At 60.9% G+C, this 113,676-nt stretch carries 104 protein-coding genes and 15 pseudogenes (1 of these 119 cut by a window edge); 42 read left to right on the top strand and 77 right to left on the bottom strand.

All coding sequences use genetic code 11. From position 1 onward, the window contains the following. Both ACVWW1_RS01735 and ACVWW1_RS01730 read left to right on the top strand, forming a co-directional pair. A protein-coding gene (locus ACVWW1_RS01735) for a quinoprotein relay system zinc metallohydrolase 2 (protein WP_456656595.1) crosses the window boundary here: on the top strand, window positions 1–389 show its end. Its footprint begins 502 nt before the window's first position; only the last 389 of its 891 coding nucleotides appear in the window; the start codon falls outside the window, past its left edge; the stop codon is at window positions 387–389. A gap of 43 nt (window positions 390–432) precedes the next feature. Further along, window positions 433–1,257, top strand: a complete 825-nt coding sequence (locus ACVWW1_RS01730) for a quinoprotein dehydrogenase-associated SoxYZ-like carrier (protein ID WP_456654620.1) — start codon at window positions 433–435, stop codon at window positions 1,255–1,257. Between the two features lie 25 nt (window positions 1,258–1,282). On the opposite strand, the gene ACVWW1_RS01725 is transcribed toward ACVWW1_RS01730, so the two are convergent. Continuing rightward, entirely contained in the window at window positions 1,283–1,624 is a 342-nt protein-coding gene (locus tag ACVWW1_RS01725; protein ID WP_456654619.1) for a hypothetical protein, read from the bottom strand. A 149-nt stretch (window positions 1,625–1,773) separates the two neighbouring features. On the opposite strand from ACVWW1_RS01725, the gene ACVWW1_RS01720 reads away from it, so the two are divergent. The 4 genes from ACVWW1_RS01720 to ACVWW1_RS01705 are packed head-to-tail and all read left to right on the top strand — an operon-like array spanning window position 1,774 to window position 4,541. After that, a complete protein-coding gene (locus tag ACVWW1_RS01720) occupies window positions 1,774–2,706 on the top strand; it encodes an ABC transporter substrate-binding protein (RefSeq protein ID WP_456656594.1) in 933 nt (310 codons plus the stop codon). A gap of 2 nt (window positions 2,707–2,708) precedes the next feature. Next, entirely contained in the window at window positions 2,709–3,446 is a 738-nt protein-coding gene (locus ACVWW1_RS01715) for an ABC transporter permease (RefSeq protein WP_420965252.1), read from the top strand. Then, window positions 3,436–4,146 (top strand): ABC transporter ATP-binding protein, encoded by a 711-nt coding sequence (locus ACVWW1_RS01710; protein WP_456654618.1) that lies wholly within the window; start codon window positions 3,436–3,438, stop codon window positions 4,144–4,146. The genes ACVWW1_RS01715 and ACVWW1_RS01710 overlap by 11 nt, the downstream gene beginning before the upstream one ends. Before the next feature lie 41 nt (window positions 4,147–4,187). Next, window positions 4,188–4,541 carry a hypothetical protein gene (locus tag ACVWW1_RS01705; RefSeq protein WP_456654617.1) on the top strand — a complete coding sequence of 118 codons (354 nt, stop codon included), beginning with the start codon at window positions 4,188–4,190 and terminating at the stop codon, window positions 4,539–4,541. Between the two features lie 7 nt (window positions 4,542–4,548). On the opposite strand, the gene ACVWW1_RS01700 is transcribed toward ACVWW1_RS01705, so the two are convergent. The 4 genes from ACVWW1_RS01700 to ACVWW1_RS01685 all read right to left on the bottom strand — a co-directional run bounded on the left by ACVWW1_RS01700 (window position 4,549) and on the right by ACVWW1_RS01685 (window position 6,805). After that, complete coding sequence (locus ACVWW1_RS01700) at window positions 4,549–4,785, bottom strand: hypothetical protein (protein WP_176529972.1); 237 nt, start codon at window positions 4,783–4,785, stop codon at window positions 4,549–4,551. Window positions 4,786–4,887: 102 nt separating this feature from the next. Then, the gene (locus tag ACVWW1_RS01695) at window positions 4,888–5,775 is read right to left on the bottom strand and encodes a hypothetical protein (protein WP_210284201.1); all 888 of its coding nucleotides are present in this window, start codon (window positions 5,773–5,775) and stop codon (window positions 4,888–4,890) included. Window positions 5,776–5,984: 209 nt separating this feature from the next. Then, on the bottom strand, window positions 5,985–6,065 hold the full coding sequence (gene pqqA, locus ACVWW1_RS01690; protein ID WP_009031067.1) for a pyrroloquinoline quinone precursor peptide PqqA: 81 nt from the start codon (window positions 6,063–6,065) through the stop codon (window positions 5,985–5,987). A gap of 341 nt (window positions 6,066–6,406) precedes the next feature. Next, window positions 6,407–6,805, bottom strand: a complete 399-nt coding sequence (locus ACVWW1_RS01685) for an EF-hand domain-containing protein (protein ID WP_207831543.1) — start codon at window positions 6,803–6,805, stop codon at window positions 6,407–6,409. 200 nt (window positions 6,806–7,005) lie between these two features. On the opposite strand from ACVWW1_RS01685, the gene ACVWW1_RS01680 reads away from it, so the two are divergent. The 4 genes and pseudogenes from ACVWW1_RS01680 (at window position 7,006) to ACVWW1_RS01665 (ending at window position 10,445) form a co-directional block, all read left to right on the top strand. Continuing rightward, window positions 7,006–7,251, top strand: coding sequence for a hypothetical protein (locus tag ACVWW1_RS01680; RefSeq protein ID WP_456654616.1), 246 nt, complete (start codon window positions 7,006–7,008; stop codon window positions 7,249–7,251). Between the two features lie 229 nt (window positions 7,252–7,480). Next, window positions 7,481–9,145 carry a methanol/ethanol family PQQ-dependent dehydrogenase gene (locus tag ACVWW1_RS01675; protein WP_456654615.1) on the top strand — a complete coding sequence of 555 codons (1,665 nt, stop codon included), beginning with the start codon at window positions 7,481–7,483 and terminating at the stop codon, window positions 9,143–9,145. Window positions 9,146–9,158: 13 nt separating this feature from the next. Further along, a pseudogene (locus ACVWW1_RS01670) lies at window positions 9,159–9,510 on the top strand (c-type cytochrome). Next, the gene (locus tag ACVWW1_RS01665; protein ID WP_456654614.1) at window positions 9,507–10,445 is read left to right on the top strand and encodes a substrate-binding periplasmic protein; all 939 of its coding nucleotides are present in this window, start codon (window positions 9,507–9,509) and stop codon (window positions 10,443–10,445) included. Before ACVWW1_RS01670 ends, ACVWW1_RS01665 begins: the two are co-directional and overlap by 4 nt. A 16-nt stretch (window positions 10,446–10,461) precedes the next feature. Here the strand turns inward: ACVWW1_RS01665 and ACVWW1_RS01660 are convergent, their stop codons facing one another. The 11 genes and pseudogenes from ACVWW1_RS01660 to ACVWW1_RS01610 form a co-directional block, all read right to left on the bottom strand. Beyond that, on the bottom strand, window positions 10,462–11,370 hold the full coding sequence (locus ACVWW1_RS01660) for a flagellin (protein WP_456654613.1): 909 nt from the start codon (window positions 11,368–11,370) through the stop codon (window positions 10,462–10,464). Window positions 11,371–11,386: 16 nt separating this feature from the next. Then, window positions 11,387–13,156, bottom strand: a complete 1,770-nt coding sequence (gene flgK / locus ACVWW1_RS01655; protein WP_456654612.1) for a flagellar hook-associated protein FlgK — start codon at window positions 13,154–13,156, stop codon at window positions 11,387–11,389. A gap of 27 nt (window positions 13,157–13,183) precedes the next feature. After that, window positions 13,184–13,639 carry a flagellar protein FlgN gene (locus tag ACVWW1_RS01650; RefSeq protein ID WP_092125877.1) on the bottom strand — a complete coding sequence of 152 codons (456 nt, stop codon included), beginning with the start codon at window positions 13,637–13,639 and terminating at the stop codon, window positions 13,184–13,186. A gap of 19 nt (window positions 13,640–13,658) precedes the next feature. Beyond that, on the bottom strand, window positions 13,659–13,913 hold the full coding sequence (locus ACVWW1_RS01645; RefSeq protein WP_456654611.1) for a hypothetical protein: 255 nt from the start codon (window positions 13,911–13,913) through the stop codon (window positions 13,659–13,661). Next, window positions 13,910–15,200, bottom strand: a pseudogene (gene flgE / locus ACVWW1_RS01640) (flagellar hook protein FlgE). The gene ACVWW1_RS01645 and the pseudogene flgE overlap by 4 nt, the downstream one beginning before the upstream one ends. A 19-nt stretch (window positions 15,201–15,219) precedes the next feature. Continuing rightward, window positions 15,220–15,892, bottom strand: a pseudogene (locus ACVWW1_RS01635) (flagellar hook assembly protein FlgD). 239 nt (window positions 15,893–16,131) lie between these two features. Beyond that, entirely contained in the window at window positions 16,132–16,662 is a 531-nt protein-coding gene (locus ACVWW1_RS01630) for a hypothetical protein (RefSeq protein WP_456654610.1), read from the bottom strand. A gap of 85 nt (window positions 16,663–16,747) precedes the next feature. Then, the gene (locus tag ACVWW1_RS01625) at window positions 16,748–17,191 is read right to left on the bottom strand and encodes a flagellar export chaperone FliS (protein ID WP_176529962.1); all 444 of its coding nucleotides are present in this window, start codon (window positions 17,189–17,191) and stop codon (window positions 16,748–16,750) included. Next, window positions 17,191–18,897, bottom strand: a complete 1,707-nt coding sequence (fliD, locus tag ACVWW1_RS01620; RefSeq protein ID WP_456654609.1) for a flagellar filament capping protein FliD — start codon at window positions 18,895–18,897, stop codon at window positions 17,191–17,193. The genes ACVWW1_RS01625 and fliD overlap by 1 nt, the downstream gene beginning before the upstream one ends. 63 nt (window positions 18,898–18,960) lie before the next feature. Beyond that, window positions 18,961–19,785 (bottom strand): flagellin, encoded by an 825-nt coding sequence (locus ACVWW1_RS01615; RefSeq protein ID WP_050405219.1) that lies wholly within the window; start codon window positions 19,783–19,785, stop codon window positions 18,961–18,963. Window positions 19,786–19,925: 140 nt separating this feature from the next. Continuing rightward, the gene (locus ACVWW1_RS01610) at window positions 19,926–20,627 is read right to left on the bottom strand and encodes an RNA polymerase sigma factor (RefSeq protein ID WP_456654608.1); all 702 of its coding nucleotides are present in this window, start codon (window positions 20,625–20,627) and stop codon (window positions 19,926–19,928) included. 667 nt (window positions 20,628–21,294) lie between these two features. Between ACVWW1_RS01610 and ACVWW1_RS01605 the strand changes: the two genes are divergently transcribed. From ACVWW1_RS01605 to ACVWW1_RS01595, 3 genes are read left to right on the top strand one after another with little or no spacing between them, the layout of a single operon-like run. Continuing rightward, a complete protein-coding gene (locus tag ACVWW1_RS01605) occupies window positions 21,295–23,640 on the top strand; it encodes a hypothetical protein (RefSeq protein ID WP_456654607.1) in 2,346 nt (781 codons plus the stop codon). A gap of 58 nt (window positions 23,641–23,698) precedes the next feature. Next, window positions 23,699–25,057 (top strand): hypothetical protein, encoded by a 1,359-nt coding sequence (locus tag ACVWW1_RS01600; RefSeq protein WP_456654606.1) that lies wholly within the window; start codon window positions 23,699–23,701, stop codon window positions 25,055–25,057. 38 nt (window positions 25,058–25,095) lie between these two features. Next, window positions 25,096–25,821 carry a formyltransferase family protein gene (locus ACVWW1_RS01595; protein ID WP_456656593.1) on the top strand — a complete coding sequence of 242 codons (726 nt, stop codon included), beginning with the start codon at window positions 25,096–25,098 and terminating at the stop codon, window positions 25,819–25,821. Window positions 25,822–25,899: 78 nt separating this feature from the next. Here ACVWW1_RS01595 and ACVWW1_RS01590 read toward each other — a convergent pair whose 3' ends face one another. Then, window positions 25,900–26,478, bottom strand: coding sequence for a tetratricopeptide repeat protein (locus tag ACVWW1_RS01590; protein WP_456654605.1), 579 nt, complete (start codon window positions 26,476–26,478; stop codon window positions 25,900–25,902). Then, a complete protein-coding gene (locus tag ACVWW1_RS01585; RefSeq protein ID WP_456654604.1) occupies window positions 26,456–28,966 on the bottom strand; it encodes an ATP-binding protein in 2,511 nt (836 codons plus the stop codon). The genes ACVWW1_RS01590 and ACVWW1_RS01585 overlap by 23 nt, the downstream gene beginning before the upstream one ends. A 500-nt stretch (window positions 28,967–29,466) precedes the next feature. Here ACVWW1_RS01585 and ACVWW1_RS01580 point away from each other — a divergent pair, with 500 nt between their 5' ends. Continuing rightward, complete coding sequence (locus ACVWW1_RS01580) at window positions 29,467–29,748, top strand: hypothetical protein (RefSeq protein ID WP_456654603.1); 282 nt, start codon at window positions 29,467–29,469, stop codon at window positions 29,746–29,748. A gap of 106 nt (window positions 29,749–29,854) precedes the next feature. On the opposite strand, the gene ACVWW1_RS01575 is transcribed toward ACVWW1_RS01580, so the two are convergent. The 4 genes and pseudogenes from ACVWW1_RS01575 to ACVWW1_RS01560 all read right to left on the bottom strand — a co-directional run. Further along, complete coding sequence (locus ACVWW1_RS01575; protein ID WP_223968903.1) at window positions 29,855–30,058, bottom strand: hypothetical protein; 204 nt, start codon at window positions 30,056–30,058, stop codon at window positions 29,855–29,857. A 371-nt stretch (window positions 30,059–30,429) separates the two neighbouring features. Next, window positions 30,430–31,886: pseudogene (locus tag ACVWW1_RS01570) on the bottom strand (short-chain fatty acid transporter). Between the two features lie 51 nt (window positions 31,887–31,937). After that, window positions 31,938–32,204: a 2Fe-2S iron-sulfur cluster-binding protein gene (locus tag ACVWW1_RS01565; RefSeq protein ID WP_456656592.1), complete on the bottom strand. Its 267-nt coding sequence runs from the start codon at window positions 32,202–32,204 to the stop codon at window positions 31,938–31,940. 874 nt (window positions 32,205–33,078) lie between these two features. Then, window positions 33,079–35,277, bottom strand: a pseudogene (locus ACVWW1_RS01560) (molybdopterin-dependent oxidoreductase); the annotation flags it as partial. Between the two features lie 196 nt (window positions 35,278–35,473). Between ACVWW1_RS01560 and ACVWW1_RS01555 the strand changes: the two are divergent. Next, window positions 35,474–36,010, top strand: coding sequence for a GntR family transcriptional regulator (locus ACVWW1_RS01555; protein ID WP_456654602.1), 537 nt, complete (start codon window positions 35,474–35,476; stop codon window positions 36,008–36,010). Next, complete coding sequence (locus tag ACVWW1_RS01550; protein WP_456654601.1) at window positions 35,989–36,153, top strand: hypothetical protein; 165 nt, start codon at window positions 35,989–35,991, stop codon at window positions 36,151–36,153. The genes ACVWW1_RS01555 and ACVWW1_RS01550 overlap by 22 nt, the downstream gene beginning before the upstream one ends. Before the next feature lie 38 nt (window positions 36,154–36,191). Here the strand turns inward: ACVWW1_RS01550 and ACVWW1_RS01545 are convergent, their stop codons facing one another. The 14 genes and pseudogenes from ACVWW1_RS01545 to ACVWW1_RS01480 form a co-directional block, all read right to left on the bottom strand. After that, complete coding sequence (locus tag ACVWW1_RS01545) at window positions 36,192–36,413, bottom strand: acyl-CoA dehydrogenase family protein (RefSeq protein WP_456654600.1); 222 nt, start codon at window positions 36,411–36,413, stop codon at window positions 36,192–36,194. A gap of 8 nt (window positions 36,414–36,421) precedes the next feature. Beyond that, complete coding sequence (locus ACVWW1_RS01540; RefSeq protein ID WP_456654599.1) at window positions 36,422–37,351, bottom strand: acyl-CoA dehydrogenase family protein; 930 nt, start codon at window positions 37,349–37,351, stop codon at window positions 36,422–36,424. A 130-nt stretch (window positions 37,352–37,481) separates the two neighbouring features. Next, complete coding sequence (locus ACVWW1_RS01535; protein ID WP_207831583.1) at window positions 37,482–38,249, bottom strand: crotonase/enoyl-CoA hydratase family protein; 768 nt, start codon at window positions 38,247–38,249, stop codon at window positions 37,482–37,484. Between the two features lie 26 nt (window positions 38,250–38,275). Further along, window positions 38,276–39,058 carry an SDR family NAD(P)-dependent oxidoreductase gene (locus ACVWW1_RS01530; protein ID WP_092083031.1) on the bottom strand — a complete coding sequence of 261 codons (783 nt, stop codon included), beginning with the start codon at window positions 39,056–39,058 and terminating at the stop codon, window positions 38,276–38,278. Between the two features lie 19 nt (window positions 39,059–39,077). Further along, complete coding sequence (locus ACVWW1_RS01525) at window positions 39,078–40,328, bottom strand: acetyl-CoA C-acetyltransferase (RefSeq protein ID WP_456654598.1); 1,251 nt, start codon at window positions 40,326–40,328, stop codon at window positions 39,078–39,080. A gap of 263 nt (window positions 40,329–40,591) precedes the next feature. Further along, window positions 40,592–40,855: pseudogene (locus tag ACVWW1_RS01520) on the bottom strand (helix-turn-helix domain-containing protein); the annotation flags it as partial. Between the two features lie 10 nt (window positions 40,856–40,865). After that, a complete protein-coding gene (locus tag ACVWW1_RS01515; RefSeq protein ID WP_456654597.1) occupies window positions 40,866–41,213 on the bottom strand; it encodes a hypothetical protein in 348 nt (115 codons plus the stop codon). A 916-nt stretch (window positions 41,214–42,129) separates the two neighbouring features. Then, on the bottom strand, window positions 42,130–43,731 hold the full coding sequence (locus ACVWW1_RS01510; RefSeq protein WP_224924516.1) for an MFS transporter: 1,602 nt from the start codon (window positions 43,729–43,731) through the stop codon (window positions 42,130–42,132). A 390-nt stretch (window positions 43,732–44,121) separates the two neighbouring features. Beyond that, window positions 44,122–44,787, bottom strand: coding sequence for an isochorismatase family protein (locus ACVWW1_RS01505; protein ID WP_456654596.1), 666 nt, complete (start codon window positions 44,785–44,787; stop codon window positions 44,122–44,124). Further along, window positions 44,784–45,842, bottom strand: coding sequence for a 2,5-dihydroxypyridine 5,6-dioxygenase (locus ACVWW1_RS01500; protein WP_456654595.1), 1,059 nt, complete (start codon window positions 45,840–45,842; stop codon window positions 44,784–44,786). Before ACVWW1_RS01500 ends, ACVWW1_RS01505 begins: the two co-directional genes overlap by 4 nt. Beyond that, entirely contained in the window at window positions 45,829–46,680 is an 852-nt protein-coding gene (locus ACVWW1_RS01495; RefSeq protein WP_456654594.1) for an alpha/beta fold hydrolase, read from the bottom strand. Before ACVWW1_RS01495 ends, ACVWW1_RS01500 begins: the two co-directional genes overlap by 14 nt. Beyond that, window positions 46,677–47,477, bottom strand: a complete 801-nt coding sequence (locus ACVWW1_RS01490) for a maleate cis-trans isomerase family protein (RefSeq protein ID WP_456654593.1) — start codon at window positions 47,475–47,477, stop codon at window positions 46,677–46,679. Before ACVWW1_RS01490 ends, ACVWW1_RS01495 begins: the two co-directional genes overlap by 4 nt. A gap of 19 nt (window positions 47,478–47,496) precedes the next feature. Further along, window positions 47,497–48,465, bottom strand: a complete 969-nt coding sequence (locus tag ACVWW1_RS01485; protein WP_456654592.1) for an amidohydrolase family protein — start codon at window positions 48,463–48,465, stop codon at window positions 47,497–47,499. Window positions 48,466–48,543: 78 nt separating this feature from the next. Then, window positions 48,544–49,776 (bottom strand): ABC transporter substrate-binding protein, encoded by a 1,233-nt coding sequence (locus ACVWW1_RS01480; RefSeq protein WP_456654591.1) that lies wholly within the window; start codon window positions 49,774–49,776, stop codon window positions 48,544–48,546. A gap of 149 nt (window positions 49,777–49,925) precedes the next feature. Here ACVWW1_RS01480 and ACVWW1_RS01475 point away from each other — a divergent pair, with 149 nt between their 5' ends. After that, the gene (locus ACVWW1_RS01475) at window positions 49,926–50,471 is read left to right on the top strand and encodes a MarR family winged helix-turn-helix transcriptional regulator (protein ID WP_207831594.1); all 546 of its coding nucleotides are present in this window, start codon (window positions 49,926–49,928) and stop codon (window positions 50,469–50,471) included. Window positions 50,472–50,560: 89 nt separating this feature from the next. Here the strand turns inward: ACVWW1_RS01475 and ACVWW1_RS01470 are convergent, their stop codons facing one another. From ACVWW1_RS01470 to ACVWW1_RS01450, 5 genes are all read right to left on the bottom strand, one after another. Beyond that, window positions 50,561–51,697 (bottom strand): xanthine dehydrogenase family Fe-S subunit, encoded by a 1,137-nt coding sequence (locus ACVWW1_RS01470; RefSeq protein ID WP_456654590.1) that lies wholly within the window; start codon window positions 51,695–51,697, stop codon window positions 50,561–50,563. Further along, a complete protein-coding gene (locus ACVWW1_RS01465; protein ID WP_456654589.1) occupies window positions 51,694–52,533 on the bottom strand; it encodes an FAD binding domain-containing protein in 840 nt (279 codons plus the stop codon). Before ACVWW1_RS01465 ends, ACVWW1_RS01470 begins: the two co-directional genes overlap by 4 nt. Next, the gene (locus tag ACVWW1_RS01460) at window positions 52,530–54,908 is read right to left on the bottom strand and encodes a xanthine dehydrogenase family protein molybdopterin-binding subunit (RefSeq protein ID WP_456654588.1); all 2,379 of its coding nucleotides are present in this window, start codon (window positions 54,906–54,908) and stop codon (window positions 52,530–52,532) included. The genes ACVWW1_RS01465 and ACVWW1_RS01460 overlap by 4 nt, the downstream gene beginning before the upstream one ends. A gap of 80 nt (window positions 54,909–54,988) precedes the next feature. Beyond that, a complete protein-coding gene (locus ACVWW1_RS01455; protein ID WP_456654587.1) occupies window positions 54,989–55,501 on the bottom strand; it encodes an aromatic-ring-hydroxylating dioxygenase subunit beta in 513 nt (170 codons plus the stop codon). Window positions 55,502–55,522: 21 nt separating this feature from the next. Continuing rightward, window positions 55,523–58,375 (bottom strand): FAD-dependent oxidoreductase, encoded by a 2,853-nt coding sequence (locus ACVWW1_RS01450; protein ID WP_456654586.1) that lies wholly within the window; start codon window positions 58,373–58,375, stop codon window positions 55,523–55,525. A gap of 655 nt (window positions 58,376–59,030) precedes the next feature. Here ACVWW1_RS01450 and ACVWW1_RS01445 point away from each other — a divergent pair. The 11 genes from ACVWW1_RS01445 (at window position 59,031) to ACVWW1_RS01395 (ending at window position 67,897) form a co-directional block, all read left to right on the top strand. Then, window positions 59,031–59,504 carry an Arm DNA-binding domain-containing protein gene (locus ACVWW1_RS01445; protein WP_456654585.1) on the top strand — a complete coding sequence of 158 codons (474 nt, stop codon included), beginning with the start codon at window positions 59,031–59,033 and terminating at the stop codon, window positions 59,502–59,504. Then, window positions 59,416–60,288 (top strand): tyrosine-type recombinase/integrase, encoded by an 873-nt coding sequence (locus ACVWW1_RS01440; RefSeq protein WP_456654584.1) that lies wholly within the window; start codon window positions 59,416–59,418, stop codon window positions 60,286–60,288. The genes ACVWW1_RS01445 and ACVWW1_RS01440 overlap by 89 nt, the downstream gene beginning before the upstream one ends. Window positions 60,289–60,332: 44 nt before the next feature. Then, window positions 60,333–61,076: a hypothetical protein gene (locus tag ACVWW1_RS01435; RefSeq protein ID WP_456654583.1), complete on the top strand. Its 744-nt coding sequence runs from the start codon at window positions 60,333–60,335 to the stop codon at window positions 61,074–61,076. 144 nt (window positions 61,077–61,220) lie between these two features. Further along, window positions 61,221–61,598 carry a helix-turn-helix domain-containing protein gene (locus ACVWW1_RS01430; protein WP_456654582.1) on the top strand — a complete coding sequence of 126 codons (378 nt, stop codon included), beginning with the start codon at window positions 61,221–61,223 and terminating at the stop codon, window positions 61,596–61,598. Between the two features lie 59 nt (window positions 61,599–61,657). Continuing rightward, entirely contained in the window at window positions 61,658–61,849 is a 192-nt protein-coding gene (locus tag ACVWW1_RS01425; protein WP_456654581.1) for a hypothetical protein, read from the top strand. Window positions 61,850–61,884: 35 nt separating this feature from the next. Next, the gene (locus ACVWW1_RS01420) at window positions 61,885–63,756 is read left to right on the top strand and encodes a DNA polymerase (protein WP_456654580.1); all 1,872 of its coding nucleotides are present in this window, start codon (window positions 61,885–61,887) and stop codon (window positions 63,754–63,756) included. 45 nt (window positions 63,757–63,801) lie between these two features. After that, window positions 63,802–65,514 (top strand): hypothetical protein, encoded by a 1,713-nt coding sequence (locus ACVWW1_RS01415; RefSeq protein WP_456654579.1) that lies wholly within the window; start codon window positions 63,802–63,804, stop codon window positions 65,512–65,514. After that, window positions 65,507–65,914 (top strand): hypothetical protein, encoded by a 408-nt coding sequence (locus ACVWW1_RS01410; protein WP_456654578.1) that lies wholly within the window; start codon window positions 65,507–65,509, stop codon window positions 65,912–65,914. Before ACVWW1_RS01415 ends, ACVWW1_RS01410 begins: the two co-directional genes overlap by 8 nt. A gap of 104 nt (window positions 65,915–66,018) precedes the next feature. Then, a complete protein-coding gene (locus tag ACVWW1_RS01405) occupies window positions 66,019–66,390 on the top strand; it encodes a hypothetical protein (RefSeq protein ID WP_456654577.1) in 372 nt (123 codons plus the stop codon). Continuing rightward, window positions 66,335–66,916 carry a hypothetical protein gene (locus ACVWW1_RS01400; protein ID WP_456654576.1) on the top strand — a complete coding sequence of 194 codons (582 nt, stop codon included), beginning with the start codon at window positions 66,335–66,337 and terminating at the stop codon, window positions 66,914–66,916. The genes ACVWW1_RS01405 and ACVWW1_RS01400 overlap by 56 nt, the downstream gene beginning before the upstream one ends. A gap of 591 nt (window positions 66,917–67,507) precedes the next feature. Further along, the gene (locus ACVWW1_RS01395) at window positions 67,508–67,897 is read left to right on the top strand and encodes a hypothetical protein (protein WP_456654575.1); all 390 of its coding nucleotides are present in this window, start codon (window positions 67,508–67,510) and stop codon (window positions 67,895–67,897) included. Between the two features lie 482 nt (window positions 67,898–68,379). On the opposite strand, the gene ACVWW1_RS01390 is transcribed toward ACVWW1_RS01395, so the two are convergent. Together ACVWW1_RS01390 and ACVWW1_RS01385 are read right to left on the bottom strand one after the other, a co-directional pair. Next, entirely contained in the window at window positions 68,380–68,850 is a 471-nt protein-coding gene (locus tag ACVWW1_RS01390) for a methyltransferase (protein ID WP_456654574.1), read from the bottom strand. 358 nt (window positions 68,851–69,208) lie between these two features. Further along, window positions 69,209–69,331 (bottom strand): annotated as a pseudogene (locus ACVWW1_RS01385) (hypothetical protein); the annotation flags it as partial. A gap of 594 nt (window positions 69,332–69,925) precedes the next feature. Between ACVWW1_RS01385 and ACVWW1_RS01380 the strand changes: the two are divergent. Further along, a complete protein-coding gene (locus ACVWW1_RS01380; RefSeq protein ID WP_456654573.1) occupies window positions 69,926–70,141 on the top strand; it encodes a hypothetical protein in 216 nt (71 codons plus the stop codon). Window positions 70,142–70,331: 190 nt separating this feature from the next. Here ACVWW1_RS01380 and ACVWW1_RS01375 read toward each other — a convergent pair whose 3' ends face one another. From ACVWW1_RS01375 to ACVWW1_RS01355, 5 genes are all read right to left on the bottom strand, one after another. After that, window positions 70,332–70,595 carry a hypothetical protein gene (locus ACVWW1_RS01375; protein WP_456654572.1) on the bottom strand — a complete coding sequence of 88 codons (264 nt, stop codon included), beginning with the start codon at window positions 70,593–70,595 and terminating at the stop codon, window positions 70,332–70,334. 31 nt (window positions 70,596–70,626) lie between these two features. Next, on the bottom strand, window positions 70,627–70,824 hold the full coding sequence (locus ACVWW1_RS01370; protein WP_456654571.1) for a hypothetical protein: 198 nt from the start codon (window positions 70,822–70,824) through the stop codon (window positions 70,627–70,629). 304 nt (window positions 70,825–71,128) lie between these two features. Next, window positions 71,129–71,452 (bottom strand): putative quinol monooxygenase, encoded by a 324-nt coding sequence (locus ACVWW1_RS01365; RefSeq protein ID WP_456656591.1) that lies wholly within the window; start codon window positions 71,450–71,452, stop codon window positions 71,129–71,131. 244 nt (window positions 71,453–71,696) lie between these two features. Then, the gene (locus tag ACVWW1_RS01360; protein WP_456654570.1) at window positions 71,697–72,434 is read right to left on the bottom strand and encodes an SDR family oxidoreductase; all 738 of its coding nucleotides are present in this window, start codon (window positions 72,432–72,434) and stop codon (window positions 71,697–71,699) included. 950 nt (window positions 72,435–73,384) lie between these two features. Then, window positions 73,385–75,034, bottom strand: coding sequence for an MFS transporter (locus ACVWW1_RS01355; RefSeq protein WP_456654569.1), 1,650 nt, complete (start codon window positions 75,032–75,034; stop codon window positions 73,385–73,387). A 117-nt stretch (window positions 75,035–75,151) separates the two neighbouring features. On the opposite strand from ACVWW1_RS01355, the gene ACVWW1_RS01350 reads away from it, so the two are divergent. After that, window positions 75,152–75,406 carry a hypothetical protein gene (locus tag ACVWW1_RS01350; RefSeq protein ID WP_456654568.1) on the top strand — a complete coding sequence of 85 codons (255 nt, stop codon included), beginning with the start codon at window positions 75,152–75,154 and terminating at the stop codon, window positions 75,404–75,406. A gap of 194 nt (window positions 75,407–75,600) precedes the next feature. Here ACVWW1_RS01350 and ACVWW1_RS01345 read toward each other — a convergent pair. From ACVWW1_RS01345 to ACVWW1_RS01315, 7 genes and pseudogenes are all read right to left on the bottom strand, one after another. After that, a pseudogene (locus ACVWW1_RS01345) lies at window positions 75,601–76,288 on the bottom strand (YoaK family protein). Window positions 76,289–76,314: 26 nt separating this feature from the next. Next, entirely contained in the window at window positions 76,315–77,742 is a 1,428-nt protein-coding gene (locus tag ACVWW1_RS01340) for an alginate export family protein (protein WP_456654567.1), read from the bottom strand. Window positions 77,743–77,751: 9 nt separating this feature from the next. After that, window positions 77,752–78,660 (bottom strand): glyoxalase, encoded by a 909-nt coding sequence (locus ACVWW1_RS01335; RefSeq protein WP_456654566.1) that lies wholly within the window; start codon window positions 78,658–78,660, stop codon window positions 77,752–77,754. A gap of 28 nt (window positions 78,661–78,688) precedes the next feature. Further along, window positions 78,689–79,108, bottom strand: coding sequence for a DoxX family protein (locus ACVWW1_RS01330; RefSeq protein WP_456654565.1), 420 nt, complete (start codon window positions 79,106–79,108; stop codon window positions 78,689–78,691). A 1-nt stretch (window position 79,109) separates the two neighbouring features. Next, window positions 79,110–80,994, bottom strand: a pseudogene (locus ACVWW1_RS01325) (amidohydrolase). Then, window positions 80,991–81,275: a XapX domain-containing protein gene (locus ACVWW1_RS01320; protein ID WP_456654564.1), complete on the bottom strand. Its 285-nt coding sequence runs from the start codon at window positions 81,273–81,275 to the stop codon at window positions 80,991–80,993. Before ACVWW1_RS01320 ends, ACVWW1_RS01325 begins: the two are co-directional and overlap by 4 nt. A 32-nt stretch (window positions 81,276–81,307) precedes the next feature. After that, window positions 81,308–81,953, bottom strand: a pseudogene (locus tag ACVWW1_RS01315) (hydrolase). A gap of 321 nt (window positions 81,954–82,274) precedes the next feature. Between ACVWW1_RS01315 and ACVWW1_RS01310 the strand changes: the two are divergent. Next, window positions 82,275–82,478: a winged helix-turn-helix transcriptional regulator gene (locus ACVWW1_RS01310; RefSeq protein WP_456656590.1), complete on the top strand. Its 204-nt coding sequence runs from the start codon at window positions 82,275–82,277 to the stop codon at window positions 82,476–82,478. Between the two features lie 417 nt (window positions 82,479–82,895). After that, window positions 82,896–83,447: a TetR/AcrR family transcriptional regulator gene (locus ACVWW1_RS01305; protein WP_456654563.1), complete on the top strand. Its 552-nt coding sequence runs from the start codon at window positions 82,896–82,898 to the stop codon at window positions 83,445–83,447. A gap of 155 nt (window positions 83,448–83,602) precedes the next feature. On the opposite strand, the gene ACVWW1_RS01300 is transcribed toward ACVWW1_RS01305, so the two are convergent. From ACVWW1_RS01300 to ACVWW1_RS01260, 9 genes are all read right to left on the bottom strand, one after another. Further along, window positions 83,603–84,097, bottom strand: a complete 495-nt coding sequence (locus ACVWW1_RS01300; RefSeq protein ID WP_456654562.1) for a cupin domain-containing protein — start codon at window positions 84,095–84,097, stop codon at window positions 83,603–83,605. 38 nt (window positions 84,098–84,135) lie between these two features. Then, window positions 84,136–84,624: a VOC family protein gene (locus tag ACVWW1_RS01295; protein WP_456654561.1), complete on the bottom strand. Its 489-nt coding sequence runs from the start codon at window positions 84,622–84,624 to the stop codon at window positions 84,136–84,138. A gap of 5 nt (window positions 84,625–84,629) precedes the next feature. After that, complete coding sequence (locus tag ACVWW1_RS01290; protein WP_456654560.1) at window positions 84,630–85,472, bottom strand: alpha/beta fold hydrolase; 843 nt, start codon at window positions 85,470–85,472, stop codon at window positions 84,630–84,632. A gap of 330 nt (window positions 85,473–85,802) precedes the next feature. Then, on the bottom strand, window positions 85,803–86,414 hold the full coding sequence (locus tag ACVWW1_RS01285) for a response regulator transcription factor (RefSeq protein WP_456654559.1): 612 nt from the start codon (window positions 86,412–86,414) through the stop codon (window positions 85,803–85,805). 69 nt (window positions 86,415–86,483) lie between these two features. After that, the gene (locus tag ACVWW1_RS01280) at window positions 86,484–86,858 is read right to left on the bottom strand and encodes a response regulator transcription factor (protein ID WP_456654558.1); all 375 of its coding nucleotides are present in this window, start codon (window positions 86,856–86,858) and stop codon (window positions 86,484–86,486) included. Further along, the gene (locus ACVWW1_RS01275) at window positions 86,855–89,029 is read right to left on the bottom strand and encodes a PAS domain-containing sensor histidine kinase (RefSeq protein ID WP_456654557.1); all 2,175 of its coding nucleotides are present in this window, start codon (window positions 89,027–89,029) and stop codon (window positions 86,855–86,857) included. Before ACVWW1_RS01275 ends, ACVWW1_RS01280 begins: the two co-directional genes overlap by 4 nt. Window positions 89,030–89,645: 616 nt before the next feature. Then, complete coding sequence (locus ACVWW1_RS01270; RefSeq protein ID WP_456654556.1) at window positions 89,646–90,689, bottom strand: LysR family transcriptional regulator; 1,044 nt, start codon at window positions 90,687–90,689, stop codon at window positions 89,646–89,648. A 410-nt stretch (window positions 90,690–91,099) separates the two neighbouring features. Continuing rightward, the gene (locus tag ACVWW1_RS01265) at window positions 91,100–91,378 is read right to left on the bottom strand and encodes a XapX domain-containing protein (RefSeq protein ID WP_456654555.1); all 279 of its coding nucleotides are present in this window, start codon (window positions 91,376–91,378) and stop codon (window positions 91,100–91,102) included. A 107-nt stretch (window positions 91,379–91,485) separates the two neighbouring features. Then, window positions 91,486–92,166, bottom strand: a complete 681-nt coding sequence (locus tag ACVWW1_RS01260; protein WP_456656589.1) for an isochorismatase family protein — start codon at window positions 92,164–92,166, stop codon at window positions 91,486–91,488. 648 nt (window positions 92,167–92,814) lie between these two features. On the opposite strand from ACVWW1_RS01260, the gene ACVWW1_RS01255 reads away from it, so the two are divergent. Continuing rightward, window positions 92,815–93,345, top strand: a complete 531-nt coding sequence (locus ACVWW1_RS01255) for a hypothetical protein (RefSeq protein ID WP_456654554.1) — start codon at window positions 92,815–92,817, stop codon at window positions 93,343–93,345. Between the two features lie 236 nt (window positions 93,346–93,581). After that, window positions 93,582–94,439, top strand: a complete 858-nt coding sequence (locus tag ACVWW1_RS01250; protein WP_456654553.1) for a helix-turn-helix domain-containing protein — start codon at window positions 93,582–93,584, stop codon at window positions 94,437–94,439. 514 nt (window positions 94,440–94,953) lie between these two features. Here ACVWW1_RS01250 and ACVWW1_RS01245 read toward each other — a convergent pair. The 4 genes and pseudogenes from ACVWW1_RS01245 to ACVWW1_RS01230 form a co-directional block, all read right to left on the bottom strand. Then, a complete protein-coding gene (locus ACVWW1_RS01245; protein ID WP_456654552.1) occupies window positions 94,954–96,720 on the bottom strand; it encodes a GMC family oxidoreductase in 1,767 nt (588 codons plus the stop codon). Window positions 96,721–96,743: 23 nt separating this feature from the next. Beyond that, window positions 96,744–97,496 (bottom strand): gluconate 2-dehydrogenase subunit 3 family protein, encoded by a 753-nt coding sequence (locus tag ACVWW1_RS01240; RefSeq protein WP_456654551.1) that lies wholly within the window; start codon window positions 97,494–97,496, stop codon window positions 96,744–96,746. Between the two features lie 233 nt (window positions 97,497–97,729). Further along, window positions 97,730–98,937 (bottom strand): annotated as a pseudogene (locus ACVWW1_RS01235) (ABC transporter substrate-binding protein). A 221-nt stretch (window positions 98,938–99,158) separates the two neighbouring features. Then, a pseudogene (locus tag ACVWW1_RS01230) lies at window positions 99,159–99,317 on the bottom strand (transposase); the annotation flags it as partial. 408 nt (window positions 99,318–99,725) lie between these two features. On the opposite strand from ACVWW1_RS01230, the gene ACVWW1_RS01225 reads away from it, so the two are divergent. Beyond that, window positions 99,726–100,229, top strand: coding sequence for an acyl-CoA thioesterase domain-containing protein (locus ACVWW1_RS01225; RefSeq protein WP_456654550.1), 504 nt, complete (start codon window positions 99,726–99,728; stop codon window positions 100,227–100,229). A 560-nt stretch (window positions 100,230–100,789) separates the two neighbouring features. Here the strand turns inward: ACVWW1_RS01225 and ACVWW1_RS01220 are convergent. The 3 genes from ACVWW1_RS01220 to ACVWW1_RS01210 all read right to left on the bottom strand — a co-directional run bounded on the left by ACVWW1_RS01220 (window position 100,790) and on the right by ACVWW1_RS01210 (window position 101,668). Beyond that, entirely contained in the window at window positions 100,790–101,116 is a 327-nt protein-coding gene (locus ACVWW1_RS01220) for a hypothetical protein (RefSeq protein WP_456654549.1), read from the bottom strand. Between the two features lie 64 nt (window positions 101,117–101,180). Beyond that, complete coding sequence (locus ACVWW1_RS01215; RefSeq protein WP_456656588.1) at window positions 101,181–101,351, bottom strand: heme-binding protein; 171 nt, start codon at window positions 101,349–101,351, stop codon at window positions 101,181–101,183. After that, window positions 101,300–101,668, bottom strand: a complete 369-nt coding sequence (locus ACVWW1_RS01210) for a GlcG/HbpS family heme-binding protein (RefSeq protein ID WP_456654548.1) — start codon at window positions 101,666–101,668, stop codon at window positions 101,300–101,302. Before ACVWW1_RS01210 ends, ACVWW1_RS01215 begins: the two co-directional genes overlap by 52 nt. Before the next feature lie 478 nt (window positions 101,669–102,146). Here ACVWW1_RS01210 and ACVWW1_RS01205 point away from each other — a divergent pair. Continuing rightward, window positions 102,147–102,383, top strand: a pseudogene (locus ACVWW1_RS01205) (transposase); the annotation flags it as partial. A gap of 96 nt (window positions 102,384–102,479) precedes the next feature. Next, window positions 102,480–102,722, top strand: a pseudogene (locus ACVWW1_RS01200) (ATP-binding protein); the annotation flags it as partial. Window positions 102,723–102,850: 128 nt separating this feature from the next. Here ACVWW1_RS01200 and ACVWW1_RS01195 read toward each other — a convergent pair. Next, on the bottom strand, window positions 102,851–103,324 hold the full coding sequence (locus tag ACVWW1_RS01195; protein ID WP_456654547.1) for a helix-turn-helix domain-containing protein: 474 nt from the start codon (window positions 103,322–103,324) through the stop codon (window positions 102,851–102,853). A 110-nt stretch (window positions 103,325–103,434) separates the two neighbouring features. Here ACVWW1_RS01195 and ACVWW1_RS01190 point away from each other — a divergent pair. The 3 genes and pseudogenes from ACVWW1_RS01190 to ACVWW1_RS01180 all read left to right on the top strand — a co-directional run. Next, a pseudogene (locus ACVWW1_RS01190) lies at window positions 103,435–103,944 on the top strand (ATP-binding protein); the annotation flags it as partial. A 127-nt stretch (window positions 103,945–104,071) separates the two neighbouring features. After that, window positions 104,072–104,575, top strand: coding sequence for a cupin domain-containing protein (locus ACVWW1_RS01185; RefSeq protein ID WP_456654546.1), 504 nt, complete (start codon window positions 104,072–104,074; stop codon window positions 104,573–104,575). 541 nt (window positions 104,576–105,116) lie between these two features. Further along, on the top strand, window positions 105,117–106,103 hold the full coding sequence (locus tag ACVWW1_RS01180) for a hypothetical protein (protein ID WP_456654545.1): 987 nt from the start codon (window positions 105,117–105,119) through the stop codon (window positions 106,101–106,103). A 32-nt stretch (window positions 106,104–106,135) separates the two neighbouring features. On the opposite strand, the gene ACVWW1_RS01175 is transcribed toward ACVWW1_RS01180, so the two are convergent. Beyond that, a complete protein-coding gene (locus ACVWW1_RS01175) occupies window positions 106,136–106,744 on the bottom strand; it encodes a hypothetical protein (RefSeq protein ID WP_456654544.1) in 609 nt (202 codons plus the stop codon). 71 nt (window positions 106,745–106,815) lie between these two features. After that, entirely contained in the window at window positions 106,816–109,245 is a 2,430-nt protein-coding gene (locus ACVWW1_RS01170; RefSeq protein ID WP_456654543.1) for a type IA DNA topoisomerase, read from the bottom strand. A 494-nt stretch (window positions 109,246–109,739) separates the two neighbouring features. Between ACVWW1_RS01170 and ACVWW1_RS01165 the strand changes: the two genes are divergently transcribed. Together ACVWW1_RS01165 and ACVWW1_RS01160 are read left to right on the top strand one after the other, a co-directional pair. Continuing rightward, on the top strand, window positions 109,740–109,937 hold the full coding sequence (locus ACVWW1_RS01165) for a hypothetical protein (RefSeq protein WP_456654542.1): 198 nt from the start codon (window positions 109,740–109,742) through the stop codon (window positions 109,935–109,937). 221 nt (window positions 109,938–110,158) lie between these two features. After that, entirely contained in the window at window positions 110,159–110,428 is a 270-nt protein-coding gene (locus ACVWW1_RS01160) for a hypothetical protein (RefSeq protein WP_456654541.1), read from the top strand. On the opposite strand, the gene ACVWW1_RS01155 is transcribed toward ACVWW1_RS01160, so the two are convergent. Genes ACVWW1_RS01155 through ACVWW1_RS01145 form a run of 3 tightly spaced genes read right to left on the bottom strand, consistent with a single transcriptional unit; the run spans window position 110,425 to window position 113,115 of the window. Continuing rightward, complete coding sequence (locus tag ACVWW1_RS01155) at window positions 110,425–111,090, bottom strand: trimeric intracellular cation channel family protein (protein ID WP_456654416.1); 666 nt, start codon at window positions 111,088–111,090, stop codon at window positions 110,425–110,427. The two genes, ACVWW1_RS01160 and ACVWW1_RS01155, sit on opposite strands and share 4 nt — an antisense overlap. A gap of 49 nt (window positions 111,091–111,139) precedes the next feature. Continuing rightward, on the bottom strand, window positions 111,140–112,408 hold the full coding sequence (locus ACVWW1_RS01150) for a M20 family metallopeptidase (RefSeq protein WP_456654540.1): 1,269 nt from the start codon (window positions 112,406–112,408) through the stop codon (window positions 111,140–111,142). A 14-nt stretch (window positions 112,409–112,422) separates the two neighbouring features. Next, complete coding sequence (locus ACVWW1_RS01145; protein WP_456654539.1) at window positions 112,423–113,115, bottom strand: CDGSH iron-sulfur domain-containing protein; 693 nt, start codon at window positions 113,113–113,115, stop codon at window positions 112,423–112,425. Window positions 113,116–113,676 lie beyond the last annotated feature (561 nt).

Here is a 113,676-nt window from a genome sequence, read left to right as displayed (position 1 = left end):
CCCCCGCCCACAGCGACAACGACCTCACCGTGTTCGATCAACGCACCGGCACCCTGTTCGCCGGCGATCTGGTGTTCCTCGAACATATTCCGGTGGTCGACGGCAGCCTCAAGGGCTGGCTGCGTGCGCTCGACGAGCTCCAGGCTATTCCCGCCGAGCGCGTGGTTCCCGGTCACGGACCCGTGAGTACGTGGCCTGCAGCGCTTGCCGACGAGCGGCGTTATCTTGAGACGCTGGCCGCGGACGTCCGCGCGCTGGTCGCAAGCGGCAAGCCGATCACGGCCGCGGCGGAGCATGCCGCGGCAGCCGAGCGGCCGCGCTGGCAATTGTTCGACGATTACAACGCCCGCAACGCAACTGCAGCATTCTCGGAAATTGAATGGGAATAGCTGTTGGTCCTATAATGACCCGGCTGCATAGGATCTCGCGAACATGACTGGACATCGCGCCCGCCTGCTTTGCATCGCCAGCCTTCTTGCGGTCGCGCTGGCGACACCCGCTGCGCCCGCGGCGGAGGCCTATGATCCCTGGCCGGGCCTCGTCCAGGATATCTTCAGCAATCGTCCGATGAATGACGGCAACGATATCATCGGCATCGAGATGCCTGCGCGCGCGGAAGACGCGGCAATCGTTCCGGTGACGCTGCGCACCAAGCTGCAGCCGAGCGATAGCCGCCGCGTCGTCGCGATCACGCTTGTGATCGACGAGAACCCGGCGCCGATGGCGGCGAAGTTCACGCTGGGACCGGACGCCAACGTCACCGAGATCTCGACCCGCGTCCGCGTCAACAACTACACCAATGTGCACGCCGTCGCTGAGCTCAGCGACGGCAAGCTCTATGTCAGCAAGGTGTATGTGAAAGCATCCGGCGGCTGCTCGGCACCGGCCGGCAAGAACGTCGAGGAAGCGAAGAATCGGCTCGGCCAGATGCGTTACCGGCAATTCACAAAGTCCGAACAAGGGCCGGCGACGAGCACCCGGGAAGCCCAGATCATGATCGGGCATCCGAATAATTCAGGCCTGCAGATGGACCAGGTCATGCAGCTCTATATCCCGGCCTTCTTCGTCAATGAGCTGCATATCTGGCAGGACGACAGTCCGGTGCTCACGATGGAGGGCGGGATCTCGATTTCCGAGGACCCGAACATTCGCTTCACTTACGTCTCGAATGGCGCCAAGCACTTCCGTGCCGAGGCCAAGGACACCGACGGGCACGTCTTCGACCACGAATGGAAGGTCGAGAACCCCGGGACCTGACGCGTTCGCGATCTCACGATCAACGCTAGAAACACCTCACTTCAGCCTCGGCCTGCGCACGCCTGAGGTCGTTGAGCGCGTTGGCGGCCTGCTCGGACGAGCGGAACTGGCCGCCCAGATTGCCGCGCACCTGCGCCATGCTCAGCACGGTCTCGGCGGTGACATAGCGATCATAGGGGATGATCGAGGCGACCACGTCGATCGAGCAGGAACATTGTTCGATCGACTGCCGGGATTCGCCATTGGACTTCATGCAGCCGAACACATATTCGGCCCGCGCCGAGGTCGGATAGTCATTGATCTCCTGGGCCCGCACGCTGACGGCCGTCCCGGCGAGCGCCAGGACGGCGACAATCGGTCGTAGCATGCCAGCTCCTGCCATGGTCCTGCTTCCTCTTCTCTTTCCGCAAGCTATGCTATGGATGTTGATCAGAAAAGAAAACATTCGGGGAAGTGGCTCAAGAAACGATGATCATCTCTGTACGCACGGTGTTGGCTGCGGCAGTTCTGGCAGTCATGCAGTTCGGCACCTCGTGCTACGCGGAGACCATCCGCGTTGCAGCGCAGAAGACCGGAACGCTGGCCTGGGAACTGGCCGTCATTCGCTCCCATGGTCTCGACAAAAAGGCCAATCTGTCGATCGATGTCGTCGAGCTCGCCAGCCCCGAGGCCGGCAAGATCGCGCTGCGCTCCGGGTCGGCCGACGTCATGGTGTCCGACTGGCCCTGGGTCTCGCGCGAGCGCTCGCTCGGCGCCAGGCTGCAGTTCTATCCCTATTCGAGCGCGCTGGGCGCCGTGATGGTCCCGGCCGCCTCGCCGCTCAAGACGCTCGCGGACCTCAAGGGGCGCAAGCTTGCCGTGGCCGGCGGCGCGATCGACAAGAACTGGCTGCTGCTGCAGGCCGCATTGAAGCAGGACGGCGTCGACCTGAAGTCGCAGGCGACCGTTGTCTACGGCGCTCCGCCGCTGCTGGCCGCCAAGGCCCTCGGCGGCGAGATGGACGCGACGCTCAACTACTGGAATTTCTGCGCGGCGCTTGAAGCCAAGGGCTTTCGCCGGCTCGCCGGCATGGAGGAGGTCCTGCAAAAACTCGGCAGCAAGGGCCGCATCGCGATGATCGGCTACGTGTTCGACGAAGCCTGGGCCAATGCCAACAAGGATCTGGTCGCCCGCTTCATCGCCGTGACGCGTGCCGCGAAAGAGATTCTGGCGACCTCGGATACCGAATGGGACACGATTGCGCCGCTGACCGGTGCGCCGGATGCGGCGACGCTGCGCGCTTATCGCGACCGCTACCGCGAGGGCATCCCACGCCGTCCGATCGCTGACGAAGAGGCTGATGCTCGCGTGCTCTACCGGGTGCTGGCGCAGCTGGGCGGCCGCGACCTCGTCGGCACCGCGACCGAGCTCGATCCCGGCACGTTCTATCAAGCGATCCCGGGAGACTAGCGGTGCTGCGCCTCCTGTCATTCGCGCTGTTCATCGCGACCTGGTGGATTGCCTCGCTGTTGATCGGCGATGCGAAGCTGCCGGCGCCGCCGGCGGTGCTGTCGGTCCTGATAGCCGAAGCGCGATCGGGCGCGCTGTTCGTCAATCTCGGCGCAACGCTGGCGCGCGTCGCACTGGCCTTCACTCTCGCCATGGCGCTCGGCTCGGCGATCGGCTACCTGATGGGCCGCGTGTCGCTTGCCAATCGCCTTGGCGATCCCTGGCTGATCCTGCTGCTCAACCTGCCGGCACTGGTCGTCATCGTGCTGGCCTATATCTGGGCCGGGCTGACCGAGGTCGCCGCGATCACGGCCATCGCCATCAACAAGCTGCCGACCGCCGTCGTCACCCTGCGCGAGGGGGCCCGCGCGCTCGACCCTGCGCTCGACGAGATGGCAACGGCCTTTGCCTTGCCGCGCGGCCGCGCCTTCCGGCATGTGGTCCTGCCGCAGCTTGCGCCCTACATCGCGGCCGCTGCGCGCTCCGGGCTGTCGCTGGTTTGGAAGATCGTGCTGGTCGCCGAATATCTGGGCCGCCCCAACGGCGTCGGCTTCGAGATCGGGGTCGCCTTCCAGCTGTTCGACATCCCGCTGCTGCTCGCCTACTCGTTGAGCTTTGCCGGTGTCGTGCTCGTCATCGAGACCTTGCTGGTGCAGCCGTTTGAAACCAGGCTAACGCGGTGGCGGCTCCGTGCAGCTTGAGGTCAATATCACAGGCAAGAGCTTTGCGAGCGTTGCCGGAAAGCGGCACGACGTGCTCGACAATGTCACCTTCACGTTGAACGCCGGCGAGGTTGGCGTGCTGTTCGGACCGTCGGGCTGCGGCAAGAGCACCCTGCTGCGGATTCTCGCCGGGCTCGACGCCAACTACCAGGGCCATGTCGCGCGCTCCCCCGGCATGCGCCTCGGCATGGTGTTTCAGGAGCCGCGGCTGTTGCCCTGGCGCACCGTGGAGGAGAATGTGCGGATCGCCGCACCGCATGTCGACGACGGCACGCTGTCGGCGTTGTTCGAGGTGCTCGAATTGAGCGTGCACCGCAACCACTTTCCCGGTGAGCTGTCGCTCGGCCTCGCCCGCCGCGTCGCGCTCGCTCGCGCCTTCGCCATCGAGCCGGATTTCCTCATCCTCGACGAGCCGCTGGCCTCGCTCGACAATGCACTTGCGGGGCGGCTGCGCGACCAGATCGCCACGCTGGTGGCCAGCCGGAAGATGATGACGCTGCTGGTCACCCACGATCTCGACGACGCAGTCCGCCTCGGCGACCGCCTGTTCTTCCTGTCGCCGCGACCGGCCCGAATCCTTCACGTCGAGACTATCGCCGCGCCGCGCGCGACGCGCGGCGAGCCGGAGATCGACGAAATCAAGCGGCGGCTCTCACAGCTGGACTTTGCAAATATGTGAGACGCCGTCATCCTTGGACGAAAGCGTAAGGGAGAGATTGGATGGCGCGTGCTTTGATTGCGGTTGGTGTCGCGTTGCTTGTCCTGCCGACGACTGCGCTTGCCCAAAGCAAGGGCAAAGGCATCCGGCTGTGGAATCTGACCAGCGCCACGATTTCAAGCTTCGAGCTGTCCCCGGCGGGCAAGAACGAGTGGGGTTCTAACCAGACGCTCAACGACAAAGACAAGGAAGTCGACCACGACGAACGCTTGCGGATCACCGGCGTCGAGCCCGGCCGCTACGATGCCAAGGTCGGCTACAGCGGCGCTAGGCAGTGCTTCGTTCGCGACATCGAGATCAAGGCCGATGCCGTGTTTTCAGTGTCCGACAAGGATCTGAAGGACTGCAACAAGTAACAGCTAGCTAGCCCGCCGGCGGTTTGCCGTCCGTGCCGGCGCGATCGTTGGTGTGCGGATATTCGCAGCGCCATCGCACCGCGGTCCATTTTGGATGCTCGCCGACCCATTGCGCGATATAAGGCGGCGCGGCCATGGCGCATTGCTGCAGCGAACCGCTCCAGTTGAACACCAGATGCTGCTCCTCGCAGGTGGCGGGCGACAGCACGGCACATACAGTGACGATCAGATCAATCGGGTTCATGCGCGATCCCTAGGCGTGCTCACGAAATAGATAGCACGACGGAATACGTAGTCAGCCAGGTCAGGGTTTCACAGGCCCGTGACAGGATGTGGGAACCCGGCGCTAGAAGTTCAGACCATACACCAGCCGCGCCTGGTGGCGCTCGAAATTGACCAGGTCGAGGCCGGCATTGCTGCCGGCCCGCTGCCCCCAAGCCTGGACGCTCCAGGTCGCAGTCAGGCGCGAGCGCTCCGAGAGCTGGAAATAGGCGGTCGGACCGATGAACAGCGCCTGCCCGGACAGCTCGTCCAGGCCGATCCCCTCATACTTCCTGAAATAGCGCGCTTCGCCGCCGATCAGGATATCCGGCCTCACCTTGGCCATCAGGCCAAACGCGACGCCGATGGTTGCATCTTGCTCTGCTGCCCCGGTGCGCGGCATCCGCGTCCATTCCGGCTCATAGCTGACATTGAGGGCAGCCACCGCAAGATTCGGGATCACCTCACGGTCGAACGCCACCGTGAGCTCGGTCCCGTAGCTGCGGACTGCTGCAGCCGTCGTCTCGTCGACGCGGCCAGCGCGTGTCTCCAACGCCACCGTCATGCCGAAGGGCGCCGCCTCGCGATCGAGAAAGCGATAGCGAAAATCGACCGAGACGCTCTGCCACGACAATTGGCTGCGATCGTCAAAGCCCGGGACGCGGTTGATATCGTACGCGCTGAACGACGTGCCGAGCTCGACACGAAAATTCGGCGCCGGCACGAGCTCGAGCTCCATTTCCTGATTGAGCGCGCGGTAGCGCCCGCCATCCTTGGCGAAGCGCCCGGTGGTCTGGCTCTGGAATTCACGCTCGCCGAGCTCGCCCACATCGGACCCGATCATGAAGCCGAAGATGTGCTCGGTATCAAAACCCTCGGCGCAGGCGCCGAGCGGCGGCACCGCTGCGACACCGGCAATCGCCGCGCACAGCACGCCCACCCAACGCCGCCCTCGCTTGATTTCAAAACTCATCGTTCTCGGAGCACCACCTCAAGCCGCACTGTAGGACAAAGCAGGACGGCCCGCCAATCGCGCAGGTGGTCTCGGTTTCAACGTGTTGTGGGAACGATCTGAGGGAAATTCGAGCGGCGGCGTCGCGGCCGCGAAAGACGCCGCCTGCCGCGGCTCGATGCAGCAAGCTGCACGAGCCGGGCAGGGTGTCTCGCGTTACTTGTCTCGGATTACTTGCGCGCTGCGCAGGCGTACATGTTGATTTCCATGCCGACCGGCACTTCGACGATCTTCGGTGTTTTCCAGGCCATTTCCTTCTCCCAAGTATAGTTAGGCGCAAGCGTCGCGCCGCGCGGCAAGCTAGGGCTGGCTGTTCCAGGGTGCAAGCCGGCCGGGTAAGGACCCGACTTCGCTGCTGGACATGCCGGAACGGACGACGGCTCGCTGACGTCCGCCCGGCTTTGGAACGGCTGGGAAACCCCGACGCTGATCTGTCAGGCATTTTCCGGCTGCCGGGCGGCGACGTACCGACAAGAAAACCCGATTGCACCGGCCGAGTCTTGCCCAAGAGCGAAATTGCAACTTTTTTTGTTATGCGCGGAATCCGGCATCAATAGGCGGAATCCGCCCGGCACAATTCGCTGGCACGGACCTATTTGAGCAGGCGCAGCAGCGCCCGGCCGGCGCGCGACTTCAACTCCTTCGCATCCAGCGTTCCGTCATTGTCGGGATCGGCGGCCTTGAACCGCTGCTCCACGACCGCGAGATATTCGTCGAGCGTCAGCGTGCCGTCATGATCCGGATCCGCCTTCGCCAGCTCTTTCGCGGTCAGCCGTCCGCGCAATTCGCGCACGTCGAGCGTGCCATCATGATCGGGATCGAGCTTCGCGAACAGGTCGGCGGCGGCCTTCTTGGCCTCGGCAAGGTCGACCGTGCCGTCATTGTCGGGATCGAGTATCTTGAGCGCGCTGCGACCACCCGATGCGGCCAGAGCGGGACCTGACAGCACGGCAGCAGCCAAGGTCAAAGCAAGCGATCGGCGCGAAATCATCATTGGTCTCCCTTGAGTGCCGCTCCAGCAAGGATACGGAGCGCGCCCTGCGGTCGAAGCTACCATAGCAGCTTCGATGAGGCTTCCCACAGCCAGAGCAACCAGCGAGACCTGTCAGGTTTCGGGTGGAAAGAAACCGCCTCGCGGATCATCTGTGACGTTCGGCAAATGCCATTGCACCGGAACGAGCGAGGTGACCCATGAGCGACATTTGCAAGACCACGTTGGGCTGCCTCGTTGCGCTCGGTCTGACGTCACCTGCGACCGCGCAGAACAGGGCCCCTGCCCCATCGGCAGAGGCTGTCCAGCAGCGCACGCTCACCGGCAAGGAGCGGCTCGGACGCAAATGGACCGACGAGCAGCGCATCGACAATTGCAATGTGCCGCCGGACAAGCGGGGCACCAAGCCACGTCCGAGCGCCTGTCCGCATGCGCCGTCGAGCTGACCGAACCGTTCGCGCTGCGGCATAGCGGCGAATCACGCGTGGCGTTGTGTATTCCATGCCACGGTAAGCTACGGGCGCATCAGCAAAAACCTGAAGCTTTCGACCGGCCTCCGGAGGCTGGTTGGGGTTCGTTCACGTTTTCGTATTGACCCGTTTTGGTTTCAGGGGGATGGTTCCGTCCGCAACGTCAGGAATAGGCGTGCGGAAAAGGGTTCATTGGGAGGATATGATGAGACGCATTGCGCTGGCCGCAAGCCTCGTGATTCTTGCATCTTATGGTGCAAGCGCTCAGACCAACGAGCAGTTGGTCAAGGGTGCGACTGATACATCGAACGTTCTCAATTACGGAATGGGCTACAATCTTCAGCGCTTCTCGACGCTGAACCAGATCAACAAGGACACTGTCAAGAATCTGGTCCCGGTCTGGAATTACAGCTTGAACGACGACCGCAGCGAGGAATCGCAGCCGCTCGTCTACCAGGGCGTCCTTTACGTCACCACGCACAATGCCACGATGGCGATCGACGCCAAGAGCGGCAAGCAGATCTGGAAGACCAAGGTCGAGTACCCCGCCGAGACGCCGCGCATCGTCTGCTGCGGCATCATCAATCGCGGCGCGGCTCTGTATGACGGCAAGCTGTTCCGCACCACCCTCGACGCCAATGTGATCGCGCTCGATGCCAAGACCGGCAAGGAGCTGTGGCGCGAAAAGGCTGCGGACATCAAGGAAGGCTACTCGATGACGGTGGCGCCGCTGGTCGCCGACGGCGTCGTGATCACCGGCATCTCCGGCGCCGAATTCGGCACCCGCGGCTTCATCGACGGCTGGGATCCGGCGACCGGCAAGCGCCTCTGGCGTACCTACTCGATCCCGACTCCGGACGAGCCCGGTGGCGACACATGGAAGGGCGACACCTGGAAGCTGGGCGGCGGATCGACCTGGATCACCGGCTCCTATGATGCTGAACTGAACACCGTGTATTGGGGCATCGGCAATCCCGGACCGTTCAACTCTGCGGTGCGTCCGGGCGACAACCTCTACACCTGTTCGGTGCTCGCGCTCGATCCGAAGACCGGCAAGATCAAGTGGCACTACCAGTTCTCGCCGAACAATCCGTTCGACTATGACTCGGTGGCCGAAATGGTCCTTGCCGACATGAATGTCGAGGGCAAGCCGACCAAGGTGCTGATGGATGCCAACCGCAACGGCTTCTTCTACGTGCTCGATCGCACCAACGGGAAGCTGCTCGCGGCCAATCCTTATGTGAACGTCAACTGGGCCACCGGAGTAGACTTGAAGACCGGACGGCCGATCGAGACCGACGTCGCCAAGGATGCACGTGACGGCAAGAAGGTCACGGTCTACCCGTCGATCCTCGGCGGCAAGAACTGGGAGCCGATGTCGTTCAATCCGCAGACCGGTCTCGCCTACGCCAACACGCTCGCCTTCGGCGGCAAGTACAAGGCCGAGCCGGTGACGTTCAAGCAGGGCGAATGGTATCTCGGCATGGACCTCACCGATCCCTGGGAATGGGGCACCGGACCGCGCGGCCATCTCAAGGCGATCGATCCGATGACCGGCAAGGCGAAGTGGGAAGCGCCGAGCGACATTCCGCGCTTCTCCGGCGTGCTCTCCACGGCAGGCGGCGTGGTGTTCTCCGGTCAGCTGACCGGCGAATTCGAGGCGTTCGACGCTGACACCGGCAAGAAGCTCTGGCAGTTCCAGACCGGTTCGGGCATCGAAGGACAACCCGTGACCTGGCAGCAGGACGGCGTGCAGTATGTTGCCGTCACCTCGGGCTATGGCGGCGTCTATTCGCTGTTCTCGGGCGACGAGCGGCTTGCCAAGGTCCCGCCCGGCGGTTCGCTGTGGGTTTTCGCGGTCAAGAACTGAGCGCGGAGCACACGTGACTGAAAGAGTAACCCTGTTGACGGCGGCGATCTTCGCCGCCGTCGCGGTGACCTTGATCACGTTGATCCCGGCAGCCGCACAGCAAGCCAGTGCAATCGACCTTCAGGGTCAGGCCGACCAGGGCAAGGTCACCTACGCCAAGAACTGCTCGCATTGCCATGGGCCCAACATGGTTAACTCCGGCACCATCACGCCGGACCTGCGCGCGTTTCCCGACGACAAGACGCGCTTCGTGACCACCGTGAAGCAAGGCAAGAACGGCAAGATGCCGCCCTGGGCCGACATCCTGAGCGAGCAGGGAGATCGCCGACGTCTGGGCCTTCCTGTCGAGCCGGAGGCCCCAATGAGAGCGCTGCTGGCGGGCGCCGCGACAGCCTTGCTGCTCGCCATGACGGCGGCAGCGCATGCGGCCGGCGAGCCGCTCAAAGTATGCCTCGACGAGGATCTCCCGCCGTTGTCGGCGCATCATCGCGGCAAGCCGGATGCCGGTTTCGACGTCGCGCTCGCGCAAGTGATCGCCGAGCGGCTCGGACGGCCGCTCAATATCCAGTGGTTCGAGAGCAAGCTCGACGAGGATTCGAGCCCCGCGCTGGAGGCCAATGCGTTGCTGTCGGACGGGCGATGCTCGCTGGTCGGCGGCTACGCCCTCACCACGGACTCGCTGAAGGCGCCTGGTGTCGCGACGGCTAAGCTGCCAGACTTCGATGGCGCCACCCGCGACGATCGCCGCCGGCGGATTCCGATCGGGGTGCTGGCGCCAAGCCAGCCTTACATCTATTCGCCGATGACCGTCGTGCTCGGCCCCAAGGCCAAGGACCGGGTCAAGGACCGCAAGATCTCCGATATCGGCGATCTCGCCGGCCTTCGCCTGACGATCGAAAGCGGTACGCTGGGCGATGCCATCCTGATGACCTTCGACAAGGGAAAGCTGATCGAAGACATCACCCACCTCGTTCCCGGGCGCAGCGACCTGCTCGGAGAGCTCGAACGCGGTGAGTTCGACGCCACCCTGCTCGACCTGCGGCGGTTCGACGCCTACCGCGCTGATCATCCCGACACCAAGATCACCGCCTCCGGCTATTACTTCCCGATCGGCGCCAACCGCGGTTACGTCGCTCTCGAGACCGACAAGGCGCTGCTGGAGGCTGTCAACAAGGTGCTGTCCGACCTTCAAGCCAAGGGCACCATCGCCGAGCTTGGCAAGGCGGCAGGCCTGACCTGGCTTCCCCCGCGCGAACCGATCATTCTCGGCGACGTCTGGCTGAAGATCCTGAACCGATGATGTCGACGACAGGCTGCTATCGCAAATAGCTCGCCAGGTTCATGCTCTGGATCTTGGCGATCGCCGAATAGGACGCCGTCAGCTGCGCCTGATAGGTCGAAAGCTGCGCCGTCACCGCGGCGACGTCGACGCTGGTGAGGTTGGTCGACAGGGTTTTGGCGAAATTCTGGTAGTCGCTCTGGTTCGTGCTGGCGGTCTCGATCTGCGACGCCGAGGTCGAAAGCTTTGCCTGCACCGTGGACGTCGCATCCAATGCATTTCCGGCGAGGTCGAGCGCCTGCGAGATATCGCTCGACGACAACGCCGTGCTGTTGCCGACGTATTTCAACAGCCGCATGACCTGCTCGAAGGCCGGATTGTCGGCGGTGACGCCATAGGAAACCGACTGGCTGTCTGAAACGCGTACCGAAGCGATCTCGCTGTCACCCTTGTAGTAGCTGGTGTCTGATGTCGTCAGCGAGCCCGTGCCGGTGTCATAGCTCGACAGATCTACAGGCGCAGCATCGGTGCGGGCGCCGCTGAAGACGTATTCGCCGTCATACTGGGTGTTGAGCAGCCCCTGCATCTGCGAGATCGCCTGCTGGGCATAGTTGATCACCGATGCCGTCGCCGTGCTGCTGCCGGTCGTGGCGGCGCTGAGCTGGGTCCGAAGCTGGGTGATGATATCCGTCACCGAGCCGACCGCCGAATACATCGCCTGCACCTTGTTGTCGGCGAGATTGCTGGCATCGATATAGGACTGGGCGCGCGTCACCGAGACCTGCAAATTGATCACGCGCCCGGCGCCTGAGCCGTAACCGCCGAAATCCTCGGATTGCAGCCCGGAGGACTCCTGCACCTGCTCATTGGCCATCACCGACTGCACGCGCAACGCGCTTGATATCATCTGCTCCGATTGCGCGAAGGTGGCAACACGCATCATCATGACAAGGCCCTCACACTCAGGCTGCGGTGATCGCGGTCATCAGCGCCGAGAACATGGAATTGATGGCCGTAATGATCTGGGATGCGGCAGCGTATTTGTTCTGCAACGCACTCAGATTCGCGCTCTCCTGGTCAATATTGACGCCGGACTGCGACGACAGCGAGCTCGCATAGGTCGACTGCGCGGTTTGCTTTGATGTGTAGGTTGCCGATGCCTGGGTCGCCTTGCCGGCGACGTTGGCAACGATCGCTGCCGCATAGTCGGTGAAAGAGCCGGTGGTGGCGCCCAGCCCACCCGCCATCGCGAAATTGGTCGACCCCGTCAGTGCGCTCGAGAGCGCGTTCACCACCGTCGCCGAGCCCGATGACAGCACCGAGTTTCCGACCGTCAGCGTGGACGACGCATCGAGTGCCGCCGTCGGCAGCGCCGCCGTGCCGCTCAGGATGTCGTTGCGCACCGCGATGTTGGAAGCGCTGGTCCCCGTGATCAGATCGTTGAGCCCGAAATACTGCGAAAATCCCTCACCGCCGACCGAACTCGTCATCTGGTTGATGGCGATGCCATTGCCCGACCCGGTCGCCGAGATCGACAAATGTCCGTTGGCATCAACCGATGCCGAGACGCCGGGGATGGTGTTGATCTTGGCGGCAAGAGCGCCCACCGTGGAATATGCCGATAGATCGATATCCTGATACGATACGAGATTCCCGCTCTTGTCGGCGACAGCGATACGCACCGTGCCGGTGCCCGCGAACGATGTCGAATTGCTGACAGTCGCCGTACCGGTCAAGCTCGCTGGCGGCGGCATCGATGTGCCCTGGTTCGATACTGCATTCACGCTCGAGGCCAGCTGCTGGGCAAGCTCGTCGAGCTGCGACTGCGCGGCCGGCAGGGTCTGGTCGCGCAGGGCAATCAGGGCGCTGACCTTGCCGGAGGAGATCTGCGAGGTGATGTCGACCCCGTTGACAGTGATACCGCTGAAGCCGCTCGACGATCCCGCGCTATATGTCGTCGATGCCGTGACATTGGGCAGCGCCGTGTAGCTCAGCGGGTGTGCCGTGCTGTCAACTAGCGCCTGCCCTGAGCCGGTGTAGACCTGCAGATCACCGCTCGACGTGGTGAAATAGCTCACATTCATTTGCGAGGCGAGGTCCTGCAGCGCGCCGTTGCGCTGGTCCTCGAGATCGGCGGTGGACTGGCCCGCAGCCGCTTCCTGCTTGATCTGCTTGTTGAGGTCGGAGATCTGCTGCAGATCGGAATTGATGTCGGTGACCGACGAGGCGATATCCTGGTCGGCATTGGAGCGCAGCTTCTGGATGCCGCTCGAGGTTTGCTGCAGCTGATTGGTGACCGCAGCGAGCGCGCTGACGGCGTTCGATTGCAGCGAAGCGCTGCTCGGCGTGCTGGCGAGCGAGGACAGCGCCGACTCGAATGCCGCGATCGTGTTGGCCAGCGAGGTGCCCGTCGTGGAGCTGTCGCCGCTCGAGGTGCTGCCGTAGAGTTGCTGGAGCTCGGTCAGATAGCTGTTGTTGGTGTCGGCTGCGCCGAGATCGGAATCGGCCCCGACCAGCGACTTCAGGAGCAGCTTGTCGACCGCGCTGGTGATCCCCGAGATCGTGACGCCGGTGCCGACACCACTGGTGACGCTGCTGCTCTGGTTGGCGGTCTTCTCGGTATAGCCCTTGGTGTCGGCATTAGAGATGTTGGCCGATGCCACGCTGATCTGCACCTGCGTGGCAGACAGCCCGCTGAATGCGATGCTTCGTGCGATATCGAGCGACGACACGACCCACTCCCTCCGGCGCCGGCGCGATCAGGCCCGCACGTTGGTGCCATATGACATCGCGGATGTGACGCGACGGCCGCCGGCCCCGTAAGGCGAGACGTTGGCGATCTGCTCGCGGATCGCCTGCATGATCGCCTCGATCCTGCGGTTGCTGGCATCGATCGCCGCGCGCAGCCGCATCACGTTCTCGTCCATCGCAACCCGAAGCTTCAGGATCCGATCCATCAGCTGCTCGCGCAGTACGCGATCCTGGACGTTGAGGTTGGCGGTCTTGCCGACGGCCTCCGCCACGCACTGCTCGAACAGCGTCGCGAGGCGGTTCTTCTCGTCGACCTGCTTCAGCCGCGAGGCCGGCAGGCCCTTGGCGAGCTCGACGTTCTCCTCGTTCACGATCTCGATCAGATTGTCGATCAGGGCAATCAACGACCTGGCGCGCTCGTCATTGCCCGCGGGATTGATCTTGATGTTGCGTTCCGGTGTCATGTCATCGCTCCCGTTCAAGCTAGTGTCCGCGACGCAGGGCCCGAACCGATTGTGCGCTGCGCCCATACGCGGTGATTGCCGTTACCCGGACCGAGGCCCGGTTGATTTCCTGGTCGAGCCGCACGCACTCGCGCATCAGCAGGTCCCGCAACGCTCCGACGTCGTCGAGCAACGCAGTGAGTTGCGCCCGATCGTTCGGCCGAACCGAGGCAGCCCTCGCCTTCAGCCGCTGAAGCCTGACCAGCAGGCGGTCATTCTTCGTTCCGGTCATCATCGCGACACCGCCGAAATCAGCGTGTCGAACATCTTGTTGACGGTGGTGATGACCTGCGACGCCGCCGAATAGGCCTGCTGCGCCGAGATCATGTTGGAGAACTGACCGCTGGTGTCAGTGGTGCTCGATTCCAGCTCGCTGCCGTAGATCGTGCCGGCGCCGTTGGCCCCCGAGGTCTGCAGCGTGGCGTTGCCGGACGCTGCCGTCGCGGAGTACAGGCCGTCGCTGGCCGCGCTCAATCCGTTGGGGTCGCTGAAGGTCGCAACCGCAATCTTGTAGATCGCGATGGTCTGCCCGTTGGAGTAGGTCGCATCGACCACGCCGCCTTTGCCGATCGCGATGCTGCTCAGCTTGCCGTAAGGCAGGCCGTCCGACGTGATGCTCGTGAGGTCGACGGAAGGCGTGGTCTGGCCCGACGAATATTGCGTGAGACCGTCGGTCTTGCCGGCCGTGCCGAGATTGAGCGTGATCGCGGTACCATTGGCAGTGGAGCTGTCGGCCGCGCCGTCCTTCCAGCCGGTGATCGAGATGGTCGGCGGAATCGGCGCCGTCGAGGCGAGCGAACCGTCGGGATTGAAGGTGATCGCCACCGTATCGGTGATCGCGTTGGCACTGGCCGTGCTGGAGTCCGACGCGAGCTTCGGCTGCTCGAAGCTCGCCTGCCAGGCATTGTCTGCGGTCTTCTTCCAGTCGATCTGGATCGTGCTCGCCGTACCAAGCGAATCGTAGACCGTCATCGAGCTGTTGAACGTCGCGCCAATGGCGGCATCGGCCGGCAGATTCGCCGCGACCGTGGTCTTGGTGGTCGCGCTGCCGCTGGTGGAGGCGACCTGCGTGTTGACCGGCCCGAGACTCGCGGCGGAAGCATTGCCGATGATGTTGCCTTGCGCGTCGGTGCGCCAGCCCTCGAGATAGTTTCCGTTGTTGACGAGATAGCCCGAGTTGTCGGTGGTGAACGCGCCGTTGCGCGTATAGGAGGTGGTGCCGCCGGTCGTCGCATTGGTGGTGACGAAGAAACCGCTGCCCTGGATCGCAACGTCGGTAGCGATTGGTGGTCGCGGCAAGCAATCCCTGCTGGGTGATGTTGGCGCGGCCGGACACCGTGACGCCGCCGGACGTGTACGAGGTGGCGCTGTTCGACGCCGTCACCAGATCTTCGAACATCGCCGACGTGGTCTTGTACCCCGTGGTATCGGCGTTCGATATGTTGTCGGAAATCATCGCCAGCGATTGGCTCTGTGAATTGAGCGCCGAGATCGCCGAGGAAAGTGCACCTGTGAGACTCATGATAATACTCCGGCAGCAATCAGGACGTGACGCCGATGATGTTGGCGGCGCTGACGGGGACGCCGTTCACGAGCAGCGAAGGTGTCGAGCCGGAGGCATCGATCCCGGTCACCGTTCCCGTCATCGTGGTGTAGCTGAGCAGCGAGTTTCCGGCGGAGTCGGTCGCGGTCACCTGGATCGTGTACTGGCCGCCGTTGCTGAGCTGGGTGCCGTTCGTGGTCTGGCCATTCCAGGTGAAGGTGTTGGAGCCGGTGTTTCCGGTTCCCCTTGCCGTTCCACACCGTATTGCCCGAGGAGTCCTGGATCGCGATCGCGACGTTGGAAGCGGCCGAGGTGAGCGAGTAACCGAAGGTCGCGGAGCCGTTGGTCAGCTCCGCCGTGTTGGTCTTCGCCTCGACGGTGTGTCCGATATAGTTGACCGAGTTGAGCGTCACGAGGCTCGAGAACGAGCTCGCGAGCGACGTCATGCTGGCGTTGGTCGACTGTTGCTCGGTGAAGTTGGCGTACGAGGTGAGCTGATTGATGAAGTCGGTCGTGCTGGTGGCGTTCAGCGGATCCTGGTTTTGCAGTTCGCTGACGAGCAGGTTGAGGAAATCGGTCGAGCTCATCCCCATCGACGCGCTGCTTGACGAACTCGACGACGAGTTCGAGGCGGCGGAGGCTGCAGCAGAGGTTGCTGAGGAAACGGTCATGACAAGGCTCTCTTCGTCGCGGGCTAGGCGACGGAACGCGGTGAAACATTGGGATCGTGAAGTCGTTCGCAGATAGAACGGATGACGCGGCGATTTCAGGCGCGGATTCATCCGCGCGGAATCACTTGATTAGTCGGCAGAATTTGCCGTGTCGGTCGCGGCCCGGAGGCGCGCAAATGCGCGCGCAGGCCGACCCGCCGCGGAAGGCGCGGAGTGCTTCAAAAGGAATTGCGGAGAGATTAGAGCGAGAGGCTGATCGGCAGATCCGGCTCGGCGAGCATCAGTGCCGGCGGCGCCAGCGCGGGCAACAGGCAGAGGGCCAGCAGCAGCGCCGGCAGCACCTTGCCTTGCTGCGCGGCATCGCCTGGAGCTTGCGCATCGTTCGACTGATCCGTGGGTGCGTCCGGCTCCGGCGCCGGCTCTTGGGGCAGTACGTCCTGGGGCAGTTTCGCCGCCGCGGTCACGATGCGGTCGGCAAGACCCTTGGGTGCACGAACCGGCGGCGCCGTGAGCGCCCGGCGTACCGCGCTCGCCTGCTCATAGAGCGTCCGCGCCTCGACCGAGGATGCGAGCAGCTGGACCGCGGCAAGACGTTGATCATCGGGCCAGCGGGACAGATCCTCCCCCAGCCGGTCGATCAGGTCTTCGAATGTCGCAACGTCCATCCCGCGCGCAGATCCAGCCTCGTCGCCAAGGCTGTCATAAAGCATTCGCGGGACGGCGGAAATCAATTTCCGCCGCCGTAGCGTCAGGTCCAGCATGGTGCTCACCGAGCGGCCTTTTCCCCAACAGGACGCCCGCCCGAGCGCCCTGCCCCCTCCCGGCGAAACGGGGTTCGCCGGCCGATTCGCCCGCTCAGCGGCCGGCGGCTGATTCGAGCGTCTTGTCGAGCGTCCTGGCCTTGGCGGCCTTGCCGGCGGTCGCCTCGACGAACTTCCAGGCGTCGCGGAGTTCCGTCAGGCTGGCAATGATGCGCCGGAAATTCTCCCTGGCGTGCGGCCGGCCGTAGGAGCGCAGGCACGCCATGATCAGCGCGTTGTAGGTCCGGAACAGGCGATCGGCCATCGCGCCGCCGCGGGTGACGTCGAGATGGTGGCTCAGGCCGCGCAGGATCGCGGTCGCCCGCGTCAGATAGGTATGCCCTTCCTCGAAGCGCTTCGCCTCGTGCGCATCCAGCGCCTTCTGCAGCAACGTGATGGCGCCGTCGCACAGCATCACCACCGCCTTCAGCGGCGGGACTGCCACCGCGGCGGATCGATAGGCATTGTTGGCAAGGTAGGCCGTAGCATTCTGGGTCATTATTTACTCGATGATGCGTTCAGGAGGGCACTCAGGTAGCCCAGCGTGTTGTTCGCGCTTTCGATGGCGGCCTGATAATTGGCGTATTGAAGCTGCAGCTGTGCCTTGAACGTCGCTGCATTGCTCTGGATGTCGCTGACCTGGGACTGTAGATCGGTATCGCGCGACTGCAGGTTGGTGATCATGGTCTGTAGCTGACCGCTGCTCCCGGAGTTGGTTTGCGCTAGCTGATAGAGTTGTGCCGCAAGCCCGGACGATGACGTCACGGTGATCAATTGCGAAGTCGAGCCGGTGTAGGTGAATGCCATGCCGGCGTAGATCGTGCCCGAATTGCCGATGATGGTGTTGCCGACCACCGAAAAGCCGGAACTGTCGCCGCCGACCGAGGCGCCGGTCAGCGTGCCGGTCGAATCCACTGTGACATCGAGCGTGAACGATTGCGGCGACGTGCCGGTGTTGACGACGTTGAGCTGGCTGGACGAGGTCGTCGTCTGCGCGGACAGCAGTTTGGTAACGCCGGCCAGATTTTGCGTCAGCACGGTCGACAGCGTACCGGTATCGAGCTGCAGCTCGTTGTTCTCGTTGAACGACAGGCCGAGGTCGGCCATCGTCATTCCGCCGACGGAGCCGCTGAGCACCTGCTGAAGCTGGGTCATGATATCGCGCATCGTGCTGTCGCCGAACAGCACCGCGCTCGATGCGGCGGTGCCGTCGGAATTCTGCGCGGACTGCGCGATCACCTGGTCGCGAAATGCGTTGTAGTTGGTAACGAAGGTCTGCAACGCTGACGTGATCTGGCTGGTGTCGGTCGAGATGCTGATGTTCAGGCTGGTGCCGCTGGGCGTCGGCTGCAGCAAATCGAACGTGACGCCCGAGAGAACGTCGGAAATATCGTTGGTGTTGCGGGTGAGCGCGATGCCGTCGAGGGTGAATTCCGCGGATTGCGCATTCTGCAACACGTCGGTGAACGCCCCCGAAGTATCGGTGACCCCGAGCTTGTTCAGGATGTCGTCGCCGGATGTCGATGAATAGGTGATGTTTGCGGCGTCTTGGGTCCCCGTCAGCACCATCTCATAGGACCCGCTCGACACCTGGACGATAGAGGCCTGAACATTGGTCGCCGAGGTCTGGGCATTGATGGTGTCGACGATATCCTGCATCGACATGCCGCTGGTGATCGAGATCGCCGTGCTGCTGCCGCCGGCGAGGCCCAGCGAAAACGTTCCCGAATAGCCGAGTGCGGTCGAACTGCTCGACTGCGAAGCGCCGATCACCTTCTGCGCGGTTGCGAGCTGGGTGATCTGGAGCGCGTGATCGCCGGTCGCCGAGCCGCTGTTGACGCTCATCGACAGCGCCGAGGAGGCGCTGACGTCGCCGGTGGACGAAATCGTCGCCGAACGTGTGGCGAACGCATTGGTGGCGATCGAGTTGATGATCGACGTGCTGAGCCACGACAGCCCGGTTGCCAGCGTCGACAGCTCGGTCTGTAGCGACTGATAGGCGGTGACCTTGGCCTGGTTCGCGGTAATCTTGGTGGTGATCGTGGTCGCCGCCGTGAGCTTGGCGTTGACTTCGGCATCGATCAGGGCAGTCCAGTCGATACTGGCCGAATTGGTCGTGCCGGTCGTGGTCACCGTGCTGGCAGAGCTGGCGGAACCCGACGATGTCGCGCCTGATGTGCTCGAGGTGGCGCTGCTAACCGTCATGTCGACACCTCCGCCGTCGTGAGAATCGAGCCGGCACGATGCCGGCCCGATCTATCGTTCGAATTAGCCAAGCAGCTTCAGCAGGTACTGCGGCATCTGGTTCGCGGCGGTTTCCGCCGACACCGCGGCCTGGGTCTTCACTTCGGCCGACGACAGCGTCGCCTGCTCGGAAGCAATATCGACGTCCTTGATCGCCGAGTTCGCGGACTGCAGGTTCTGGGTCTGGGTCGAGATCGAGTCGGCGCTGAAGTTGAAGCGCGATTCCTGGGCACCGATCTCGGCGCGGGCGGACGACACGGTGTCGATCGCGCTATCGAGGGCCGACATTGCGCTGGTGGCGCTCGACAGGCTGGAGACGTCGAGCGAGGTCACGCCTAGCGAGGACGCCGTCAGGCTGGTCAGCGTGATCGTGATGGTGTCGGCCGAGGTCGAGCCGACCAGCACCGAGACGCCCGAGGAGAACACGCTCGAACCATCGAGCAGGCTCTGGCTGCTGTAGCGGGTGCCGGAAGCGATGGAGTCGATTTCGCCCTTGAGCTGCGTGAATTCCGAGTTGATGTAGGCGCGGCTGGAATCGGCCACGGTGCCGGAGGCGGACTCGGAGGCCAGCGACTTCATGCGGGCCAGGATGTCCGAGATGTTGGACGCGCCGCCGTCGGCGGTCTGCAGGATCGAGGTCGCCTGCGCCGCGTTGGTGGCGGCCTGCTGCAGCGTCGTGATGTCGGAGGAGATGCGGGTCGAGATCGCGAGGCCGGCCGCGTCGTCGGAAGCGGAGGTGATGCGCGAGCCGCTCGACAGCTTCGACAGCGCGCTGGTTTCCTGCATCGAGTTGATGTTGAGGTAGCGGACCGCGGAGTTGGCGGCCGTGTTGGTGGAAATTGCGGGCATGAGTAGCTCCTGTGCTGATGGGGCATGGCATGCCGCATCGTGAGAAAGAGAGGTGACGCGGATCCAGCCCCCGTCCGACCGATCAAACGGGTCGGCCGCCGATGGTCAGGCGCGAAAACTTCAGAAGCCGGAATTTATGGTTAGCAGTCGGTAAACGCGCCGCGCAGGTCGCGCTCGTGCCGCTTGAGCAGCTCCCGCAGCTGTTGCCGCCCGCGCTTGAGCAGCGACTCGACCGCGGCCACGGTCGTATCCATCACCTCGGCGATCTCGCCGTTGCTCATGTTCTCGTGGTAGGAGAGGATCACCGCGACACGCTGCTGCTCGGGCAGCCGCTGCATCGCAAGCTCCAGGAGATTGCCGATCTCGTTGCGCTCGATGACGGTAGAGGCGTCGAGCTGGGTGTCGGCGACCTCGGGCACGACATCGACATTCTCGGTGCGCGGCTTGCGGCGCAGGTCGATGCAACGGTTGCTGACGACGCGATAGAGCCAGGTCGAGAACTTGGCGCGGCCATGCTGCCAGCGGCCACGATGCGTCCAGACCTTCAGCATCGTATCCTGCACCACGTCTTCTGCATCTGCGGCGTTGCCGACGATGCGCAGCGCGATCGCGTAGGCGCGATCGACATGGCGTTCGACGAGAGCGCGAAACGCCGCCTCGTCGCCGGCGGCGAGGCGGTCGAGCAGCTCCTTGTCCTCGTCCTGGATCTCGCCGGTGTCGAGCGGGCCCGCATCGGCGACCGTGGGGACGTTGCTCCAGGGAGCGGCCGCTTCGACCGGCGCAGCCGCGGCCGCCGTGGCTTCCACCTCGACCGCTGCCATCACATCAAGCGCGTAACTCATCCGCCGCTCTCCAACCAACGCCGCAAGCACACATTGCATGCGGCTTCTGAGCGTTGAACGGAGGGGTTGAGCAAACCAGGCGAACTTTTTTCGTTATTTTTCAAATGCTTAGCTGGATTTTTTTGCCGACCGCCCGGCAAAAGCTGCCGCTCCGCGGAGGCGCAGGCAGCAATTCTACGGAGAATGGAGCAGTCGTTCAGCATCGCCTTGCATGCCCGCGGGAGAATTCGTCGCGCCGGAAAACGCCGTTGTCACATCAACTAACGCCACGCGAACACATGCATGCGCGGAGCATGCGAGTGATCCATCGCCGTTGGTCGCCAACTTGCATTCGACGATTGCGACTAGGCAATTTTTTCCGAATCACCGTTTCGACGTTATCGGATTTTTTGAATCTGTCAGTCGCGAAGCGCGCGTTTTCGAATCCCGCATCAACTTTTTTGAATCATCGCGCCTGATTTGTCTCACGCAGGCGTTCAACGCATGAGGACTGGCGGGAATTTTGCGCATGACGATCATGACGGTCGACGCAACGCGTCGAGCGCAGAATGTTTCTGCATGTTCATTCGATGTTTTCGATACATTTCTGTTGCGTGCCTGCACGACACCGGATGGCGTATTTGAGAGGGTTTTTCAGCTTTCGCGCATTGCCGAAAAATTTCCAAACATGTCCGTCAGTTTCGTTCAGCATCGAATCCAGGCGGAGGCGCGTGCGCGCAAGCTCGCGCAGGAGCGCATTGGCTCCACTGAAGTGCGCATCGTCGACATCTATAAGTACTTTCCGTTCAGGCTGTTCGGCCTGAGCCGCGAAGCGTTGAGCGACCTCGCGCAGATCGAGTTCGAAGCCGAGCTCGAGCTGTGCCGCGCCAATCCGGAAATGCTCGAGCAATATCTGGACATGAAGCGCGGCGGCTTTCGCGTCGGCTTCATCTCCGACACGTATTGGAGCACCGAGCAGCTCGCGCAATTGCTGCGCTCCCGCAGCCCCGGACTGACCTGGGATTTCCTCTACGCATCCTGCGATCACGGCTCTGGCAAGAGCGAAGCGCTGTTCGAGGCCTATCTCACCGAGCAGGGCATCGATGCGGCGAGCTCGTTCCATGTCGGCGACAATCACAACGCCGATATCAAGGGCGCCCGCCGTCACGGCATCCGCCCGCGCTACTATCCGCAGGCCAGCGCGGCATTGGCAACGAAGTTTCAGCGCGAAACGTCGATCTTCGAATTGTTGTGGCCCGATCAGCCGTCGCGGCTCGATTGCGGCGCCCGCACGCTACGACGCGCGGTGACGGCACGCAGCGCAGAGCATTCTCCCGCTTTCAACCTCGGTGTGACCGTTCTCGGTCCGGTGATGGCGGCGTTCGACGCCTTCATCGAAGCTCAGCGCGCTGCGCTGGCGCGCGAGGGCGCGCGCGTCGCGATCGGATTCCTCGGCCGCGACGGTCTGCTGCCGTATCGCGTCTGGCAGGCGAACCATGGCGAGACCGGCGCCTATGTCGAGATCAATCGTCGTGTCAGCCTGGTCGGGTCCGCCGATACGCTCGAACCTCTCAGTGAGCTGCTGGGCCGGGTCGTCAAGATCGACGCGGCGACCTTTGTCGATATCGTCAAGGTGCAGCCTCCGGCGGTGATGAAGTTCTTCGCGCAATATCCTGACGGCATTGCGGGCGGCCGCGAACTCGCCGACGCCCTGCCCGATCTGATGGACCCGCGCGAGATCACCGACATCGCTGCCGGTGTCCGCACGCGCCTGCTCGCTTATCTTCGGGCGAAGATCGCGGATTTCGACGGCTGCACCGACCTCATCCTCGTTGACCTCGGCTATTCCGCCAGCGTGCAGAAGTCGCTGCGGCGCATCTTCGATCGCGAAGGAATTCGCATCCGCCTGCATGGCGCCTATCTGCTGACGCTTGACGATGCCTTCGACGACATCGCCGACAACGACACCGCAGAAGGCCTGATCTCGGATCGCATCGTCACGCCGCACGTCAAGCGCATGTTGATCCGCAACGTCGCATTGCTGGAGCAGCTTTGCTGTTCCGATCAAGGATCGGCACGCGACTACCGCGGCGGTGAGGTGTTGCGCGAGGGCGACCAGCGCCCGGCCGCGCAGCTAGCGCTGGCGAACGAGGTGCAGTCCGGGACGCTGGCCTATGCGTCGCACGCCCGCGAATTGGCATCGCGCTATGCATTGCAGCCCGACACGGACCCCATCGTTGCCGCACGCTGGGCCGCCGCCGTGCTCGGACGTCTCCTGCTGCTGCCCGACGATGATGAACTCGTGCTGCTCGGCGGCATCAGGCATGACGTCAACCTCGGCACGCAGGCGCTCGCGCCGCTGCTCGACGCCGGCTTCATCAATGATTGCATCGTCGCCCGCGGCCTCTCGACCGCCTGCACGGCTCCGGCGCCGCCGATGTGGCTGGCCGGCAGCTTTGCCGCGTTGTCGCCGTCGCACGCCTATCTCTACACATTGTTCGGCGCCAATCGCCTGCCCGCGAACGTGTTCGGCGAGGCGCAATGCGGGACGCTGCAGGTCGGCCTGTTCGGGTCGGACGGCCAGGCGTCGCTGGAAGCCGTCAGCGTCTATCATACCGGGCTCGGCGACCTCCGCCTGCGGATTCCATTGTCGCGCCGCATGGCGGTTGCGACCATCGCGCTGCCGTTGCCAAAGCTCACCCGCGCCGGGATGCTCCACGGCATCACGGTCCAGTACGGCGAGAGCGCCGCGAAGGCGGCGGAGAGTTCGAATGTGAAGGCGATCGCAGAGGGACGGCTGATCGATGCCGGCCTCGAGCGGAGCAGCCGTCAGTTCCGTGCCACCACCGAGGACGGCATGCTGCTGATCCCGGTCGACGGCTTCGAGGACGATGTTGCGATCTACACTGTCGCGCTGACCGCCCTCGACCATGACCGCATCCTTGCGGTCGAGGACCACGACGGTAGCCGAGCCCCCTCGGCCACGCTGACCTGGCGCGGCGCCAACAGTGCGCAGGCAACCATCGACAACTGATTTGTCCGCCTGATCTGACCGCCCCGCTCGTAGAAGGTTAACGAGGGGTAGTGCGGGCATGATTTCGGCTGACACGGTGCAAGCGGGCGACTTGCAGACGAATTTCGACCAATTGCTGGCGGCGAACGGCATCCGGATGAGCGCTGCGCAGCGCCGGCGGCTCGCATGGCTGTCCGAACGGCTCGGACGCGCGACCGTCCACCAGGCCGGTTCAGTGCCGGGCCGGGACCATGGCGTCATCATCCTCGTTGAGCCGCCGAGCGGCCCCGCCGCCGAAATCCTCTATCAGTCGCTTCGCGCCGATTGTGCGGTCGTTGTCCCCTTCGGCGAAAATCCCGCGTTCGATTTCCTGAAGTCCAAGCTGACCGACTTCGGGACGATCGGGCCGAGCTTCGATGGCCCGCACGAGATGTGGTGGGGCGGCCTCAACTGGCGCCCGATCGCGCCCGCGGAAGGCTCCCGATCCGACTCGGCGCTGCGCGTGGTCTCCTGCTATCCCCGCGCCTGCGGCGACGATCATCCCCGCGCGCTCCGGGAGAAGCTGGCCGAATTCGACATCGCCTGCGACATCGTACCGATCGACGCCGCGGACGGCGAGCACATGCGCGCGTCCGAGAAGTCTGCCTTCATGCTGCGGATGTGGCAGGAGCACCGCGAGCCGCTGCTCTTCATCGAGGCCGATGCGACGCTCAGCGAACCACCATTGCTGCCGTCCTCCCTCGAATGCGACATCGCACTCCACAAGTGGAACCGGTGGGAGATGTCGGCGCGTACCCTGTATCTCGGCCGCACCCTGGCCGCCGAGTCGCTGCTGCGCAACTGGCATCACATCGCGACCGCCTATCCCGCGGTCTGGGAGGGCTACCTGCTCGACCAGGCCTGGAGCCTGACGTCGTCGCAAATGGCGCTCGACACCGCCTGGCTGCCACGCTCGTACCATGCGCCCACCGAAGACGCCGGCACGCTCCGCCACACCACAATCGTCCACAATCTGCCGACCGATAACAGCGACCTTGGGCCCGATGCCGAATTCGGCGTCACGATGCGGGCCGCGCGGCGCGCCTGCCGCAGCGGCGGCCGCGACGCCATGATCGTGATCAAGTCGCAGGCGGCCTCGAACAACGCGATCACCGTGATCATGCGCGATATCGCGACCAGCGACGCACGCGAAATGGCTGCCAGCATCGAGGCCGTCACCGGCGCGTTCGCCGCCGATTGCGGAGGGTTCGGCCGGCTCGAGCTCGCGCTTTGCCCCTGGCAGGACGATATCCGCGCGGCAAAATCGGCAGCCGCCAGCGCGAACAGCCGGATCATCGAGATTGCGCCCTGGCAGGCATTGCCGACCGATCTGTTCCGCACCGTGGGTCAGTCCCGCGATGCCGGCAGCGTCGTCGTCATGGCCGGGCAGCGCGGCTGATCAGCGGTACAATAACCAGGCAAGAGAAGGACATCGACATCATGAAGACCATCATCCTTCTCACCGGCGTCGCCAACCAGCAATTCGCGCTCACCGAGCTGTTGAAGGCGCACAATCCGGCGCTGTTGTTCCGCTGCGCGGTGACGGCCGAGGACCTCGCGGCGATCGAGCCCGAGGTGTTGCGCGAGGCCCGGCTGCTGGCGTTCACCACCAGCGTCGTCGTGCCTGAAAGCATCCTGGCGGCGCTCGGCCATGGCGCCTACAATTTCCACCCGGGCCCACCGCAATATCCCGGCTGGGCGCCGGCACATTTCGCGCTCTATGACGGTGCGCGCACTTTCGGCGCGACAGCCCATGTGATGGCCGCGCGGGTCGATTCCGGTCCGATCGTCGGGGTCGAGGCCTTCATCATTCCTGACAAGATCAGCGTGCGCGGGCTCGAGCAGATTGCCTATGTGCGGCTTGCTCATCTGTTCTGGCGGATGTCGCGCGATCTCGCCCGCGATCCCTCGCCGCTGCCGGAACTGGAAATCGCCTGGTGCGGCATCAAGAGCACCCGCCAAATGTACCGCGACATGTGCGAGCTTCCCGCCGGCATCAGTGCCGGCGAACTGCCTCGCCGAATCCGCGCCTTCCACGACGACTTCCGCGCTATCCCGCTGACCATCTCCGTGCACGGCATCCGCTTCCAGCTGGCGACGATCGCCATGCAGACACCCGAGGCACCGCAGGTGGCATCGCCGCCGCTCGTGGCGGCGTCATGAAGGGCGACGAGACCAGGTTGAAGCGTCATCGCGCTTAATCCTTTCGGAAAGCCGCTTCGCACTTCTCCGGGTCATGCTCTAATGCCGCCAGGGTTCACCCTGTGGATCGGCAAGCATCCCGTTCAGGAGCGCTTCGGCCCGATGTAGCAGCGGCTTCGTTCCACTGCTCGATGCAATCGCAATTGCCGCGCGCAACTTGTGCAGAATGGAAGTCCTGTCGTTCTCATTAGACGCCGGCGATACCGCCGCCTCTCCGAACAACGCCTCGGCTTCCAGACCGGAAAAGCCCTGCTGCCGCGCGGTATTTCGCGCCTCTCGCAGCATGTTCAACGCGGCTGGCGCATCGCCGAGCCGGCTCAGAGCCAGTGCCAGATAGATCGAGGTACGCAGCACGATCGAGGTATAGCTCACCGACCTGGCTACCTCTCGGGCTTCGACGAGCGTAACCCGCGCATCAGCGAGACGTCCCTGTTCCAGATAGGCAATACCAAGATGGCAGGTGATGACAGGCACGAAGAGGCGAATTCCATACTTTTGCGTAATGGCAAAAGCGTCCTCCAGGACCGCCGCTGCTTCGCCAGGATTGCCCCGACCGAGCGCCAGACAACCACCGCTATAGCCGGCGCCAACGCGATCAAATGGGCCTGTTGCTCTCATTGGCGATTGCCGTCACGCGCTGATGAAACTCGGCCCCCATATCAATCTCTCCCAAGGTCGTGTGGGTCACGCTCTTCATCATGCAGCACAGCAGCTCCAGGGTTTTCGGCGTCGTCCCGGGCGGCGCGCTGGCATCCGGCCCGGACAGGCGGAGGCAAGCCTGTCCCAGCATTTGCTCCGCGTCACGATAGCGCCCGGCAATGAAATAGGCCTGGCCCAGGCTGTACTGAGCCAGGTTGAGCCAACCCGGATTGCCCCACTCTCCCGCCAGACGGGCAACCTCCTCGCCGGTTTCGATCGCCTCGATCGGGGTGCCGTAGAAGTTCTGCGCCCCCGACCTGACCGCCATCGCCGCGACCTTCCGCCCGATATCGTCGATCGCGTTGGCGCGCTCCTCCGCGTCTCTTCCGAGATCGAACCATTCGGCGACCTTGCCTGCGCTCATGAAGGCCGTGCGCGCCTCGATGCGAAGGTCGACCGCATCCGCTTCGCGCGAGCGAGCGAACGGCGTCTTGTCGAGTGCGGTCATCGCGATCTCAAAGTAGTTGGCTGCGTCGGCAAATGCCGATCGTGCCAGGCTCTTCCGCGCGGCAGTTCTGCCGTAGCTGAAAGCTTTCTGCCAGTCCTTCGCTCGCATTGCGTGATAGCAGAGCCTGCTGGGCTCATCATGCGAGCTTCCATTGCCCTCCAACGTCGCAAGAATGCGTGCATGGACGCCTTCACGTACTTTTTCGACCATCGAGTCGTAGATGACCTGGCGGACCATTTCGTGCGGAAACTCGAGCACTCGATCCGGCTCGATATCGATCTTCACCAGAAACTCCGAGCGGTCGAGAACCGCCAGGCAGCGCTGCAGCACGGGCTCAGGGAGACCGGACGCCTCGCGCAAGATAACTTCCGTCGAGCGTGGGCCTAGCGCTGCCGCGATCTGCAACAGGGAGCGCTCCTCCCTCGATACCCGATCCAGACGCGCTGCGATGACTCCCTGGATACTGCTCGGGATACCAAGCTCGCCGACCGGACGCGCCAGCGCCAGATCGCCCCAATGCCCCCGCAGAATCCCGCTGTCCTTGAGACCCCGGCAGACCTCTTCAATGAAGAGTGGCACGCTGGCCGTATGAAGCACGACGCGGCTCTTCAGATCGGCCATGTTCGCGGACCGCCCCAAGATATCGTCCAGCATTTCGCGTCCGGCATCCTCGGCGAGCGACCGCAACGCGGCGATCTCGGCGTTGCAGCGCGCGATCCAGTCCGGAATGCCGTTGGGTCTGCTGGTCAACAACACCAGAAGGCTAGGTATCTGCAGCGACGCGAGCGCAGCGACAACGGCCTCGCTGGCGCGATCGATCCAGTGCAGATCCTCGACGAGGATCACAGTGCGCTGCCGGGCGACCAGGCTCTCGAGAATCGCGCAGCTCGCGTCGCTGATCGCGCGGCCGCGCGCGTGTGGCTCCAGCTCGCCCCACTCTGGATCCGATATCGGACGATCCAGCACCGCATTGATGGCGGAACGCGCTATCCCGGTCAGAGTCGTCGGAGGCTCGGTCCGGATATCGGCGTCCGCCGCAGTCCCTTCGAGCATCGACAGCATGAGCGCCTTCAGCGCGCTGAACGGTGCACCTTGAAGATTCGGACTGCACTCTGCGTGGACCGGACGCCAGCCCTCGCGCTTGAGCTCGTCGACAAACTCGTGCACGAGCCGCGACTTTCCGATGCCGGGATCGCCAATCAAGAGCGCCGTCTGCCGGCTCGCCCCGGCATTTTGAGCCAGCTGCCTGAGCAACCCGGTCTCGTCCACGCGGTTGACAAACCGTGCAACGCTTCGCGCCCTGCGTACCCGCCAACTGGAGACATTGGTTGCGCCGGTCACACGGTAGATCGGCACAGGCTCGCTAAACCCTTTGAGTCGTTTGCGACCCAAATAGTCGAACTGGACATTGCCATCGGCGAGATGCTGACAAGCCTCGGACGCGTAGATCTGATTCGGTCCGGCGACCGCTTCGAGGCGCGCCGCAAGATGCTGCGCTGCCCCTCCGATCTCATAGACCTTGGAATATTCGCTGGCGACCATGTAGGTCACAACGCGCCCCGAATGGAGCCCCACCCGAACCTGGAGCGCCGGATCGCCCAAGCCCCCGATACGTCGGACGAGTTCGATCGCTGCATGGCAAGCAAGCGGCGCGTGGTTGTCGTCAGCAATCGGGGCGCCAAATACCGCGGCGAGCCCATCCCCCAATTCCTTGCTGACGATGCCGCCGAACTGGCGCACTGCGCCGCGCATGGCGGCCAGGGCCGGCTCCAGGCGGGAGACCGCCTCTTCCGGATCCAGGTCCGCTACGAGCCCCGTGGAATCGACCACGTCGGCGCGAAGGATGGTTACAAATCGCTGTTCACTGTCGGGATCGAGGCGCTTTGCTACGGCGGCACCGCATTGGGCGCACCAATTGTCGTCCGCTCCGATCGTCGATTGGCATGCAAAGCAAAGCATTCCTGCTCTCAAAGGCTGCTGCGGTCTCGCCAACTCAGCATCCCGGTGAGCAGCTTAGAGTAGAGATTACCCATCGGGACATGCTTATCAATCCGGACGTGCTGTCCGTCTGCATCCGCGCCAACCCGAGAGGTTGCTAAACTGGACGAGATACAGTCTTGAGTGGTAGGTCGAGGCGCGAGAAATCAGACGGCGCAACTCGAGCCGTACGACCGATTTCGTTCGACGTCCCCGCGTTGCATAACTTATGTATAGCCAGAGCAAGCCAAAGTTGTAATGAAAGGGAAATCCTATGGGCGGAAGAGTATACAATAACCAGCAATTCAAAGATCATATCAACGCGCATTACTATCCTTTGCAGAACATGGTCAAGAGCGTCGCTATACTTAAGGCGTCGGATCTTATCGACATCGAGACGCTGGAATATGGCCAATACCAGCCGATCCTGTCGCCCAGGCACCAGTGGCCGGGCGGGAGCGGCAAGCTGTGGCAAAAAGGAGATGGGCAAGGCGCGCCTGGACCTCGCCACTCAAGCAAGCACCGCGGCCCTCTCCAAGGACGAGGCCGGCGTCGTACCGCTGACGAAATGCGCGCTGCTGGATGCCGCCGTCCGCAAATGCTTCAACTCCGAACCGCCGATCCCGATGAAGATCGACGTGAAAGAGAAAGACAAGAATGCGCCGAATGCCGATCGGCACGACATTCTGCTGACCTGGGAACACGCCAACGGCGACAATCAGCCGCCAACGCTGCTGCTGCTGACGATGGTCTGCCCGGCCTGATCCCCGATCGCAGGCGGCACTTTCCGCACGACGGTATTGCGCCCCGCGCGGCTGCCTGATGGCAGCCGCATCAACCTTGGCGCGCCGGCGATGCCGTGGGGATGATCTATGACGCCGGGCGGCGCTGCTGCAACAGCGCCCTCACCGCACGCTCCGCGGCGCGAGCGGAGCCGAAATAGCCGCCATCGAGGCCATCAAAGGCGCGATCCGAGGAGAAGAAGCAGAAGCCTCTGGCGTCGCTGACAACGATACCCGCGGTTCGATCCGATACTTCGATGACGTAAGCTTGGGACATTTGGGCTTGGGACATGCGTGCTCGATCGCCGGAAGATGGCGCTCCTGTCTGATTGTCGGGTGCTTGGGATTTTTCTTAAGCGATCAACAACAGACGCCGGTCGCCGCCGAGACGCAGCGATGCGGCATGCGGCTTCGCATGTCGCACATCAAGCTGCGGTGGTGATGTCTCATGGCGGCGGCCTTGAACAACGCGGGATATCGCGCATCAATATCCGGCCGAACCGCGCGGCGGTCAATGAAATGACCGACCAAAGATCACGGCCCGGCGCGATGCCTCATTCGTGCCGGCCAGCAAAACAGCACAGTTTTGGTGATGACGGCGCGGTTCGCCGAATTGGCGGACGCTGGCCGGCCGCCGCGCTCCTGGTGCCCGGCCGCTATCACTCAGGGCAGAATCGGCGGGTGATAGGTGAAGGGTCGCCATCAGGATCGCGGCCAACAGCATCACGATCGGGAAGTGGATGAAGAATTGCACCGACGTATAACCGATCAGATCCTTCGACTTCAGGCCGAGGATGCCGAGCAGCGGCAGCATCCAGAACGGGTTGATGAAGTTCGGCAGCGTCTCGGCGATGTTGTAGACCATCACCGTCCAGCCGAGATGCGCGCCGATATCGTTGGCCGCCTTCATGATGTAGGGCGCCTCGATGATCCACTTTCCGCCGGCCGACGGAACGAAGAAGCCGAGCAGCGCCGAATAGATTCCGACCAGGAATGAGAACACGGTGGAATTGCTGGAGGCACCGACGAACCAGTGCGCGATCGTGTCCGACAGCGTGGTGCCGCTGCCGTTCGGCACCTTGGTCAGGATCTGCGCGATGCCGGCGTAGAACGGAAACTGCAGCAGCACGCCGGAGACGCTCGGCATCGCCTTCGAGAAGGACTCGATCAGGCTGCGCGGCCGCCAGTGCAGCACGATGCCGAGAATGAGGAAGACGAAATTGTAGGTGTTGAGCCCCGACAGCGTGATCAGCGGATTGCCAGACTGGAACGTCTGCCACAACCAGCCGGCGGCAAGCAGGGCGATCAGGATCGTCAGCAGCGGACTGAACTCCAGCCAGTCGCCCGGACGAGCCGGCTTCCTGGCCTCGATGCGATCGTCGCCGAGCGCAACGCCGAGATCTTCCGCGGTCTTCGCCTGCTCGGGTGCCGGCGTCGTGAAATAGCAGATCGCCGCCGACACGACGCTGACCATCGCGACGGTGACCATGTTCTGCCAGGTCAGAATGGTTTCCGAGAAGCCGATCACGCCGGTGATCGGCAGAAGCGATGCCGGAATGCTGCCGGCATTGGCCTGGAGCTGCGCGGCCGACGAGGTGATGCCGAGGGTGAAGCCGCAACCGAGCCCGAGATAGCCGGCAGCGCCGGCCGCGCGATAATCGAGCCGGATATCCGTGCGCCGCGCAATCTCCCGCACTCAGCAGGCCGGAAAAGATCAGGCTCAGGCCCCAGTTCAGCAGCGAGAGGAAGATGCTGAGCATCCCGACAAAGACCACCGCGCCGCGCCCGGTCTTCGGCACGCTCGCGAGCCGCGCCAGCACGGCGGCGACCGGCGGAGACATCGCCACGACATAGCCGCCGATCGCAACCAGGGCCATCTGCATCGTGAAGGGAATCAGATTCCAGAACCCGTCGCCAAAGGCGCGGCTGACGGCGAGCGGCGAACCGCCATGCAGGATCGCGCCTGCGGCAACCGCGATCACGGCGATCAGGACGAAGACATACGCATCCGGAAACCAGCGCTCGGCGAACGCCACCAGGGCCTGCGAAAAACGCGCCATGATGTTATCAGCGACAGGTTTTCGCAGGCTCACGGTTTGGTCGTGCGTTGCATTCGTCATCAATCTGATCCCCTTCCGGTGATGCGGTTAGTCTTCAATCGTGATTGGTCATCAAAGCGCGAGCGTGAGGTCGGTGAGCGGCACAGCCTGGCAGGCGAAGCACTGCCCCTCGCTCCCATCGACCGGGCCGAGATGGGTGAATTCCCCATCGACCACCTCGACCGCGCAGCTTTCGCATTGGCCGACACGGCAGCCGCTCGGCAGCGCGACGCCCGCGGCACTCGCGGCGTCGAGCAGCGTCCCCTGCTCCGGTCCCCAGGAAAAGCTCTGCTTGCTGCCCGCAAGCCGGATGGTTCGCGGCGCAAGGTCGCTTGGCACCGACGGCGGCGAGACGAAGCTTTCGGCGAAGATGTCGAACCGCGGGATACCGAGCGCCACTGCAGCCTCGATCTGCGCCGCAACGAAATCCGGCGAGCCGCAGATGTAGACCAGCGGCCGGCGCGCCAAGAACGGCTTGACCTGTTCGAGATCGAGCCGCCCCTTGCGCAACGACCGCGCGTCGACCGAATCCTGCGCGAGCGGCGCCGAATAGAACGTCACCCGCGTCAGCCCCGGCGTGCTGGCTTCCAGTTCCGCCCAGCCGCTGCGCGAACGGATGCTCGCGGCTGCTGCGGCAGCCGTGGAGCAGCAGAACGTCGGCGATGCGATCTTGTGGCGCTGTGTGTTGCAGCGTCTCGAGATGGCTGATGAACGGCGTGATGCCGATGCCGGCAGCGAGGAAGACCAGCGGCCGCGGTCCCTTCAATGGCGGCGTGAAGATGCCGCCCGGCGGCTCCAGCAGAACCTGGTCTCCAACGGCAAGACCATGCAGACGATCCGGCATGAAGAACGGCGCATCGCCGCTCCGCGCTTCGCCGAGGAAACGTCCTTTCACCGCAATCGATAGCGCTTGCGGCAGGTTGCCCGATCCGGTCAGCGAGTAGGCCCGCGTCTCCGCTGTGCCCGGCAGCGAGATCATCACATGCTGGCCCGGCAGGAAGTCGGGCAGCGGACCACCGTCAAGCGGCAGCAGGCTGAGGGCGATGACGTTATCGGCCTCGGCCCTGCGCTCGCCAACCACGAACCGCCGCTGGCCGCTCCAGACGCCGCGGCTGGCCACGCCGTCGCGCCTGATATCGCAGACGATCGCACGCAGCGGGACGGAGCCGCTGACCGGGTCGCGCGCATCGTCGTGCAGCACCGCGTTGATGTTGCGCGTGAGGGAGCCTGCCGCAGCCGAACGATCGCGGCCGAGCGGCGGACAATCCTCCCACCAGCCGAACTCGGCGACGACGACCCGCGCGTCGAGCGCCGCATTGAGGCGCACCTTCAGGCGCACGGCACCGCCTTGCGTTTCCACCATGGCCCAGTCGCCCTCTGCCAATCCGCGCCGCTCGGCGAGCTGCGGGCTGATCTCGACGGCCGGATCGGGCGACTTTCGCCGCAGCGAGGCGACATGCCGCCAGGAGGAGTGAATGAACCAACCGCTCTTGGCGGTGGAGAGCACGAGCGGAAAGCGTTCGTCTGCCGCTGTCGTGAGCGGGCTGCCGACCGGTTCGACATGATCGGGCAACGGGTCATGCCCGTGTCCCAGCATCAGCTCCGAATAGATCTCGACACGGCGCGTCGGCGTCGCAAAGCCCGCCGCCGTTCCGTCCTCGCGCGTGACGGCGTATTTTTCATTGCGGAAGACCTGCGGGAAGCGACGTCCTTCCGGATGTTCGCGCAGATCCTCGACACCAATGCCGAGCGGCGCCAGCTGATAATTCCAGCCGGCCTTGATGTCTCCGCCGAAGAACAAGCTCCCCATGCCGAGCTTGAGCGCGAGCGCGGCGGCGATCTCGTAGTCGGCCTTCACTTCACCGATCGGCTCGACCATGCGCGGGCGAAACTGCACGGTCTCGACGGCTTGCTGCGTGATCTCGAACCCGATCTTGAGCGCGTCGCGCTCCCACGGCGTGCTGGCCGGCAGGACGAAGTCGGCGCTTTCCGCGGTCGGGTTCATGAACATGTCGATATGAACCTGGAATTCCAGCGCCTTCAGCGCCGCACGGTTGCGCTCGGTATGGCCCTGCGAGACGACGAAGTTGGTGCCGAAGGCGACCAGCGCGCGCACGCGGTAAGGTTCGCCCTCGAGCACGGCGCGGCTGAAATCGCGCGCCGTGATCCAGCCCTTCGCCGGCGGGCCGAGCGGCAGTTCGGCAAGGCCCAGCGCCTTGGCCTGCTGCTCCGGCGAAAGGATGTTGTAGTCGTTGAGAGGACGTGTCGGCGGCGGGACCGGCCAGCGGTTGCCGCCGGGCCGATCGCACGCGCCGGTCAGCGCATAGAGCGACGCGATCGCGCGCTCGATCGCGGTGGCATTGGTGTGCTGGCCGACGCCGGTCCAGGAATGATAGGCGAGCCGTGGCCGGGCGGCGAGCAGCGCATTGAATGCGTCGATATCCTCGACGCGCAACCAGGTCAGTTCCGCCACGCGCGCCGGCGTATAGGGCGCGGCGCGCTCGGCCAGCAATTCGAACGCGGTTGCCGCCGAAATCATCCGGCCGTCGCGTGCAGGGATCGGCAGCGCGCCGCGCAGTTGGCCGCCGCGCTCCGGCGCGTATCGGGTGTCGCAAGCCACCGGCGAGCCCAGCGCATCGAGACGAACGAAAGCCTCAGGCGCGCCATCGGGCCACAACGCGTCGGCGCGCAGGAAGCGCCCGGTCGCACGATCGACCAGCAGCGATCCGTTGGTCCATTGATCGACGAAATCCGCATCGAAGCTGCCGGTCGCGATGAGATGACGGATCGCGCCCATCGCAAGTGCGCCATCGGCGCCGGGGCGAATGCGCAACCAGAGATCGGCCTGCTGACCCGATCCGTTCGGTTTGGGATCGACGACGACGACCTTTGCGCCGCGCCGCCGCGCGTCAGCGATCCGCGTCGCCTGGGCGAGCCAGGTGCGCGCGGGATTGTGGCCCCACAGGATGATCGCATCGGCATTGTCGTAATCGGGAAAGCCGATGCCGCGACCAAAGGTCAGCGCGTGCGCATAGTCCTTGTGCCAGCCGCAGATCTCGACCGCGTAGATCAGGTTGGGACTGCCGAAGCCGCGGATGAAGCGCTCGACCCACTCAAAGCTGTCGACCATCGGCGTGCCGCTCGGCGTGGTGACGCCGAACGCCACCGCCTCGGCGCCGCTCTCGGCGCGGATCCTGCCGAGCCGGTCGGCGATCTCGGTCAAAGCCTCGTCCCACGACACCTCGATCCAGCCCGGATCGGCGGCATCGCGCGGTCGGGTTCGCTTCAAGGGCACGGTCAGACGGCGCGGGCTGGCGACGATTTCAGGGGCGGCACGGCCCTTGGCGCAAAGCGCGCCGCCGGTCGGATGGTTATTCAGTACCTCTACGCCGACAACCCGCCCGTCCTCCACCACGGTGACAGAACCGCAGCGCGAGCGACAAAGCGTGCAATAGCCGGGTCGCCGCTGTTTCACCGCCGTCTCATGGTCAAGTCAGCCCTTGTGACGCATTCTTGTAATGCGTTACACATTTACGGCATACGCTACCGGCCGCGTCAAGGCTAAGTAATAATCAGGGACGAATCGGAGCTCCCGGCGAGAGGCACCCATGGACCAGAATTTGCGCGAACAGGTGCTGCAGCGGGTGCGCGCCGAGATCATTTCCGGGCAGAGCCTTCCCGGAACGATGTATTCGGTGCCGTCACTCGCCGCGAGCCTCGGCGTCTCCTCGACACCGGTGCGCGAAGCGCTGCTCGAGCTCAGCCGCGGCGGCCTGGTCGAGCCGATGCGCAACCGCGGCTTCAAGGTCGTGGAGCCGTCGCTGACCGAATTGCGCAACTTGTTCGACATGCGCGAGGTGCTGGAGCTGCACGCCGCCGTGCTGGTCGCCGCCAATCCTCCAAGGGATCTGCCAGTCGTGCGCGGCTGGGCCGACCAGATCGCCAAGGCCGTCGAGACCGACGACGTCCAGCTCTATCTGGAAGCCGATCGCAACTATCATCGCGAGTTCATCGCAGCTGCCGGCAACGAGCTCTTGACCGACATGGTGATGGGCCTGCGCGACAAGATGCGGCTCTACGGCATCAGCTCACGCGCCGTGGCCTCGAGCGGCAGCAGGCCTCGGTGCCCGAGCACTACCGGCTGATCGAGCTCGCGCTCGCCGGCGAGACTGAGGCGCTGCCGAACCTGCTTCGCAGCCACATTCGCTCATGGGAGCCGATCTTCGTCGACGCATTGATGCGCTCGAAGGAATACGCGCGCGAGCCGCTGCGGCAGGCGCGCGGGTAACGCGCGGAGCGAAGTAGACAGCTGGCCGCGGTGACCGGCTAGTCCAGAATGCTTTTGTAGTGCTCCGAAAAGACATCGCGGCCGATGATCAGCCGCATCACTTCGGAGCTTCCCGCCAGGATCCGATTGACGCGCGCGTCGGTGAACATGCGGCTGATCGGATACTCATCCATATAGCCTGCGCCGCCGTGCAGCTGTACGCCGAGGTCGAGCATCTTCCACTCGACTTCCGATGACATCATCTTGGCCTTGGCGCCCATATTGCTGGTCAGGCGCCCCCATTGTGTTCGGCCACGCAGTGATCGACATAGACCTGCACGAGATCGATTTCGGCATCCATCTCCGCCATGCGGAACTGGGTGTTTTGCTGTTCGGCCAGCGGCCTGCCGAATAGCTTGCGATCCATCACGTATGCGCGTGTGATGTCAAACGCCTTGCGGCCATTGGCGATTGACCCGACCGCGGAGATCAGCCGCTCCTCGGCAAGGCCCTCCATCAGATAGTAGAAGCCCCTGCCCGGTTCTCCAAGCACGTTGGCTTTAGGCACCTTCACGTTCTGGAAGAATAGTTCGGCGGTGTCCTGCGCCGGCATGCCCATCTTCTTGAGATTGCGGCCGCGCTCGAAGCCTTCCATGCCGCGCTCGACGATCAGCAGCACCATCGCGTGTTTCTTCTCGGCACCTGCGAGCCTGGCGGCCACGATCACCACGTCGGAATTGATGCCGTTGGAAATATAGGTCTTCGAGCCGTTGAGCAGGAAATGATCGCCCTTGTCCTCCGCCGTCGTCCGCATGCCCGCGAGGTCCGAGCCCGCGCCGGGCTCGGTCATCGCGATGGCCAGGATCGTCTCGCCGCTGACGCATTTGGGCAGGAAGCGGTCGCGCTGTTCTTCGGTGCCGAAGCGCTTGAAATAGGAGCCGACCAGGCGGCTGTGCAGCGTGTTGAACCAGCCCTTACAGCCCGAGCGCGCGGTCTCCTCGATGATGATCTGCTCATAGCGAAAGTCCTCGTCGCCCATCCCGCCATACTTTTCCTCGGGCCAGATCATCAGGAAGCCGAGATCGCCGGCCTTCTTGAACGCGCTGCGGTCGACGATGCCGGCCTCCCGCCACGCCTCCATATGGGGCGCGATCTCGCTCGCGAGGAATTTGCGGTAGGAGTCGCGGAAGATGACCTGGTCTTCGGTAAAGCTACGCATCATTCACCCAATAGCGCTCTCAAGCGGCGCGGAAACCGGCCGGCGTTCGGCGAAGCACTGACAAAAAAATTCGGAGCGCCGGTTCTGCTTCAATCAAAACCGGCGCTCCGTCATTGAAACAAGCGACGCCTTACTTGCCCTTCCAGTTCGGCGCGCGTTTTTCTGCGAAGGCAGCCGCGCCCTCGCGCGCATCCTCGGACACGAAGACAGGAGCGACGATCTCCTGCTGCTTCTTCCACATCTGGTCTTCCGGCCAGAGCCGGGATTCGACTATCACCTGCTTGGATGCCTTGACGGCGAGCGGGCCATTGGCGCCGATCGCGGCTGCAAGCTCGAGTGCGGCGTCGAGGGCCGGGCCGTCGGTAACGCGGTTGATGATGCCGAGTTGGTAGGCGCGCTCGGCGCCGAAGAACTCGCCCGTCAATGCGAACTCCATCGCCACGCGGAACGGCATCTGGCGCGGCATGCGGATCAGCCCGCCGGCCGCAGCAGCCAGCCCGCGCTTCACCTCGGGGATCCCGAACTTGGCGTTGCGGTTGGCGACGATCATGTCGCACGACAGCGCGATCTCCATCCCGCCGGCGAGCGCGTAGCCGTCCACGGCCGCGATCAGCGGCTTCTTCGGGGGCGCCTCGGTGAGGCCGGCGAAGCCACGGCCCGGGATCGACGGCCGCTCGCCCTTCAGGAACCCCTTGAGGTCCATGCCCGAACAGAATGTGCCGCCGGCGCCGGTGATGATGCCGACGCTGAGGGCATCGTCGGCGTCGAGCCGGTCGATCGCCGCGGCCACGCCCTTGGAGAGGGCGAGGTTGGCCGCGTTCTTGGCTTCCGGCCGGTTCAACGTGATGATCAGTATAGGTCCGCGGACTTCAGTGAGGACCGGAGTTTCTTCGGACATCGCTTTGGTCTCCTGTTGCCGTGCGCTTAGCGCGGGGCCATGCGGATGGCGCCATCGAGGCGAACGTCTTCGCCGTTGAAGTAGCCGTTGGTGATCATGGTCAGCGCGAGATGCGCATACTCCTCCGGCATGCCGAGACGCTTCGGGAATGGCACCGACGCGCTGAGCGCGGCCTTGACATTCTCCGGGGCGCCCTGCAGCAGCGGGGTGTTGAAGATACCCGGCAGGATGGTGTTGACGCGGATGCCCTCGGCCATCAGGTCGCGCGCGATCGGCAGGGTCATGCCGACGACGCCGGCCTTCGAGGCCGAATAGGCCGCCTGCCCCATCTGGCCGTCCTCGGCCGCGACCGACGCCGTGTTCACGACCGCACCGCGCTCACCGTGCTCCAGCGGGGACAGCGACAGCATGCCCTGCGCCGACTTGGCGATGCAGCGGAAGGTGCCGACGAGATTGATCTGGATGATGCGGTTGAAGGCGTCGATCGGGAAATGGGTGGGTTCGCCGGTCTTCTTGTCCCGGCCTGCAGTCTTCACCGCGTTGCCGGTGCCGGCGCAGTTCACCAGGATGCGCTCCTGGCCGTGCGCCGCGCGCGCCTTGGCGAAGCCCGCATCGACCTGCTCGTCGGAGGTGACGTCGACCTTGCAGAACACACCGCCGATTTCCTTGGCGATGGCTTCACCCTTCTCTTCGTTGAAGTCGAAGATCGCGACTTTGACGCCTTGTGCTGCGAGCGCCCGCGAGGTGGCCGCGCCGAGGCCGGAAGCGCCGCCGGTGACGACGGCGGCGACCGATGAATCGAGTTTCATGGCAATATCCTTTCGCCGATCAGATGCGTTCGATGATGATGGCGGGCGCCATGCCGCCGGCGGCGCACATGGTGACCAAGCCATAACGTCCGCCGCTGCGCTCGAGCTCGTCGAGCGCCGTGCCGATCAGGATCGATCCGGTGGCGCCGATCGGGTGGCCGAGCGCGATCGAGCCGCCATTGATGTTGACCTTCTCGCGATCCAGCTCGAGGTCGCGGATGAACTTCTCGGCGACGACCGCGAAGGCCTCGTTGATCTCCCAGACGTCAATGTCGTCCTTGGTCAGGCCGGCCTTGGCGAGAACCTTCTTGGCCGCCGGAACCGGCGCATTGAGCATCAGCGTCGGATCGTCACCCTGATTGGCATAGGCCACGATCCGGCCGCGCGGCTTGAGGCCGTGCTTCTCGGCATATTCTTTGGAGGTGATGAGGACTGCAGCGGCGCCGTCCACCACGCCCGAGCTGTTGCCGGCGTGATGCACGCCCTTCCACTCGAGGTCCGGATAACGGCGCTGGATCTGCTTCTTGAACGTCACACCGTTGCCGAGGTCGAAATCGGCAAGCTGCTCGAAGCTCGGCTTCAGCGAAGCAAGGCCTTCGGCTGTGGTCTCGGGGCGCGGGAATTCCTCACGACCGAGGGCGACGCTGCCGTCGTCGTTGAGCACCGGGATCACCGACTTGGCGAAGCGGCCTTCATCGATCGCCCGCTTGGCGCGCTGCTGGCTGACCAGCGCCAGCGCATCGCAGGCTTCGCGGCTGATCCCCTCGCGCGTGGCGATGGCGTCCCCGCACACGCCCTGGTGCGACTGCGGGTGAATCTCGTCAAGCGCCGGATTGCCCGAACCCATCATCCGCGCCGGCTGTCCCGCCTTGGAGCGCTCGGCCGCGAGGGTCTGCTGATAGCTCATCATCTCGGTACCGCCGGCGATGACGCAATCCTCCATTCCCGACATCACCGAAGCTGCCGCGAGGTTCACCGACGTGATGCCGCCGCCGCAGAAGCGATCCAGCGTCGTGCCGCTGGCGTTGATGTCGTAGCCGGCGGCGAGCGCCGACATGCGTCCGAGATCGCCGCCCTGCTTGCCCTCCTGGGTCGAGGTCGACCAGATGATGTCATCGACGGTCGACGTATCGAGCTTGTTGCGCTCCTTGAGCGCGCCGAGCACGGTTGCGGCCAGTTGCTGCGGATGCAGATGCGATAGCGCACCCTTGCCCGGCTTGCCGATGCCGCGCGGCGTGCGGACCGCGTCAATGATGTATGCTTCAGACATGCGTTTCCCTCTACTTTGGATGTTTCTTGACTGTGAGCTCGTGTCGATTGGTCCCCGCCGTTTCCGCCACGTCTTCTGCTCCGGAACAAGCCGAGGCGTCAGCGGTGTGGCGTGACCGAAAGCGGCGCGGCAACCGGCTTGCGCTGATCTTCGAAGTACTCGAAGCGCGAGTTGATCAGCATGGACGGTTGCGCCGTTGCGCGCTCCCGCTCGTCGGCGCAGACGGGCTTGTCGCAGCCCTCCGCGAACAACGGGACGCCGGGCGCGGCGGCGTGCGGACCGAGAGCATATTTCTGCTCTTGCGGCAGGTAGATCAATTGGCCGATCTGGGTGAGGGTCAAGGTGAGACGGGAGACCGTCGATCGGGGAAGACCGCAGCGATCGGCGATTTCGCGATTGCCCAGGCGTATGCTTCGACATTCGAAGCAACGCACGATGTCGAATGCGCGCGATACCACCTGTATCACGCGCCGGTTGTCCGTGCCGGCGCTGCCTTGCGCCATCAGTACCTCAGATCGACGTCCCATCGTTTACGCCTCACTCCTCATTTTTCATACGGGTGAATGAAACCCACCCTGGTTCGGGCAGGACGCGCCGGTCCGCGACATCGCTGTCGAGCGCGCAACGCCGAGCGGCGTACGCGCGAGCGGACCTGCATGCAGAATCTGACGGCAGCGATCGGCGCACGCCGCGTCGCCGCCCGTGAGGATCGAGCCGGCGGCTGTGCCATGTCCGCGCGGCCACGAATTCGGCGTGCCGGACAAGGCCATTCCCGGTCTGTTCGAGGCCGGTCTGCATCGCGCCGATGGGCACCTGGCCGTCCAGCCCGGTGAAGCCGCGACCGCGCGGGGCAAGCAGCTTCGGATATCGATCGCCGGCCAGCATCAGGCGGATTCTTTCCCTAGGGTTTCAGATCTTAATTAATTGATTAATTAGTCAGGTGCTTAAAGTGGGCGCTTCCGCCTGTCAACCGCCGTTGCCGCAGGGCGCCCCGCGTGCCGATGGCACCTCGCGCATCGCTCAAGCCGCTCGGAGCCGTAGCAGCTGCCGATCTGTCGCGACGAACTTCAGCAGTGCTGGACCGCGATCGAATGGAATTTCCGACATGAAGGCACGCAGGCTCCGACGCATGACGCAGAAGCGGACGCGGAATCACGCGCCGGTCGTCGCACCGGGCGGCCGGTCCGTCACTCGCAAGACGAACACAGGAAAGATGTGAGTGAATTCAGGAAAGGTAGCGCGGAGAGAGCAATGCGCTTGTCGAAACAGAACGCGACCGCTGGCCGGAGTGGCCGTTACGAGGGCTAAACCTAAGCTTTGAAAGCTTGGTGGGCGCACCAGGGCTCGAACCTGGGACCCGCTGATTAAGAGGCAGCTCCTTTATGGGTTATTGCAGATACTTAGCTGTAAAAACCCATCTCAGCGCGGTCATATACATCAATAGGTTACGACCGAATTGTAAATCACAATCCGCCCATTGCTTGAAGCCGCAATGGCCTTTCTCCCTGTCCTTAGCGATGGAAGGAGAGCGGACGACGAAGCGTGGTGGTGACCGGATCGCCCCGGGCCCGCTCAAAACGGTCTGGTTGCGGGTTCGAGTCCTTGCCGGGCCCACCACAGAAATCAATCAATCGCTTATTCGGCCTTACTTGACCTGATCTGGACGACCGCACGAGATACGTGCTGTTTTCGTTCGTGCGCGAGTGCTCGGTATTCGTGAACGAGATTAGACCGATAGCCTGGGTGACGGTATCCAGCTGCAATTTTCTGCAAGTTGAATTGCCACCTGCGACCCGTGGGTTCAATCCAACGGACGACCACGCGTCTCCGGCACGAGGCAAATAGCGACAACAAATGCGAAGCCGGACACGATCACCGGATACCACAATCCGAAGTACGGATTGCCGGAATACACATTCATTGCCGTGACGACGAAGGACAGCATACCTCCGACCCAGCCGGCACCCACATGGAACGGAAACGAGAGGGAGGTATATCGAATGCGCGCCGGAAACAGTTCGACCATGAAAGCCGCCATCGGGCCGTACACCATGGCCAGATAGAGCACGAGGACGAACAGAAGCCCAAATACCGCGGGGCGATTGATCTTCGAAAGATCGGCGGACGACGGCCATCCCGCCGAGACCAACGCCTGCCTGAGGCTGTCGGCGTTGAAGCCTTCGACGACCTGTCCCGCGATTTTGACCGTGGTCGGTGCGCCCGGGGCTGCCTGCTCCGATCGATATTGGACACCAAGATCCGTCAGAAAACCGGTGACCTTGTCGCATTCCGTGGTGGCCTCGGCAAACAGACGGAAATTGCAGTCGCGAGCCGTGACGACGATATCGGTGCGATCGAGAAAGCGCTCCAGGGCCGGATTTGCATAGTGGGTCAAGCCTTTGAAGATCGGCTGGATGGTGACAGCCGCGAGCAGGCAGGCCATCGCCATGATGGGCTTGCGTCCGATACGATCGGACAACCAGCCGAAGAAGACATACAGCGGCGTGACCACCACCAGGGCCGGCCCGATCAGCAATTGCACGTCGTCCATCGGCACTTTCAGAGTCTTGTTGAGAAAGAACATCGAATAGAAATGTCCGGTGCCGAAGATCGCGCCAAGGCCCGCAGCAACGACGAACAACAGAACGACGTATTTGAGGTTCGCGGCGCGCGTAAAGCTCTCCGTGACCGGCGCCTTGGACGTTGCGCCGGCAGCCTTCATTCGCTGGAACGTGGGCGACTCGTGCAGCTTCGCCCGGAAGTAGACCGATACGACCAACAACAGCAGCGACAGCACGAATGGCAGGCGCCAGCCCCAATCGTGGAATTGCGCATCGGAAAGGATGAGCTTCAACCCGAAGACGACAATGATGGAGCTCAGAAGCCCAAGCGTCGCCGTGGTCTGAAGCGAGCTGGTGTATGCTCCACGCCGGTTCACCGGCGAGTGTTCCGCGACGTAGGTCACGGCTCCGCCCACCTCGCCGCCAAGCGCCAGACCTTGCAGCAAGCGGCAAAGCACGAGTCCGTACGTCGCAGCGATTCCGATTTGATCGTAGGTCGGGAGCAGTCCGACACCAACCGTGGCGACGCCCATGAGGATAATGGTCACGAGAAACGTCTTCTTGCGTCCGACCATATCTCCCAGGCGACCGAAGAACAGTGCTCCGATCGGGCGAATGAGGAAACCGGCACCAAACGTTGCGAGGCTTGCGAGGAATGCTGCGGTCTCATTGCCTTTCGGAAAAAAGAGGTGCCCGAGCTGAACTGCAAGCGCCGCGTAGATGTAGAAGTCGTACCACTCGAGCAGCGCGCCAAAGGATGACGCCAATACGACCTTTTTCTCCTCGGCGGTCATTGCGGAAGTCGCGCGAATGGCGCTCGCATTATGCAGCATGTCCGTCATCGTCCCCTCATCTCTTATTTTGCTTAATTAAGATGTATACTGATCTTATTTTGCTTAATTAAGATGTATACTGATTATATCATCTTAGTGACGGCAGGCAACATGGAATCGAAGCAGGACAAAACCCGGCTATAATATGCAGATATTCCGTAACATAGCTCGATCCAAACAACTCCGATGCGCCCTAATTTCATCAGTATACAAACGATATTTAGCTCCTGATTGACGCCTGGTCCTCTCCGTCAAACCTCGACCAGCGTGCGGGCAAAAAAATCCCGCGGAGACGCGGGACAGGCAGGGAGCTTGTTGTCGAAATATTCGGGCACGATCGCCGACTCTTGCGCAATCGATTCTGCCGACGAACCGACGGCTATATCGTCACCGGGTCCGCTAGCAGACGCCTGCACCGCCAGTCGCAACGGCAGAACCAGCAGTCTTGGCTTCCACGAGCTTCAAAGTATCGGAGAGGTCCATGACGACCGCGTACTTCTCCGACATGTCGAACAGGTTCGCCTCGTGCGGACCGATCGCACGGTCCCCGACGCAATCCCTGACCACCAGCGGAAGGAAGCCGAGCGACATCGCGTCAACGACGCTTGACCGGACGCAACCGCTGGTCACGCAACCGGCGACCACAAGCGTGCGGACGCCGCGCTGCGTCAGCCATGGTCCCAGTCCTGTCGCGAAGAATGCCGACGGCACGGTCTTCCGGACCACCAGCTCACCCGGTTCCGGCGCAAGCTGCGGAACGATAGCACTATTGGAAGAAGACTCCTTCAGCGTGAGCAGCCCCGGCACCTTCATAGCGAACACGTTGCGATCAGCGTCGTCGTCGGCGAATACGATCCTCGAATGCGCAACCGGCCACCTTCGCCGGCGCGCTTCATCCAGCAGTCCGATCGTCCTCTCCATGGCGGCGGCGATGTTGCCGCCGCCGAAAACGGCGGGATCAAGAAATCCGTTGACGAAATCGATGATCAGCAGCCCGAATGGAGCATCGAGATCCAGGCCCTTACCGAAGCCCTGCCGGCGATACGTCGCCTTGTCGTCGGTCATTCGGCAGCCTCCCGAACCGGTCCTCCATCGAGCACCTTTCCGTTTCGGACGACCTCCTCCCCGTCGAGCGCGATCGTGCAATTCCGCATCGGAATATCGATATGACAGGCCGTTGTCCGGCTCCCGCCGGCCTCGTTGTTCGGGCCGAACGAGAACAGGAAATTGCCCTCGAACGCCCGCGCGTCCATGCCGATCGTGGCCTCCCGGTCATAGAGACCGAGCGTCGACCACTTGGCTCTCGGCTGCAGTCCCCAGCCGATGTGCGACATCGCATATGCGTCTCGATCGTTGTACGAGGCCATGTACTCGCTCAGAATCTCGGCATCGACGCCGCCCTCGATCGAGGTCACAAAGCCCTTCTCGATTCTGAAGTGGATGCGATCCTGAATGTAGGACTTCATCGGAAGCAGAATATCGCCCCGCTCCATCACGATCATTCCATCGGCCTCCCCCTCATTGGCCCAGGTCAAGGCGAAACCGCTCGGCCAATGATCCCACCGCCCGGGCTCGTCGACAAAGCCATATTCGCTGATGGCCGGGAACTGACCCAGTTTGAAGCGGACGTCCGTGCCGGCCGGCGACGTCACATGCATCTCCTTCGCCTTGCCGAGCTTCGCACTCGCGGCGGCAACGCGCGCACGGTCAGCCATTGTCGGCACCATGCGAACGAGGACTTCCGGCGGCTCGACAGCCAGCAGGATTTTCGTGCCCGCCTTCAAAATCTCGTGCTGTTCGGGAGAGAACAGCAGGGTCATCAGGTCCAGGACGAGGTCGCTCTCCTTCAGTGCCGCGATCGCTGCGCGATTCCCTGTCAGGGGCGTCGTGCCGAGATAGGCCAGCGAGTCGCGGCTCAGGGCCTTCTCGCCGTTGACCGGCAGCAGATCGAGCCGGTTGACGATTGCACCCATCGACACCGCCGCGAGGATTGCGGTCGACAGGGTCTGCGGATGCGTCGACGAGCTGGTGAGCACGGTCACGAGTTGACCTCGCTCCAGCTTGGAAAGCGAGAGAACCTGTTTCCAAGCCTGTATCAGATCGTGATCACTGACCGACATGTTGCTTCTCCTTGCTGATTGCAGCGCCGAGGGGAGCGCCAAGAAACTCCTCAAAGGCGGCGTAGAATCCCGCCTCATCATCCCATGGAATCATGTGTCCCGCGTCGACGACGCGCGTAGTCGAAGCGCTCGGCATCAGCCGTCGGATTTCGGCGATGTCCTCGTCGCGAATGACGTCGCCACGTCCTGCAGCGATCAGCCGGACGGGAATGGTGATCCGTCCGAGATCGCTGTGAATGTCGTCATTGTGGAATCCGTCAAAGCTCTCGCGCACCGCGCGCTCGTCGCAGGTGTGTAGCCACTCCGCACGCAGCTTCAGTTGATCCTCGGTCCAGGTCGGGCAGAACGCCCGCATCGATTCAGCGTTGCAACCGGCAACCGAGAGCCTGATGGAATCGACGTACCAATCGAGCCTCGCCGGATAGGCGCGCCGCCCCGGTCCCGAGACCGGCGGATCCACCAGGACAAGCCTCGCGAGTCCGGGCAATCCGCTACGTGCCGCACGAACGGCAATGCGGGCCCCCATCGAGTGGCCGACCACGGTATAGCGTGGCAATTTCAACGCCGCAGCCAGTTCGGCCAGATCGGCAGCCTGCGCGTCCAGGCTGTAGTCGAGAGTAGGGCCTGACTGCGACAGTCCGCGCCCTCGAATATCGAGAACGTAGGTCTCGAACTCGCATCCAAACCGCTCGCCGACGAACCCCCAGGTGATCGCTGGACTGGTGATGCCCGGTAGGATGATGATCGGATCACGCCCCGCCCGCGCCTGCCCGTAGAGCAGATAGTGCAGCCGTACACCGTTGGCCTGGACGTTTGCGCCGTATCGGAGTGTACTCATCCGGCGGCCCGCAGTTTTGCGTGAGGAGCGGCCGCTGCATTCTTGCCAAAGGCGCCCGAGAGCAACGCGCCGGCGCCCGGTACCCGCGTGTTCAGGTCGAGCGCCGTCAGCATGGCGTAAGTGGTCGCCACCGCCGCCGTGATCACTGGTCTGCCGGTTTTTGCCTCGACCTCGGCGATCGAAGGCAACGACGGCATCTGCACGCACGCTGACAAGACGACCGCGTCGGCATCCTTGAGGTCCATCCCCGCCACGATGCTGGGCAAGTTCGCCGGGTCGTGCCGACCGACCATGATGTTGTCCGGAATCTCAAGCGCGCGGGAATCGGAGACGTTGATCCCCTCATGCTCGATGTAGTCGATGACGAGCTGCGTGAGCGGCTTCATATACGGCGCGACGACGGCAATGCGCTTGGCGCCGATGACATGCAGCGCGTCAACAAGGGCACCGGCGCTGGTCACTACGGGAGCTGGCGCGCCGTTCTCGACCGTGCGACCATGGAGCCGCTCCTGCGAGACGCGGTGATACGACTTCCCCATGCTCATAATCGCGACCAGGCAGGCGTAGCCGAGGACGTCGACGCGCGCGTCCGAGAGTTCAAGCGCGCAGCGATCGGACTCGCTGTCCATGGCCGCGAGTTCTTCCTTCTTGACCGTCTTCATCCGCATCCGGCTCGAATGGAAAGTGAAGCGCGTGCCGTGCGCGACCGAATGCGCATTGAGCATCGCTGGAATTTCAGTCTCCATGGTCGTATTCGAGCTCGGAACGATCTGGCCGATGCGGTAGACCTTCTGCATTTGGTGTCTCCTCGGCCAATCAGGCCAGCTTCAGAATGCGTTCGGCGTTGCGCGAGCAGACCTGCGCGCGGACGTCCTCGGTTATCGGAGCGCTCTCGATGAAATCCGCGGCTATTGCCGTCGACTCGTAGGGGTAGTCGACCGAAAACATGACGGCTTCGTTACCCATCTCGGCAAGCGCGCAGGCAAGCGCCGCAGACGAACAGACGCCTGACGTCGTGATGAAGATATTGCGTCCGAAGTATTCGGAAGGCTTGTGCGCAAGCCGAACGCCATGCGAGTACACGGCGAAGCGGCTGTCGAACCGCCAGAGCAGCATCGGCAGCCCCTCGCCCATGTGGCCAAGGATGATCTTCAACCGCGGAAAACGATCGAAGACCCCTCCGAACAGCAGTCTGAGCGCATGGGTCGCGGTCTCGACGCCCCACCCCCACACTGCGCCGGTGAGTTCAGGATGGCCGTCATAAGCCTTCGGAACTGGACTTGGGTCCGTCGGATGCAGGTAGAGCGGCACGTCCAGGTGTTGCATCTGCTCCCAAAACGCGTCGTAGGCCGGATCGTCATAGTAGATCCCGCCCGTATGACCATTGACCAGAGCTCCCTTGAAGCCGAGAACTTCGACGGCACGGGTCAGCTCGCTCGCAGCCGCCTTCGGGGAATGCATCGACAGCGATGCGAAGCCGGCATAGCGGGCCGGATGCCGCTGAATCTGCTGCGCCAGGTAGTTATTGCCTTCGGCGGCGCGCCGGATGGCGACGTCTATGTTGGTTTCAGCCTGAACGCTTGGTCCAGTCTGCGACAGAACGACCTTGTCGATTCCGGCCCGGTCCATCTCACCGAGCCGCAAATCTTCGAAGTCCCTGAGTTGGGACGACAGCTTTGATTGCGCAGCGGGGTCCATGTGCCTGGTGAAGACCTTCGAATATTCCTCGAAGCCCGGCGCCGTGAAGTGCTCTTCGAGCGCGATCTTGCGAATTCTGGACGACATGAATTGCTCCTTACGGATCCCGACGTAGGCGGATCCCGGTCACAACTGAGACGGACGCGACCGGGACGGCGCTGACAGTCACTTCACCAGGGGACATTCGCTTTCAGCCAGAGGCTTGAACGCCTCGGCCGCGGGAATGGTCGCCAGAACCTTGTAGTAGTCCCACGGCGCCTTCGACTCCGACGGTTTCTTCACCTCGACGAGGTACATGTCGTGGACCATCCGGCCGTCGGCTCGTACCGAGCCGGTCTGTGTAAAGGCGTCCCGCACCGGCAGCTCGCGCATCTTTTCGGCGACCGCTATCCCGTCGTCGGTGCCGGCCTCCTTCACCGCTTTCAGGTAGTGAAGCACGCCGGAATAGACGCCGGCCTGCGCCATCGTCGGCATCGCTTTACGTTTCTTGTAGAACTTCTCCGCGAACGCACGGGTCTGGTCGTTCAGATCCCAGTAGTAGCCGGTCACGAAGGTGAGCCCCTGAGCGACCTGAAGACCGAGACTATGCACGTCGGTGATGAATGTGACCGGCGTGACGATTGTCTGCCCGCCTTGCACGATCTGGAATTCGTTGGCTTGCTTCACGGCATTGACCGTGTCGCCACCGGCGTTGGCGAACGCGATGACTTTTGCCTTGGAGGATTGAGCCTGAAGCAGGAAGGAGGAGAAATCCGGTGTGTTCAGCGGATGGCGCGCAGCTCCCACCACCTTGCCGCCGGCGGCTTTGACGGCTTTCGAAGCTTCCGCCTCGAGCGAAAGACCGAACGCATAGTCGACCGTCAAGAAGTACCAGGTGTCAAAGCCCTTCTTCACGAGGGCAGAGGCGACGCCCGCCGCATTCGAATAGTTGTCGTAGGTCCATTGAAACCCGGTCGGCGAACAGGCCTTGCCGGAAAGGTCCATGGTTGCCGCCGTGGAATAGATCGCGATCTTCTTCTTCGCTCTTGCGACCTCCTGGACGGCCAGTGCCACGCCCGAGTTGGGGAAGTCGACCACCATGTCGACGTGATCAACATCGAACCATCGACGCGCCAACTGCGAACCGACATCAGCCTTGTTCTGGTGATCTCCCGACATCACCTTGATCGGCTTGCCGATCACGGTTGGCCCGAACTCCTCCACCGCGATTTCCGCAGCCGCAACGGACCCGGGCCCACCGAGATCCGAGTAGACGCCGCTGAGGTCGTTGAGGACACCGACCGTCACGGCGTCCGGTCCAGCCTTGGCCGGACCCAGACCCGACATGAGGATAAGTGCGAGAATTGATGATGTGAACCTGTTCATGAGCCATCCTCCGTTTGCCTCGCGCGCCGCCATCTTATTGTTGTTATTCTCAGGTCAATCCTGGAATCGGCGGTACCGCTCGCGATAAAGAGATGTATACTGAGTAATTAGGCGGCCCGTCAAGGGGCGTTCGGCACTCATTTTCTGACCGCGGACCGCTCAAAGAATGGAAGGAATGCACGTTGAAGAAGCAATCATCCACCAATTCCACGAGGTCCGAAGTCAAGGTGGAGATGGCGCGGATGCCCCTGGCATCGCGCCCAGGCTACCTGGTTCGCCGCCTCCATCAGATCCACTCGGCGATCTTCCTTGAGGAGTGCCAGGAATTCGGCATCACGCCGGTGCAGTACGGCCTGATCACGACCCTGCTCAACAACCCAGGCATCGATCAGGTCACGCTTGGTGGTGAAGTGGGCATCGATCGCACGAACGTAGCAGATGTTCTGAACCGCCTGTCGGAACGCGGCCTGGTGCGGCGCGAACGCAGCCAAACCGACCGGCGTTCGATGGTGGCGTTCCTGACCAAGGAGGGCGAGGCGGTCGCCGACAAGATGTACGACAGCATGCGCCGTGCGCAGGATCGCTTCCTCGCGCCCCTGCGTCCCGAGTTCAGGGCAGCGTTTCTCGCGATGGTGACCGAATTGATCGAAGGCAACAGCAAATACAGCCTGCCCGACACCAACTCAGCATCCGCACGACGGAAGTCGGCGGCCAGCCGGGACGAATAGCTGGAAGCAACCCAATTTTAATCAGTATACATCGTTATCTCAGGGGTGAGCCCGGCAATTGTGTTGGGGATGGGGCCGCTTCGGCGGCCCTATCGCTGTGACAACAAGCGCGCCTTGATGACGGACCAGATCAATCCGAGGCCACCGAGCGTCTTTCGGCGAGGCGGAGCCGCCCCGGTAATGGCGGCTTCGAGATTCTCGGCGAATGTCGCCGCCAACCGACGCACAACGTCGTGTACCAGTCCGGCTCGGTTGAATTGAGCGAGGGGGCCGCTCAGCTTCCAGGTCAGGACGACCGCAATCAGGGACGCGCTTGCCCCGGCCGCGATGACGGTCCAGCGCGCGCTGCCCTCCGCGGACGACCCTTGCCCGGAATCGCGCCCGCGGCCGGTCAGCCACCCCTCCCGCTTGGAGGGATCCATCCCGACCTTTGCCTGGCCGTTGAAAGTGACCTTGATCGGGCCCAGTGCGATCCTGACCTTGCCGACAAGATCTTCTCCGTTGAGTGACGTGATCTCGGCTCCGGGCACACACGGGACCACCCGTTGGAGGTCCGAAAGCAGGCTCCAAACCTTTTCGGCCGGCGCAGCCACCCGCACCCGTTCCTCAATTGAGGTGCTGCCTGCGGATTCACCAACCGATGCCGCCATGGCTGGAGCCGACGTCCGCGTCACGGCGGCATTTATCGCTGGAGTGGGTGCAGGCGGCGACCTTGAGCCGTCGAGCCTGCTGATTACCGGAGCCGCAGCCGCCGCGACATCGGGCTTCTTCCCTGCGGCGACTTTCTTGACCGCGGCGACGATCCCGACATAACCAGTGCATCGGCAGAGATTGCCGGAGAGTTCCTCGCGCAGGGCGCGCTCATCGATTTCGCCGAGGCGTAGTACGATATCTCGTGCCGTCGTCAGCATTCCCGGTGTGCAAAAGCCGCATTGCAGGGCGTGGTGCTCGGAAAACGCCTCGCGCAGTTCCTGCATGGTTGGATCATCGTCAAAACCTTCGATCGTGGTGACGTTGCCGCCATCGCAATCGGCGGCAAATGTGATGCACGACCGCTGGATCCTGCCGTCGAGTACAACGGTGCATGCACCGCAGACACCCTGCTCGCATCCGAGATGCGTTCCGGTGAGTTGAAGCTCGCCGCGCAAGAAGTCCGCCAATAGCGTGCGCGGCTCGACATCCGCCACGACGACGCCTCCGTTGACCGTCATCGACACCTGCGTCATCGGCGCTGTCCTTCACCCAAGATCGCCAGAGCCCGGCGAACCGCGACCGCGTGCAATTCCTGCGTGTCGAGATCAAGATTCGGCAGAACGTCGCGGATTTCCTCTGCGACGATCTCGCATGCCGTACGCGGCCCCGCCTCGGCGAGACGTGCGGCGGTGTTGGGCAGCAGCGCCGGCGAACCGCTGGTTGCACCGGCAAGCACCCGCTGCAGGCCCGCCTTCGGATCGAGAACGACAACGCCGATTGCGTTGGCGAATTCACCGGTCTTGCGGCAAATCTTGTGGTAGGCCCAGGATGCATCCGCCGACAGTCGCGGGACCTCGATTGCGGAAATCACCTCGCTCTCACCGAGCTTGGTCGCAAACGCTCCGTCGACGAAGCTCTCGGCAGCATGGCGCTTCGGCCGTTCGCCGCCACCCTGGACGACGATCGTGGCCCCCAGTGCCGCCAGCGTCGAGACCCAGTCTGCGGCCGGATCGGCATGCGCCAGGCTTCCGCCCATGGTGCCGCGATTGCGCACCGCTCTGTAGGCGATCCCGTGTGCGACTGATCGCAGCAGCCCGCGCGTCGGGTCCTCCAGCACACCATCCTCGATCTCGGCGTGGGTCCATCCGGCGCCGATCGAGAACACCCTGTCGTCGGCCGCAAGCTCCCGAAAGCCGGACGCGCGCTTGATGTCGATCAATAGTTTGGGGCGGGCCAGCCTCAGGTTCAGCATCGGCACCAGCGACTGGCCGCCAGCCAGCACCTTGGCGTCGCCATCGGCCGCAGCGAGGAGTTCGGTTGCCTCGCCGAGGGTCCGTGCATGCCTGAGCTCGAACGCCGACGACTTCATCGCGCGACGCCCGCTTCAGGAGCTGCCGCCTGCGACGGACGCGCGCGCCGAATTGCCTCACGGATCCGCCGTGGGCTCGCAGGTACCTGGCGTATCGCAGCGTTGAGCGGCGACAAGGCATCGTTGATCGCGTTGACGATCGCAGCAGGCGGCGCAATCGCGCCGCCTTCGCCGACGCCCTTGATTCCGTGAGCCGAGTAAGGCGACAGCGTCTCGCGATGGTCGATGCGGAAGCTCGGCAGCTCGGTCGGACCAGGCAGAATATAATCGAGCAGCGTCGAGGCGAGCGGTTGAGCGTTGTCGTCGTACGGGCTCTCTTCGAACAGCGCAGTGCCGATACCTTGCGCCGCCCCTCCATAGGTCTGCCCCTCGACAATCATCGGATTGACCATGCGTCCACAATCCTCGACGATCGCATAGTCGAGGATCTCGACCAGACCGGTCTCGGCGTCGACCGCGAGCCGAACGGCGTGCGTGGCGTAGGAAAACACGCCCGTATCGACGTCCGGCTTGTATCCCTCGGTCGCCTCAAGGCCTGCCGTGTTCACGGTCTCGGGAAGCTGGTCCGGGCGAAGATACCAGGCGCGTCCGATATCCTCGTAAGAGACACTGGCATTCGCCGCAAAGATCCGCCCCTCGGCAAATCCGACGGCGGCCGGCTCGACTTGCAGCAAATGGGCGGCAATTGACTTGATCCGACCCGCAACGACCTCGGCGGCCCGCGAGACCGCACCACCCGACATGACGATCCCGCGCGATGCGTAGGCGCCAGTGGAGAACGGCGTCATCGCCGTATCGCCGAGCGTGACCCTGATGTGCTTGAGCGGAACACGCGTCTGTTCGTGAGCAATCTGCGCCAGCGTCGTCTCCAGACCCTGCCCGATGGTATGGATGCCCGCAGCGACCTCAAGCGCGCCGTCCGGCGTCAACTTCACATGCGCCTGATCGAACCCCGGCACCAGCGGCAATCCCCACGACGCAAACACCTTGGTGCCGTGCGCGGACTGCTCCGTAAAACTGGCAAACCCGATGCCGAGATAACGGCCCCTGTCGTCGCGCCTGGGTCCTGCGCGGAATGCCTCGAGACCGATCATGTTCTTGGCGGCAACGAGCGCCTCCGGGTAGTCACCGGAGTCGTAATGCTTGTTCGTGATGTTGGTGTACGGCATCGCCGAAGCCGGGACCAGATTGTCCCGGCGGACTTCCCATGCTTCGCGATCGACCTTCTGCGCGATCGCGTCAATGACCTGCTCCATCGCAAAACAGACGCCAGGCCGCGCAACACCGCGATAAGGCGCGAAAGGCGGCTTGTTGGTCGCAACCGAATAGGTACGGCACCGGTACGCAGCCAGATGATACGGTCCGGGCAAGTTTCCTCCGGCCTGCGCAGCTTCCAGGCAGGCCGTGAACGGCCATACCGAGTACGCGCCCGTGTCGACGGACACTTCCGCGTCCAGCGCGAGAAGCCGCCCCTGCGTGTCAGCATAGGCCTTGATGTGGTATTCGTGCTGCCGCGCGTTGGCACCGGCGACGAGATGTTCCCTGCGATCTTCGGTCCAGCGGAACGGCTTCTTGAAGGTTGCAGCCAGCCAGGCGACGGCAATCTCCTCGGGCTGCAGCTGGCACTTGTAGCCGAAGCCGCCTCCGACGTCCGGTGGGGCGACCCTGATTTGCGCCTGCGCAATCCCGAGACACTCGGCGAGCCCGGCTCGTATCAAGTGCGGCACCTGGGTGGAGGTGTGCACCACGAGCTGATCGGCGCGATCATCCCACCAGGCCAGCACGCCCTTGCCTTCCATGGGATGCATCGTCTGTCGCGCGCATGACATCTCGAGCTCGACCGAGATCGGCGCCCTCGCGATGACCTCGTCGACGCCGCTGTCGAAGAAGGTCTCCAGAAACAGGTTATCACCCCACTCCGGATGCAGAAGTTCTGCGTTGTCACGGCGACCGCCCGCGCACGAAACGACGGCCGGCAGTTCGTCGTAACCGATCTCGACTTGCTCGATCAGGTCTTCCGCGATCGCGCGGCTTTTTGCCACGCACATGGCAATGGGTTCGCCGACGAAGCGCACCTTGTCGGTGGCCAGGATCGGATATTGCGAGACCTTGTATCCGGGAATGGAAGATCGCGTAACGATCGGCGCGACGCCGACGAGATCATCGGAGAAGAAGGTGTCGACGGCGTGATCCGGCGATTTCGTCTTCGACAGGATCTTCGCATGCGCGATCGGACTGCGCAGGAACGCCACTTCCCGTAGCCCAGGCATGTGGATGTCACCGACGAACCGGCCCCGGCCACGCAAGTGCCGGGCATCCTCCTTGCGCTGCGCTCGCGCCCCGATACCTTCACCGACCGCCCCGCCGCTGCTCATGATGATCCTCTCATGCGCCCTGCCAAAACGTTCCCGACGTCACGAAAGTCACAGTGGTCGTCCTCCGATCGCAAGAGGCTTCACACCGGAATGCAAAGCGCGTTGGGAACGAGCAGGTTATCGTAAACGCAACGGCGCTGCTTGAGCTTGAGGCCCTCGTCGGAACGCTGAAACACGTCATAATAGGTTCCGACTTGGTGAATGGTCGCGTCCGGGCGATCGAACAAGACCTGCAGGACGATATAGTTCGCCCGGGCCTTGATGTTTCCGTGCTCATCTTCGCCGAGCAACTGTAAATTGCTGATCAAGTGGCGAAGATACCGCGGTGCAAACATGGCGGTTTTCTCCAGCGCGAACGCCCGATCGCGAATCATGCCCCTGTTCTCGCAATAGATGAGACCAACCGGATGGCCGCGATCTTCGTTCTCGCGCGACAAAACGACATAGCTTGCGTCCGGCGTGAACATCTCGCTCCAGTCCGACAGACGTTGCTCGTCGAGGGCGGCAGCGTACCGGCAGTTAAACTGCTCGATTGCGTTCCGAAGCATCAGCTGGTGAATTTGTGCCGTGTAGGTGGGATCGGTGGCCAACATCTGAATAGCCCGCATCTCTCGTTAGAGTTCCATCGCGCTGCGCCAATGCTGATACATCGCGCGTATCGACGCCTCGGAGATCAAGGTATCTGCGGTGCCAATCACCCCGGGATCCAGCTCGACGACATGTTGGCCGTCGGGGACCGCGAGCATGCCGTCCTGCACAAACTTGATGGCTTCGTTGTCTTCGAGGCCAAGGAATCCTGCCGGGCCCATCAGATTGCCTTGCCGCAACCGATGGCGGGTCATCTCCTCGTCGTCACCCTCGAAGCCGAACATGGTCCACTTCATGATGAACTCGTTCGGTCCCGTCGGGACGATCTGCCGAACGCCCAAAGTGTTCATCTCCCGTTGCACGATGAGATTGGGCCAGATCGTCGTCATGGTCACCGACCAGGGACTATCGAACTCGCTGACGAAATCCATGAACCGCGGCTCCTCGAGCCGCATACCTTCCTTGTAGGCGCGCATCTCCTTCTTGGTGCTGTTGTCGAGCTTGCTGACGTCCGATTTTGCCGATGCCATCACGCCATGCCGACCGGAGGGGTCGGCAATCATAGATGACTTGTTGCCGGCGACCAGCAGGCCGAACGTCACCAGAAACGTATGCAGCAGCGTTGCGTGATACGGATCCTTGAGGTTCTCGTGATAGAGCTTCCAGTTTCCCGGAAGGCTGTGGCGATAGTGGCCGAGCACCTTGGGCTTCCGCCCGTCGAACGTCGCCTCGAACTCGCGGAGAATCTCCGGTCCGAGATATTCGACCAACGGCTCCATGTCGTGGAGGTACGACGCGAACACAACACCGCGATGGGTCGTGACTTTCAGCTGCCTGAGCCCGTGGTCTGCATTCTTGAAATCGCGCGGCATTCCGCCCTTGCCGTCGACTCCTCGGCGGAACGGCACCCCTGCCAGGTTGCCCTTCAGGTCGTAGGACCACTGATGATAGGGACAGACGAATTCCTTGGCGTTGCCGCTCAGCTCGCGACAGAACTCGGCCGCACGATGAGCACAGCGGTTCTCGAAGACGTTGATCGAACCGTCCTCGGCGCGCGATACCACGACGGGCGTCGGTCCCACATTGGAACGGATGAAATCGCCAACGTCGGGAAGCTCACTCTCCAGCGCGACGTAATTCCATGTTCGCCCGTGAAAGATCCTTTCGACTTCGCGCCGGTAGATGTCGTCGTCCGTGTAGACCCAATCAGGCACCCTGGTGAGCCCCTCGGATGGCCAGACATATTGCTTCGACGTCGTCGTCACCGACCTCTCGTTCACCACCTGGGTAATCTCCTCTTTGCCGTCACTCGTGAGCAGAGCAGCGGAAACCTTGGCGATATCGAACATGTCAGGGTTTTCGAGCTCCTTGCGCGCCTGCCGTATCGCGGCAGGATCAGAAAACGCGACCACGCTGGTAAGCCGTCCGGTGTCCGGATCAATCGTGCGGTAGACGGCGCCAGGTTCGCCATCGCAGCCTGTGAGCGCGACTTTGTCGCCCGGTGACGAGACCCCGAGTATCTGGATGTTCAGGCCAAACTGGTCGGTCCAGAACCAGGGGGCCTGCGCATGCGTCCTCGGCGAAGCCCCAGCAATCGATTGCCCCGCGGCTGCACCTTGCTGCTCCGCATTGTGCCAACTCTCGAAACGGCAGGAGCGCCCCCTAACCGGACGGCAATGCAGCGCGCAGTCCCCTGCCGCCCATATTCCCGCGACGTTGGTCCTTTGCTCTGCGTCGACAACGATGCCGCCGCCCACCTCGCAGCCGGCCGCGGTCGCCAGTTCCGTCTCGGGGGCCAACCCGACACCGACGCAGATGGTATCTGCAACGAAAGCGCCGGCGGACGTATTGACCACCAGGCCCTCACCGTCGCGGCGGATATCTAGAACTTGTACGCCCCGCAAAACGGAAACGCCGTGGCGCTCGGCAAGAGAGCGAAAGCTGCGCCCCAATGACGGCGGCAGCACACGGGCCATCAGTTCGGTTTCGCGCTCGAGGAGGACGGTGGCGACCCCGAGCGTCGCAGCGACCGAAGCAAGTTCAAGACCGATGAAGCCGCCGCCGACGATGACGAGACGCTTCGCCCTTGCGAGCGATTGCCTCATGGATTCGGCATCCTCGATCGTGCGCAGATAGTGCACACCCGGCAGATCGGCGCCGGCAATGGAAAGTCGCCGCGGAACTCCGCCGGTCGCCAGCAGAAGCGCATCATATCGAAGCTCAGTCCCGTTATTCAGGAACGCGATCCTGGCAGCTGAATCGATCCGGGTAACGGAGCACCCGAGATGGGTCTTGACGTCGAGGGCAGCCACATCGGCTTCAGCCAGCCGCCCACAGGATTCGATCGACGCCTTTCCAAGGAGAATATCCTTTGAAAGCGGCGGACGCTCGTACGGCAGGTGCTCCTCCCTTCCGACGAGATCTACCGTGCCGGCGAAGCCACTAGCTCGCATGCTGCGAATTGCCGCTGCAGCCGCCTGACCGGCGCCCACAACGACGACTGCCCGACGGGAAGGCGATCTCCTCTGGGCGCAGACCTCCGCCTGACGCTTGGGCGCAGCCTTCTTATCTCCATCGAGATCGACAAACACCTCGCCCTCCTCGACCTTGGCCGAATAGGTCTCAAGGTCCTTCGTGACCGGAGAGCAGAGCGCTTTTCCCGATCTGATATCGAACATGCCCTGGTGCAGCGGACACTCGATTGTGCCGCCGTCAACGAATCCATCAGCAAGAAAGGCTAGCGCGTGGGTGCATATGCCATGCGTGGCGAAGACCTCACCATCAAGGAGATAGAGCGCCACGGTCCTGCCGTCGATCTCGACACCCGTCACGCCGTTGGGCTTCAGTTCGTCCACGGCAATTGCTTTTCGCCACGCCATCCCAACACCTCGGAAACCGCCTCGAATTTTAATCAGTATACATCCCTTTACGAGCAATGCAAGACAAACCCGACGCTCCCGGAAGAGCTGCTAAAATGGCTTATCTATACGATTTTATTCCGAAAATCCATTCATTTGACTGGACGATCTGCCAGCATGCAGAATGCATATAAGGTGCTATACTGATTATATAGACGTGCGTTAAGCAGATGCCGAACTCCCCGACTCTGCGCCGTAGCATCAGGGCGCGGGCACGCGCGCCAATGCGCGTCGCGGCAAGGGCACAGTGCACGATTCGCGGAAGACGATGACACCCGCTGAAAGGCGTCCTGTCTCTGAAATGAGCCAAGCCGGGTCAAATCAACTGAGGGTCCTTGCTGCGAAGAGAACGCCGCACCCGATGGCTGGTCAGATCGGTTCGATCGCTCAAAACGGTCTGGTTGCGGGTTCGAGTCCTGCCGGGCCCACCAAATTGATCATCCGCCTACATCCGTAAGCATCTGCCGCCGTCCGCCAAAGTCGGGATTGATCCCATTTTTCCAGGATATTTTCATCTCCAGATGTCCGCCGACGTCCGCCTTCCGTGTGCTGACATCCAACGATTTTGTTGGTATGTTTGTTGGTAGGTTATTGATGCGGGAAACCAGATACCAACATGCCATTAACGGATGTGAAGTGCCGAAATGCGAAGGGCCAATTCAATCCGTACAAGCTTTCCGATGGGGGCGGCTTGCACTTATTGGTCAACGCAGATGGGGCAAAGTACTGGCGCTTGGCATACCGGTGGCATGGCAAGCAACGCACGCTCGCGCTCGGCGTCTATCCTGCTGTGGGGCTCATGGAGGCACGTGCGGCGCGTGATGATGCCAAGCGCAGTTTAGCTGCCAACCTCGATCCTTCCGTGGTGAAACGAGAACGTATACGGGCTGCAAAGGTGGCCACTGGCAATTCTTTCGAAGCGGTCGCGCGCGAATGGCACGACAACTGGAAGGACGCTCGTACGCCGTACGCCCTACTACGCCGGCCAGATTCTCCGGCGTTTGGAGGCAGACATCTTTCCAGCGATTGGTCGGCGTCCAATTGCCGAACTCGAACCACCGGAACTGCTCGATATGTTGCGCAAAGTTGAGAAGCGCGGGGCAAACGAAACGGCACGCCGACTAAAGCAGCTTGTCGGCCAGGTACTGCGCTTCGCAATCGTGACAGGCCGGGCGAAGCGGGATCCATCCGCTGATCTCAAGGGCGCTTTACGGGCTACAGGGGAACCGCAGCGTCACAGGGCAATGCCACTTCTGGAGTTACCGACGTTCTTGCAAAAACTGGAGACCTACAGCGGCGATCAGCAAACCAAACTTGCGTTGAAGCTCGTGACTTTAACGTTTCTCCGAACCACAGAATTGCGCGCGGGGAAGTGGAACGAACTGGAGAACCTTGATGGAAATTCCGCTCAGTGGCGCATTCCCGCCGAACGCATGAAAATGCGACTTGAGCACTTGGTACCTTTATCGCACCAGGCTGTCACGGTGTTGCGCGAACTACGCACCCTCTCGGGCAGTAGTCCCAACATTTTCCCATCGCCGGGCAAAGAGGGATGCATGTCCAGCAACACGATGCTCTATGCCCTCTACCGGATGGGATATCACGGCCGCGCCACTACACACGGCTTCCGAGCTGTGGCTTCCACAATCCTGAATGAGAGCAATCTCTTCAACCGTGATTGGATCGAGCGCCAGCTTGCGCACGTTGAGAGAAATGAAGTTCGGCGTGCCTACAACGCTGCGGAGTGGATGCCTGATCGTCGGCGAATGCTGCAGTGGTGGGCCGACCACATCACCGCCATGGCCGTGGGCGGTGATAAAATTGTTCCGTTATCGCAGGCGAGCAAAAGGCACACTATATTGAAGTCGGCATGAGCTGCGACAGGAAGGCGTGACATGAAGACGCCGACACAAATCGAATGAACAGGCTCTGGTCCATCAACCCGCTCGCTGGCGCCGCGGTGCCGCCCGATGTCGATTGGTTGATCGGTTACCTGGCCAAAATCAATAGCACCGGTCGGCCGAACGAGACGGTGGTGCAACACGCCTTCAGCGTCAACAGCCGGTTGCTCGACCTCCGCGCCCGCGGAGGCGGCACCTACGACCTCAAGGGTAACATCAAGAAAGGCTTCCGGGTTGGACCACGGCTTGCGGACCGTGGTCTCGCCAACGAACTCGCCCGGCTCGAACGCGCCGCCCGATCCCGGTCAAAGGGTCGCTGGATCAAGGCCTGGGCGGCGGTGTCGCCTCGATGTCGGCACCTTGTTTGGCATCCTCCTCGAACGCCCGTCATCAAAGTCAAACGCAAACTAAAATTCGGCCTGCTGGTCGGTTTTCGACGCCCCTCCCTCCGGCATAAACTGGTTGGGATTGATGGCGTATTAATTGGTCCTCCTGCCTTGGACGCTCTGGCGGGGATCATGGAGGCACGATGCCGCCTAGCCAACACACCCGCGGATGACAGACGCGGCAACCAGCGCAATGAGGCGGCCAATGGACTTGCCGCCGCGATCCGGTTTGCCGTTTTTGAGCTGACCGGCCGCGTCGGGTTTACCGATGATCGGGTGCAGGATACCTGCACAGGCCCGCTCGTCGCGCTCGGTGCTGCCGTCGATGCGCATTTCGGAACCCGTATCGGCTGGCGGCTGATGGCATCGAAATAACCGAATTTCACAGGTTGGTGTGCACCAACCACTGCGAACTATCGTGGACCACCTATCACCGGAGTGGTCGACGAAATTTTCGCAGTCGGTGCGCACCAACGATTGCGAACTATCGTGGGCCACCTGTCAACGGAGTGGTCCTCGATGGATACCATATCCAAAACACTCTCTCCTCGCGAACGTAAAGCTTACGTGAAACTGAAGGCCGGGCTCAAACAGGCCAATCAGTCGGCCGGGCCGGCCACGCAGGTGGCACAGTCGAAACCTGCTCCTCAGCGAGCTCATCGCGTCCAGCACCGGCACGGAGGTCGAGACGATGGCGCCGTGCCCGATTCCGACTCTTTGGCGCTTAGTGTAGAGGATGCTGCGCGCCTGATCGGCGTCAGCCGCGCCACCCTTTACGTTCTGATTTCAACCGGCGATCTCCGCACGATCAAAATCCGCAAACGCCGGCTCGTCCCCCGCGATGCACTCTTGGAACTTTTGGCCGTCGGCGCCAATTCGCCGGTAGCTGATGTTTAGCGCCGTCGCTGCGTTCGATATCGCAGACCAATATCGCGCGCCAACCAGTGGGAACCCAAATGACTTGGAAGAAAGATTACATCGAAAACGTGATTGCGACGCCCGCTCAGATGGGGCGCTTCGGCATCAACGAAAACTTCGACGCCCTCAGAAACGACCGCAACGCGCGTTACTTGATTCCGCTCTCGAATCCGACGGACGAGGAAATGGCCGCGGTTTTGCGAACGCGGTCTATGGCGCATTGCCCATGACCATAGCGGGAAACGCCCGATAGAAAGTTCCTACAATGACCGCGATCGCGCGCAATACCGGGCAATGCGCTATCGATGCGAAGCATTTCCCTTCCCTTGCCGGTCAAGGGGCCATAAGTATTGACTGCGAAACATTTGACCCTGATCTAAAGACACGCGGCCCAGGCCCGCATCGCAATGGCTTCATTGCCGGGATCGCTGTTGGAACCGAAGCTGGCTACCGCCACTACTTCCCGATTGCCCATGAGAGCGGATCGAACCTGCCTAGGGCTGACGTCCTTTCGTGGCTGAACCACGAGATGCAGTCGAGCGTTCCGAAGATTGGCGCCAGCCTGCTTTACGACCTCGCCTTCTTGTCCGCCGCTGGCGTGAAAGTCACTGGGCCATTCTACGACGTCCAGATTGCTGAGCCGCTACTCGACGAAACGCGCCTTAGCTATTCGCTCGAAACTTTGGCGCAGCACTACCTCGGCGAAAGCAAGGTCCAAGGTCAGCTTGACGCCTGGATCGTCGAACACTTCGGCAAGAAGAACCCGAAGGCAAACATCTGGCGCGCACCATCTGAGATTGTCGCGCCATACGCCGTCGGCGACGTCGACTTGCCGTTACGCATTTTTGCGAAGCAGGAAGTCGAGCTAAAAAAGAAGGGGCGGCTGTGGGACTTGTTCCTGATGGAATCGAGACTGATGCCGATGCTGCTGGCTATGCGTCAGCGGGGTGTCCGGGTCGACCTCGATCGTGCCGAGCGGCTCTACAAGGAATTTACTGCCCAGCAAATTGAAGCATCCGCGGCAATCAAGCGGATGACCGGAGTTGGCATCGCGCCGTGGAACGCGCGCAGCCTCGCCAGGGTGTTTGACCATCTTGGCCTCCAATATCCGCGCACGCCCAAAACCGACGCTCCGTCATTTACCAAGGCGTGGCTGGAATACCACCCGCATCCCGTCACTAATCTGATCAGAAAAGTCCGTTACCTCGACAAACTCCGCGAAACCTTCATCAAGGGTTTCATCCTCGACGGTCACGTCAATGGCCGCATCTACACGAATTTCAACCAGCTCCGATCCGATGCCTTTGGCACCGTGAGCGGCCGGCTATCCTCAAGCCAACCCAATCTCCAGCAAATTCCCGTTCGTAGCTCCGAAGGCAAAATGATCCGATCGATATTCATCCCTGAAGACAATCAGCGATGGTTCCAGAACGATTGGTCACAGGTTGAATACAGACTAATTGTCGACGATGCAGCTTCACGGAAGTTGCCAGGAGCACAGGCCGCCGCCGATCAGTACAGCAATGACGACCACGCCGACTTCCATCAGATTATCGCCGATATGACCGGGCTACCCCGCGACGCCGCGAAGACCGTGAACTTCGGCATCGCTTATGGAGAAGGCGTTAGTAGGCTCTCCCTATCCCTCGGCCTAAGCCGGGAAAAAGGCGCCGCGCTGTTGAACGAGTATCATCTTCGAGCACCCTTCATCAAACAACTCTCCAACGGATATATGCAGCTCGCCGCCCGCACCGGTGAGATCGAGACACTGCTCGGGCGGATCCGCCGGTTCAATATGTGGGAAATTCGCCGGGGCGACGAAGTTATGTATTTCCGCACACGGAGGCGAGGATCGCGGCGTGCTTTTACCCATGCCGCGCTGAATGCCCGTATCCAGGGTTCGGCAGCGGACATTATGAAGTTGGCGATGGTCAACATCTGGGAGAGCGGGATATGCGACGTGCTCGGCGCGCCGCACCTCACGGTCCACGATGAGCTGGATGGCAGCTATCACGACGACAAGGCCGGACGCGAAGCCCTGTGCGAACTCAAGCACCTGATGGAACACGTTGTGAAGCTGATGGTGCCGCTGCGCGTGGATGCCGGAACCGGGGCGAATTGGGGAAGCTGTAAATGAGTGAATGGTTCACTTCTCTTCCCCACGGGCACGGAGCCTGAGACCGTGAGCACGCGCAGGAAAGCAGGTGCTAATCAGCAGCGGGAACAATTCAAGCCGCATGTTGAAATCACCGTCTTCACTAAGTCGGATGGTCCGCTCACCAAACAGATTTCGCTTTTAGCGGACGGCTCGGTCAAGAGCGATGGGAGTACCTGCGTGATGTCAGATGGCGTTGCGCAGCGCGCTCAGATCGCGAATGTTGAGCAGCTTGCCGCACTGATCAAACGGCTTGCTTCAAGTCAGGCGATTGCACTCGGAGCGCTCCGAACCGGCCTGCCAGAACGAGTGCAGGTCGTCACCAAGGCGAAACTGAAAGGCACCGAGCAGGACGTCATCGCCCGGACCGGAGATAGCATCATTTACCGAAACGGGCGACCAGCATTCGCGCTACTGGATTACGACACCAAGGGCATGCCGGAAACAGTTGCAGCTAGGTTGACGCAGCTTTGCGGCTACTGGCCGGCGTTACTATCGGTGCTGCCGGCCTTGCGCGCCGTAGCGTACGTGATGCGCCGCTCAACAAGTGCCGGGCTGTCGCGGTCCGATACGGGGGAGAAGCTGCCTGGGTCGGGTGGTTTGCACATTTATGTCGTAGTGGAGGATGGGAGCGACATTGAACGGTTCTTACGATCGTTCCACGATCGATGTTGGCTCGCCGGCCTGGGCTGGATGATGGTAGGTGCCGGCGGGCAGCTGCTAGATCGCTCGATAGTCGATCGCTGCGTCGCTGGCCCCGAACGCCTTGTGTTCGAAGGTGACCCGATCTTGCTGCCGCCGCTCCAGCAGGACCAGGAAAGCAGGCGTCCCGTCGCCACTAATGGCGAAGTGCTGGATACAGTCGCGGCGTGTCCGCCGTTGACGATTGTCGAGAATGCCAAGCTTCGTGAGCTGAAGGCAAAGGAGGCTTACCGACTCTCATCCGAATCAGCGGAGGTGCGCGCCGCGTTCATCGCTGAGCAGGCGGCGTATATCGTTGAACAGAGGGGCGTGTCGGCGCACGATGCGGAGCGGATAGTCGCCCGCCAGCGCAATGGCATCCTGCTCCCTGCTGTCGTGCTGCCGTTTGATGATCCTGACTTCGCCGCTTGTACCGTCGCCGACGTGCTGGCGGATCCGGATCGATTCGATGGCGCTACCATGGCTGATCCGCTTGAGGGCATTGAATACGGGCCTTGCAAAGCAAAGATTATGCGCCGGCCGGATGGCACACTATGGATCCACAGCTTCGCTCACGGCCGCACCGTCTACGAGCTGAAGCTAGATGCACGCGCCGTACGGGCGGCGATGGAGCGAGCAGATAGTAACGTCGCGGCTAAAATGTTTGTCCAACTCGCCGCTGCCGCCGATCTCGACGATCTGGAGTTGGAGGATCTGCGCAACCTGGCCGCGGAGCGAAGCGGCGCCAACAAGCGGACGGTCTCAGCCATGCTCAAAGTGGCACAGAAAGAGTACACCGCCAAGCACGAGGAGCAGGAGCGCGAACGCCGCTTCGCCAACCGTATAGATCCACGTCCCCAGATCATGAAACCGGCGCTGGATGCGCCGTGGCTGCCGCAGATGGGCGTGCTCAATGACGTTCTTGGTGACTCGTCAGCCGCAAAGCCGCCAACACGCGATATCGACGGTGTCATTGCGCGAGTGTGCAAGATTGCTATTCCGAACACACACGCCTTCACCCCGAACGAAGCCAACGCTGAGGACCACGATCATGACTAAGCTGCCTCCACCCGAGCAATGGGTAATTAAGCGCATGAACGAAATGGAGCTTGCCGAGAAGATCGAGAAGTACATCGACTTCGTCGATATCAAAGGCCGATCCGTGCACCTACCAATACAATTCGTCCGGCACTACTTGCAACGTCACGACGACGACACGCTGCCAACTCTAGTCGCTGTTGCCACCCTGCCCATCGTCCTGGCCGATGGAGTATTACTTGCGCCAGAAGGCCTCGATCGGCTTCGCGGCATCGAGTTCAACATTCCAAGTGAGTTGATGGCGGAAATGCCTGAACGAAAAGAGTGCACCAGTAAAGCGGTGCGAGAGGCAATGCAGTTTCTGTGCGATCAGTGGCTGTGCGATGTTGCCACCCCGATTACGCTGGCAAGTGCACCCTGATTGCCCTCGCACTAACCATCATCGAGCGCTCACTGCTACCTGATAGACCGACCTTTTTTGTCACCGCTGGGCGCAGAGGCGGAGGCAAGACCACAACCATCATCATGCTGATCATGGCCGTAACCGGAATACAGCCAGCCGCATCGGCATGGTCGACGAACGAGGAAGAGCGCAGGAAGGCATTGCTGAGTCACTTCCTGACCGGTGCCGCCTACATTCTCTGGGACAATATTGTGCGCGGCACCCAGATTAGCTGCCCACATATTGAGAAATCATGCACCTCCGCCTACTATTCCGACCGTCGGCTCGGCGTCAGTGAGATGGTCGCGACTGCAGCCTCAACCATCCACCTCTTCACCGGCAACAACATCGGCCCGCGTGGCGATCTCGCTTCGCGCAGCCTTCACATCCGCCTCGACGTTGACCGCCCTGACCCGGAAAACCGGGAGTTCAAACATCCCGACCCGGTTGGATAGGACAGAGGATAACCGCGCCGAGATTCTGCGGGCTCTCTACACGATTCTGCTTGGCAATCCGACGCTTAAGATAGCCCGCGATGCGCCATCAAAGACGCGATTCAAGATGTGGTGGCGGATCATTGGCTCCGCCGTCGAGCACGCCGCCAAGCAGCACGCCCCAGAACCTGAGGACGTCGCCGAGGTCGACTTCCAGAAGCTGTTTCTTGCGCAAGAGGAGGATGACGAGGAATCCGCCTCGCTCGCCGACGCTCTCGCTGCTATGGCGGAGGAGTGGCCGAAGAGGGAGTTCAAGGCGGTTGAGGTAGCAGCAATCATCAATGAGTCATCATTAAACCTGCGCGGCGCCACCCTGAGCGAGTTCCTGTTCCCTGGTGCGCCATTTGGCTTCACCGCTACGGCAAAAAGCACCGGTAAGCGGCTGAAAAGCCACCTCGACGGGCCTGTCAAAGGCGGTGACCGCACGCTCGTCCTGCGGGCAAAACGGAAAGATAACGAGCTTATATATCACGTTCACGTTGAATGAATGCTGTGCACCGGGGAAGGGTTAGGGGTTTGGCGGGCTTTGTTTTAGGCCTTCCCGTATTTAAGATTCTTGATTCCCACTAACCGCAAAACACACATTTCTTTTTCAGGCAGCCTCGCAGCAAACCCCGTCAAACCCCCTAACCCCTTCCATTCATCCAGCGCGCAGCGGAGCCTGGCAGCGGAAAGTTCGCCAGCGGCGGCGCCGTTTTGTGATATAATTCATCACGTCGTGACAAACTCATGCAAAAGGCGAGTTCGCCCGATCGACGATAACAGCATGTCACTTGACGTGCGCCGGTTGCATCGCGCCTAGTCCTAGGAGGCTGGCTAACCTTCTTATATTCCCGGTCTCGGCGGAGAGCCTTCCGGCGGCGTGCAGGCTGAAGGCATATCCGCGGTTCTGACGCTCAGCGTGCGTCTGGAGTGCGTGCGACGGAGAATGGGCGGGGGGACTACTTTTTCTGACCGCCCCCTTGGCTTACCGACCCGGTCCATCGAGCGGCCACCATAAAGCTGTACAATTACCGGTAAATTCCAGCCCGATGCTACAAGAAGGACGTGTGTAATGGGTATCCGAGGCCGCCCATCCATGGCAGCGCTGATGGTGCCGGACAATCCGACCGAGATCATTCAACGCCCTGACGCCCCATACGAACTGACCGATGAGGAAGCCGACGAGTGGCGTGCGGTTGTTGGCGCGATGCCCCCCGGCCACTTCATGCGCGCTAACTTCGCACTCCTGAGCCAGTATAGCCGACACGTGATCGCGGCCCGTCGGGTCGCTCAGCTGATCGGCCAGGTGCTCGAGCAGGGGAATTTCGATCGCAAGGAATTTGGCGCCTTGCTCCAGCTCCAGGCGACCGAGACCGCCGCGATCATCCGCTTGTTGCGGTCCATGCGCTTGACGCAGCAATCGGTCCTGCGGGCAGAGACGAAGCACCCGAGGGGACCAGCAAGACGCCCCTGGGATCCAGAGTGAGCTGCACTTTGCCCCACGAACGCCGATTGGTCGCTCAAATCGCAATGCACAACCGGCTACGCGATCGGAGCATGAGGGTCTGCCCGAGGCTGTGCGGCAGCGCCTTGATACAAATTCAGAAGCCAAGCGCCAGCATCGCTGGACGATCGACATCCTTCGGTCAATGGAGGCCCGCAAGGGAGCGATGCGGGTAAATGCTGCAGAGGCTCAGCGAGTAGCGGATTTCTACTCGGCGGGTTGCAGGTTCGAATCCTGCCGGATCGCCAACTATTTCAATGCGATAGACCTTCCGAGTAGCCGCTCGGGCGAGGACTTCGCCAAGCTCATTGCAGCATTTTAAGACGGCCTTGCATAGGTGGTTTGATCAACAGTGCGAGAGCTTGCTAAGGCCGATGATGTCATCGAATAACACGCCCCACTCGTTGCAGCGTGTTTGTCCGCCTCTGGCGCATCGCCGCATAGCCGCGGCCGGCTTCCAAGCCTCAACAAATCCGCGACTCGGTCAGATTAAATCGGCCGGCGCGGAGAACCGCGATGGGACGGAAGCCACTCTCGGTCAGGAGCCGATAATATTCCCTTTCGGTCCGTTCCCGTCCACCTGGACCGCGCAGCATGTTTAAATCGCTCATCGCGCACGACCTGCCCGCGTCATCGGTACCGGGCAATTCCGGCACCGCACGTTCGACTAATAGCAGTCTGCCTTTTTGGGGAAGCGCTTTGCGGCAGTTTCCCAAAATGACGCGGCTGCGCTCATCATCCCAGTCGTGAATAACGCTTTTCAAGATGATCGCATCGGCCACTGCAGGCACCGCGTGAAAGAAATCGCCTGCAACAAAGTCGACGCGGTCGGAGATTCCGAGGTGCCCGAAGTGCTGGTTGGCGGCGTCGGCGCACCTCGGCAAATCGACAACCGTTCCTCTGATGGTTGAATATGCCCTCGCCACCGCGCCCATGAGTTCCCCAGAGCCGCCTCCGACATCCATCAAGTGGGAAGATCGTGCCAAAGTCGTAGGCCTGCAGCAGATCGTGCGTGACCAGCCGTGTCAGGTCTGTCATCGCTTCATTGAATATCCGCACATGCTCTGGCGTGCGCGCCATCAGATCGAAATTGTCGTCGACGTCCTGGAGTTGGGCAGCCGCCTTCCCCGACATGATCGAATCCAGAAGACCCTCCCACCTCCTGACCAGCATGGAGCCTTCAAAGATGACCCAGTTCTTGAACGATCGCTCAGCAGCACCGTCGAGTCCCGCGCCCAGTTCGGTTAGCAAGTAGCGGCCTTCGCCGCGAGAGCAAATGCCGACGGTCGAGAGAGCGACGAGCAAGCGGGCCAGTGCGTCCCGGTCCGCGCGGGTTCGGCTCGCAAGTTCGTCGACCGTTCGCGGTCCGTCGCGCAGCAATTCGGCAAGGCCCAGCCGGGCAGCGACATAGATCACAGCCGTCACACGGTGCGATTGACCCTAACGCTCGTCCCGCATATTTGGACTTCGTTGGGAGGCGAGTCTCAGGTCGCGATCTACAGCCAGCGCCTGGAGCCCGCGCATACGCGGCACATTCACCGGATTGCCCCAAAAGGTCCAGGCTGCGCCAGTGACAAGTATTTCACCGCAGATAGCCAAAGGTCCCGCCTCATTGCGCTTTCCTCCGTAGGCATCTCGAAGCAAAAAACAGGCTAAGCCAAGCGAGCACGATGCCAATCACTGTGTGGAAAAGGCTAGGAAGGCCGCGACACCCAATAACGCAGTCCAGACTAGGAAGTGCTCAGCAATCATTCCCGCCCCCTCTTTGCCAATCAGTGGTCAAGCATAAAACGGGCCAAACAAGGATGGACGCGCTATCGTTATCAGCATTTGGCGTCCAGGTGACGGTCCCCGGCCTGCGCTTGGTTCGATACCGGATGGATTGGAGCGAGGTGATTAACTTCGCCAAGGGCGTCTCCGGCTGATTCAGCGCCCGTAAAAGCCCGGCGTTGCTCTCCATCGGCGGTTGCAGAAGGCTGTCTCTTTCTGAGAGCCGAAACGGCAACCCTGATGGCTGACGTCGAAGTCTACACCGCTCGCTATGAACGCGAACATGGGCACCCGCCAGCCGGCCGCCGGTTCTGGCTATTCACGCTAGTGTCGGAGACCGGCGCGATCCTTTACGAGGTCAAGCTCAACGAGCAGATGATCTACCCGGCGGCACTGGATCGGGCTCGGGCTACGGCCGAACAGAGGAACGCCTTCCGGATCATAGTGGAGCCTTAGGCTCGATAAAAATGGCCCCAGCGCGCGAGTGTACACTGAGGCCAAAGGTGGAGTCGTCGAGGCTCCCATTCTGCACGCGGCTTCGCTCCACCGCATTAGCCTGTGTTACTCGGCGTGGGGTCCGAGCGCCGATCGGCATTCTAAGTACCTGATCGACCTCATGATGACGGGGTCAATGTTGGGCGCCTATTCACAATAAGGAGGGGCAGATCGTAATGGGTCTGTCCTCCGTCGTCCAATCGGCGCCGGTCACCAGGGCTGCCTCGCGCGCGGGATCGAAGGGCGATGTGAAGAGGCTCATGATGCCGATCTCCGAGGACGTGCAGGCCTGCACCCGGGCGAGACAGCATGCTGGACCTGCCTGTACGACCGGATGATCCGCAACCGCTAGGTCAAGGGCTTCCTTGATCGCGGCGCGGCGCGGCGGATCGCGGTTTCTGCGCTCGCACAGCATCCCATTCTGGACGTCGAAATGCCCGGAGGCGTCATTTACGCCCGAAATGCCCCACATGCTCGTAGAGAATTGCCACGGCATGGAAGCCCACCACGGTACCAATGGCGGCGGTCTCCTCGAGCGAGGAAACCGCCGAGACGGTCGCTCCTGACAGATCGCTCTGGAGGTTATGCTCAAGATCCAGGAATATGTTCTGCGTGGTCGAGACACCGTGGGCGTCGGTCGCCACGACCGTAGCCATATACGGCGACGATCGGCCCCAGACCCCCGCGCCGATCCACAGACTGCCCGCCGAACATGGCGGCAACCATCGAGATATCCTCGACGGCATCCCGAATTTCACCATGCATATCGTCCGCTCCACGACGGCAGATTACATTCTAGAACTAGCATCCCTGCCTCGAGGCATTGCCTCGCTAATGATTGCTCATGAGCTGCCTGGCCACCATGTCCGATTTGGATCGCGTGGGCGACACCGGCAAACGATATTATGGTCCAATGCTTTGTTGGATGCGTTCCACGTCGAGCATGGATTATCTGCCTTTGCTCTCGTAGCTTTTGACGGGTTCGAGCCACTCAAAGCGCCGCTCCGACTTCAACATGTTCTTGAGCATGCTCTCGTATTCGACCCGATACGCTTTCTTCAGGTGGTAATCTTGGAAATACTGCGCGCTGCATGCCCAGGTTTCGTAGAGTACCCAGGTATCGGAATCTTCCATCGAACGATGGAGATAAGTGTTTACGAAATCCGGTTCATTCGACATTTCGTCGAGCACCTTTACGAGGCTTGAATAGAGCGCTTCGCGTGCTTCGGCCTTGACGGGCAAATGAACGATGAATGAAATGGTCTGAGACATGGATAAGCTCCCATAGTTGGACCAAACAGCCGTTTCGACGAACCTCTCGACCGACCTCAGCAGGTGATCGGCGGAAATATGCTTCTCGAGCGAGAACTCATAGAACAACGCAGCCTGTTCGACTTGCCGATGCCCTATCATGACCTTCAGTCCCAATTGGACAGACTGAATCACTGATATCTCTGCGCCGCAGCAGCCGACTTTTTCAACGGAATCGCCCCCAAGTGGACCATGGTCCAATCGGTCAGAGGGTGCTCATGCCGCCATCGACAATGAGTTCGCTACCGATGGTAAAAGCTGATTCATCTGAGGCGAAGAAGACGACGGCATCAGCTACTTCCTTGGGCACGCCACGGCGACCCGCCGGGATTTGACTGATCAGGCCTTTGATTTCCGCGTCACCCATGCCGATCTTGCCGTGCAACGGCGTAGCGATTGGACCGGGGCTCACTGCATTGACACGAACGCCCCGCGGCAGGAGCTCGCCGGAAAGGGTGCGAGCGAGCGAAATTAATCCCGCTTTCGTCAGCGCGTAGACGCTCGAATTCGGCATGCCAATGTGGGCGTTGATGGAGGTATTCAGCACAATCGATGCCGGATTAGCGAGAATCGGCAACAGAGCCTGAATCAGAAAAAACGGCCCCTTCAAATTGACCGCCACCGAGCGGTCGAAGCCAACCTCCTCCCACTCGGCCAGGGGACGGAAGTCACCGATGCCGGCATTGATGAAGATCGCGTCGAGGCCGTCGAAATTGTCCTCTATCACAGCGGCTATCTTCTTCTGAGCGGCGACGTCGCCTGCATCCGCATGAATAACTAGCACGTTGTCGAGTTCCTTGCGAGCAGCCTCCAGGGAGGCCAAATTGCTACCAGTGATAGCGACGCGGGCCCCTTCCTCAAGGAAGCGGCGAGCCGTCTCGAGCCCGATGCCGCTGCTGCTGCCGCCGGTGACAAGAGCGCGCTTGTTATTCAGCCTGTTCATTTGTCAGTCCTCCTCCGTTAAAGAGCTGTGCCCGTCCACCGGAGAAGAGCCGCAATGCTGTTGCACCACCAACAACAGCGGCGATAGTCCGCGGTTCTGAACTACTCTCGCTACTCCCCGATAGCTTCCTGGGGGGACGATTGATCGACCTCGATGCTTTCGGTCGGAATCATAACCCTCTTTCAATCATCTACCGCCACGAGCTGAGTGTAGAGCCCCTGAAATTGATCGTTCAATTGCACCTTGGTGTGAACAATTCTTGTGCACACCGGCAGAGCTGAAACCCTGCGAACGAATCGCCGCTCAGTTCCCGGCGCACGATCGGCCTTGATCTGCGTGATAGTATGCGTTCGCCCGGCCTTTTCTCGTGCCAGGTCTTGGAAGGAAATACGTCGCTGAAATCTCCATGCAACGAGTGAGCACCTCTTCCTGCTTGCGCGCCTCGCGCAGGCGGCCCTGTGTCAGCATATGCTGTGTAGGCTGTGGCGCGGCCAGAATCCGCTGTGCAACGCCAACTTCGACCCTATCCCTGACGAAACAGGAAGTTTGCAGTGGTGCGCGAGGCCCGCCGGGCACTGACGCTTATTCGGGGGGCGATCAGAACGATCTGCGCCCTAAGCGCTCGCTCATCATCTCGGCGACGATTCCGGGCCGGCACGGCACGGCAGAGTGAGGATGTATTGCGATTTTGAGACAGTCTACGCATGCACACAACTGCGCAGCTCCTCACAGCGACGGGCGGTCAGTGCGAGCGGCACGGCGCGGCGAGTAGGTGGGTTGGAAAGCGAGAGGTCAAGCAGGGGTCAGAGAAGTCCGCGCGACGGCGTGGGCATACCGTCGTCGCGATCTCAAAGCTGTGGCCTGAAAACAGCACTTACGATATGGTGGCGCGTCATCGCGAGCTGGTAACTGACGAGGGCAGTCGATCCGCCGCGCGAGATTGCAAGAAGCTATAGCTCATTAGATCCTCGAATTGAGAACTTAGGCCCGAAGGCTGCGGCAACGAAATGGCTTACTTTCGGCTCCGCCTTGGCGTCATATTGACGAATGGCGTCTTGGACGACGCGGTCGGCATTCGTAACACGCTGATGCTGCCGCAAATGCTCAAGCCACGATGCGACCAGGAATGTTTCCAGGAAGCGTCCCTCCTCGGCGGCGTCTTCAAAGATATCCCACGCGTACGCGCCGTCCCGTCGACGCTGCTGACCAAGCTCCTGGAGCGCTGCCAAAAATGCGCCGCGTCCCTCAGGTTTGATGTGGTATTCAACGGTTACCAGCACTGGTCCCCGATCTGGCTCCGCGTCGATCGTCAAAACCGGAACGGGCCAATGCATTGAGGGCGTGAGATCAATTTCTGCGCCGCTTTGCAGCTTCCATGGCCAGCCCAACACAATTCCAATCAAGGCACCGACGGCCGCGATGAAGTGAGCGGCCGGCAGGCCGAGCATCGAGGCAATTTGTCCCCAGATCACGCTGCCCGCGGTCATGGCGCCAAAGAAGACCGTTACGAACATGGCAAGTCCGCGGCCACGTACCCAATCCGGCAGGGAAACCTGTGCTGAGACGTTGAGGGTCGCCAGAACCGCGATCCAGGAAATACCAGCGATGATGCAAGCAACCAGCGCAAGCACGGAGTCACGTGCGAAGCCGAACAGGATGAGGCTGACCGCTGTGCCAACGGTGCCGAGTGCAACGAGCCAATCGGGGCCGAAGGTCGCTTTCATCCAGGGCAGGCCGAACGCTCCACAGACCGCGCCCGCTCCGATCGCGCCCAGCAATATGCCGTAAAGCCCCGGCCCCCCCGCGATCTGGTTGCGCGCGACAAGCGGAAGCAGCGCCCAATAGGTACTCGCAAAGACGAAGAAGGCGGCAGCTCTTATCAGTGTTGCCCGCAGATTCGGATTGTACCGGGCATGGCGAAGTCCGATGACCAGGGCGCTTGTCAGACGTTCCGCAGGAAGCGCGTGACCGCCGGAAGTTGACGACCGCCACCACCACAGGGCTCCGATGACGCCGAAATTGCTCAGCGCATTCAACCAGAACGGCGCGGAAATTCCCAATCCACCGATGATCACGCCGCCCAGCGCAGGTCCTATCGCCCTGCTGATGTTGACGCCAACCCCGTTGCTCGCGACCGCCGCAGGCAAATCCTGCCTCGGCACAAGGCTGGGCACCACCGATTGCCACGCTGGCGCAGTAAACGCTGCACCTGCACCGAGGAGGAAAGTCAGCAACAACAAGATGGGCGGGTTAATGAGGCCCAGCCAGACGAGCACCGCGCTCGCCGCGGCGATCAATGTGACCACGATTTCCGCAACAATCAGAAAGCGGCGCTTGTCGACGATGTCCGCCAGCGCGCCCGCCGGAAGTGCAAAGAGAAACATGGGAAGGCTGGTCGCCACCTGGACCAGAGATACGCTCAGCGGATCGGCATCCAGGCTCGTCATCAGCCAGCCGGACGCCGCATTGTACATCCAGGTACCGACATTGGAGACGACGGTGGCCAGCCAGATCACTGTGAACGCCGTGTGGCGAAATGCGTTCCAGGGCAACGTGCTCGGCGAGTTCGTCCCATGCCTTGCTTGCTGATTCGCCGCCATCTTCGTTCGCTCCACTCAAGTTCAGGTGCCGCTGTCGCTCCCGACCCACCGCGGTCTGTCAGACAATTGCAAAACGACCGCCCCTCCTCCAAGCTGAGGGACTCGACCAGTAGATCGATGACCGATCAGACTTTCACGAAGAGATGCGGTAAAGAGTACGGAGTCGGCCTCATCTCTCTCGATCTACCAGTTGGTCCGATCGAGAAACGCGCTATCGATCACATCACCGATTGGCTGCCACAAGCTGCCGTCAAATTGCACAAGCCGCACCTGCTTGATCGGCCGAAAGTCGTTTGGACCGGTATTATCGTAATTCCCTCGGAGCGTGACCAAACTCTGAAAATCCTTCAACGACGCGGGCCTGCCGCATGATGTTCTCGCGCGACAAATCATCGGCGCATTGCTCGAGCACTCGGGACAGGGTTTCGGCAGCAGCCGTGGCCACGGGGGCGGCCCCACCGACCAATTTGTGGACTCCGAAAAATCCGAGAGAGCTGGCATCGCCGTAGCGTCGATCTGCATCCCTGATCGCTTCGTTCCTCGAATTTTGAAATAGACTGGAACGGTCAGTTTTTTTGCGCTTCTTTGCCCGTCGGCTCCGTTAATCGAGCAAGCAGCGCAAGTCCGGCCAATAGCGGGGGCGCCAAGAAACACCAAACGTTGTAGTGGGCGTACAAAAGGGCCGCGGCGGCGCACCCGATGGCAAAGATGATGACGTTCTTGGACATCATTGCGACCCGCGACCTGATTTGGCCAGCTGGCACGGTGTCCCTCGCGTAGACCATATCCGCTAGATCGATCATGATCTGCGTCGTCGTGCCAGTCATCAGGGTCGACGGAGGTGAACTTCCTAGATAAACACCGATGTGCGGCGTTCTGGATGGCCATGGCCGAAACGAGCACCATTCCTGTGATCACCGCTTGCCAACTGTCGCCGTTCGGGAAAGGTCCGAATTCGATCGCGAGCACAGCGCCGACGATCAGCAGGAGAACCTTAAGGCTGAGCATGGCCTCGAAGACGAAGCGCCAGCGCGGCGTCAGCGCCGAGCTGAGTAGGCGGACAGCCATTACGACTGCACAGAAGACCGGAAGGGCCAGGAGTTTCGCAACGGCTCCCGACGTTCCGAGAGCAAGCGACGCGCCAAGAGTCACGAAGTTGCCGGTCACATGCGCCGTGAAGAGACCTTGCAATGCAAGAAAACCTGCCGTGTCGACATAGCCTGCGGTGAGGCTCAAGAGAAATGGAACGATCATGAGACTTCCGCTCGATACCTGGGGCATTACCACCCCCGTTTGATCTCTACGCCGACGTAATTCGAGTCATGCGCTCCGGCATTGCGCAATGCGTCACCGACCACAAAGTGCACCGCTTCGACTGCAAAAGAAGTCGCGCGGTCTATGGTCCAATCGAGCCGAACTTGGCCGTAGCTGCCGGTATACGCACCAGGACGGCCTGCCGTGTTCGGGATCGGTATGTCGGGCTGCGCATAGACGGCATCGGCCGTGTTTTGGCGCCACTGAGCCGCTGCCGCGAACATGATCTTGACTGACGGAGTCAGACTCAGAGTCAGGGATGGCTTGACGTGGATGAGGTTGGCGTACCCAGTGTAACCCGCCAAGGTGAAATAGTAACCGTTGGGGAACAGCGGATTGAACGTCCCAAAGGTTCGCTTGGTGTTGCTATCACCGGACGCCGCGTCGAGCTGGATACCCACTCTTGGACTCCAGTTCACGTCGGCAAAGGTGTAGCCAGCGAGTGAGCCCACAGCCCATGCCTCGATCGGCTCGTTGCCGATGCGTCCGGTCTGGTTCATCACCTCGAAGTCAAAATCGAAATGATTGGCGGTACCGTTCAGATGGACATCGAAAATGTCTCTCCGCTCGTTGCCAGAGGCATTTGGAAACTGCACGTTCCCCTGTGTGAAATTGGCATAATAGCCGGCGATAAACAGCGACTCGGAAAACTTGTACTCCGTCCGCGCCATGCCGAAGGTCTGCGTGCTGACGCTGCTGTAATCATCGAATATCGTAACGTCCCGAACCTGGACCGGCAGGCTGTAAAAGGTGATGAACCGCCAGGGTCCATTCTCATAGTCCGCCCAGGCTGCGTCAAACGATTGACGAACGTTCGGACCGTCGCGAACCGCCACAAATCGTTGCAGGTCGAAACCAAATTGCTGACGGCCGGCCCTCAGCTTCAGCGTTCCCCCTCCGACGGACTCAGTGATAGCTACCCAACCTTGCTCAAGATCGAGTTTGTCCCGATCGACCGGCGTCAACATGGTCTTCCAGGGCGCATAGTCGGCCTGAAATTGCACGAATGCCTGGATTTGATTGTCTACGCGGAGATCGGCATGGAATTCGTTTCGGCTGATGACGTAGTTTTGGCTGCGGTTCGGACCGGTACCGAAGTTCGGCGCATTGTTGGACTCGAAGCGCTCACGCGTGTTTGCGCCGAATGAGACATACGTGTGCGGGTCGAAGCCAGACAGCGGAATATATTTGAGCTCATCAAACGGCTCACGGGGCACGCGCGGGTCCGCGAGCACCGACCAGTCTTCCTGCCAACGGTTGAACATGATGGGCGGCCGCTGCGGCGTTGAAGCTTGAGACTGATCGTCCGCCCACGCCCTCTGCGGCGCCGCCGCACATACCACGCCTGCCGCCAAGCACCTCCGCAAAAGCAATCGTCCCAGCAACAATGCCATCCCGCCCCCTCATTTCGGTACGGTCGCGTGAATCTCCGCAATATATCCGCCGGGGAATTGTACCATGGCTTCGGACCGCCCGTCAGAGGTATAGGGTTCGACAAGCACGGTGGCACCCGAGGCCTTAGCCTTCGTCAAAGTTCCCCGCAGATCTTTCACCTCGTAACCGGTCAGCTCCCGTCCGTAGGGGTAAGGCAGGTGGCCATCGGTGACGAACACCGTCATCTTTCCGAACATCGATTCGATGCGGATGCGCCTGAACGTATCCTTCGCTCGGCCGATCTCTACCCCGGCGGCATGCTGATCGTCCGAAACAACCTTTCCGTGCGAAAACTGCAGGAAGCTGCGGGCGAAGGCATCCGCCCGGTCCGGCGAGAGATAAACGCGATTTTCGGGAATTGTCTCAAACGCCGCGTAGGAGGGCTTCGTGGTGTGCCAATAGAGTTGCATATTCACGCCGCCCGGCCACTGGATCACCGCATCGCGTCCGATGGGATCCGGAAAGGCCGCCACCAGCACGTCCGCGCCTGAGTCCCTGGCCGTATTGATCGCCTCGTCGAGGTCTGTAACGAGATAGCCCGTTCGCTCGGCGCCGAATGGATAAGGAATGGGCGTTTTGAATCCGAACAGAGACACGGTACCAACGGGTGTCTGAAGAAGCTGGGAAGTCGTGCTGCTCGGAGTCGGCGTTACCGTAGCAACGACCTGCTTCGTGCTCTGGCCTCCGAACGTAGAGAGAAAACTGGCCGCGAACTTGTCCACATCGTCCGGGGCCACATAGACATGCGTCGTGTCGTATTGCGCGCCTACAGCGACCTGTTGCGCCGCATGCGCCCCCTGATCCCGCGCGATTGCTACCGATGGGGATAGCAGTGACCAAGCCAGGAGGACTTCAATCAGACGACGTTTGCCGATCATGGAACACCTCGAACACGGAGTTGAACGCTCATTTCGAGCGCAAGGAAAGCATAGACACAAGCACCAGACCGGCGATCAGCCCCAGATGCTCGAAAAAGGCGTTCACGGCCAGGAAGCGTTCGTGACCGGCTTTGGCCCAGAAATCGTTCGCGGTGAGCATGGCGACCGCAGTCAGCACGCCGAGCCCGCCGGCTCCCAGCCAAACCCAGCGTCCAAGAATGACGAGCGCGGAGCCGCCAAGCTCGACGATGATGGCCGCCGTGGCCCAAAGCCATGCCGGCTGGAGACCGAAATGCGCCTGCTCCGCAACGGCCCCGGGAAAATCGAGGGCTTTCTGAACTCCGCCGATCAAGAACGCGGAGATCAGCGCGGTCCTAGCCCCCACCGCAAGCCATGACCAGGACAGGACTCTCGCGACCCATCTCGGCGTATCCGATCTGGCGAACATCTCACACCGCCCAGCAGGCGCAACCGAGCGCACCCCAGAAGCTCTTGAGATCCGAGACCGGCAGCCTTCCCGACCATGCGCGCGCATGATCATGGCCGTGCACGCCGCACGCATTCGCGCAGCCACACATCTGAATCGCGTTGCCGCGGACGGCTTGTGCTTTGTCGTCCTGCTCGGCCCAGCTGCCGTACCCGCCGAAACTGCGCACTGGCGACCAGTCGGGCATGGCGGCCGGCGGCGCGGTGTCGTCGAGAGCCTTAAACTCTCCCGCACCATAGACGATGCGGCCACCTACTACCGTCAGATCGCTTGTGATGTCGTCGATCTCGCTCTCGGGGCAGGAGAAGAAATCGCGATCCGGAACGATCAGATCTGCAAACTGCCCGACCTGGATACGCCCCTTTTTCCCCTCCTCATTTGAGAACCAAGTGACATTTTCGGTCCACATCCGAAGTGCGGTTTCGCGATCGAGACAGTTGCGCTGGGGGTACAGTCGCAGGCCGCCTACCGTCATGCCCGTTACGAGCCAGGCCAACGAGACCCAGGGATTGTAAGAGGCGACGCGTGTTGCGTCCGTGCCGGCGGAGATCTTCACGCCCTTGTCCATGATCTTCCTGATCGGCGGCGTCGCTTCGGCCGCGCCGAAGCCGTAGCGCTCGACGAAATATTCGCCCTGATAGGCCATGCGGTGCTGCACCGCTATGCCGCCGCCTAGTGCTGCGATCCGGTCGATAGACTGGTCGGAGATCGTCTCGGCGTGATCAAAGAACCAATGCAGACCGTCCCAACGGTGTGTCCTGGTTGACCTTCTCGAATACGTCGAGCGCTCGCGAGATCGTCTCGTCGTAGGTCGCGTGCAGGCGCCATGGCCATCTGTTCTGAGCCAGGACGCGGACGACGTCTTCGAGCTCACCCTCCATTTCCGGCGGCATATCCGGACGAGGCACGCGGAAATCCTCGAAGTCAGCTGCCGAGAATACCAACATCTCGCCGGCGCCGTTGTGGCGAAAGTAGTCGGTTCCCTGCTTGTACTTCGAAGTCTTGGTCCAATTCAGGAAGTCCTGCTTCTCCCCCTTCGGCTTCTGGGTAAATAGGTTGTACGCTAGGCGGACCGTGAGCTGCCCTTCGTCCGACAGTTTCTGAATGACCGCATAGTCCTCCGGATAGCTCTGGAAGCCGCCGCCGGCGTCAATCGCTCCGGTGACGCCGAGACGATTCAATTCCCGCATGAAATGACGGGTCGAGTTCACCTGATACTCGAACGGAAGTTTCGGTCCCTTGGCCAGCGTCGCGTAAAGAATGTTGGCATTCGGCTTGGCCAGGAGAAGCCCCGTCGGATTGCCCTTCGCATCGCGCACAATCTCGCCGCCAGGTGGCTCGGGCGTCTCTTTTGTGTATCCGACCACGCGCAGCGCGGCGGCGTTCAGCATGGCGCGGTCGTAAAGATGGAGAATAAAGACCGGGGTATCGGGCGCGACAGCGTTGAGTTCCTCGATCGTCGGCAATCTCTTCTCTGCAAACTGGTGCTCCGTGAATCCACCAACAACCCGCACCCACTGCGGCGGCGGCGTGATCGCGACCTGCTTCTTCAACATGGCCATGGCGTCAGCGAGTGACCAGACACCATCCCAGCGCAGCTCCATGTTGTAGTTGAGCCCTCCTCGAATGATATGGAGATGATTGTCGATTAGACCCGGCAGCACGCGCCGCCCTTTCAGGTCGACGATCTTTGTCGAGGAACCGGCGAGCTTCATCACATCGCCAACGTGTCCCACGGCGGTAAACAGCCCGTCTTTGATCGCCACGGCGGTCGCCGCCGGATTTGAGCGATCAAGTGTCGTGAACAGACCATGATGCAGGATCAGGTCGGGGCCCTGCTTGCTCATGCTTGCTTCTCCGGATTCTTGAGGCCATCAATCGGACCAACTGTGCGTCGGCCAGGCAGCATTCCAAAAATGTGGGAATCGCAGCTCGAGAGATGAAATGCCTCGGAAAAACTCGAGCCCCCTATGAGGAGTTTGGCGACCGGGACGACCTGCTCGCCAACCAGAATTCCCAGAAGCCCGACCAGCGCAACCAGAGGCGGCGCTGGCGAGCGGACGTTGAGGAGATTGTAGATCACTCCGACAAGGAGGCCTGCCCCCAAAGACAACACATAAACCTTCATGTCAGCCCTCCTATCACCAGCGCTTCCGGGAGTTAGCGCGGGCCTGCCTCGGATGCGTGTTCGCCGAGCGCCCACTTCGAGAAGCGGACCTGGATGCCGTAAGGCGTGTGAGCGCGAAAGGATATCCATGACGCCCTCGTAGGTCTCGGCGCGTGCCCAGTCCTGCTGCAGTTCGAAGACATATTGGCACGAGGTGATCGGAACGGCGCCGGCCTGGAGCAGGCGCTCCATGGAGCGGTTATGCGCTTCGAGCGACAGATCGCCGCAGGCATCTGCAGGAACGTAGATCTCGTATCCCTCCTTGAGCATGTCGAGGCTCGGAAACATCACGCATGCTTCCGTCCAAAGTCCGGCGATGACGAACTTCTTTTTGCCGGTGGCGGCGACGGCTTTGCGGAAGTTCGGATCGAGCCACGAGTTCATGGACGTCCGGTCGATGATTTCGTGGTTCGGGAACAGATCTGTCACCTCCGGCATGAATGGACCGGAGAACGAGTCTTTGGCAACCGTCGATATTACGGTCGGGATCTTGAACAGCTTCGCCGTCTTGGCCAGGATTTGGATATTATTGAATACCACCAGGCGGTCATGCGACTGCACGCCCTGGTACATTGCCGGCTGATAGTCGATCAGGGCGATGGCGCTGTTTTGCGGGGTCAACATATCAAGCTTGGGCATTCGAGGTCTCCTGAGTTTGGTAAATGCAGATCAGTTCGAGGCGGCCCGTAATTGATGCTCTTCCTGCCGTGGCCGGAAGTGAAACGATTTCAGCTAGTCGCTGAGCCCGCTGCATTTCCTCCAAGCGTTGTGCCGACACAGCCGCGACTGGCGGGGCGGGCGCCTGCGGCTACAACCTCCAAGACGGTTGAAGATACTCGAGCTCTAGGCGCCGGTGTCTTCCAGTGTTCGCGACCAGGTCCTATTCGAAGCCGCTGGTCATCATCAGTAGAAATATTGACGCGGCGCACAATCGCCACTCAGAAGTCAGCGACATAGACGCTGCGCCGCCTCGAGCGAAGCGGGATGGTTTCTCGAAAGGTGCTTGATACCTCTCCGGTGGCGGTTGAATACGCCATCACACCGCTCGGCCGCACGCTTGGCGGTCCGTTCTCCGCGATATACCGGTGGGCCGTCGCGTACCAAGACCAAGTCGAAGGGGCCCGACAGCGGTCTGATACGCAGCGAGGAACGTCCCGCAAATAACGATATCGTCGCTTGCGCGGAACCAACCGCGGTACGAAACAGGATGCACTCTCAAGTGCGTCGGAAGTCGCTCGCTTGCCGAGCGATATCTGGGTCCACCAATAGTCCATTCGTTCGCAAGCGCAGCACTTTCAGATGCCTTGACCACGCCCTAGCTTCCGCGCCGGGCAATGTTTAGAATCTCGACAAAGCCGAGCTCGAATGGCACACCGATGCCAAGCTGCACCAGATTCATCTTGCCAGTGAAATCGTTTCAACTTCGCCTGCCGCTTGAATTGGTAGAGCGCCCCGCCGGCGCTACTTCGAGCTCTTGAATCAATAACATCGGTTGGTACAATGGACCGAGCGGTCCAGTATGGTGCGTTTAATTCAGGAGCGACAATGTCTCGAGCCCGAGAGTTTGATGAAACTGAGGTGTTGGATAAAGCTCTGCAGGTGTTCTGGCAGCAGGGATATGAAGGCACTTCGTTGAATGATCTTCTCGACGCGACTGGGCTTACGAAATCAAGCCTGTACGCCACGTTCGGCAGCAAAGAGGACTTAGTTCATCGGATCGTAGAACGCTACTTGTCCAAACACGTGGAATTTCGTCAAGCATGCGCGCTCGCCGAACCAACACCCCGGCGGATTGTAGAACGTCTACTGTACGGCATGGGCGATCTACACGCTGGATCGCGCACGCCCCCGGGCTGCCTTATCACAGGCGCTGCGCTCGCATGTTCACCGGAAACTGAGTCGATCCGCCAACATCTCGTTCGCAGCCGAAATGAATTCGGTCAGATCCTGCGCGAGAGGCTCGAAGCTGTGGCAAGCGCCGGGCCGCTGCCTCCCGGCATGACTGCGGCCGATGCGGCACGGCTTGTGGTATTGACCATTCAAGGCATGGCGGTCGAGGCAAAGGGCGGCGCGACAAGGAATGAGCTTCGGCAAATTGTGCAAACATTTTTGCTCAGCTGGCCGGAGAACTAATTTGCGATTCTGAGTACGGCTAGTTGACACGCCAGACGCCTATCGACGCGGCCGCCGCGCCCAATCTCATGCAGATCGGCAATCTCGATAAGCTGCCCTTCGAGTCGCTCGTCCGCCGTGAGTGGCTGAAATGGTGACAGCCCGGTATCGGTGTCTCACGGCTTCTTCGTCGGGTCGTCGGCGGGGTTCTCGTAGACAGTATCCGTCGGCCCTGAACCGGTGATAAGCACGGTTACCGCCTCTTCGCCGGTCATCGCGAAGTGCGCAGCGCCTGACGGTTCGGTGTAAACTGACCCGACGGGAAGCGTTCGGAGCTCTGCCTCGCTAAAACTTGGACCGTAACCGAACATCCAAGTCCCCTGAAGCACAGTTCCGACCCGATCCCCAGCGTGATGATGCGCGGCAATGGTCGCATGGGGCGCGACCTTCAGCAGTTGGCTGTACGGCCCTGGCTTGGACGGATCGCCCAGGATCGTAACGACCTGAACCTTGGCGTTGCCCGACCCCCCCACGCCACCAGTGGGCGCGATCGCGGTCAATTCGTCAGGCGTCTTGGAGTACTTTGGAAGTTGTGGCGCCGGCGGTTGCGCTGCCACGGCTGCGGCAAACATGATCGTGGCGACGGCGACAATCGCTTTGCTTCGGAGCATGGCTTCTTTTTCCTTTCCCGCAATTGGCCGATCGAAACTCAGGGTGTCGCCTCGGGGCGACCTTTTGGATACTCAAGAAACTCCAGAGTCACGCCGTCCGGCCCACGCACGTAAACGAGGCGAAGTCCGGTTCGCTCCCCGGAGTCCACCCTTTGGACTCCGCTTAAGGCGTTCCACCCCACAGCACTGATCCGTTCCAACAATGCGTCGATGTTCTCGACCCGGAAGGCCACGTGCACGGATCCCACATCGCACGACCGGGGCTTCATTACCTTCCGGTCGTTAGGAGAGCGGTATTCCAGAAGCTCGATCAAATGACCGGGCGCCTTCACCATGGCTATGCGCGCCGCTGCCGCATTCACGCCGACCAGTTCCTCAAGGAAAGAGCCTTCATCGAAGTCCCAGGTATACAGGTGATCGAAGCCCATCACGTCGACCCAGAACGAAAGCGCCAGGTCGAGCGACGAAACCGTGATGCCAGTATGCTCTGCACTCTCGATGCGAAATGGAGGGCTTGCTTCAATCATTCCGATTACAACCTGGTGCTCTTGTCCCAGAATTGACCGAGTTGCTCGCAAATGAAGTCGGTTTTTTCCTCGAACACCCAGTGTCCGCACTCTTCGATGACACCGCCCTCTGCCCGGTCCGAGAGTGCCTTGGCGCTGTCGAAGCAGTGTGACCCAAAGGACCGGCGCCCTCCCCAGCCCATGGTCGGAATCGAAAGCTTCTTCTTTGCGAACTCAGCGAGTTGCGCCGCTTTCTCATCGATGAAGGCGTAGTGGTTGAGGCTGGCCCGCAGGTTTCCGGGCTGCTTCATCTGAATAACGTACCGTTGTAGCTCATCTTCGCTGATCGCGTTGGGATTGTAGGCAAAGTCCCGAAAAAAGTGACGAAGATACTGTTCTTCTCGCCCTTCGATCAAGAAACGCGCAATATCCATGTTCGCGTGCATCGATAGATGCCAATATGGCACTCTCGGATCCACGTAGTCCTTGTAGTCGAGTCCAAAGAACGGCGTCTCGATGGTCGCTAGAGACAGCGCGCGCGCTCCTGCCATGTACGCCAGGGCGACGGACGGCGGCCCTCCAAGATCATGGCTGAGAATATGGAATCGGTCGACGTTCTCGACATCGGCGAGTTCAAGCAAATCCTGGGCGATGGTGGCCGGCATATAGTCGGCATAGGGCTTGTCGCTGTCGGCGTAGCCACGAAGGTCTGGGGCGATGAATCGGTAGCGTCCAGCACACTTCTCAAAGATCGGCAGGAACTCACGGTGATTTTGAGGCCAGCCGTGGAGGCATAGCACTGCAGGCCCGGAACCGACCGCTACGTAGTGCAGCGTCAAACCATTCACCAAAGCACGCTTGCTAGTCATCTGAGCTTCCACCATTCCCGAGCACCTCCCGTTGCTATGCGAAAGCCAACAGCATCCATCGATGCTTATGTCCCGTCGCCCCCTCTAACCGTCGCGAAGTTGCTCCGATCTAAGCATCGATGTTGCGCAACTTAGCGAGCGCGTGGAAGTGAAACGATTTCAGCGCTCAGATGAGCAGGCTGCATCTCGGTCGGTCAGTGCTCGAACATTAGTGCACCAGTGCCACGGACGGTCGCGATAGGCGCTTCGTCACCGCCTTAGCCATATTGACGCGTAACCCACACAGCCAGTTAAGCGATTGCCCCCCCCAAGGAACTCCCTGGTTAAACGCTAAGGATCGAGCTTTGACGCGATGCTCACCAACTCGGCGAACGAGGTTACGTTCATCTTCCGCATTACCTGGCCTCGATGCGCCTTGACTGTTATCTCACTGATGCCAAGTTCGTGGGCCACCTGCTTGTTTAATACCCCCCGAACGATCAGACCCATCACTTGCCGCTCACGTCGACTGAGCAAAGCATAGCGATCTCGCAGCATCTGCATCTCAGCCTCAAGGCGGAGTGAGGCGCCGCTTCGATCGATGGCATTTCGAATTGCATCCAGCAACAAAGTATCACTGAATGGCTTAGTCAAGAATTCAACGGCTCCAGCCTTCATGGCTTGGACCGTCATTGGCACGTCCCCGTAACCCGTGATGAAGATGATCGGCATATCGGGGCGCTCGACTGCTACCCGCCTTTGCAATTCGAGGCCATTTAGCCCCGGAAGACGAACGTCTAAAATCAGACAATGAGGAACAGACACGCGTGGGCGCGAGAGGAACGCCTGAGCGGACTCGAATGTCTCTGGCAGCCAGCCTGCGTTACAGATCAGCAACTCCAGAGATTCACGTACGGAGACGTCATCGTCGATGACGAAGACGATTGCATCTTCGTGTGACATACCGAGTAGCCCTTCCGCCGTCGATTTCTTGCTAATACCCCTCATTCAGAAAGGTGGAACCGTCCACCCTCAACTGCCTCTGAAGGCATCATTGAGCGCTTTCAGCAATGCTTCGTCACTGAATGGCTTCGAGAGGCACTCTACGGCGCCTTGCTCAAGCATTCTCGGACGCGTCGATTCATCTCCATGGGCGGTGATGAAGACAATCGGAATTCTTTGGTTGAGAAGCATCAGCTCTCTTTGGAGATCGAGACCGGTCATTCCAGGCATCGCGACATCGAGAACGAGGCAGCCCGTCTGCCCCACATATTCGGACGCCAGAAATTCTTCGGCCGACGAAAACGCTAGGGCCGCGTAGCCGAATTCCCTCAGAAGGTCTGGTAAGGACTCCCGCACGGACTCATCGTCATCGACCACCGACACAAACGAACGTGTGACCATCATACATTCCTCGTGACGCCGCCCCTGGCGGGCGTTTTCTTGGCGTCAAGACTGTGCGCGCTGGTTATGCCCACCGCGCTTCGGGGGATTGAAAAAGAGAACGTGGCTCCCGAACTCTCATTCAATGACGCCCATAAGCGCCCATGATGACTTTTGATAATAGAGCGACTGACCGACAATCCAACTCCCATACCTTCGTCCTTGGTCGTATAGAATGCGTCAAAAAGCTTTTCTACGGCCTCGACTTCAAAACCACCTCCCGAGTCCTGCACACTCAGCCGAATCCAATTACCTTGATCCCGCTCCGTCCTGATCGCGAGTGTTCTCTGTCGATCATTGATCATGCTCATCGCGTCCATGGCGTTTTGGAGCAAATTTAAGATCACTTGCTGAAGTTGCACCCGATCACCTGAGACAAGCGGAAGATCTTCGGCAAGCTCCATCCGCAGGCTGATGCTATCACGATGAATCCTGTTTATTAGTAGTGGAATGACCTCTCGTGTTGCCTCGTTCAGATCTAGAGGTCGGGCTACGGGCGCCCTCCTATTGAAGAGCGATCGCAGGCGGCCAATGATATCGGACGCCCGGTTGCCGTCACGAAGTGTACGGCGCACGGTTTCGAGAGCACCCAAGACGTTTGGAGGATCCGCAGTTAACATGCGCAAGCAGGTACTCGCATTAGTTACGATGCCGGATAACGGCTGGTTGACCTCGTGGGCTATGGATGCCGTGAGTTCACTCATAGTCGTCATACGCGCCATATGCGTTAGTTTCGTTTGCGTGTCGCGCAGTTGCTCCTCAGCACGCTTTCGGTCTTCTATGTCCGTGTTGATTCCGAACCATTTGATGACATTTCCGGACCCGTCAAGTAATGGATTGGCGCGAAACAGAAACCATCGGTACGTGCCATCGACGCGCCGCAATCGCGCTTCCTTCTCTCCCGCCTTGCGCGACGCCATGAACGATTGCCACGCATCAGCGATACCGCTTCGGTCGTCGGGATGAATCGCCGCTGTCCACCCCGACCCTTTGATCTGCTCCAAGCTAAGGCCCACATAATCCGCGTAATGCTTATTGAAGAAGTCCGCAGAGCCGTCCGCACGAGCGGACCAGACGAGCGCGGGAATGGTGTTGATGATGAGATTGAGATTGCGCTCGTTGGCTCGCAACGCTTCCTCAGCACGCTTGCGCTCCTCGACGTCGATTTGCAGTACACACCAGCGTACGATGTCTCCGTCCTTGTCTCGTAACGGAAAGCCGCGGACGTTGAACCATCGGTATACACCATCGCTGCGGCGATGCCGGCTTTCCACTTCATATGGCTCACCAGTTTCGACCGCCCGCCTCCATGCGCTGATAGTCCCGGCTACGTCATCAGGATGAACGGCTCCAGTCGTGCTCCAGCGCTTCAATTCGCCGGCGCCCATTCCGAAATATTCAAGGACAGGACGATTGACGGCCTCAACCTCTCCATCCGCGGTCATAATGGCCAGAGGAGCCGGAATTGCGTCCACTACCAACTGAATGTCGATTTCTCGTACGCGAAGCGATTCCACTACTCGCCTGAGTTCGACAATCTCTCGTCTTCGATCTTCGCTAAGGGCAAAAGTCTCTTTGGTTCGCCGCCAAACCTCTTGATCTATAGTTTCGTCAATTCGCGCTCGTTGGCTGAATAGCCGTGCCTCCTGTAGGCCGCTCGCAATTTGATTGGCTGTAATTCTGAGACGAAGCCTCTCTGCCTCTTCGGGAAACTCGGCGCGATGAGACGCAGCCACCAACACTCCGATGTCATCCGGGAGCGACCCCAAGTGAAGCGATACGGTCGACACTTCTCTGTTGCCAATCGCAAGGCGCTGGTTCATTGGCCATGTGTTCAGGTCTTGACCCAACGACTTACTTAGAATGCTGCCCAGCTCCTCTGGCCTGGCGGTTACAGTAGGCGAACCCGCTGCCCGCGCCACTTCAAAAGTCTCCATCTTGACTGGATCTTTGAGACGAACGTAGGCAAAGTCCAGGTGGAGCATGTCCACCACGATGTCCAGCAAATCGGGAAGTGCTCGTGAGAACGAGCCATCGCTCCAGATAGGAGGATGAGCAAGGATCCTATTCAGATCGTTGATACAGCACCGAGAGTGCTGGTTCTGCTCAGCAGAACGTTTGCTGTTGACCACCATTTTAAATCGCTGCCCAGGACAACCCGGCGTGCTCAACTTACGCCCGGAGATATTTCCACCCGTCCTATTTCGGCGGCAGGAAACCCGAGCTACCCCTTCGGAGGCCGTCGACAATGACAGAGCATGCTCGCTTAACAGAAGTTACCACGCCCCTCCCAGCTATCGCAAGTTTGCGTACGCACAGGACCTTTGTCGTTAGGACGACCACAGCGCCGGCATTCACTGGCACTTCGGACTACCAGTTATCGACTCATCGAAGCTTCGGTCACGGTGTCGAATTGCCATGTCGTCCACTCCTACTCCGGTGACCGCTGGTCGGCCACGGGTCAATCCCTAGCCTGCCCAACGTTAGAGTTGCTGAGAGCGAGCTCGGACGAATGCGTTGCCGAGCCCTCACGGTAACTCTCGACGTAGTGCTTGATGAGGGTCTCTGCGAGGCGTAGCCGTCTCCTCCACGTCATTCCCTGAACAAATTCGTACGGAGGTCACAAACCAAGGTTGCGAACAAGGAAGATTCGTCCGTTAGAATAGAGTGGCTTTTTCGACGAAGGTCCATTGTACCTTGGTGTTGGTTTTCCGGAGTACAGATGTGCTCCTCGAAAGTCTTCGGCCTCCCTCACGCGTCCGCGGCCAGCCGCTGCACCGATGGGCTTAATGCGGGTCGCGCTGGGCGTGCAAATTCAAACAAGCGAGCCCGCAGAGGCTCGGTAGCTCGGCTCAATACGCCGTGCAGCCACTCTTGCGGCGCATCACCCTCGTTCCGTTCATGCCACAGAACGCTAACGTTCTCCAAAGTCGTTTTGTATGGCAACTCGTGCATCGACAATGGGTGCCTGCGGACTAACAACTTGGCAAGCGGCCGTGGCACGATAGCCGTCAGGTTTCCGTCCTCAAGCAGTGACGGAAGCGCAAGAAAGTGAGGCAATGACACAGCTATACGCGGACTTCGCTTTGCACCCGAAAAGGCCCTTTCGAAGGCGGCCCTATCGAACATTTCCGATCGCCGGGCGAGCCCTCGTTCAGATACATAGCCGTCGACAACCCCCTCATGCTCACCACTTAACGAGACCACGGCTATGGAAAGGCCGGCGAATGTCTCAAGCGACAGCTTGCCGAGTTCCCGTGAAGAACTAGTGATGAGGACGTCATCGTATGCAAAAAGCGAACTTGACCCGAAGCGCGCAGGCACATCTGAGAAAGTACCGATTGCTGCATCGATTTGCCCGAGATCTATCTCCTCAGCCAGATCGATCCAACTATCGGGCCGGATTACGAGATTAACGAGCGGCGCCTCCCGCCTTAACACAGTGAGGAGATAAGGCAGCATCACCATGGCGCCGAAATCGCTCACCGCAATAGTGAACCGCCTTGTCGAACTGCCTGGCTCGAATTTAGGTGGGTCGATGGCCGCCTCCAGTGATTTCCACGCCTGGCGTATCAAAGGCGCCATCACAACCGAGCGCGCTGTCGGCTGCATTCCTGCAGTCGTGCGAATAAACAATTCGTCGTCGAGCAATTCTCTCATCCGCGCAAGAGCGTGGCTAACGGCCGTAGGGCTGACACACATCCTCTGGCTGGCTCGCAGCACACTTCGTTCCTCCATGACCGCGTCGAACACGCGCAGAAGATTCAGATCAAATCTGTTGAGGGACATGGTCATGGCCAAACTGCGAAAGATGATCACTCGTTGCGGAACTTAGAATGCAGTTCAGTCTCGCTACTTTACGATAGCTTCGTAGGGACATCATTGTTATCGACCTAGATGCTTTCGCATCGGAATCATCTATACGCCCTCTCAGCCAGCTATCGCGAACAGCCGAGAGTAGAGCCCATGAAATTGACTGCTCAATTGCACCTTGGTGTGAACAATCCTTGTGCACGCCGGCAGAGCTGAAGCCGTGCGGATGAATCGTCGCGCAGTTCCCGGCGCGCGGTCGGCTTCGACCTGCCACAGCATGCGCTCACATGGTCGCGTGGTACCGGGTTCCGGAAGGAGCTTGGGCGCAGAAATGCCCGTGGAACGGTCGGGCGTCGTGAGCAGACCGCGGTGCAGGATAAGGTCCGGAACACTCATGACAAGTTCTCTTTCGGTTCTGCCTTATCTGCATCACCGTGCCGTCCCGGCAGCATCCCGAACATGCGAGCGGAGCATCCCCCTTCGCGCCACCCAGCCGCGGTGCTCGAGCCTACGAGCAGTTGCTTGCCGACAGGAAGCGACCGCTCGCCGACGAGAATGCCGAACAATCCGACGAGGGCGACCAAAGGCGGCGCCGGAGAGCGCACGTTGAGAAGGCTATAGATCAATCCAACAACGAGGCACGCGCCAAGAGACACAACATAGACCGTCATACATCGGCCTCCCTCCTTTGAGCGTTTTGGGGTTACCGCAGTCCGGCCTGCCGCCGCGCGCTGACGCCTTCATGCCGTGTGTGCGGCGTTCCGAACAAAGCTCGACGTCACTTTGACTGCTTTGCGACCTCCTGAGCCTTCTGGTAGCTCTCCGCTACCGCGGCGTAGTTGGGTGCCACCAGACCATACAACTTCGCAAGCTCTGCTGCTTCTGGGCGTGCCCACGTGCGATGAAGCTCCGATAAGAGTGCATTCGTCGACGTCGGGATAACATCGCCTTGGACGAAGCGGGCCAGCGTCGTGCGCGACGCCAATTCGCTCGGGTCGCCGGAGGCGTCAATCACCACATACACGTCGAACCCAGCTGCCCGGGCGTCCAGCGCCGGGAACATCACGCAAACGTTCGTCCAGACACCCGCCATGACCAACGTCTTTCGGCCGGTCGAGCGCACCTCTTCGACGAAGTCCGCGTTATCCCAGGCGTTCACTTCACCCTTACGCGGCACGAACACGGCATGCGGCGCGTGCTTATGGATTTCCGGCATAAGCGGGCCGTTCGGTCCCTTCGGCTCAGATGCTGTCGTAATGACCGGGATCTTCAGCAACGTCGCCAATTTCGCGATCATTTCGACGTTCCGCCGGAGGTCCGCGACGGCGATATCCTTCACTGTTTGGAACAGTCCGGACTGGTGATCGAGCAATAAGATCACTGTGTCGGCCGGGTCGATCAGGGCTTGCCCGCCACCAGTCGGCAGAACGCTTGACTTGCTCTTCGATGTATTCGCCATAACTTCTCCTTTACTGCAGCAGTGGCGACCCACCGGATCAGCAACCTGGCTCGCCGGGGTTTGCTCATAGGTTCGGCTGAGAGCCGCCTCGCCGAATGCCATCGCGACTCCAGATGGAGCACCCTTTGAGGCCGTCGTGCCAAGGGAACGCTGCGCAGATCTCAGCAACGATCTCGAGGATGGATCTGGAGCACAAAACGACAGGCGTCGTTCACGGGATTTGACGAATGTTCAAATTCTTGCGCAAAGCCGCGCCGTCTTTGGTATCGAACACAAGTTAGAACTGGCGGCCCCTGATCAACTACGCCTATGGTACAAATGGTAACCTGGTGCTTGCTGCTCTTCGTTGGCCAACAGAAGCATGTCCCGGGCGCATACGCCACGAAGCGATAATTGACCGGTGACAACGCTGTGGGCGAACGAAGATCGACAACCCCTGAGAGTGTATCAGCTGATTGGGGCATTGATCCGATTGCAATTGCCTGGCCGGGGCGGACAGCTGGCCTGTCGGCCGGCGTGTTCGCGGGCCAGGACGCTCAGAGACTCGAAGTCGCATCGCCTTCAGATCCGACAACACACATTCTCGCGATATCGACTTGCGGCCACCATGCCACCTACGCTGTGGATGGACGCGAAGTACATGAGGGAATGTTTGAGGCTGGCGCGGTTCAATTGGTTCAGGCAGGCCAAGCACCTGCGGCCATGCTGACGGGCGACTGGCGCGTCATCCACATCTACTTTCCGTCCACAGACCTCTGGCAACTCGGCGAAGACCTTGGACTCTCGGCAATAGACGCGCTCGGGCTAACCTTCACCCTACCCCATTTTGCCCGAGAGCCCGTGCTTGGTCGGATCGGACGCAGGCTCGAGCAGCGATTGCGGCGCGGCGATGTGCCTAGCCGCCTTGAGCTGGACGATCTTTCCTTGAGCGTCGGATGCCATCTCATTCGCACCCACGCAACGACAAAGCCTCCTCGCCGCCCGCGGCCCCGATCGCTTTCCGGACAAGAGTGCCAGCGCCTCTTGTCACTTCTTGGCGACGCTCAGGACCCTAGCCTCGACCAACTCGCCCGCGAGCTGGACAGGAGTGGGACGGAAGCCAGACTGGCCTTTCATAAAACCTTCTACGCTACGCCGCACGAGATCCGCGGCATCCTGAGACGAGGCCGCAGGCCGTGAGTACGGTTGATCGGCCACAATGCTGAACAGTTGACGTAAGCGCGTTGCGTCGCGACAATACCAACCCAGACTCAGCATCAGGCATGCGAAGGAGCCGTTCGCAAAGAACGACCTGATCTGCATCGACGAGTACGCCAACGGCTTCGCCGCGATCGCAACAAAACAACCCTAAACTATAATATCATCGACACCTCTCCCACTGTCCTAGTAGAAAGCGGCATCGTAAATGCCCGCCCGTGAGTCACCTCCTGAGTTACGCCGACTATTACCGCTCTATATATCCGTTCGAACAACAGCACCGATCTGTTGGCGGACTGAACTTGTTTCGTTCGCCGCGGCACCAAGCCGGTGAGTACGTCGAATCTGCCCATGGAGTATCGCTTCAGATTAGCCGCACGCCTCGCGCGGGTCGGTCTGTCGTCGATCTGGGCGCGGGCCGTTTCAACGCGGATCTGTCCGCACCAAACTATTTCGTCGCGCCTCCCGATCATCCTTGCACGTACGACCTCACCTCCAACATCGATCTTCTCGTCATTGAATTTTCGTCCAAGGTTTTTTGGGACGATCCCTGGCGCCTCCAAGACTGCGGACCGCTCCATCATGGAGCACGCTATGACACGTTGCCGCTGCAACTTGCCGAGCAACTTTGGGAACTAAGCGCGCATGGACTGACGCAATTGGAGGCCGACAGCTTTGGCATGGCGCTCGCGACTTTGCTCGCGCGGGCCTCGCAGCCCGCGCTTGGGGTGAAACTGGCGAAAGGCGGACTAACACCGAAGGAATTGAAGCTCCTCACTGAGTACATGAAGGGTCAACTCGAGAGTGACTTGTCGCTCGCCGAGCTTGCCGCACTTGTTTCTCGCTCTCCATATCATTTCGCACGCGCCTTCAAGATCAGCACCGGAGTTCCGCCCCATCGGTATGTAATGATGCTTCGGATAGAACTCGCAAAGGAATTTCTATTAGCAGGCCCCCTTAGCGTTACCCAGGTCGCGCACGCCTGTGGCTTTGCCTCGTCGCAGCACATGGCTACCGCGTTTCGCCGCATGGTCGGAATGACACCGACGGAGTATCGGCGCCAGAACGAAATTTAGATCATGCGAATAACCACCCTTTGACACCAAGCCCCCCATTTATGATCATTTCCTCACTCCGTTTCTGACCGGCATTTCCGCTCATGCCGGAACGCCTCCATCAGCCTGCGTAGGCGCCAGACCAATCTGCCGCACTGATGGGTTGTGATGGCAATCTGTGAATAGGCGCCCAACATTGGCCCCGTCATCATGAGGTCGATCAGGTACTTAGAATGCCGATCGGCGCTCGGACCCCACGCCGAGTGACATCCGAACTCGGTGCCAGTCATTTGGAGCATGTCGTGAAGCACCCACAGCAGCTGGGTGCCGCCGTCAGCGTCGATCGTATGCGCCTTGCCGTTTACCTTGAGAACATATGCCTTTTAGCACCAGTGATATTATCGCGTATGACGGTAAGGCGCCGTAAGCGCCCCAAACCTTGGCGCACATCGGCCGCTCCGGGAATAACCTGAGATGGTGCTCCATGGGGTCGCGTTCTACTCGATGGCTGGCGCCATCGGCGGATCCGACGCGCTCAACTCGGGACCAGGCGCCCCGGCGATTTCAGATACTTCGTTGTGATTGCATCGGCCGCCCAATAGGCCAGAGCTCCGACAGTACCCGTCGGATTGTGCGACGGATTTTGCGGAAAGGCTCCGGCGCCCATAACAAACACGTTGGGAACATCCCAGCTTTGCAGATAACGGTTGACAGCGCTGGTTGTCGGATCGGCTCCCATAATGGTGCCGCCTGTCGTGTGCGTCGTCTGGTAAGGGACGATCGAATAAGGTCCCTTACGATAGTTGATGCCCATTTTGTCCGGGTTCATGTGCTTGGCGATGTCGGCTGCACGATCGGTGCAGTACTTCGACATGTCCAGATCGTTTTTGCTGAAGTCGAACGTCATCCGCAGCAGGGGATTGCCGAATCCGTCCTTATAGTTCGGGTCAAGGTCAAGATAGTTGCTGCGCTGGGCTGTGACGCTGCCGAAAGACGCGATCACGAAAGTTCGGTTATACCAGTGGGCAACCGATTGCTTCCAGCCTTTGCCCCATCGAGGCTCACCTGGTGGAAGGTTGCGGAAATCGATCGGCCGTTGCCCCTTGCTCTCGACACAGATGTAAGAACCACCCACGAAGCCGAGCGGCCCATGATCGAAGTTGTCGTAGTTGAAATCGTCTATGATCATGGCGCACGCACCGGCTCCCATGAACGGATTGAAGATTTTATCGTTGAAGTGCGCGGTGACGCTGCTGGACATCTGATAGGCGTAGTTGCGCCCAACGCCCCCTTTGCCGGTCTTGGGATCGTAGATGCGACCGATTCCCGACAGCATCATCAGCCGCGCGTTATGCAGGCCAAATGCGCAGAGCAGCACCATATCAGCGGGCTGTTCGAACTCGCGACCTTGCGAGTCGATATAGGTAACGCCGGTCGCCTTTGTGCGGCCAGAGTCGAGATTGACCTTGATGACATGAGAAAGCGTACGCAGCTCGAATCTTGGGTCTTTCAACAAAAGTGGCAGTAGCGTCGATTGCGGGCTTGCCTTCGCTGACATTTCGCAACCGAAGCGCTCGCAGAACCCGCAGTATACGCAGGAGCCCATGTCCACCCCCTCGGGGTTCGTGTAGGCCTGCGTCACGTCGGAGGATGGCTGAACATAGGGGTGAAACCCCATTTCCCGCGTAGCATCCTCGAACATCTTCATTTGAAAGCTGCGCTTCATAGCCGGGTTCGGATATTCGCGCGCACGGGGCCCCTCGAACGGATTCCCGCTCTGCTGGATCACGCCCTTGATGTTGCCGGCCTTCCCGGCGGTGCCGCAGAGATATTCGAAGCGGTCGTAGTATGGCTCAAGTTCGTCGTACGTAACTGGCCAATCTTGTATCGTCATTTCTTCAGGAATGAACGTCTTGCCGTATCGTTCGGCATAGTGGCTGCGGATCCTGAACTCGCTCGGCGCGAACCGATAGTGCTGGCCATTCCAGTGGACGCCTGCGCCGCCCACACCATTTCCCGGCAAGAACGATCCCCAGCGCCTGATCGGCAGTGCCGTCTGGTCGACGTTGTTGCGAAAGGTGAGAGTCTCGCGGGAGGCGTCCTGCATTAGGTCATGCCGAATGGCGAAACGCAATTCGTCATGTATCATCGGCGCGGAAAAATTCGGAATGGTGTCGCGCATCCCGCCGCGCTCAATCGCCAGCACGTTGAGTCCTGCTTTTGTCAGTTCCCTGGCCAGCACAGCGCCGGTCCAGCCAAAACCAACAATGACTGCATCGACGGATTTCAGCTTCGTCGCCATCGGAATTCTCCTTCGATCTGAGATCAGCTCAAGTCAGCGATGCTTTGACTTGGTTCGGTGTAAGGCTTGTTGTAAGTCGTCTCGATCAGGTCGACGAAGTTACCGGTTGCCCCGCTATAGCCGATCATCTTCCACGCAGCCTTGTCGCGATTGCCGCCGTACGCGGGGTCGCTGAAAAAGCCTTCCATCACGTTCTGATAAAGCAGATCAAGGAAGAGGCCAGCAGGAAGCGGTCCCGAATCCGCTTTGCCTGTGCCGAGATCATTTAAGACCTCATCACGCTGACTTTCTGTGATCGATGAAAAGTCCTTGCCGTATGTCTTGGTGCAGTATGCGTTGATCGCCGGGATGGCGGCGCGATAAGCTTCCGCTGGAGAGAGGCGAGCCTGCCACCCTTGTTGGGGCACCCCAGGATGCCATGGACCTTGCATAAACATTTTACCGCCTTGCCCAAATCCGCCTGCCAATTGTTGATCGATGAAATACGCAATACCCAAATCGACGCCACTGGACGTCAAGTCATCCGCCGGAATCATGTGATTGACCGCTGCCTCCACCCAGGTGGCCTCATCCGGATTGAGGAACGTGTAAGCGCGCTTTTCGGGTGGTTCGGAAGTTGCAGTCTGTGCGGTTGATGAGGTTTGAGCAGTCTGCTTCGCGCCCATCTGCATCGCATGCTCGGCCGATGCGGGTTGTGGGGCGACTGATCCGCCAGTTACGCCGACGACGCCAATGACGCCCGCTCCAACAACAAATTCACGACGTTTAATGGTCATGTCTGACCTCGCCTTTCAAGTTGTGACGGCCCGTAACGTGTCAAGTGCCGCCGGAGTATCAACAGTTCGCGCTGTCCATCATGTTTTTAGGTGTCGCGCAGGCGGAAGACGGCGGTCTTTTAATCGCGCGTCCTCCTGGCGCAATGGAACTCGGGTGCGAGGACATATCGCCGAGCACACCGGGCGATCAGCGCCGATGCCCAGGATCGCGCGGTTCGCGGTGTCCAGGTCGGTTACGATTTCTTCACAAGCGGGCATCCGCAGCCCTCCATCGGTCTGAAGGTCTCTTCCCCGAGATCGTGGCCACCAGCTGGTAGTAGTCGAATTGATATTTCGACTCCTCCGGCGACTTCACGCGGAACAGATACATGTTGGGGACCAGCCGACCGTCGGGCCGGATCCTGCCGTTGCGCGTCATAAAATCGTTCACCGGCAACTCACGCATCTTCGCGGCAACGGCCGGTCCATCGAGCGCGCCTGCGGCCTCGACCGCCTTGAGATAGTGAATTACCGCACCATAAGTGCCAGCATGGATCATGGTAAGCACTTTCTTCGTCTTCTCGATGAAGCGCTTCGATCAGTCCCGGTATAAGGCGGAGCTAAGCATCAGGCCTTGCGCGCTCTGCAGCCCGAGGCTGTGAACGTCGGCGATTAACACGATCAGGCCGGCGAGCTTCTGCTCGTGCGTTACCCCGAACTCACCGGCGTGCTTCACGGCATTGATGAAGTCGCCGCCGGCGTCGGCAAGCGCGATCACGTCGGCCTTGGAGGCTTGCGCCTGCAACAGGAAGGACGAGAAATCGGGCGTGTTGATCGGGTGCTTCACAACACCGATGAGCCTGCCGCCGGTGGCATCGATCGCCTTGCAGCTGGCGGCTTCGAGCTGCGCGCCGAGCGAATAGTCGGCCGAAGGGAAGAACCATGACTTGGCGCCGAGGCGTGAAATCGCCCTCGCCGTTCCCTGCGCCAGCGCATAGGTGTCGTAGGTCCAGTGGATGCCGGTCTGCGAGCACTCGTCGCCGGCCAGACGGGATGTGGCGGCCCCGGTGGCGAGAAAGAGCTTCTTCTTGTCGCGAGTGATGCCCTGCACGGCCAGCGCGACGGCGGAATTCGGGACGTCGAGTATGGCCTCCACATTGTCGTTCTCCAACCAGCGCCGGGCGATTGCCGAACCGGTGTCGGCCTTGTTCTGGTGATCTCCGGCGACGATCTCGATCGGCCGCCCTAGGACCTTGCCCTTAAAATCGTCCACCGCCATTTGGGCTGCGACGACCGAGCCCTGGCAGCCATTGTCGGCATAGAGCGACGACATGTCAGTCAGCACGCCGAGGCCGGTTGGTCCGCTCTGTGCGGTGGCCGACGTCGCCAGCGTCAGGAGCGCCAGCGCCAGTCCGAGCGACTTGTGCGCGCCGCTTCGAGCCGATCTCACCGAGACCTGCATCCTTTTCTCCTCCCAACCCGAGAACCAGGAATTTTGGCCAGAATGGCGCGTCGGGGAAGTGAAAGTCTTGCAGCGTGGACCTGAACCGCGTTCATGTGACCGACCAATGTCGCCACGACCCTACGATTTTGGCGATCCGATCAATGCTCCGCTGAACGTACGCCTTAACCGGCACAACGCTGCCGGAGCAAGCAATCGGCCGCCCCGGCACTCAAGTCAACTTAGGACGCGGGCTCATTAAGGCTTAGCCAAAGCCTGATTGAAGCGAGTTGGACGAAGGCGAGGTAATTCGCGGCAAGTCTGTCGTAGCGTGTCATCACACGACGACATTGCTTGATCCTGCTGAAGAACCGCTCCACCTGGTTGCGAGCGCGGTAGAGATAGGGGCTGAAGCAGATGAGATCGCAGCGATTGCTTTTCGGCGGGATGTTGGCCCACGCGCCTTTCTTCATGGCAAGCCTCTGATCCAGTCTGCGTCATAGCGACGGTCAGCAGCAGCATTGACCCGGATTTCAGTCGAGACAGCCGTTTTCCCGCAAGTCGAATGTCGTGGGCCTCACCGAGGGGCAGTCCATTCATAATCGGCGAGTTCGGAGCGCACGATTCGAGCTCGTAGTCCGGGAGTTTGAGTTCCGCGACTCGCGCCAGACGCAATGCTTCCTGGCCCCCCTACAGTGTAAGCGGACGTCAGCCAGCCGACAATCTCCACTGAAACCGTCGAAAATGACCTTAGCGGAGTTGAACGCGGGACGGCGTCACTGCAACTTTACTCACGTTATTCTTGAACAATGGCTATTTCCATTTCCATGAATGTCCTCTGGACATCCGTTCCTGCGCCTCAAATTGTCACCCCTAGTCATGGAATTTCGATGACGTACGTTTTTGACGAGACCTCTCGTCTCCGGCCGGATGGAAACCACGCTTGGGTCGCCCTTGCTGATTCCAGACAGGAGGCGACAGCCGGCATGTATGGTGGTTGGACAGCAGCCTTGTTGCTCAGGGCAGTCTTAAACGATGCAATCGATCAAGGTGGTCTCTCGACGCTGACAGTTCATTTTATCAGGGCAATCACACCAGGAAGCGAGGTCAAAATCCGCACGCAGAATAGTGGCGGTAGTCGCTCCCTGTCGATTTGGCAAGCCAAAGTTCAAGCAGCTGGGTCCGAAGGCGTTGCGGCGATTGCCGCCGTGATTCTGTCCAAGCGTCGCGAAAGCCACAGCTTCACGGACATGTACATGCCTTCGGCCCCGCCTCCAGAAACCTTGGCGGAAGTTCAGGTGCCCGGCAAATGAGGGACAATTCAACACATATCGGCCGTGCCGCGGTTGGCCACCGTTCAATCAGCCGGATACCCGGTCATTGGTCTGGCTCAGAGACCGCTGCAGCCGTCCGCTGGACGCCTTCACCTAGCCGATCATTCCGACAACTCCCCCCTCGGACATGGTACCTGCGAACGGAGTCCGGGCCTTATTCGGCGATTACGATGTCGATCTATTTCCTGGGCGAACCAGGGGACAGAAACATGTTGTCGACGTTGCCGTCGAAGCTTGCGGCCTCCCAGATCACCTCGGTCATGAACTTGTGTGTGCCGTGCTCCAGCGCCATGAACCACTCAAGGGGAATGCCGAAAGTCCGCGTGCCAATGCAACTGAGCAAGACTGCGCAGCAGCAGGGGATGACTATATACTGATGGACGCATTCGGCACATGCGCGGAATCGTCAACGTTTGGTGTTCGCGCCAACATTCGAGCCGTAGCGGGGTCTTGCTTGCGACGACCGAGCAATTGGGTTGGTTTAGATAAGGGCGCGCCGTCACATTAGCCGCTGGTTGAGCCGAGACGGCCAGCTAGTTTTAGGACCCCTGGTTTTCGTCGCGGTCGGAAGGGACGAGCTTGGCGGGTTCGTCGTATCCCGAGCGGCTGCTGTAAAAAAGAAGAGTCATCAAACCAACCCCGACGATCAGAGAAAAGATTATACCAATTGCCATCGCGAGGTAACCTGAAGGAGGAACACGTGCTTCTGCTGCTGACGACCAACCCGAGTACGCAAGCACAGTCGCGGCAGCCAACAAGATCAACAGGATGCCGATCAGGACGTAACCACCGAGCTTTATCGTTCGGGCATTCGAAGCGATCTCCCGCCAGATCGAATCCCACCTGATTATCCATATCTTGATCATGCTGAGCCTTTCCTGAAGCGACGAGATCAATATGCCTCAGCACTTTCTGGTGGAGGGATCACAGCTAACGCGTAAGTGCCGCAAGTCCCGCCTGAGCAATCTGAACATCATGATCGGGGGTATCGAAGCTTGCGCCAATGCCGCCGACGACCTGCCCATCGAGGACTATCGGCAGTCCGCCCTTCATTTCGGTGAAATCGCGCGCAGTAATCGCTGCAAAACGACCCTGATTGATTGCATTCTCGAGCGCTTCAGTCGGCCTTTTTTGAAGAGCGCTGCAGTTCGCGCTTTTCCCGGCGCTAACTCCACGCTAGCCACGTAGGCTGCGTTGTCCATTCGCAGCAATAGGATAGGCCAGCCACCATCATCGACAACCGCGATTACGCCGGCCAGTCGATTCCGCTCCGCTTCTGCTTTGGCGGCTGCAACGATCTTCTCCGCGGCAGCTAAAGTGAGGACTTTCTTGTCCAGGAATTGAGCCGTTGCAGCATGGGGCTGAAGTGTGAGCGAAACCAGGCTGATCAATACCATAAGTCGGCCGAGCTTCTGCATTGACATAGTCTCCTTAGACCCTGCGATCCAACGCGATGCATACTAAGAGGTGGAAAGCTTCTCCGGGCTAGATCCTTAATCGGAGGCGCTATTCTAGAGGCGATGCGACATGGGTCGCAATGCGTCACCTCTTACAGCCAGTATTTACACTTTTAGAGCTCTCGGGAAGTGCAGCGATTTCACTCGTCGGATGAACACAATGCACTATGACAGCGAAACGACGCTGCCCGCCCGACTGCCCATGCAGTGGGAGCAATCCGATCGTCAAATATCATTGCAATGCGGCAACGACTTTGATGTTGCACACTTGGACCTCGGCATCCCCTGCGGGACCAACTTTAGATTGAGTAAAGCGCAAAAAGGCGTCGCCCTCATCTCTCGATCTAACGGTTAAGCGTAGCGCCGAGGCCCGTCTAATTGCTTGTGCAGAGTCTTGAGAGCACCGTTAGAAGAGTCATCTTCTGGAAGAGTGCTCACAATGCACAACCATTCTGACGACATAAGACGACCGTTTTCACCGCGTATTGAAGTGTTCGCTGGCGCAGCTCGCAAGCGCTGGCCGGATGATTTGAAGGCACGGATTGCGGCGGAAAGCCTCGAACCGGGGGCGGTTGTCACAGATGTCGCCCGTCGCCATGGCTGCCGGCCCCAGCAGGTGCATGACTGGCGGCGCCGGGCGCGTTTGGGGCAGTTGGTATTGCCGGCGTCGGCGGACACGCTGTCGTTCGTGCCGGTGGTGTCGGAATCAGCGTTGCCTGCGGCCGCAGAGCCCTCCGGATCGCCGGAAGCAGCCATTGTGACGGTTGAGTTCCAGGCGGCGCGCGCGAACCTGTCGGCGCGTGAGACGCTCATCCTGCTGTGCGAGCGCGAGATCGCACGCAAGGACCATCGCCGCATCGAGATGGCGCTGAAGCTCGCACACTTCCCGGCCGTGAAGGAGCTTGCGGGCTTCGACTTCGAGGCGCAGCCGTCGATCGACCCAAAGCAGATCCGCGACCTGGCCACATCACGTTGGATCGCCAACGGAGAGAACGTGCTGCTGCTCGGCCCGCCCGAGTCCGATTGATACTGCTCACCTCGCTATGCCGTTATAGTTCAAGCTCTCTTTGGCGCAGATCGTCGGACGGCGGCCGCCGGAAGCGTCGCGCCTGCGCGGCCTTCTTGACCTCGGGTTGCTCCAGATCAAGCGCTTTGATCACCCAAGGTGCGCCCTTTGCACAGCTGGTGCGCAGGTAAGCTCTGCTCCGCGATCAGACGGTGAACCGTCGATGGGCTGACCTGCAAGGCTGCGGCGGCTTCATCCAGAGTGATTTCTCCTCTCTCCTTGCGTTCGCCCTCTCGGTAGGGCGCGATAGCCTGCTGGTTGCGCAAGTGGCAAACGCGGGCGCGGGTCCAATTGTTACCCCGCCCCGTCGACTTGCCGGCCCGGTTGAGGACTGCCGCGGTGATGCGTCCGCCATGCCCGCCTCCTCGCGATTGGGACGATTCCCTGGGAGAGGAGGCTAAGACTGCGTCGGCAAGAACGCGCGCTTCCAGCAGACGATCCACCGGAAGCCGCGGATCAGCCGTCAGTCGGAAGGAAGCGGCGGCGGGGGCCGTCATCCATGCCGGCAGAAGCGTTAACGTCGCATCAGGTTGTCTGATAACAAAATGCATCTCACTCCCGAGCCGCTTGCGGGCGACAACGACGACTAACGCTCCACATCGCGGATGAAATGGGTAGAGGATCTCAACCTCAGATCCCAGACACCCGGCATTATGACGCTGGCCCGCCCGGCGTAGGTAAGACGCACTTGTCGATCGCGCTCGGGCGAGAGGCGATCCTGGCCGGATACACGGTGCAGTTCACCACGGCGACGACGCTGGTCGCGGGCCTTGCCAAGGCGCATGGCGAACGACGCCTGGACGAGAAACTGCTTGCGCTGTCGAAGCCAAAGCTGCTCATCGTCGACGAACTCGGCTACTTGCCGCTTGAACCTGACGCGGCGCATCTGTTCTTCCAACTGGTCAGCCGGCGCTACGAAACTGGCGCCATGCTGATCACCTCGAACCGCAGTGTTGCCGAATGGGGCACCGTGTTCGCCGATCCCGTGGTCGCCACCTCGACCGGCTCTTGCACCACAGCCACGTGCTGACGATCCGCGGCGACAGCTACCGGCTCCGAGCCAAGCGCAAGGGCGGCCTCATCAAGCCGCCCGCCGCTGACGGCCCCTCCGGTCGGCTCCGCCTCCCTCCGTCCCGTCAGCGGCGGAGCCAACCTTCAACCGAGATCATAATCCCGATGGTGGGGGCAGTTCTTCATGACGCAAAGGGGGCAGTTCCGGATGGCGTTTGACAAACACGCCGTACAGTCGTCATTGCCAATCCGGGCGCTGGTGACCCGGACGCAAGCGGGAGGACATCATGCTGACACGCCGAGTTTTTGCAGGTGTAGCGTCATGTGCGATTTGTGGACTTGCCGGGTTTCTAGCGGAGGACGCTTCCGCGCAGGGAGGTGCTCAACCGGCCACCACGTCAGGTGGAGTTACGCGCAGGATCTTGTCGCAGATTGACGGCCCAGTCCCGGGCTACACAACCATCGTAATGGACGTCACCATAGAACCCGGTGTGGGGGTAGCACGCCACACGCATCCAGGAATCGAGTCAAGTTACGTAATGGAAGGTGGTGGGGGCGAACTTCCGGTCGAGGGTCAACCGACGCGCATACTCAAGGCCGGCGAGGCCTTTCAGATCCCGCCTCAGACCCCACATGCCGGCGGCAAGCCTGCAGAGATGAAAACGAGGCTATTGATCAATTACATCGTGAGAAAGGCAAACCGCTCGCGACGCCGGTTTGATTTGCGCCTTGGATCGATGCCAAGGCTGGCCTTGCCAGCCTTGGGATGCGGCTTCGGGTATGCCGGCTAGGGTTCTCGATTCACCGCGCATAGCTCGAGTGACAGCACGTGCGCCTCCAAGCTACCTCACGACCGGTGCGGCTATGTTCTGCCGCCACCACAGCCGCAATCATCGTCTCATAACTCGGAAGCGAGCAGATGGCAGCACAAGGGGAACGCAAAATGGAATCGAACCATCGCCCAGTCCGACCCAATAATTTTCAGAAGCTACCCAGATTCCTACCCATGACTGAGCGCTGGCGGCTCAATGGTGGCGCACGGCGCTGCCCAGAAATCAGACGAACTGGGAATCGAACCAAGGAGACGGTGCCCAGAGGCACGTCCCCATCGCCGTTGATTTCGTTACGCTTTTTCGCATCTTAGGCGGCCTTCGGCGCTTTCCTACCCAGATTCCTACCCATCCGGGGCATGGCTGCAGATGGTGCCTCGTGGCGTACCCGTTTCGATTCCGCGTTTTGGAATCGAAAGATGAGAACGAAGAGGACAGCACCGAGGTAGACGCTGCGCAGGCAATGTACGATTGTAACCCCCAGTAGTGTCGGGGGAATCGGGTGGCTGAGAGCGAGCAGAACCGGGAGCGGTTCCAAGTCGCCTATGTCGGCGATCATGAAAACGACCACAGCATGGACGTGGAGTCTCTAGGCCCGGCTTTGTTGGCGTTCGGGCAGCTCATCCGCGCCGCCAATACTGAGCTCAATCAGAACCGAGCAACCATGCGTGTGCTCGTGGACTCTCGGTTCGAGCACAAGTGCTTCTTGATAAACTTCGAGACGCTGCAGACCATCCTCGACACCGTAAAAGATTTTCTAAACGATGAGGGTGTGAAACATGCGGCGGACGTATTGCAAAAGGTCGGTGTGACTGCTGGCACTACTGCTGCGGGCCTCTTCGGGTATCTCAAATGGCGTAACGGTCGGAAAGTCGAATCAGCGCAGGAGGTGAAGGGTTCGCCTGGCGCGATGGTTATCAAGGTCGAGGGCGACAACAACACTTTCCAGATCGGCAGCGATGTCTTCCGGCTGTCGAAAAACCCCGATGTTCTTGAGGCGGTCGAAGGGACGCTCGCACCGATAGAGAACAAGGAAGCCAAAGCGATCGAGTTCCGCAAAGAGGACAAGCCGCTCGCCACATTCCAAGGTCAGGATGTCGAAGCGATCGTTGCATCGTGTGAAGACCCTGGCGGCGTTGAGCTGGTCGATGAAGAGGAGGAGGAACCGAAGGTCGTCACTGCCACTTTGTACGCTCACGGGCCGGTGTTTGAGCCTAAGGCGCCGAGATGGCGTTTCCTGTACCGCAAGAAGCCGATCTATGCCGAGATCAAGGGGACCACGATTGCACGGGACGCAGTGAGGCGCGGCGGATCATTCATGAACGATCGTTACCGAGTGAAGATGGAAGTCATACCGCCGAATGAAGAGCACCCTGAGACGCACTACAAGATACTCGAGGTGCTCGAGTTCACTCCGGCTGAGCAGCAGATTAACATGAAGCTCCGAGCGGCGAAGAAGAAAGCAGCAAAAAGGCGCGCGAGCAGATAATTAAACAGCCCGGCGCATGGTCGGGCTGGAGCTCAATTGCATCCTGCGTGCTGTGTAAGTAGCACGCCGAACACGACGTTCATGATGATCGAGATTGCGCAGATCACTTCAAGTGGCAAGCACATGTGCAGCCTCCTTTCGGCTGCACCTAATCGTACCATTCTGGCTACCATCGCTATCCGCAAGGCCATAAAGCCCTGCGGTAGAGACACTAGCGGACGAGGGCCATTGTATAAGGCCGTGCCCGTGATGTCGACGCAGTACGACGTGAAGAACGCCGGGCAGAGCGACTTGCCATCAGCCGCGTACTGGCCGGGCTGAATGTGCGGGACGCCTCCATTCGTGGTGCCCCACGCGCTGACGACCGCTTCCGGGTTTCCGTTGCCGCACGCTACGTCGGTGCATGTTGCGGCCGAGCTGAATGCGGGCACGATCACCACCTCTTCGCGCGTGCTCGAATACGACGAGCTGCCAAAATCCTGCCGGAAGAATGGTTGGTGTGCGACCGGGACTCGTTCGATAGCCCGCTGCACGCGCGGGTCACGCTCGCCGTTCTTGCGTAGAAGCCGCTGCAGATCGCTGAGCGTTCCGCCCATTGCGAACATCAGGGCAACGCAATAGCCGAAAAGATTTGCCTGCATAATCCGCTCACGAGGATCAATGAGTTATCCCAGATTCGCCTAACCTTGTTCGGTCATCTCGGTCCCCCCACCTAAACCAGCCACCCCCGTTCGTCGAATGCAGAAAGATCAGTCCCGGGTGGGGCATACCATCCCTCTGATCCATAGCGGGCACCGAGCTTCAGAGCGATTTCCTTGTTGCCATATGGAATCCGCAGCGGCGTCCTGCTTGAGTTTGCTGACACGGGAGCCGTCGAATGGGCATCGGCGTCAACTTTTTGCTTTCGAGACCTCTTCAGCGGCGCAGCCTGGGATGCAACCGACCCTGCCGGTCTGTTGAAGGTCTTGCGACTTGGCTTGCGGCGTTTTTTGCCTCGATTCATTTTAATCCATGCGGACATCGCGACCGAGTTGGACCTCGCATCATCGGGGACAATGAGACCTTTCCCCTGCGCCAGCTTCTTGGCGAACAACAATTGTGCAGGACTTACCGGTTTGGGGTCGAGCTTACCGGCCGTTTCGCTGTCTGACTTTTTGGACGCGTGTTCGCTAAGGAATTTGCGGCAGATTGATATCGACGTCTTATAGCCGAGCGGTGGTTTGATGCCCTTTTGCCGGACGAGGCTGTCAGCAAAGCGCTTCATCGCAGGCGTCGGTGGATACGTTCCTGTGCCATTGTCCCCTGCACTGCCAAGCAAGGAAGGTCCCACCGCGGTAGCCCCCTCCTTCAGCTTGCTGATAATGCGCTCGGCGACATCGCATACAGCGTCAATCGCGCCGACCATCTCCTGTTTGCCTACAACGACGTCGTCGAGCAGGCATTCAAGTTGCGCCGTCACACCAGGATCGACTAGAGCCGGATCGGCTTGTTTGAGAACGCCAAACAACGACAGACCAGTCTCGGTCGGCACGATATTCTTCCCCTGGGGAGTCAGAAAACCCTGCTTCTTCAGACCTCCAATAATCTCGGCTCGGGTTGCAGGCGTGCCAATACCCTTGGCTTCCCTCAGACGATCTCGCAGAACCTCGTCATCAACAAACCGCCATGCATTCTGCATCGCCTCGATCAGAGTGCCTTCGTTGTAACGCGGCGGCGGCCGGGTCTCCTTGTTCTCGATTTTTGGATCTTGCAACTGCGCCATCTCGCCATCGCGCAGCGACGGCAGCATTTGCGCCTCATCACCCTTTTCGTCGGCGGGTTGCCACTCCGGGAATGCGGCACGCCAACCGAGATCAATGGGCTGGCGACCGGCTGCGCGGAATTCAAAGCCGTGCACATCGAGCGTTGCGGTTGTCTGCCGGTAACGAAAGTCGGGCATCAGGGCGGCCATATATGCCCGCGCGATAACGTCAAAGAGTTTCTTCTCGTCAGACGACAGACGAGGCCAGACCTCCGGCAGTTTGTCGATGGCGTTGACGTTGGGAATGACGGCATGGTGGCTCGCGCCCTCCAGCCCCTTGTCGTAAAAGGTGCCGCTCGCGCCTCTACGAATCACCGGCGGCTCGGGTACAGGGATCGCGCTGAACGATTGGCCCACCCGTAGTCCGGCTACGATTCGCGGCACGTCCGACATCAAGTTTTGCGGCAGATAGCGAACCTCTGCGCGAGGATAGGTGATGATCTTCTTGCCCTGGCCGTCATACAGCTCCTGCGCCATTTCGAGCGTTTTGCTGGCTGACCAGCCGAGGCGCGAGCCGCAGAGTTTCTGCAACGACGGCAAATCATGCAGCTTGGGTGGCGCTTGCCGCTTATCCTCGACGCGCACGGTGAGCGCGCCCTCGAAGCCTTCAGCCGCTTTGACTACGTCCTGGGCTATCTCGCGCTTGACAATTCGGTCCTGCGGCGCGTGCCGCATCTGGAATTGCCCGCCCGCCACTTTCGCGGTGGCGACAATTTCAAAATAGGCAAGCGGCACAAAGTTTCGGATTTCCAATTCGCGCTTGCATGCAATGGCTAATGTCGGCGTCTTTACGCGACCAACTCCAATCACTCTCCTCGCGCCCTGCCCCAGAACAACGGTTGCGGTGCGAGTGAGCGACAGGTTGTAAATCTGATCGGCCTGTCGGCGCGCAACCGCGGCGGCGTATAGGCGAGAGTATTCGGTATTGGGTTTTGCGCGACCGAATGCGTCGCGGATGGTCTGCGAATCCTGCGCGGTGAACAGCACTCGCATCACCTGACCGCGATAATCGTAATGCTCAAGAATTTCCTGACCGATCAGCTGACCCTCGCGGTCGCAATCGGTTGCAAGCCAAACGCGCTTGGCAGTGCGTAATGCCTCGCGAATGGCCTTGAGTTTAGCGGCCTTGTTACTGCCCTCTGCCGGGCGCGTTCCGTAAAGACCTTCAGGCCGTAGAAGTATGGGGGACCATCGCTTCCAGGCCGGGACAACGTCCTCCGGTTCGACGAGATCGAACAAATGGCCCTCAGCTGGAAGAACATCGCCGTAGCGAGAACCAATTGCGGCGCGGACGTCTTTGGCCTGGCTGGTTTTCTCCGTGATGACGATCTGATCTGCCATGACGGCCCACTTGGGAGGACGGCCGGGTCGAAGGTGCCGATGCTCCGATTGACAATAGAACATATAGAGAACATAATTTAATTGTCGGGTCAAGTAGTTGGAGTCGGGCCAGTTGCGCTGCCGTTCGTCATCGCCGATGACGGCTGGCCGCTGGCGAGCCCGCGGAATGCATCAACCACACCCGCCGCTGTAATGCGCGCTGCCTGTACCGACCAAGGCCCTGCCTGAGGTCGACGACCGGCATGGCCCTGAGGACCCAAGGCAGCGCGCGCGAATTAGCATGAGCCGCGATCGACAAGGTGACCGATCCTGCAGCCAGCCCAGACGACCAAGCTGACCGCAAGCGCAAGCTCATCAAGGGGCCGGAGGAATTTCAGAAGGTGCGTCGCGATCGAAACCGAAAATGATCGCAGCCTTAAGTTCTTCGCCCCCTCAAGCTAATAGGATCGAAACCGAGCTCCGCGCGTATCGAGCCCAAAAATGGGAGGTCAACGATGATCAGTGACCGAGAACGGCGGGCACCTACGGCAGCGGAACGCGAAGCCCGCAAGGTATTCAGACAAGCCGAAGCGAAGGAAGCTGTGACCGATTACGCCAAAGCCCAAAAAGCGCTCCACGATAATCGAGAGCGCCTTAAGGTCGAACGGCTGGCGCGGGAGGCCGAAGCGGCCAAACGCACGAAAGCAGGCTAAAAGCGTCCATCTGGATGACTGCGGAGGACCAAGCTTGGACCTCTGTCATGCCGCCATCGATGGCGTCGCGCGGGTTGATTGGTGGGCCATTCCGGATCCAGCGTCCCCATGTCACAAAGCCATAACGCATGTATTGCTGGGCGCAATGCAGTCCAGCCAGCGCTTTTGCTGGCGAGGACTGCAGCGTTTGCCGAGCCAGCCCGTCGACGCAGAGAATGAACGTGGGTGTCGATGAAGCCGGGAGAAACAGTGCGGTCGCTCAGATCAAGGACATTCGCGCCGCCGGGCCGCCCGACCGAGCCCGATACCTCGACAATGCTATCGCCTTCTATCAAGATTTCAGTCGGGCCAAGCATCCTGTCGCCCAGGCCGTCGAACAGTTTTCCGCAGATAATGACGGATTTCGCCATGTGAATTTTCCTCTGCTGGAACTGAACCTACTGACGGCACTGGGCGTCCGCCATCCTTCCACAAAATGCATCCGGCGCTAGGATTTCTTGGGGCCTTTCGAATTGATTTTTTCGGCGCTAGGATCGTATCGATCCCCGAACTTCGCAACCGGAAGCCGCCAGCCGCGCTTCATCGCCATGACGCGCAGCGAGAAACATGAAATGAGCGCCACCGCCGTGACCGGCGCGACTGGCAACTGCAGCATGTGCCCGACTACCACGATGGCCGCAGCCGCCAATGCCGCGACGGCATAGAGTTCAGCCCGGAGTACCGTCGGAATTTCCGCGAGCAGTACATCGCGCACCATCCCGCCGCCGATCCCGGTGACCATGCCGAGCACTATCGCCATGAGCGGATTCAAGCCGTGGGCCAGCGCTTTAGAAGCACCGGTGACGGCGAAGAGCGCGAGACCCGCCGCATCGAAAAGAAGTACCGAGTTCGACATCCGCACGATCAAGGACGAGAAGTAGAAAGTGACGATGCCGGCGAAGAGCGACACACCGAGATAGCGCCAGTCGGCGACCGCCCCGGGCGGGACGACGCCGATCAGCAGGTCCCGGGTGATGCCGCCCGAATTCGCCGCCGCGAACGACAGCACGAGTACGCCGAACAGGTCCAGCTCTCGCTTGACCCCGGCCAACGCCCCGCTGAGCGCGAAGACGAAGGTGCCCGTCAGGTCAAGCACAAGCGGAAGCTTCTCCATGATGCCACTTTCCGGCACTAGACGATCGCCACGAGATCGATGATCATACTCATGCCGGCAACCAGGCGCGGGTCGCAACGACTAGCGTTTCCACGCCGGTTCGCAAGGTGGGGTGAAGAACCGGCGCGAATTTCGGGCTGTGGTTCACCGGAAGCTCGGTGAGCTTGTTTGCCGCTTTCGCCTTGGCGTAAGTTTCCGGATCAGTGCCGCCGACGAACCAGAAAACCGACGGTACGTGCCATTCGGTTCCGAACGATCCGAAGTCTTCGCTCGCAGGGGCCGGCCCCGTTTCCCTGACGCGCTCGGCGCCGAAATGTCCCCGGAACGCGTCGACCACCCGCTTGCTGGCCTCCCGGTCGTTCACGTTGAGAGGGTAGTGATCCAGCGACGTGATCTCCGGTTTGCGAGGGGCGCCAGACGCCGCCGCCTCGGCATTGACGATCCGCTCGATCGCGGCCAGTACGCGCGTCCGGACGCCGGCATCGAAAGTCCGCACATTCAGTTTGATGATGGCCTCGTCCGGAATGACGTTTTCTTTCGTCCCCGCCTGCAGCACGCCAACGGTCACGACCGCTGCCTCCGCAGCGGCAACCTCGCGGGACACGATGGTTTGCAGCCGCAGCACGGTCGCGGCCGCCATCACCACCGGATCGATACTGGCCTGCGGCATCGATCCGTGCGCGCCACGGCCGAATAGACGAATCTGCAAGCTGTCCGCCGCCGAGGTGACCGCGCCTGCCCGTCCGGCAACCGTTCCCGACGGCCCCACCATGACGTGCTGGCCAAGGACCACGTCCGGCTTCGGGAAGCGCTTGAACAAGCCGTCGTCGATCATGGCCTGAGCGCCTTCCGCCGTCTCCTCGCCTGGCTGGAAGACCGCCATTACGGTTCCTCGCCACGTCGTTTTGGCCTCGGCGAGCAATTTGGTGGCACCGACGAGCCAGGTGACGTGCATGTCATGCCCGCACATATGGCCGACCGGGACGGTGTTTCCCTCATGATCCTTCGCCGTGATCCTGCTGGCATAGGGAAGACCGGTTGCTTCCTCGACGGGTAGCGCGTCCATGTCGGCGCGCAGCATGACGGTCGGCCCATCACCGTTGCGAAGCAGGCCGACGACGCCGGTCTTTCCGACACCTGTCGCGACTTCGTAGCCGGCCGCACGAAGATAATCCGCCGCCAGTCCCGCCGTGCGCGTCTCCTGCATCGACAACTCGGGGTGCGAATGCACGTCCTTGTAAAGGTCTTCCAAGACTGGGAGGAGTTTTTCGAGATCGCGCAGTGCTAGATCGGGAGAACTTTCCTGATTCAAAACCATGGCCTACTCCACTGTTAGGAATCCGAGAACTTGATTGCTGCGTGCGTCCCGTCGCAGAACGGCTTGTTGTTCGATTCTCCGCAACGGCAGAGTGTGACGCGATTGCGCACCTCATATTCGAATCTGTCAGCGGCGACGACCGGTATCCCATCTCGCAACCACAGGGGTCCGCTGCATTGCTGCTCGGGATCCTCGATCAAACCGATCGATACCGGCAACGCTTGTTCGACCGGCTTCCCGGAGCTTTTGTCCCAAGCCACCAAACGTCCAGAGGGACATTCGTTCACCTGGCGGACGAACATCGTCCGGACTCCGCGATCGGCGGTCTGCGAGACCTGACTCCAAACATTGCCGTTCGGGTCGCAGAAACGCCCGAACGCACAGAGGCTTTCTGCGTCGGTGAGTTGAAGGATCGGGCCGTTCAGCAGCTTCGCTTGATCGAGATAAGCGTCTCGACTTGCAGTCTCGGTACCGACGAAGCCGATTTTGAGATGTGAGCCGTCGCAGAACGGCTTGGTTTGCGATGCACCGCAGCGGCACAGCGCATAGGTTTCTCGATGCGCGACGGCCGGACCTTCCTGCCACGCCTCCGACCCGTCCTCAGCGTTCGTCATGATGGTTTGTTTGGCGAGAGGGATGTCGCCGGTGACCATGTAGGGGCCGTTTTCGGAAACGGTGACTCGAGCCTTGCTCTTCTCGGAAGTCATGGTTCCAGTCCTGCGACGCCGTGGACTTATTCTTCGGGCAGCCGGCCCTTAGAAGTGGTTTCACCGTGCCATCTACAGTCGACCGAGGTACGAAATCGGTACCCGCCCGACCCGCGATGTCCCCGAAACATCCAACGCCTGTTTACGAACCGCGGCAAGTGGAGTTTCCGGACCGCTCGACCGTCAGAAACGTGATCGTGCCAGGCGCAAACGATACGGATCCCGCAGCGGTCGCCGCTGAGAAGCGCTGGTGTTTCCAGCTTCAAAAATATAGTTGAGGTCCAACCACGTCATTCAACGCGCTCCCCGGCCGGATCGTTCTTTGCCCTAAGGCGCACCACCGGCACTGGTAAGGATTTTCTCGAAACCTTATCAGTCGGCCGACGAATGTATGTGCAGTCGCATCAAAGCCGAAGTCCCACATACATAGGTTCGTCCGTGTCAGGCGGTTTTATGAGGAATTCGTGGTATCCTCCGTGTCTCGTGGAACGATCTATTGGATGTGTTTCAAGCCCGGGTCTGTGCTCAGCGCAAGGAGGTCCGGCCTCTTCATTCGAACTC

Source organism: Bradyrhizobium sp. JR3.5, from assembly GCF_054057015.1.
This window is presented reverse-complemented; position numbering and strand designations above follow the sequence as displayed.

Coding starts and splice junctions, on each gene's coding strand:
- ACVWW1_RS01585 (WP_456654604.1), bottom strand. CDS start 28,966: ATGCTTTGCTTTGCATGCCAATCGACGATCGGAGCGGACGACAATTGG.
- ACVWW1_RS01265 (WP_456654555.1), bottom strand. CDS start 91,378: ATGACGGTCTATGTTGTGTCTCTTGGCGCGTGCCTCGTTGTTGGATTG.
- ACVWW1_RS01450 (WP_456654586.1), bottom strand. CDS start 58,375: ATGGCGTGGCGAAAAGCAATTGCCGTGGACGAACTGAAGCCCAACGGC.
- ACVWW1_RS01580 (WP_456654603.1), top strand. CDS start 29,467: ATGGGCAAGGCGCGCCTGGACCTCGCCACTCAAGCAAGCACCGCGGCC.
- ACVWW1_RS01150 (WP_456654540.1), bottom strand. CDS start 112,408: ATGGTTTTGAATCAGGAAAGTTCTCCCGATCTAGCACTGCGCGATCTC.
- ACVWW1_RS01360 (WP_456654570.1), bottom strand. CDS start 72,434: ATGAACAGGCTGAATAACAAGCGCGCTCTTGTCACCGGCGGCAGCAGC.
- ACVWW1_RS01720 (WP_456656594.1), top strand. CDS start 1,774: ATGCAGTTCGGCACCTCGTGCTACGCGGAGACCATCCGCGTTGCAGCG.
- ACVWW1_RS01445 (WP_456654585.1), top strand. CDS start 59,031: ATGCCATTAACGGATGTGAAGTGCCGAAATGCGAAGGGCCAATTCAAT.
- ACVWW1_RS01675 (WP_456654615.1), top strand. CDS start 7,481: ATGAGACGCATTGCGCTGGCCGCAAGCCTCGTGATTCTTGCATCTTAT.
- ACVWW1_RS01535 (WP_207831583.1), bottom strand. CDS start 38,249: ATGTCCGAAGAAACTCCGGTCCTCACTGAAGTCCGCGGACCTATACTG.
- ACVWW1_RS01510 (WP_224924516.1), bottom strand. CDS start 43,731: ATGACGGACATGCTGCATAATGCGAGCGCCATTCGCGCGACTTCCGCA.
- ACVWW1_RS01600 (WP_456654606.1), top strand. CDS start 23,699: ATGATTTCGGCTGACACGGTGCAAGCGGGCGACTTGCAGACGAATTTC.
- ACVWW1_RS01300 (WP_456654562.1), bottom strand. CDS start 84,097: ATGCTCCGAAGCAAAGCGATTGTCGCCGTCGCCACGATCATGTTTGCC.
- ACVWW1_RS01185 (WP_456654546.1), top strand. CDS start 104,072: ATGCTGACACGCCGAGTTTTTGCAGGTGTAGCGTCATGTGCGATTTGT.
- ACVWW1_RS01625 (WP_176529962.1), bottom strand. CDS start 17,191: ATGACCCAGAATGCTACGGCCTACCTTGCCAACAATGCCTATCGATCC.
- ACVWW1_RS01410 (WP_456654578.1), top strand. CDS start 65,507: ATGACTAAGCTGCCTCCACCCGAGCAATGGGTAATTAAGCGCATGAAC.
- ACVWW1_RS01515 (WP_456654597.1), bottom strand. CDS start 41,213: ATGCTGGCCGGCGATCGATATCCGAAGCTGCTTGCCCCGCGCGGTCGC.
- ACVWW1_RS01490 (WP_456654593.1), bottom strand. CDS start 47,477: ATGCAGAAGGTCTACCGCATCGGCCAGATCGTTCCGAGCTCGAATACG.
- ACVWW1_RS01700 (WP_176529972.1), bottom strand. CDS start 4,785: ATGAACCCGATTGATCTGATCGTCACTGTATGTGCCGTGCTGTCGCCC.
- ACVWW1_RS01245 (WP_456654552.1), bottom strand. CDS start 96,720: ATGGCGACGAAGCTGAAATCCGTCGATGCAGTCATTGTTGGTTTTGGC.
- ACVWW1_RS01465 (WP_456654589.1), bottom strand. CDS start 52,533: ATGAAGTCGTCGGCGTTCGAGCTCAGGCATGCACGGACCCTCGGCGAG.
- ACVWW1_RS01350 (WP_456654568.1), top strand. CDS start 75,152: ATGACCGATCAGACTTTCACGAAGAGATGCGGTAAAGAGTACGGAGTC.
- ACVWW1_RS01665 (WP_456654614.1), top strand. CDS start 9,507: ATGAGAGCGCTGCTGGCGGGCGCCGCGACAGCCTTGCTGCTCGCCATG.
- ACVWW1_RS01480 (WP_456654591.1), bottom strand. CDS start 49,776: ATGGCGGCGCGCGAGGCAAACGGAGGATGGCTCATGAACAGGTTCACA.
- ACVWW1_RS01455 (WP_456654587.1), bottom strand. CDS start 55,501: ATGTTGGCCACCGATCCCACCTACACGGCACAAATTCACCAGCTGATG.
- ACVWW1_RS01285 (WP_456654559.1), bottom strand. CDS start 86,414: ATGTCACACGAAGATGCAATCGTCTTCGTCATCGACGATGACGTCTCC.
- ACVWW1_RS01195 (WP_456654547.1), bottom strand. CDS start 103,324: ATGCATTTTGTTATCAGACAACCTGATGCGACGTTAACGCTTCTGCCG.
- ACVWW1_RS01485 (WP_456654592.1), bottom strand. CDS start 48,465: ATGTCGTCCAGAATTCGCAAGATCGCGCTCGAAGAGCACTTCACGGCG.
- ACVWW1_RS01335 (WP_456654566.1), bottom strand. CDS start 78,660: ATGATCGGCAAACGTCGTCTGATTGAAGTCCTCCTGGCTTGGTCACTG.
- ACVWW1_RS01320 (WP_456654564.1), bottom strand. CDS start 81,275: ATGAAGGTTTATGTGTTGTCTTTGGGGGCAGGCCTCCTTGTCGGAGTG.
- ACVWW1_RS01605 (WP_456654607.1), top strand. CDS start 21,295: ATGTCCGTCAGTTTCGTTCAGCATCGAATCCAGGCGGAGGCGCGTGCG.
- ACVWW1_RS01170 (WP_456654543.1), bottom strand. CDS start 109,245: ATGGCAGATCAGATCGTCATCACGGAGAAAACCAGCCAGGCCAAAGAC.
- ACVWW1_RS01255 (WP_456654554.1), top strand. CDS start 92,815: ATGTTTGAGGCTGGCGCGGTTCAATTGGTTCAGGCAGGCCAAGCACCT.
- fliD (WP_456654609.1), bottom strand. CDS start 18,897: ATGACGGTTAGCAGCGCCACCTCGAGCACATCAGGCGCGACATCGTCG.
- ACVWW1_RS01705 (WP_456654617.1), top strand. CDS start 4,188: ATGGCGCGTGCTTTGATTGCGGTTGGTGTCGCGTTGCTTGTCCTGCCG.
- ACVWW1_RS01540 (WP_456654599.1), bottom strand. CDS start 37,351: ATGCGTAGCTTTACCGAAGACCAGGTCATCTTCCGCGACTCCTACCGC.
- ACVWW1_RS01210 (WP_456654548.1), bottom strand. CDS start 101,668: ATGCAGAAGCTCGGCCGACTTATGGTATTGATCAGCCTGGTTTCGCTC.
- ACVWW1_RS01500 (WP_456654595.1), bottom strand. CDS start 45,842: ATGTCGGTCAGTGATCACGATCTGATACAGGCTTGGAAACAGGTTCTC.
- ACVWW1_RS01590 (WP_456654605.1), bottom strand. CDS start 26,478: ATGAGAGCAACAGGCCCATTTGATCGCGTTGGCGCCGGCTATAGCGGT.
- ACVWW1_RS01375 (WP_456654572.1), bottom strand. CDS start 70,595: ATGCTGTGCGAGCGCAGAAACCGCGATCCGCCGCGCCGCGCCGCGATC.
- ACVWW1_RS01420 (WP_456654580.1), top strand. CDS start 61,885: ATGACCGCGATCGCGCGCAATACCGGGCAATGCGCTATCGATGCGAAG.
- ACVWW1_RS01155 (WP_456654416.1), bottom strand. CDS start 111,090: ATGGAGAAGCTTCCGCTTGTGCTTGACCTGACGGGCACCTTCGTCTTC.
- ACVWW1_RS01175 (WP_456654544.1), bottom strand. CDS start 106,744: ATGCAGGCAAATCTTTTCGGCTATTGCGTTGCCCTGATGTTCGCAATG.
- ACVWW1_RS01725 (WP_456654619.1), bottom strand. CDS start 1,624: ATGCTACGACCGATTGTCGCCGTCCTGGCGCTCGCCGGGACGGCCGTC.
- ACVWW1_RS01260 (WP_456656589.1), bottom strand. CDS start 92,166: ATGGCGAATACATCGAAGAGCAAGTCAAGCGTTCTGCCGACTGGTGGC.
- ACVWW1_RS01730 (WP_456654620.1), top strand. CDS start 433: ATGACTGGACATCGCGCCCGCCTGCTTTGCATCGCCAGCCTTCTTGCG.
- ACVWW1_RS01425 (WP_456654581.1), top strand. CDS start 61,658: ATGACTTGGAAGAAAGATTACATCGAAAACGTGATTGCGACGCCCGCT.
- ACVWW1_RS01615 (WP_050405219.1), bottom strand. CDS start 19,785: ATGCCCGCAATTTCCACCAACACGGCCGCCAACTCCGCGGTCCGCTAC.
- ACVWW1_RS01390 (WP_456654574.1), bottom strand. CDS start 68,850: ATGGGCGCGGTGGCGAGGGCATATTCAACCATCAGAGGAACGGTTGTC.
- ACVWW1_RS01645 (WP_456654611.1), bottom strand. CDS start 13,913: ATGATGACCGGAACGAAGAATGACCGCCTGCTGGTCAGGCTTCAGCGG.
- pqqA (WP_009031067.1), bottom strand. CDS start 6,065: ATGGCCTGGAAAACACCGAAGATCGTCGAAGTGCCGGTCGGCATGGAA.
- ACVWW1_RS01330 (WP_456654565.1), bottom strand. CDS start 79,108: ATGTTCGCCAGATCGGATACGCCGAGATGGGTCGCGAGAGTCCTGTCC.
- ACVWW1_RS01280 (WP_456654558.1), bottom strand. CDS start 86,858: ATGATGGTCACACGTTCGTTTGTGTCGGTGGTCGATGACGATGAGTCC.
- ACVWW1_RS01145 (WP_456654539.1), bottom strand. CDS start 113,115: ATGACTTCCGAGAAGAGCAAGGCTCGAGTCACCGTTTCCGAAAACGGC.
- ACVWW1_RS01555 (WP_456654602.1), top strand. CDS start 35,474: ATGGACCAGAATTTGCGCGAACAGGTGCTGCAGCGGGTGCGCGCCGAG.
- ACVWW1_RS01340 (WP_456654567.1), bottom strand. CDS start 77,742: ATGGCATTGTTGCTGGGACGATTGCTTTTGCGGAGGTGCTTGGCGGCA.
- ACVWW1_RS01365 (WP_456656591.1), bottom strand. CDS start 71,452: ATGTCTCAGACCATTTCATTCATCGTTCATTTGCCCGTCAAGGCCGAA.
- ACVWW1_RS01380 (WP_456654573.1), top strand. CDS start 69,926: ATGGCTGACGTCGAAGTCTACACCGCTCGCTATGAACGCGAACATGGG.
- ACVWW1_RS01430 (WP_456654582.1), top strand. CDS start 61,221: ATGGATACCATATCCAAAACACTCTCTCCTCGCGAACGTAAAGCTTAC.
- ACVWW1_RS01610 (WP_456654608.1), bottom strand. CDS start 20,627: ATGAGTTACGCGCTTGATGTGATGGCAGCGGTCGAGGTGGAAGCCACG.
- ACVWW1_RS01680 (WP_456654616.1), top strand. CDS start 7,006: ATGAGCGACATTTGCAAGACCACGTTGGGCTGCCTCGTTGCGCTCGGT.
- ACVWW1_RS01405 (WP_456654577.1), top strand. CDS start 66,019: ATGCTGATCATGGCCGTAACCGGAATACAGCCAGCCGCATCGGCATGG.
- ACVWW1_RS01240 (WP_456654551.1), bottom strand. CDS start 97,496: ATGACCATTAAACGTCGTGAATTTGTTGTTGGAGCGGGCGTCATTGGC.
- ACVWW1_RS01660 (WP_456654613.1), bottom strand. CDS start 11,370: ATGATGATGCGTGTTGCCACCTTCGCGCAATCGGAGCAGATGATATCA.
- ACVWW1_RS01435 (WP_456654583.1), top strand. CDS start 60,333: ATGAACAGGCTCTGGTCCATCAACCCGCTCGCTGGCGCCGCGGTGCCG.
- ACVWW1_RS01505 (WP_456654596.1), bottom strand. CDS start 44,787: ATGACCGACGACAAGGCGACGTATCGCCGGCAGGGCTTCGGTAAGGGC.
- ACVWW1_RS01270 (WP_456654556.1), bottom strand. CDS start 90,689: ATGACCATGTCCCTCAACAGATTTGATCTGAATCTTCTGCGCGTGTTC.
- ACVWW1_RS01290 (WP_456654560.1), bottom strand. CDS start 85,472: ATGACTAGCAAGCGTGCTTTGGTGAATGGTTTGACGCTGCACTACGTA.
- ACVWW1_RS01650 (WP_092125877.1), bottom strand. CDS start 13,639: ATGACACCGGAACGCAACATCAAGATCAATCCCGCGGGCAATGACGAG.
- ACVWW1_RS01165 (WP_456654542.1), top strand. CDS start 109,740: ATGATCAGTGACCGAGAACGGCGGGCACCTACGGCAGCGGAACGCGAA.
- ACVWW1_RS01395 (WP_456654575.1), top strand. CDS start 67,508: ATGGCAGCGCTGATGGTGCCGGACAATCCGACCGAGATCATTCAACGC.
- ACVWW1_RS01470 (WP_456654590.1), bottom strand. CDS start 51,697: ATGACGCAGGTGTCGATGACGGTCAACGGAGGCGTCGTCGTGGCGGAT.
- ACVWW1_RS01525 (WP_456654598.1), bottom strand. CDS start 40,328: ATGTCTGAAGCATACATCATTGACGCGGTCCGCACGCCGCGCGGCATC.
- ACVWW1_RS01225 (WP_456654550.1), top strand. CDS start 99,726: ATGGCTATTTCCATTTCCATGAATGTCCTCTGGACATCCGTTCCTGCG.
- ACVWW1_RS01685 (WP_207831543.1), bottom strand. CDS start 6,805: ATGATTTCGCGCCGATCGCTTGCTTTGACCTTGGCTGCTGCCGTGCTG.
- ACVWW1_RS01275 (WP_456654557.1), bottom strand. CDS start 89,029: ATGGTGGTCAACAGCAAACGTTCTGCTGAGCAGAACCAGCACTCTCGG.
- ACVWW1_RS01495 (WP_456654594.1), bottom strand. CDS start 46,680: ATGAGTACACTCCGATACGGCGCAAACGTCCAGGCCAACGGTGTACGG.
- ACVWW1_RS01575 (WP_223968903.1), bottom strand. CDS start 30,058: ATGTCCCAAGCCCAAATGTCCCAAGCTTACGTCATCGAAGTATCGGAT.
- ACVWW1_RS01695 (WP_210284201.1), bottom strand. CDS start 5,775: ATGAGTTTTGAAATCAAGCGAGGGCGGCGTTGGGTGGGCGTGCTGTGC.
- ACVWW1_RS01460 (WP_456654588.1), bottom strand. CDS start 54,908: ATGAGCAGCGGCGGGGCGGTCGGTGAAGGTATCGGGGCGCGAGCGCAG.
- ACVWW1_RS01355 (WP_456654569.1), bottom strand. CDS start 75,034: ATGGCGGCGAATCAGCAAGCAAGGCATGGGACGAACTCGCCGAGCACG.
- ACVWW1_RS01220 (WP_456654549.1), bottom strand. CDS start 101,116: ATGATCAAGATATGGATAATCAGGTGGGATTCGATCTGGCGGGAGATC.
- ACVWW1_RS01295 (WP_456654561.1), bottom strand. CDS start 84,624: ATGATTGAAGCAAGCCCTCCATTTCGCATCGAGAGTGCAGAGCATACT.
- ACVWW1_RS01545 (WP_456654600.1), bottom strand. CDS start 36,413: ATGGGCGCCAAGGCCAAGATGATGTCATCGGAAGTCGAGTGGAAGATG.
- ACVWW1_RS01530 (WP_092083031.1), bottom strand. CDS start 39,058: ATGAAACTCGATTCATCGGTCGCCGCCGTCGTCACCGGCGGCGCTTCC.